The organism is Acinetobacter sp. 24-47-67 (assembly GCF_056779735.1).
The window spans coordinates 1-115343 of the sequence record NZ_JBWYIK010000010.1; the positions used below are offsets into that span (position 1 = coordinate 1).

The following is a 115343-nucleotide window of genomic DNA, read 5'->3' on the forward strand; positions in this document are numbered from 1 at the left end:
CAATGTTAATTTATTTTCCAACTCATTCTCAAAACTTAGATCCAACCTATTCAGCTAAATCCTTGTTTTTCAACAAGTTTTAATCAACATCACCGCCGATGGATGTGCATTATAGGCTATTTATTTTCTTACGCAACTACTTTTTCAATCTTTTCTATTTGTTTGTATAGTTAATAAACCAAATAAACATTAACTATATGTTTTTGATATATAATTTTTATTTGTATGAGCTTTTAACTCTTATCACTGTCTAAATAAGACAAAATCATTGCACTTAGTTCTCTTTTAAGCTGTTGTTCTGAAATAAGAAAATCATTGTTACTTACAAACCTCATCATTGTGAACAAGGTACTATTAATAATCACAAAAGATTTATGCTTGAGTGTTTCAAAGTCCCAATGACGATAGAAACGATTGAATACATATAAACCAACTTCAAAAAAATGCTTTTCTAAAACCTTTGCTGCTTCTGAATTGTTATAGCCATGCCAATGTTTCAGGACTTCAAAGAAGAAACCATTATCTTCTCTCATTACATCAAATCCGAATTGAAGACTAACATCGACTAAGGTTTTTAGATCCATTTCTTCTTGATTCATCGCCAGCGCTTTAAGTGACAAACCTAAGTTTTCACTCTTACGGCGTAACAATTCTAAAATTATCTGATCTTTATTTTCGAAATATTGATAGATAGAGCCTACGCTCACCCCTGATTTTTCAGATATTTTTGGCGTAGTGACTTGATCTAGGCCCATTTCAGAAATGCATATCAGAGTCGCTTTCAAAATACTATCGACTACCAGCTTTGCTCTTTGTTGTTGGGGTCTTTTTCTCATAGCTGCCATTCTAATAATGCGAATTGAATGCGAATAAATATTCATATTAATCTTTGATCAAACAATAACCAGATTAATTACACCATGTCAAATTTTAGCATTCCAAAACGTATGGCTTCATATGAGCGAATGAAGCGCAGCGATCTATTGTCCAAGCTTCTACATAAAATGACTGATCAAAACTTCATTCCAACTTATGCTGAATATTTAGAGTTAAATGAAAGTTTACATACGGGCGATGTGCCGATGGATCGCTTAATGGATTGGGTGATGACCAATCCACGCGAAAATCGAAAGCTTTTTGAAACAGCCTTATATCAAGGCTTAGATGCTCTTCCCAAACCAGTCCCTGAAATCAAAGCATTCTTTGATCTCGTGGAACAACAGCCTGTTTGGTTCGATCAAGAAAAAATTGATCGTGCAATTCAATTCACGCATCGTTTAGGCGCAAATGTCACTTTTATTATGCGTGATCTCGCGCTAATGACTGGATATCAATACCCTGGCTTTAATCAACCTTTGATTTTAACAGGTGCTCTAAGCAAATATGCAGGCAAGCGCTTAGCAGAAACGCATAAATGGTGGCTAGATGTTACTAAGCCGAATGGATTTCAACGCTTTAATGATGGCTTTACTTCAACAATTTTTGTGCGTTTCATCCATTCTTTAGTTCGCTACCATCTAAAAAAATCCAAAGATTGGGACTGGGATATTTGGGGAATGCCGATTAACCAATATGATCAGGCAATGACAAATATTGCTTTCAGCGGTGTAATGCTTTTAGGTATTCGAGCAATCGGTATTTTTCCAACTAAAAGTGAAGTCGATGCGATTATGCATTTTTGGAAATATACAGGCTGGTTGATGGGTGTTGACGAACACTGGCTGATTGATAAAGAGTCTGAAGGCTGGAAATTATTGCAATGGATGAATTATGCTCATCCTCAAGTGGATGAAAGTAGTCGTCAGCTTGCAGTAAGCCTATCCAAAGAACCATTTGAACGCGAATATAAACATTTTAAACGTTTCATGCAGAAGAAAGCCTACCAGAATCACTTAGATGTTACCCAAATCTTTATGGGCCGAAAAAAAATGAAAAATTTAGGGCTTAAGCCTCGAATACTGCCGTGGTATCCACTGTATCTACTGACCAAAAATACTGTGATTTATGCTGGCGCAAAAAAAATACCAAAGCTTGATCTTTATTTACAGCGTAAAGGGCGATCACAACAAGAACAAGCTCTCGATTTATATCAAAATGCAGGAAAACAGCTGGCAAGTATGCATCAATAAATAAAAAACCGAGCTAAGGCTCGGTTTTTTGCATGTATATTTTTAAGCCATTTTTAATGTTGCCTCTTGCTCAGCTCGAAGTGCTGATGGAGAGCGTGCTAGATAATCCAAAGCTTGTTGAGTATTACCTTCTTGCACTGGATGAAACTTTGGACTAAACCAACGGATAGTAGCTAAAGTTAAATGACTGAAGGTAGGAATATGATCGGTCTTACGACTAATTTTTTCCATTTGCATAATGAGTCTTAAAGTACCCATATGTCTAAACTTACCTGCATCTTTATCTTGTTTCAAAATTGTTTTGCCGCCTTCAACCCAAACCGCTGCCATAATAGGGAAGATAAAGGTCATCAAAGCATTTTTTGAAATTTGGAAATTAAACTCTGATTCAAACATATGTTTAAACAAATCATACGCAACCGTACGATGTTCAACTTCTTCAGCAAGATGCCAACGGAATAGATCAGCCATGATTGGATCGGCTTTATCCAATGAAGTATTGTCCAAGCTCCACTGCCCTGCCACACCAGTATAGTGCTCAATGGCTGCAATCACACCCAGTCGGAAGATTAACCAACGTTTTTCACCAACCACTTTTTTCATCATTTTGATACCTACTGGATTTTCTCCCAAAAGGATTTCAAAAAGATAATGCATGCGTTGAATGAACGGCTTTACATCTAATCCATGTTGATCAAAATAAACTTGTGCATGTTGATGAGTACGACCATGAATCGCTTCTTGCTGAATAAAACCTTTCACGTCAGCTTTTAATTGTTCGTCTTTGACGAACGGTAAAGCTTTATTAAATACACGGCAAAACCAAAACTCACCCGCAGGTAAAATCATATGTGCTGTATTCAACATATGGGTGGAAACAGGGTCATTTTCAATCCAATGCTTTGGAATATGATTGAAATCAAATTTTACTTTACGACCATGTAGTTGATGAACTTGACTCATTGTTGTCATTTTATTATCCATTACTTCTTTTTTATTATTTTTAAAATAATGATAACCTCATCACAATATCATTTAAGGACATTCATATTTTATGTCTGACAATTTCAAAGAAAACACCCATTCAGACGGCGATCTAAATGGGTGTTAGGCTTAATACGTCAAATAAACTGAATATGACTAGAACTTCATACTCACACGCGCCCAATAATTACGTCCTATATTATTAAATTGCTCATTCTGTGCAAAACCAAATCCAGCACTACCTGCTTTATTTAAGTGTTCCGTATAAACTTTATCCAGAACATTATCAATTCCAATACTCAAATCAACACCTTGATGAATTTGATAAGTACCATTTAAAGACAGCGTCGAGAAACCTGAACTCGTTTTAAAGTCCTTACCTACAATATTACCTTGATTAATACTGACACGATCCTGCCCATCTACCACACGCCACAATAAACCTAAGTTAAAACGCTCTTGCACATATCTTAAATTTAAACGTGCTTCCAGCGGAGATATTTGAGGTAAAGGTTGATGATCAGTTGTGTTTTTTCCCCAAGCATACATCGCACTAAGATCTGCCTGAACAGCATCGGTAAATTGATAACCTACACCAGCTTCTGCCCCTGCGATTGTCGCATCGACATTTCTAGAATCAGCAGCATTTTTACCATGACCAGTCATTTTTGCTGGGTCATAATTCAATAATATGAAATCATCGATCAAACCAGCATAAGCTGATGCCCATGAACTGAATGCCCCGTGATTATGTTGGTATCCAACATCCAACTGTAAGGTTTTTTCTGTTTCTAAATCCTTGAAGGTAGCAACAGCATTGCCTTGATAATCTGTCTTAAACAACTCCCAATAATCTGGTACGCGCTCTACATAGCCTAGACCAACATAGGTTTTAGCATCATGCTCTGGATGCTGATTTTCAAACCGTATAAAACCACTTGGTAATGTTTCCTGACGTTCTTGAACCATTTTTAAGTTTTTAATCTTAACTTGATCAACCCGAACACCTGTGACCAACTTATTATGATCATTCAATGGATATGATAATTCAGTGAACCCACCATAAGATTGAAACTTCATATCCTCTGTTAGTGGAGTATTCATCATTGGCATGCTTGAATGATACATTCCACCAGCATGTTGATTATTCTGAGTATCAACACCCGTAATGAATATTGCTTTATCCCACTCCATCGTTGTGGCTAAACGTGCATTCAAAGTACGACGTGTCACATTCATAGCGCGATCCGCGCCATCGACATCACGCAAACTAAAATTATCCATCACATGATCATTAAAGTTGTAATTGACTTGCGCCTCAACTTTTTTAACTACCTCTGAGAGATTCTTTTTCTCAAATCTTAATCCCAAGCTCTCGCGGGCAAATTTAGAACCATCCATATCTCGCCCAGCATATACAGCCTCACCATCAGCCTTACCGCCAGTTAACTCGATCCATGTATCTGCATTAGGTGTCCAGCCCAATGCTAAATCTGCATTCCATCGTTTCCAATCTGATGGTACGGTCGCCCCATTACCATCTTGATAACTATTTGAGACTGATCGGTTGCTATTGATTCGAATATATTTTTGTTCATCTCCTACCGCTGCCTCAATATTTTGGTCTAAACGCCCAAAAGAGCCCATTAATACACTTGCCTGACCTCGATAATTTTTTTCATCATTCAATTGTTCTGGGCGTCGCTCGAAAATCACTGTTGCTGCTGAACCTGTGTTGGCGTACTGGACAGTTTGGGGACCTTTAATCACCGAGATTCGATCATAGCTCTCAGGTGAGATATACGAAGTCGGTGAATCCATACGACTCGGGCATGCGCCTAAATTTTCAGTTCCATCTGTTAGAATTTTGATTCGTGATCCAAACATTCCACGAAAGGTCACATCACCGTTCGTACCTGCACCACTATTTACGCTGCTAAACCCTACAATACTTTGTAAGTAATCTGCGCCATCCGACGCAGGAATAGGCTGAATGGGTTGCTTCGGGTTTGCACGTACAATCAAGCCATTAGCATCATTACCTTGTAGAGCTGTAGCAACAATTGGCACTAAGTTCTTCATGTGTGTATCAGGTGTTGGATTTGAAGCTGTAGATTGGACTTCAGCAAATGAAGTTTGCGCAATAAAGGCAATGGAAATCGCAGCCGCTAGTGGCTGTAAATAGAATTTTGGCTGAGCCATGATATATTCACTCAAAATTTAAATATGACAATGCTAGAGTCATTCAAGACCCTAAAAATAAAGACAATATTTAAGAAAAGAGTGGCGGTGCCCGACCTTGAGGTAAAAGGAATAAACGCTGTAAGTCGAAATAAATATGTTTGAACGCTTTTTGGAATGCGATCAAACGTATATTTAAACGTACAAAAACTTCTTTAACATTCAGCTCAGGTGGCAAAATCAAATTACCAAATACAGTACAGTATTGGCATTGATGGTTTGGGTCATGATGATCGTGCCCACTATGCGAGGATTCAACATAGCGCTTAGACTCATGATGTTCATGTAACGCATGTGAAGTGGAACCATGATGAGCATGATGAGCGAGCGTTGTAATACTAGAATGATTAGGCTGTTCGAATAAGGCACGGGTGATCGTTTCGCAGACCGGCGCAATTTGATATTGCGCTGGAAGCAAAGGCTGAAGAAAAACAACGATCTGTAATAATACTGCTGCGAAACTCAGCAGCAACCCATTGCGGAACAAATTGTCATTCCAAATAAAATTTGAGCAATTATAACAAAGCCCAATCGAAATTGGGCTTTATCAATATATTTAAAGTTCTTAGAAAATTAACGCTTTACAGCAACTTTTTCTTTTTGACGCTGACGAACGACTTTTTCTACCTTTTCACGCGCTCTTTGGCGTTTTAAAGGAGATAGATAATCAACAAATAATTTCCCGTTCAGATGATCCATTTCGTGCTGGATACATACTGCCAAAAGACCATCAGCTTCTAATTCAAAAGCTTGCCCTTCTAAATTAATTGCGTCAATTTTGACGCGTGACGGACGCTCAACTTTATCGTATATTTGTGGAACTGATAGACAACCCTCTTCATAAGGTTGGGTATCTTCAGTTAATGGGGTGACTTTAGGATTAATAAAAACCATCGGCTGATTTTTATCTTCAGACAAGTCCATGACGATAAGCTGAATATGATGATCAACTTGGGTTGCAGCTAGACCAATACCTGGTGCTTCATACATGGTTTCAAACATGTCTGCAGCAAGTTGACGAATTTCATCCGTCACTTCCTCTACAGGTTTGGCAATAGTACGCAAACGGGGATCAGGAAAACTTAAAATTGGTAATAAGGCCATGCTGCTCCTCACCGGCTATGCCATTGATCTTAAAAATTAAATGAAGTTAATGCTTCATCAAATAATACGTGTAATATGCGTATTATAGCGCAAATAGATACATAATTTTAGGAATTATGATAATGAAAAAGGTTTTCAATGGCATGGCTTTTTCACATGCTCTGGGGTTAAAGCAACATTGCCTTTCACTTGCAATTTGCATAAGTGCGGGCTTGTTTACCGCGCAAATAACACAAGCCAGTCCAAATGTAAGCCCACCATCAATTAAGGCCGGTGCTCCTCACGTTTATGTGGTCAAAAAAGGCGACACTTTGTGGGACATTTCAGGTAAATTTTTGCGTTCACCTTGGCGTTGGAAAGAAATTTGGGCATCCAATAAACATGTCAAAAATCCACACTGGATCTACCCAGGTGATCGCTTACTACTCTGTACATTAGATGGGCGTCCACTGATTGGTAAAGATGAAGGTGACGGTTGTGAAGGTGTTATTCGTCGTCATCTTGGTGCTATCAATCTAAAACCTCAAGTACGTATTGAAAGCTTAGGGAATACCATTCCAATTATTCCCTTGGATGATATTCAACCTTGGCTAGAAAGAAGTATTATCGTTGCGCCTGATGCTTTGCAAAGCACACCTTATATTCTCGGTTCGGCAGATCGTCGTATCGTTGCTGGGGAAGGCCAAACAGTATATGCACGTGGTCAAGGGATTAATCCTGGACAAAGCTACGGTGTTTATCGTGAAGCTGAACCGTATGTTTTCTTAGATGAAAAAGGGAAAAAGTACACAGGTGCACTTGAACTGATTGAGGTAGCTACTGCAGTCGCTGTTGCCAACGAAAATGAAATTTCAACTTTAGAACTTAAACAAAGTTTTAATGCCGAAGTTCGTCGCGGTGATTACGTTTTACCTAAATTTCAAAATGAATTACCAAGCCTCTTCTATCCAACGGCAACAACGGATATTCAGCCAGGCGGTCAAGTGATTCGTGTTATGGGTTCTATTGGTACAGCAGCTCAACATAGTGTTGTCACCATTAACCGCGGAAGCGTTCACGGTGCAAAAAATGGTCACGTGTTAAGTATTTTCCAACAAGGCGAAGTGGTTAAAGACCCGAAGACCAAAGAAAATATTCAACTGCCTAATCAGCGTGTGGGCAACTTAATGATTTTTAAAACTTTCGATCAACTAAGTTACGCTTACGTGCTAGACAGCGCACTTCCAATTAAAGTAGGTGCTGTATTAGAACCATCACCAATGGTTGAAAATTAAAATTAGGTGCGGATATGTTGAACGAGATTAATGACCATCAGTTGGCTTATATTAAACTCTGGTATCTCGTTCAACATTCACTCAGTGCTTATCAAAAACTTATTCAGCATTTTGGTTCAGCTCAAGATGCTGTACAGAAAAATCATCTAAATCAATGGCATCAGCTCAACCTACATAAAAACCATATCGAGCGTGCATCTCAATTTTTCTCTGATCAACAGCAACAAGAATTTGAGCGAATTCTGCATCAAATTCATCAACATTCTGATTTTATGCTCACTGAGCAAGATCCAGACTATCCTCAGCAATTGATGCCCTATCATGACCGCCCCCCAATTTTATTTGGGAAAGGTAAAGCACAAAATTTATCTGAAGCACAAATTGCCATTGTTGGAAGCCGTAAACCAAGCCCACATGGCAAACAAGTCGCATATGATTTTGCGTATTATCTGAGTGATCAAGGTTTTTATATCACGAGTGGCTTAGCACAAGGCATTGATGAAGCAGCCCATCAGGGTGCTTTGCAACATGGCAGAACAATCGCCGTTATCGGTACAGGATTAGATTTAATTTACCCATCACAAAATCGCCCATTACATGATCAAATCTTGAAGCAGAACGGGACCATCATTTCTGAGTTTTTACCCGGTACAAAACCGCTTCAGCATAATTTTCCACGCAGAAATAGAATCGTAAGTGGCTTAAGTTTAGGGATATTGGTAGCGGAAGCTCAATTGGGCAGTGGTTCATTAATTACGGCCCAAGCTGCTGCAAATCAAGGTAAAACGACCTTTGCAATTCCAGGTCATATTTATAGTGAATTTCATCAAGGTTGCCATCAGTTGATTCGTGAAGGTGCCATCTTAGTTGATCATCCTGAGCAGATCATTGAAGATTTAGCCCTACCGACTCAATGGCAACATCAACAAGCATCACTGTCACGAAAAAACAATCCTAATGAAGTCCAAAATGACGAAATAGCTCATTCAGTAGACCATCTAAAGTTAAGTAAGCATGAGGATGATGAGCATTCGATTCCTATACATCTGTTAGCTGTATTTCAACAATTAGATTGGGTTGGACGCGATCTCGATCAAATTGCTGCAACCCTTGATTTAGACACCGCGACACTCACCAGTCACTTGATGGAGTTAGAACTTTTAGGACGCTGTATTCAACAATCTGGGTTATACCTTCGTTGCCGTAATTAAAATTAAGGTTCACAATAGTCTTTTCAATCAAGAGAATGGTGAACGCTTATGTTAACAACCTCAGTTGCTGAGGCTGCTCAATGTCTAAAACAAGGTCAAGTTTTGGCTTATCCTACAGAAGCAGTATGGGGCTTAGGTTGCGACCCTTTTAATGAAAATGCTTTTAAAGAAATTTTAAGATTAAAACAACGCCCTATCGAAAAAGGGGTGATCTTACTGGCTGGTCAAGTCAGTCAGGTTGAACATTTATTATCAAAGCTGCCTCAAGACCGCCGCGATGCGGTGATTGAAAGTTGGTCACAAACATCTTATCAAGATCGCGCCACAACATGGCTTCTCCCAGCTGATGAGCAAATACCACTTTGGATTCGAGGCAAACATCCTAAGGTTGCTATCCGAGTCACCAACCATCCTCTTTGCATCGCACTGTGTAACGCATTTGATGGGTTCATTGTTTCAACCAGTGCAAATCCTGCTGGTTTAGACCCCGCTCGCTCATTGCAAGAAGTCAATCAGTACTTTGGTGCTGAATTAAATTATTTAAATGGAGATTTAGGCCTGAGCCAAGAACCTAGCCGAATATTAGATGCAGAAACTGGTGATGTCATTCGTGCTTAAAAAGCATGATATGCTGAGACTTAAAACTTATTATTTAAGACAAAAAAAAGCTCAGTCATAAAGGTATTGACTGAGCATATAAAAGGATGTGCTAATCACATCCAGAGGGTTCAGAAATTCATCTGTACAGAAAAAGAGTGTATTATCGCTTTCTCTGCAGTACGCATATTATGCTACAAAAAAAAATATTACACAATTACTAAGACTTAGAGTTTCAAATCATCATTTTTCTTATAAAGATTAATTATTAGTTCAATTGATATAATTAAGTACCTATTTTTAATTATTAATTTTACTTTTTAAAAAGCCTAATGATAGTTAATTTAGATCAATAAGCTTTTATAGATTTTAAGTATAATAAAAAAATAAATCGATTGTCTGTTTTTTAAACACTCTTAGCCTTTATGAATGAAGTTTTTTTCTGTGCTAAAGCAATACCTATCAAAATCACGATTCCGCCTAAACTGTGATAAATCGTCCATGCTTCTTTTAACCAAACATAAGCAATAATGGCGGTAAAGATTGGCATTAAGTTCATAAAGATGCTGGTTCGATTTGGGCCTAAATGTTGAACAGCCAACATCCATACTAACGGCGCAATAATCGAAGGGAAAATTCCCGCATATAACACACTCAAGCCGTTATCCAGATCAATTGCATCGAGACCCAATACGGCAACGAATGGTAAGTGGTACAACACTGCAAAACCAATCTGAATATAAAGACTAATCATTAAAGGGAGCTCGAGTTGCCACTTTTTGAGAAATACACCATAAAAAGCATAGAAGAATACCGCGACGATCATAATCATGTCGCCCCAATGCCCACCCAGATGCATCAGTGTATCTAGACGCCCCTGACCGATGACATAAATCAGCCCGATAAACGATAAAATACTGCCCACCACTGCAAATCGAGTTGGAAATTCTTTTAAAATCATCAATGAAACAAAAATGGTGAAAATTGGGATAAAGGCATTAATTATGCCCATATTGGTTGCAGTTGTGTAATGTGCTGCGGTGTAAGCCAACCCCTGATAAAGCACCATACCAAATGCACTCAGCACTGCTAATTTCACTATGTTTTGTCTTACCAGATTCCGCTGTTTGATGACTTTAGGCAGGATAAAGGGTGTTAAAATCAAAAAGGCAATAATCCAACGATAAAAACTAATACTGACAGGTGAAATATACTCTGCAACATATCGTGTAATGGCTATATTCAACGACCAAATCAATACAGCAATGACTGGCAATGATAAAGCCCAGAGCAAATGCTTTTTTTCAAATGTCATATTTTCATCCTAATTTTTATTTAATCGTTAAGATCAAGTTTTCATCAATTTTTAGACTTTTTCATTCCATGAAACACACTCCCCTTCATTGTTAATGACTGCAGAACAGCCATCTAAGTCTGAGATTTTTACTTAAAAAATTAAGTAGAGTGCTGTTCTATTTTAAAACACTTTTCACTTTTTTACAGGGATTCCTCTACAAAACAACACTAGAAGCTGTGTGTGAGCTATGAGATCGTAAATGCTTGAATTTTCCCATCAACGGGTTAACTGAATTTTTTTTAATGTGCTTCATCGTGAATGTAAGTGCATTGAACCGAGCATATAAAAAGGATAAATTATGAAAAAACTTCTCATTGCATCACTATGCACTACAGCTGTTTTTCTAACCGCTTGTGATAAAAAGTCTAACGATCAATCCTCACCTACTGCCGCTGAAACGGTTCAAAGCAATACATTAAGTACCAATGTAAATGCAGATATTCAACATGACTTAGATTTACTGGATCAAATTTCAAATACAAAAGCTCAAGAGGCTTTGGCATTTCAAAACGAAGTGACACAAGCTGCGCAAAACAATAATAAAGCTGAATTAGACGCAGTGGTTGAGAAGATGGATAACTATGTGGATCAATTTAATGATGATCTGGACAAACTTGCGCTCAAAAGTACTGAAGGTGCATCTCTTCGAGATAAAATGAAAGAATCGAATGAGCTTGGATTGGACCTCGCAGAAGCAGGTGTTAAAGAAAAGCCTGATATGAATGAAATCACTGAACTACAAAAGAAAGCTGTTGAGTTACAACAAAGCTTGTTACAGGACATGCAGAATCTTAAAAACCAAGTCGGGACAAAATCTTAACTCATAGAGCAGGCCGTCAGGCCTGTTTTTTTCAATGTAGACACCTTGGTGAGATCTATATGCCATGGTATTTTCAATCTACATATTTTAAGTACTTTATGATTAGGACATTGAAATGGCTTCAGTTTATAACATTCCAGTAAATACAATTCAGGGTCAGGCTGTTGATTTATCGCAATACGAAGGCAAAGTATTATTGATCGTGAATGTAGCATCTAAATGCGGCCTTACGCCACAGTACGAAGGTCTGCAAAAACTCTATAGTGAAAAAAAACAACAAGGATTCGAAATTCTTGGTTTTCCTTCCAATGACTTTCTTGAACAAGAACCAGGAAGCAATGAAGAGATTGAACAATTTTGTTCAGTGAATTATCAAGTGGACTTCCCTCTTTTTGCGAAAATTCCAGTGGTTGGGGAGAATAAACATCCGCTATATGAAACTTTAACAAATGCCATTCCAGAGCGTCTTGGTGAGGGGCCTTGGTGGAAAGATCTGGTTGATTATGGTTTAACGCCTAATAATCCCCCTGAAGTATTATGGAATTTTGAGAAATTCTTAGTTTCAAAAACAGGGGAAGTCGTTGCTCGTTTTGCACCAGACATCACTGCAGATGATGCGCGTATTGTTGATGCAATTAATGCTGAACTGGCGAAATAATCTCATCAAGATCAAGTGACGATCTTGTCACTTGATTATTTCTTATTCAATTCAATAAATATCTTCATTAACCTGTCAAAATCATAAGTTACTCTTTCACATCAAAATTTTTGTTATTGCTTTGCAAATATTCAGATTTAACTCATATTTGTATCGTATCTTGAAATGAAGTGATTAACGATTTGGTTTTATTAATGAAAGTATTTCAAAGCATTGTTACCCCTTTTGCATTATTTGGCTTCGGTCTCGTGATGTTAGGTTGTCAGCCGCAATCACAACCCGATCAAGAAAAGGAATCAACAGCAGCTAATATTGAAGAATCTTCTCCTGTCCAAGTCACTGATCCAGCTGACTTAAAGTCAGGCAATATGTTTTACATTGTACGTGATGTGGCAGATGTACAGCTGAAAGCAGGTGGATATATTGAGCAAATTCAACAGCTACAATCTGATTTAGAAGAAGCTGTAAATAATAAAGATCCACAAAAGTTAGATCAGTCAGTGCAAAGTTTGAAATCTCAATTACTAGGATTTAATGAGGCATTGACAGGACTTGACCTAAAAAGCCAAGAAATTGCCCAGATTCGTTCTAATATTTTAACGGCAAATCAAAATGTATTAGCTTCACCATTACTAAACGGCCAAGTGAATTTAAACAACATCGATTTTGCAGCCTTAGAAAAGCAAATGGGTAATATCCAAGGTGAAATGGTGAAATTAGCCAGTATGCTTTTGACTCAGTCCGGATCATCTACAGAAAATAATCAAGCCGAGGATTGATATACATTATTCTCACAAAATAGAGATGGTGGAGTGAGGGATTTCTCTTTAATTTGGATCTTAAATAATTCAAATATCATGGAGTCGGCATGTCTACCTCACCCATCTATAATATAACTCCTATTACTTTTCGTTTAGATTTAAAAGATCCTTTCATCTTTACTGCTCATCATATTGATCACTACCCTGCCGGGAATGCTGAAATGGGACCAGTTCATCCTGCAATCAATCAAGAATTCAAGATGTATTATGGTAGTGTTGTTCCCGGCTTTCCCGAACATCCACACACGGGTTTTGAAACCATTACTTTAGTGGAACAAGGTTATGTCGATCATTTTGATTCCTTGGGTAATGGTGGACGATATGCTGCAGGCGATGTGCAATGGCTAAGTACGGGAAATGGTGTTGAACACTGTGAAATGTTCCCGTTAATTCATCAGGATCGAGAGAATCCTTTTGAATTATTTCAAATTTGGTTTAACTCATCTCCAGAACAAAAAAAACAACCTGCTGATTATAAAATGTTTTGGCGTGAACAAATTCCACAAGTGAAAGCGACTGATCACCAGTCTCGCAGCATTGATGTACGAGTTATTTCAGGACAATATCAAAATCAAAATGCATTAAGTCGCCCACCACATTCTTGGGCAGCTGCAGCAGAAAATAAAGTGAATATATACTTAATTACTTTAGAAGCTGGCGCACATCTTGAAATTCCAGCTACCACCGCGACCTCCACTCGATTTGCTTACTTTTATCAGGGTTCAACTTTAAATATTGCTGATTCAACCATTCAATTTAAACATCTGGTAGAGCTTAAAGCTGACACCGAAATTCAACTTAAAGCAGGTGATCAAGAAGCGAGAATCTTATGGTTAGAAGGTGAACCTATTGGAGCACCAGTTGCAATGCGAGGGCCTTTTGTACTGAACAGCAAAGAAGAGCTTGATGTTGCATTCAAACGATATCGTGAGACCCATTTCGGTGACTGGCCTTGGCCAAGTGATGCTCCAACGTTTTCACGTGAAACACCCCGTTTTGCCAGCTATGAAGGTGGTAAACGCAAGGAATATCCTGAACAAATGAGTTCAGATGGGGCTTAACAAGGTTTAAATATTACAGTATTCATCTTTGCCCAATGCTCGTTTAATATCCTGTTCAAAACGCGCATTGGGAAAAGGATAACGTTGAGGCAAATACAAGGTAAATCTTGTCAACGTAGGTGATAGCTTTTCTACAGTTGCCTTATGAACGTATTCACCACGTTCCGTTCGAGCAAATAGGGTTGCCATTTCAATATGCTCTTCAAGCTTGTTTTCAGTAAAGACTAGGTCATCATCACGTGTGAAACCGATACATCGACGATATGCTTGTCTCAGATTTTGAAATACGCTGAGATAATCCAACTCGATTTCAGCACTTAAACCATTTTTATACGAGTTGGCAACCAAGGCCGCTTCAGTGGGTTCATTGGGCTGACTTAAATAATAATTTTGACATGCGGTGAGCTGACTGAAGGTGAATATGCTTAGCGCGATAATTAGACTTTGACGATACATTATTTTATTTGGATTTATTAGACTTATACCTGAATTGTAGCAAAGTCTAAGCCGTGATTTAATTCAGCTTTATACTTTTAATGTAATTGAACCATGCAACTGATCATCTTCACTGGAGTTCAAGCTTCGGGTAAATCAAGCTACTATCTTTTACATTTGGCACATTCACATTTAAGAATTAACTTAGACATGCTAAAAACTCGCCATCGGGAAAACATGATCTTTGAAACCTGTCTAGCCTCTAAAACCAAAACGGTGATCGACAATACCAACCCGACCAAAGCTGACCGAGCGCGTTATATTCAAAGAACCAAAGATGCAGGTTTTGAAGTGATTTCTTATTATTTTGAAACGGATTTAACCAGTACCTTAGAACGCAATAGCCATCGTATGGGCAAAGCAAATATTCCAGAAGTCGGTGTTCGTGCAACCTATAAGAAGCTTGAAGTACCGACACCAGATGAAGGTTTTGATCAGATTTTTAAAATCAAAATTATAGGCAATGGCGAGTTTTCAGTTGTGCCCCTTTAAGCTATGCAGCAGCAATGCTCAGTTGATATTGCACGGTTTCACCTGCATCTAAACTCACTTTCTCCGATGCAATCTGCCCTGTTTCTACACAAATAAAATCTTGCCAAGCATTGTCTGCAACATCGGCAAGTCGTTGTGCTTTTTCAATCCAAGGATTCCAGATCACCGCACTTTTTGCTGTGCTTTGAATCTGAATATGATGTTCACCATTTTGCTGAATGGTAAATTTCCCTGATGTTTTCGGGTAAATACGGTCTGTTTCCGCTGTAAATTCAATGCTTTGAGAAGTTTGAATTTTGACCTTGTTTTGATCTAACTGGTCAATATAGTCTGTCTCTTGTAAACCTAAAACTGATGCGTGTTGTGTTGCTACAGGGAAATAGCTATGCCATGCAAAAGAAAACTCAAAGGCATGTTGATCTAAATTTTGCAGTTTAAATTCGAGTTTGAGTTCTTCACCGCAATGAATCAGCATTTGTAATTTAAACGCATAGTTCCAGAGTTGGCGTGTGGATGCTGAGTCGATTAGTTCAAGTACGATGTGATGCCCTGCTACATCTTCAGTAATGTCTTTGAGTTGCCATAGGCTATTTCGAGCAAAGCCGTGTGCAGGTAAGTTTGCATCGGTTGGATGTCCACCGAACCATGGAAAACACAGTGGAATACCACCACGTATGGCTTTCCTTGTTTCAAATTTGGCAAGATCGGATAACCAAAGTAGGTCTTTGTTGTGTTTTTTGCTATGGAATTTTAGGACTTGTGCACCGTGTAGTGAAATCAGTGCTTCGCAAAATGAGTTTTCTATTGATAAAACCTCAACATCGTTTATAACAATTTTTTTAGCTAAGTCTTCCACAAAATACCCATTTTATATATTTAAAAATATGTATATTTAAGATTACATCATAGATTAAGTATTTGAAATTATTTTAATAAGTTACTGTTTAAAAAGGTAATTTTGTACTGGCCAAATTGTTATAAAAATGGCAAAATAGCTTCTTATGTTTTTATGTGTTTTTTAATATGTCCTATAAAGTTGTTTCTTTCTTCTCTGGTGCTGGCGGGCTTGACTTAGGCTTTGAAAGAGCTGGATTTGATATTATCTTTGCCAATGAGTTTGATAAAGATATTTGGGCAACATATGTATTAAACCATCCAAAAACTTATCTAGATACTCGTAGCATCACTGAAATACAAGATGATGAAGTTCCTGAATGCGATGGAATTATTGGTGGTCCACCTTGCCAAAGCTGGAGTGAAGCAGGAAAAAAACGCGGCATTGATGATAAACGTGGACAACTATTCTTTGATTTTATTCGTATTCTTGAAGCTAAAAAACCTCTGTTTTTCTTAGCAGAGAATGTAAGCGGCATGTTAGCTTCTCGTCATAGCGAGCCCTTAGAAAGAATTAAAAACACATTTTTAGAAGCTGGGTATGACTTGCACTTTAAACTATTAAATGCAACTGATTTTGGAATTGCTCAAGATCGTAAACGCGTCATTTTCATTGGTTTCAGAAGTGATCTAAATGTTGAATATGAATTCCCTGAACCAACTGATGAAAAGAAAACATTAGAAGACATCATTAAAGATTTAGAAAATACAGCTGTTCCTGCAATTAATAAATCTAAACCTAATCCTGATGTCGTAATTCCAAACCATGAATACATGACTGGTGGTTTCTCATCTATGTTTATGTCACGAAATCGTGTCCGTAGTTGGGATGAGCCTTCTTTTACAATTCAAGCTGGTGGTCGACACGCACCTATTCATCCTAGTGCGCCAAAGATGATTAAAATTGGTACGGATGAATTTATGTTTGCACCTGACTCAGAATATCGCCGTTTAAGTGTACGTGAGTGTGCAAGAATTCAAAGCTTCCCTGATGACTTTGTTTTCAAATATACCGATGTAAACCATGGTTATAAAATGATCGGTAATGCCGTAAATGTCGATTTTGCCCATATCCTTGCAAAAAGCATTAAAGACGCATTAAAAAATGTACCTAAAATAGGTCAGCAATTGGATCTAATTTAGTTATTTATTAGTATTCTATGATAAAAAAGACTCTCAAGTTGAGGGTCTTTTTTTATGTCTAAATCCAACAATAATGGACGAGCGTTAGAAGCATGTCTTGTACACACATTAGTGAGTTTAAATCCTAATTTACAACTTTCAAAAATTACACAGCATGCACAAGCAAGAGATTTAAAGCATTTTGATAAGTTACCTCCAAATGAACAACTATTTTTTAAAGATGGTTGTTTAGCCTATACAAAATTATTAAATCCTAATGAGATTTTATTTATTGAAAGACTTGAAGATTCTGCTGCAATAAAAGGAGATGTAACTGATATTAGGATTACCTACAAAGATAAATCCATAAAGAATATTTCGGTTAAAAACAATCATGATGCATCAAAACATCCACGATTAGGTGCATTTATTTCAAAACAACTCGGTTTTGGGAAAGATTCACCTCTTCATTCTGAATACATTTTAAATCTACACAGAATAGAACAAAATTTTTATTCCCAAACATTTCCAAATGAATACTTATTTAATGTCGTAAAATCAAGAAATGAACAGATCATTAATAATTTATATAGTGATGTCTATAATTTAACAATTCAACAAATTAACACTCATGGACACAACTCACAAGCTACTCAAAATTATTTTCTATTCTTATTAGGTAATCGTGATTTTGAAAAGTTCAAATTGAACCCTAATCATACTTTTACATTACAGAATTTTTCTTCTCAAAATCTACCATCTTCAATGGTAGCAAGTTTAGATCAATTAACTGGTTATGCTCGAGTAGATTTTAATAATGGCTTTTCTTTTCTTATGAGAATCCATACTGCAAGCTCAAAATTTAATTCCAATGGAAGAGCAAGATTAAGTTTAAAGTATGATGTGAACATATTTATTAACCCTGACTACAACCCAAGAACTTATAATTTTTAAACATAAAAAAACCACCCTTTCGGGTGGTTTTTCAATCTCGAACCGTCTCTTATTGAGCGCGGTTTTTGATTTTGCGGATGGTTTCCAACTGTGCAGCTGTTTCTGCAAGCGCAGCCAAAGCAGCAGCAGCGTCCAAATCGCTCTTTTGATTTGCTAACAAAGTTTCAGCATTTTTACGTGCTTCAACGATTGCAGCTTCATCTAAGTTTTCTGCACGGACTGCAGTATCTGCAAGAACCGTAACAACATGCGGTTGAACTTCAAGAACACCACCAGATACATAGATTAATTCTTCTGTACCATTCTCCAACTGAACGCGAATCGCGCCCGGTTGAAGTAAAGTTACTAGTGGGGCATGACCAGGCATAATACCTAACTCACCACCAGCACCTTTAGCAATTAGCATAGTTACAGTGCCTGAGTACAAAGACTCTTTAACACTTACAACGTCACATTGCATAGTCGCCATGAGAACCTCCTAAATTAGGTAGCTAATTAAAGTTTCTCGGCTTTAGCAATAACTTCGTCAATACCACCAACCATATAGAACGCTTGTTCTGGGATGTGATCGTATTCACCAGCTAGAAGACCTTTAAAGCCACGAATAGTTTCTTTAAGCGGTACAAGTTTACCAGGAGCACCAGTAAACACTTCTGCTACGTGGAACGGTTGAGAGAAGAAACGCTGGATCTTACGTGCACGGTATACAGTAAGTTTGTCTTCTTCTGACAATTCGTCCATACCAAGAATTGCGATAATGTCTTTCAATTCTTTATAACGTTGAAGAACGTTTTGAACTGAACGAGCGATTTCGTAATGCTCAGTACCAACAACTAATGGATCTAATTGACGTGAAGTAGAGTCAAGTGGATCGATCGCAGGGTAAATACCTTGTGAAGCGATGTCACGGCTCAATACAACTGTCGCATCCAAGTGAGCGAACGTAGTCGCTGGAGATGGATCCGTTAAGTCATCGGCAGGTACGTATACAGCTTGGATAGATGTAATCGAACCAGACTTAGTAGAAGTAATACGTTCTTGAAGAACACCCATCTCTTCTGCAAGTGTCGGTTGGTAACCTACTGCAGATGGCATACGACCTAGAAGTGCTGATACTTCAGTACCTGCTAGTGTATAACGGTAGATGTTGTCTACGAACAATAATACGTCACGGCCTTTACCGTTTTCGTCTTTTTGATCACGGAAGTACTCAGCCATAGTAAGACCAGTTAACGCTACGCGTAAACGGTTACCTGGTGGCTCGTTCATCTGACCGTAAACCATCGCTACTTTGTCAAGAACGTTAGAGTCTTTCATCTCGTGATAGAAGTCGTTACCTTCACGAGTACGCTCACCAACACCAGCGAATACAGATAAACCTGAGTGCGCTTTAGCAATGTTGTTGATCAACTCCATCATGTTTACAGTTTTACCAACACCGGCACCACCGAACAGACCAACTTTACCACCTTTCGCGAACGGGCAAAGTAAGTCGATGACTTTAATACCAGTTTCTAAAAGGTCAGTAGAAGCAGCTTGTTCTGCATAAGAAGGCGCTTGACGGTGAATCGGTAAACGCTCTTCAGTTGCAACAGGACCAGCTTCGTCGATCGGGCGACCAAGAACGTCCATGATACGACCAAGCGTCGCTGGACCAACTGGTACAGAGATCGGAGCGTTAGTGTTAGTTACGTTCAAACCACGCTTAAGACCTTCTGTAGATCCCATCGCAATTGTACGTACAACGCCGTCACCAAGTTGTTGCTGAACTTCTAATGTAGTTTCAGTGCCATCAACCTGAAGAGCGTCATAGATCTTAGGAACACTGTTGCGTTCAAACTCGACGTCGATAACCGCGCCGATGATCTGAATGATACGACCGCTACTCATTGCTGTCTCCTCAATTCAAAATAATGTTAAACGGCAGCGGCACCACCAACGATCTCAGAAATTTCCTGAGTAATCGCGGCTTGACGCAGCTTGTTATAAATAAGTTGTAGGTTCTTGATCAATTCACCCGCGTTATCCGTTGCAGCTTTCATTGCAACCATACGAGCAGATTGCTCACACGCGATGTTTTCGATCACACCTTGGTATACCACAGACTCGATATAACGAACCAATAAACCATTTAAAAGCTCTTCAGCTTCTGGTTCATAGATATAATCCCAACCGTATTGGCGGTTAAGAGTCTTGTCATCTTCAGCAGCTGCTAAAGGAACAAGTTGTTCGATTTTTTGATTTTGAGTCATGGCATTCACAAAGCCGTTAGACACCAAATAAATGCGATCTAATTCGCCTTTATCGTATGCATCCAACATGACTTGTACAGAACCAGACAACTGTTCAAGACTTGGAGTGTCACCCACTTGAGTGGTTGCACCAAGTACTTTACCGCCGTAGTTTTTAAAAAACGAAACCGCTTTTTGACCAATCAAAGCAAATTGAACTTCAATTGACTGCTCTTGTTGCTGTTGAACGTGTTTTACCACTTTCTTGAACAAGTTAATGTTCAAACCACCAGCAAGACCGCGATCTGATGACACGATGATATAGCCAACGCGCTTAACTGGGCGTTCAACCATATAACGATGTTTATATTCAGGGTTCGCTTGTACTAAATGAGCAATTACACGGTGCATATTTTCGGCATACGGACGGCCCTGAGCCATGCGCTCTTGCGCACGACGCATCTTAGAAGCTGCTACCATCTGCATCGCGCGAGTAATTTTCTGCGTGCTTTTGATACTAGCTACTTTGGCGCGAATTTCTTTTAAATTTGCCATACGCTTAACCTAGTATTCGAAGGCCCTTTCGAGCCCTCGAAGGTTGATTCCGTGAACCAAACCGACACTAAATTTCAACAGTTTGAAAATTAGTAAGTTTGAGTCGCTTTAAAGCTTTCAATACCAGCTTTGAATGCTGCTTCGATGTCTTTGTTCCAATCACCAGTTTCATCGATCTGTTGCATTAACGCAGCATGTTCAGAACGGAAGTAAGAAATTAATGCAGCATCAAAGTCTACAATTTTCTTCACTTCTACGTCAGCCATGTAGCCTTCGTTAGATGCATATACAGACACAGCTTGGTCAGCAATTGAATATGGAGCATATTGTTTTTGCTTCATTAATTCAGTTACACGTTGACCATGCTCAAGTTGCTTACGAGTTGCTTCATCAAGGTCAGAAGCGAACTGAGCAAACGCAGCCAATTCACGATATTGTGCTAAAGCAGTACGGATACCACCAGACAATTTTTTGATGATCTTAGTTTGAGCAGAACCACCAACACGAGATACAGAGATACCCGCGTTCACAGCAGGACGAATACCTGCGTTGAATAATGATGTTTCTAAGAAGATCTGACCATCAGTAATCGAAATTACGTTCGTTGGTACGAATGCAGATACGTCACCCGCTTGAGTTTCAATAATCGGTAATGCAGTTAATGAACCAGTTTGGCCTTTAACTTCACCGTTAGTGAATTTCTCAACATAGTCAGCAGATACACGAGAAGCACGTTCAAGTAGACGACTATGAAGATAGAATACGTCACCTGGATACGCTTCACGACCTGGTGGACGGCGTAAAAGCAATGAAATTTGACGATACGCAACTGCTTGTTTAGATAAGTCATCATAAATGATTAACGCATCTTCACCGCGGTCACGGAAGTATTCGCCCATTGTACAGCCAGAGTACGGAGCAAGGAAAAGCATTGCTGCTGGATCCGCTGCCGCTGCTGCTACAACAGTCGTATACGCCATAGCGCCAGTTTCTTCTAACTTACGTACAACGTTTGCGATAGTTGATTGTTTTTGACCAACTGCAACGTAAATACATTTAATGCCAGAATTCTTCTGTGCGATGATCGCATCGATCGCCATTGCTGTTTTACCAGTTTGACGGTCACCGATGATTAATTCACGTTGGCCACGACCAACTGGAATCATTGTATCAACTGATTTATAACCAGTTTGTACAGGCTCATCTACCGATTGACGCCAAATTACGCCTGGTGCAACTTTTTCAACTGCATCAGATAATTTTGCATCAATTGGGCCTTTACCATCAATTGGGTTACCCAAAGCATCTACTACACGGCCTAAAAGTTCTGGACCAACCGGAACTTCTAATACACGACCTGTGCAACGAGCTTTTTGACCTTCTTGAAGGCTTAAGTAGTTACCTAAAACAACGACGCCCACTGAATCCTGTTCTAGGTTCAGTGCCATACCGTATAAGCCGCCGTCGAATTCGATCATTTCACCGTACATTGCATCAGCAAGGCCGTGAATACGCACAATACCGTCGGAAACCATAACAATGGTTCCTTCGTTCTTAGCGGTCGCGCTGGTGTCCAGATCGCCGATACGCTGTTTAATGAGCGCACTGATCTCGGATGGATTCAGTTGTTGCATTGCGCTATACCTCAATCTTTATTAAGTTCAGTCTTCTTTTTACGCAATTATGCAAGAAGACGAGTCCGCATTTTTTCAAGCTTATTAAGCGCAGAATCATCTATCACTTGGTCGCCTGCACGAATAACAACACCCGCGATTAACGCTGGGTTAACTTCTACTGAAACATTTACAGCTGCGTTGAAACGTTTCTCTAACGCAGATGCAAGTAATTGCTCTTGTTCAGCAGAAAGTGGTAATGCAGATTCAATCACGACATCTACCACATTGTTATTTTGTGATTTAAGAAGTTCGTACTCTGCTTCAATCTCAGGTAACAAAGTTAAACGATCATTTTCAGCCAAAAGTGTCAAAAAGTTAGACACTTCAGCAGTTTGATCTGCACCTAAAACCTTAGCAAATAAACTTACTTGCTCCACAGGAGTAAGCTCAGGGCGACTCAAGTAAGCGGAAAATGCTTCATCTTGCACCGCAGCACTAAGCACTTGTAACACATTTGACCAATTGTCAGTTGCACCTTGCTCAGAAGCGAAAGCAAATGCTGCTTTAGCGTACGGGCGTGCTAACGTCAAGAGTTCAGCCATAATCGCCTCGCTTAAAGTTTAGCAGCCAGCTGAGTAAGCATGGCATTGTGAGCTGCTTCATCAACTTGTTGGTTCAGAATTTTCTCTGCACCAGCAACAGCAAGAGCTGCAACTTGTTGACGTAATTCTTCACGAGCAGCATTGATCTCTGTGTCAACAGCTTCTTTCGCTTGTTGACGAATACGCTCACCTTCAGCAGATGCTTGAGTACGAGCTTCTTCAACCAATTGAGCCGCACGACGGTTCGCTTGTTCGATCAATTGAGCCGCTTGTGCTTTCGCTGCATCTAATTCAGCTTTAACTTGAGCTTGCGCATCTGCAAGATCAGCTTTCGCCTTTTCAGCTGCATTTAAGCCATCAGCAATTTTACGCTGACGCTCACTAATCGCATTGATTAGTGGAGGCCAAACGAATTTCATACAGAATGCGACAAAGATCGCAAACGCAATCGCTTGACCAAACAGAGTATAGTTAATATTCATTGCTATTCCTCAAATAGTTGATTTCGGAATTTAGCTAATTAACCTACTAGGCCGATGAACGGATTTGCAAAGATAATGAACAAACCAATACCAACACCGATCATAGGCACAGCATCAAGAAGACCCGCGATTAAGAACATACGAGTTTGAAGTTGTGGAGCCAATTCTGGTTGACGAGCAACAGCTTCAAGGAAGCGACCACCTAAAAGACCAAAACCGATCGCAGTACCTAAAGCACCGAACGCGATTAAAAGAGCAGCTGCAACAGCAGATAAGCCAACTACTAAATCCATGAAAAAATCCTCAGAGGTTGAGTTTAAATCAAACAAAAAAACTTTAGCCCAACTACATAGTGTAGTCGAGCAAATATTAATTAATGCTTCTCGCTAGCCATACTCATATACACGATCGTTAACATCATGAAGATGAATGCTTGTAACGTGATAACAAGAATATGGAAGATTGCCCAAGGCACAGACAACGCCCATTGAATCCAGAACGGTAATAATGCGATCAAAATGAAGATCAATTCACCCGCATACATGTTACCGAACAAACGGAGAGCCAATGAAATTGGACGCGCGATAAAAGTTACTAATTCAAGAAGAATATTTACTGGAATTAATAATGCTTTTAAAAATGGGTTACTTGGATTGAATGGGTTAAGCGCAAATTCTGCACCGAAACCGACAAGACCTTTTTCACGGATACTATAGAAAATAGTTAACGCAAATACTGATAACGCCATACCAAGGGTTACGTTAGGGTCAGTAGATGGAACGATCTTGAAGTAAACATGATGCGGGTCGATACCGAATAGCCCACCAATTATGTGTTGAGCTGTATAAGGAATCCAGTCAACAGGGATAAGGTCCATCAAGTTCATGAGGAAAATCCACACGAAGATGGTAAGAGCTAGAGGCGCGATTAAACGTGATTTACCATGAAAGGTATCACGAACACTTGAGTCAACAAACTCAACGATCATTTCAATTGCAGCCTGGAACTTGGTCGGAACACCAGAGTTTGCAGCTTTCGCTACTAACCAGAACAACAAACAGAAAATGACGCCAAGGCCGATTGACCAACCCATAGAATCCAAGTGAATAGCAGTGAACCCCATCTCTTTCGCTTCTTCAGCAGTCTCAGCTAACTTCCACGTACCATCTGGTGCTTTACCATAGGTCATGTTCGTTAAGTGATGCTGAATATACTCAGACGAGGTAAGGGTATGTTCTTCAGCAGCCATAAATCACACCTGGTTAATGTCAAATACAAATTAGAGTTAACGAATATCGCGTGCTGCTTGATATCTCGTTAAACATCTAAAAAACTTTTCAATTTTTCGTTGCAATTCAACTCATTTTGATAGACGCGACGCCCAAAAAGGTGCGACCCACGACATGGTCTGAACGAGTATGAAACCACAAAACAATGCGACCGCTGACAACGGTTTCACATTGATTAAAATCAAAATGAAGCCAACAATCACAATTCCAAACTTACCGAGCAACCCCCGATACATATTCGATAGAACCTGTTTCGAAGCTCTTGCACCTGCAGCTCTGAACGACTGCCATGAAAAATAACAACTGGCTAGCCAACATACGAATGCACCTAATGCTGCACTCAAAGCCGCAGTCGAGTCTTTCAAGACCCACGCTATCAAGGCTGAAACAGGTATCATACATGCTTGCAAGATGACTAAAGCTTTCGCTAATCGTCGGTCAATCAAGCGACTAGTTCGGCTCATTTATTATCCACTCACAGCAATAATGCTTGACAAGTTTAGCTGATGATTATTTTTAATCGCAGGCATTATAGAGTTACACCCCTGAACATGCAATCTTTTCCCGACCTAAGTCTGGTATTTTTAGATCGTTTATTGCTGAGCACTTATACAATTATCGGCTGTTTTTACATCACTTTTGTGCTTTTTCTACACATGCACGTACTTGTATCGCTAGTGTCTGCCATGCTGTTATAAAATTCTGGTGTTTAGCAAAACTCTCATCAACTGCGAGAAAATTCACATGACCTAGAGACTTATATTGATTCTTATTAGCTACAGTTTCAGCCAAAAGACACATCTTTTGCTGAGGGCGATGGTCTTTTAAATATTTGATTTGAGCAATTGTAGGTGCCATATGTGGGTCTTCTGTCATCGCACCAGCGAATTTTAGCAACAGCGCACGCTCCAAGTATTGGTATGCATCATGTAATGACCAATACGGCTGAACACCATGATTGAGTTTTACACTTTGTGAGGTTTTCAGCATCTCATGTGCAAAAAGTTTAGCATTACTCCAATACTTGTCTTTAAACTCAGGTTGTTGTTGTGAGCGTAATGCCGCTATAAAAAAGCCAATACGAACTGCATTATTTGGTTCTAACCATACATGAGTATCGACAGTTCCTTTTACTACGTCCCCTCGACTATTTCTAAGCGGCAATGTTTGCAATATTCCTGTATTCAATAAGGCAACTGCTTTAGAGTTTTTCGCCAAAATACTCTCTAATGGCGCTTCATGCGCTTTACCAAGCCAAATAACCAATCCTGCATCTTGAATTAATTTGCGGTGCGCAGGGGTCAGATGAACATCATGCCCTGTTTGATTTTCTAGCAACAATTTTGGTTCTTCAATACCTTGAGTGATTTCTTTTGCAATCAAATACACTGGGTGTGTCGAAACCACCAAGGGTGCTTGTGCCCAAGCCAAGGTTGTGAATAATGCTGTAAAGCATAGTGCTAGCAGACGCAACATGAAATTAATTACCACTCGAATTTTGACGTTATAATATAACAAACAGTTAAAAATGCCTATGCTGTTCGTAAGTTGCAAGGTCTCATGATACTATTTATGAGATATCCCCTTCCCTTTTCGAAGTCTTGAGGTCAGTCCATGAGCGCATGTTCACACGAACATCATGATACTTTACACGGTGTGCATGATCACCCGAATGTTGAAGCTCGTTTATTAGAAGCTGAAGCAAGCTGCGCTGCTTCAGGCGCTAAATTGACTCCGCTTCGCAAAGAAGTTTTAGAGTTAATTTTAACGGCCTCAGGGCCTATGGGCGCTTATGACTTGTTGGCGAAATTAAAAGGTAATGCTGAACGTCCAGCAGCACCTCCAACTGTTTACCGCACCCTCGATTTTTTGCTCGAAAAAGGTTTTATTCATCGTTTAACTTCAATTAATGCCTATATTCCATGTTGCCATCCTCGTGCTGGACATCAAGCCGCATTTCTCATTTGCTCTAAATGCAATACAGTAAAAGAGGCTTCAGCTCTTGGTTTGATTCAACAACTTGATCAATTGGCTTCCTCTGATCATTTTCAGGCTCAACATAGCATTATTGAGATTTCAGGATTATGTCAGCAGTGCTCTCAGTAAGTTCTGCATTGCCATTAATTGAACTGCAGCAAATTAATGTGCGAATTGATGAAAGAGACATTTTAAAGAATGTTGACTTTCAGATTCATGACAAAGAAATTATTACCCTCATTGGTCCCAATGGGGCGGGTAAATCTACGCTTATCAAAGTGATTCTCGGAATTGTGAAGGCCAATTCTGGTCAAATTAAACATCATAAAGCCTTAAAGCTTGCTTACGTCCCTCAAAAGTTCAATCCATCCCACAGCTTGCCACTTCGAGTGAAAGATTTACTTGATTTAGAAAAGTGTGATCTTGCGATTAAACAAGAAATTATTCGAGATACTGGGATCATAAAATTACAAGATTCGAAAGTCCAACAGCTGTCTGGTGGGGAACGCCAGCGTGTACTTTTAGCACGCGCTCTGCTGCGCCAACCCAACTTATTGGTACTCGATGAACCGATGCAAGGTTTAGATATTCAATCTGAAGCTGAACTTTATGATTATGTTCGAAGTCTACCTGAGCGCTACGGCTGCTCGATCTTAATCGTCTCTCATGATTTGCAGTGGGTGATGCAAGGTACACAGCGTGTGGTATGCCTCAATAAACATATATGTTGTAGCGGCTTGCCTGAAAATATTCAACAAGACCCTGAGTATCAGGCTATTTTCGGCACTAATCGAGTGTTCTACCAACATCATCACGATCATTGTGCACATGGTGATACAGCAACGCCATGTCAACACGATCCTCGCCCCCATATTCATCCAGAACCGGAAGCTTAGATCATGATGGAATGGTTACAACTTCTATTACCCGCATGGATTATGGGAACATTATTAGTGTTTCTAACTGCACCGCTCGGTTGTCTTATGTTATGGCGCCGTATGTCATTCTTTGCAGACACAATGGCGCATGGAACTCTCTTGGGTGTGGCGATTGCTGGCTTACTCACCCTCCCCTTATGGATGGGGGTTACGTTTACCGCGTTACTCTTAGTCGCAGTCCTTTGGGTATTGCATGATCCTCGCCTGCCCAACGATGCATTACTTGCGTTATGTTCAGCAACGCTGCTTTGCTCAGGACTATTGGTCATCCAACACCTCCCTGCGCTAAGACCTGAGTTGCTGAGTTATTTATTTGGCGATCTTTTAACAATATCTTGGTCCGACTTACCGACATTTGCACTGGTGATTGTCATTGCACTCTCTGTGCTCTATAAAAGTTGGCAATCTCAAATTCAAATTGCGATTGATCCTGATATTGCGGTAAGTGAAGGTGTGAATGCGAAATGGCAGCGCCTTATTTTTATGCTGCTTCTTGCCTTATTTACAGTACTTGCGTTACGTGCAGTAGGTTCATTACTCATGGGTGCTTTATTGGTTATACCTGCATTAACCGCAAGACTTTTAGCACATTCACCTAAACACATGGTGCTATGGTCTTTTATTGTGGCTCAAGTTGGTGTGACTGTGGGTTTATGGTCGAGTGCGGGTTTAAATATTGCGACAGGTTTAAGCATTGTATTAACCATGGCAATCGTATTTGCTGTAATTTTTATCATTCAAAAATTTAAAAAGATAACCTGAATTATTTAGGCTATTCATTAATCTTGCTGCTTTATAAAATATTTATGAAGACAGAGAAAGATATAACAAGAGAATAAAAAAACCACCATAACCAATAAATTAATGAGGCCTTTTATCCATATCACATGCCAAAAGCCAAAAAAGGTCTCGGGCATAAACCAAGATTCAACAATATAGAAAGGTAACCATTCGAATAGTAAACCGATTGCAGCCGTCATAAATAAGACTACATTGATCCATATCAAATAAACCATTTGTTTGAAAAAAATCTTATATTGCGAAGTATCATCCACAATCATTTTTTTTATAAGGGTGGTGATCAAAATTAAAATCACTGTAAGACCAAATGTGGCGCATATGCCAACACCCGCGCCCCACATCACAAACTTGATCCATTCCCACACACTTTCAGGCTGTAAATAAAAATACGCCCAGATATAGGGGGTTGAAATTAAGCCGAGCCCCAACAGAATAGTCAAAATTAATATTATAATTTTCAATAAAATAACCCTCATTCGTTATTTTATTGTGTCTTATTGATGCACTAAACTCAATAAAAAAGCCGCACCTGCAAATAAACCTGCAAAGGTACGATTCATCACTTTTTGTTGACGAGGTGATTTAAGTAAACGCAATACCTTCGCTGCAAGACCTGTATATCCAGCCATAACGATAAGATCGATAGCAATCATTGTACAAGCCATGATGAGGTATTGTGGCCATTGAGGCTTTGAAAGATCCAGAAACTGTGGCAATACTGCCAATAAGAATACAATTGCTTTTGGATTACTCATATTGACAAAGAAACCGCTGATTACTAGCTTCATCGCTGACTTTTGCTTTAAATCAGTCTGAATTTCGATGGACTGTACTGGGGCTTTCCACTGTAAATATGCCAAATATAATAAATACCCAACCCCAAACCATTTGACGATCAAAAATGCCAAAGGAGTCGTAGCAAAAAGTACGCCTGCTCCCGCAGCGACAACTCCAATTTGAACCAAAAGTGCAAGCTGCAGACCAATTGCATTCCAATAACCTCGTTTGAATCCATAATTCAAACCACTAGACATTGATGCAATAGCACCTGCACCAGGCGAAATACTAATAACCCAACATGCAAGCATGTAGGCAAACCACATTTGATAAGACATAACGATTTGGGAGATTTATTTTGATGAGATTATATGACAATTCGACTTTTTTAAGATTTAAAATTTGAATGTTTTTTTAAACGTCTGTCTGTTCAGCACTATGATGATCAGGCACAATGTGATCAGCAAAATTAGGATATTATAATTTCAGGAGCCATGAATGACTTCCCAATCCGTAATCTTACCATTACCTTCAGATCATGCTCGCTTTATCACTTTGCGTTTAAAAGATTTATCAATAGATCAACTAAAAGAAAAACTTGAAGATCTCTTTACGACTCGTGATCGCTTAATTACTCAACATCCTCATGCTCAAATTAAAACTGCGGTGGCTTTTGGACCAGAACTTTGGTCACAACTTTACCCTCACCAACCAAAAGGTTTTAAACAGCTTGAACCAATTCAAGGCTCTTTCACCATGCCTGTGGTCCCTGCTGATGTTTTAATCCATATCGCAGCACAGCGCACTGATATTTGTTTTGCCTTAAGCCAAGCTTTTTTTGAAGGCATTCAGGATTTAGTTGAGGTTTTAGATGAGCGCGTGTGCTTCCGAAATTTTGATGGTCGAGATTTAACTGGTTTTATTGATGGCACCGAAAATCCTCAATTTCCAGATGATCGTGCTGAAACAGCTTTATTAGGTGAAGATGCAGGAATTTTCACTGATGGCTCATTCGTTTTTGCTCAACGTTATCGTCATGATTTAGATAAATGGAAAAAACTTAAAGTTGATGCACAAGAGCAAGTGATTGGGCGCACCAAACTCGAAAGCATTGAGCTTGATGACGATGTTAAACCTGACAATGCACATGTGGCTCGAACCGTTGTTGAAGATGATGAAGGTGAGGAGCTTGAAATTCTTCGTCATTCTTTACCGTATGGCGATGGACGTGGTGATCAAGGTTTGTATTTTATCGCTTATACGAAAGATTTAACACGTATTGATCGCATGCTGACACGTATGTTTGGAACTAGTGGCGATGGTATTCATGATCGCTTATTGCACTTTGTGGCGCCTTTAGATGGAGCTTATTACTTCGCCCCAAGTGAAGAATTGCTAGAAAAGGTATTGGAAGGTTAGACAATAGAAAGCCGACGAGAGTCGGCTTTTATAGGGGAGGTAGTAGTTACATACAAATATATGTTAACAATTCCCCTAACCACATCGCCCTCTATAAGTAGAGAAAAAAACCTTTGAATTAGACATGCAGTTTATTTTTTTAGGCTTTTCATTTTCCTTTCCATTTAATTCATTAACTAAATAATTATCTTGAATTACAACTGGTTCATTTTTAGAGTCGACTCTAAATGTTGTATATCTATGACCTAACATAGAGTTATCTGCACAAGTATTATACTCTAATGTAAAATTATTTTCACTGATTGCTATATTCTTAAACTCACTATATTGACAATTATTAAAACTATCATCAAATAAAATATTATTTTTCCATAATGTTTTATTATTAAGACCATCCCTAATAACAATTGATTTCAACGAATCTTTTCCGCCTAAAACCTCAATATAGTCACTAACCCCATCTTTATTAACATCCATTTTTCTTTTTAAAAAAGCACCGCTATAAGATAAAACCCTATTTTCAACAAAATCATTCATTTGATCTAATTTAGAAACTTGACTATTCTCAACCCAACCTTTCCCAGAGTTTAAAAAAACTTTAAATTTATAGTTTGCTTTAGGTATATAATTGGAATCGGAATTATTTGTCTTAACTAAATTATCTTTTGGAATTAAAAAAATAATTTTTTCCTTAACTGCTTTTATACTCTTGTAATTTAGATCTTTTTTTTGATCAACAGTTGGAATCAAAAAAACAAATGCATTCCCAAGCTTATTAGTCTTACCATTATATATACAGCCATAATCTGGCAAATAATAATAACCATCCAAATTTGTATATTCAGTATTCTCACCATAACAAGTCAATAGACTATCTAACTGAACATTATTTAAGTCTTTTTTATCCGCATTAGCAGTACAAGCTGCTAATACCATGATAGAAATAACTACTGCACTTTTTTTCATATTCTCTTTCCACTTATATTGGGTCTAAAATATCCTACCCATCCAGCATGAGATGCCAAAGCTTTACCCGAAATCGTATAAACAGCTGTTCTACTGCACCCCTTCTTAACACAACCACCATTTTCTGTATTGAACCTTTCTTCAGCACTACCAACAAAGCCTATAGCCTCTAAAATTGTTACAGTTTTATTTTCAGTATCGACTGCATAAACAATTCCACAATGTCCAGCACTACTCCTCCAAACGAAAATATCACCTACTTGAGGAATGAAAGAAATTTCTTTACTACCTGAAACATAATCTATTTTATTAGAGTGTATTGCTCCTCTAAATGCTTTCTCAGTTAACATTATTCCTGTATGAATTGAATAAAATTTATCAGTAACTCCTAGTTTCATTAGATATATTGCGACAGTTTCTGAGCAATCTAAACCTTTTAAATCCTTAGCAGTAATTTCAGAAGTCGCAGTTGCAGGAGATAGCCCCCCTCTGGCACCAGCTTGAGAGTAAGGTATATTTCTATCTACGAGTTCTTTCATTTCATTTAGAACTGAGACCAACTGTCCTCCAACAGGTGCAGTAGGTGCAGTAGGTGCAGATTTATTTAAAGAATTGGTTTCTACAATAGAGTTCTTGCACTCATTTAATTTAAACACTTTTGATGTAATATCTTTAAAATTATTTTTTCTTTGTTGTCTAGATGCTGTTTTACTATTTATTACATCAATAAGTTTATCTACTATAACTAATTGTGATGTTAAAGTTACTTGTTTTTTATTAACTAAAGCAGACAAACCAAAAGATTTCCAATATGCCATGGATGCTAATGTTCCTTCTTTCAAATTATTAATATTATTAGCATCAATAACAATATTTTCTTGTGGAAAGCATTTTTTTATTTCATCATTAATTCTACTATATTTATCTTTTCCAGTAATTTGTATTATACCTCTCCCTCTGTACTTCCAACCATCACCAGAGTTTATATCTCCATTACCATTTCTATTAGCGTAGGCAATATTTGCTATCATCTCTTGGTTAGCTGGATGTTTATCATTTCTACCATATTTATCACATAATTCCTTATTCCCACGAAAGGCCTTAAAAGGCCCTCCATGACTTTTTTTAGCAACTCTTTTTCCATTCTCTGTTATATATATATTTCTTGGACTATTTGTATAATCAGCAACTAAAATATCTGAATGATAATTTAAGCTCTCACCATTTTTTACTGTAATTGAGGTACCAACCTCCTCAAGTACTTGTGCAAAAAAATGTGCTTTGCTTACACAATTTTTCATCAAAAACTTTTCTGCATACTGATTATAAGAATCCACTAAAGCTTTAATCTCAGATACAGTTGCATTTGTAAAAATTTGCTTTAACTCGTTTTCCGTAATTTTAGAGCAATTATCGCATCCATTTACTGATACTTGAGCAATTGGTTGGTTTTCATTATTAACCCTATGTTGAGTTTGAGACTGTGTTGTATTGAGAGTTGTGTTATTACTTGGATGAATATGATTATCTGTTTTAGCTTCAAATTTGATTGTATCTAAGGAAATACCTATTCCTAAATTTCTAGGCTCAGTAATAAATCTATTACTAATTACTTTATAACTACTATTTGTTTTGGACCAACCTTCAATTACTATATCCTTACCAGCCTCCCCTTGATTTAGAATTATCAACCCCTTTTCATTTGTTAATCTTTCAATTTTCACTTTACCACCAATAATAATTTTGATTTTAAAATTACTTATTGGTTCCCCTTTCCTATTAACTACTGCAACAGCCAACTTGGCTGTATTTGTATTTGTATTTGTATTTGTATTTGTATTTGTATTTGTATTTGTATTTGTATTTGTATTTGTATTTGTATTTGTATTTGTATTTGTATTTGTATTAGGAAGCTTTAGCTTCTGACCAATATAAATCAAATTTTTATTTTTTATTCCATTTAGACGCGCTAATTCATCAACACTAAACCCTTTTTTCCTTGCAATTCCACTTAAAGTATCACCTCTCCTTATCGTATACATCTCAATCTCCCAAAATTTCATTTATGTTTTCAATATTAAAATCTGTATATTCTGTTTCATAGACGATCAATTCTAATTCTTCTTCTTTTTCACTGAAAACTCTCTCTGTTTCAAAATTAGAATTAATAACACCCTGAATAAGTATTTCTTGAGTTTTTTTATTGATAATTTTATAACCTGAACCAATTAAGTCACTATGTTCACTTGATAAGGATTTTAAGTTAAATTGTTGACTATAACCCCCATCCAATATCTTAGGTATAAATGGTAACTGAAAATTAACGTTAGCCCCACCCGTAAACAAATGCTGCCCTGCCTTACTCTCAAATTTTCCACCCGTCGTGCTAAATACTCCACTAGCATTAATCTTGAGTTGCGAGCCACCTGCGGTCAATACGATTTCTTTTGGACTGGTAATTTCAATTTTATCTTCGGTTGAAATAAGCTTAATCACCTTACGTGCAATAGCTTCAATCGCATCATCTTGCGCTTGTAATTCAACTTTTCCTTTAGCTGCGAACGCTCGAAATCCTTTCTGTGCAGCAAACAAACTGATCTTGTCTTGAGCATGCCCCACAATATTTTTTTGCGCACTTAAATTAATTGAACCCTGTGCACTCTCCGCAATATCTTGTGATGCTTGAAGAATAATGTCCTCAGGCGTTGTTAATGCAATCCCATTGGGTGAAGCCAAAAGCATGAGTGCCTGTCTAAATAAACGTCCTTGCTCTTGTTTTTTTTGATCAGAACTATTTTCTAATCCTTGAGTATATCCCTCCATAAAACCTGTCAGTGTGCTTAAGGCTTTTACTGGATTAATATCATCTTTTTTGTTTGCACCACCAAAACCAGTGCATAACACCAGTTGATCTTCCACATTCAAGTCAACGCTCGAAATTGCTTTACTCACATCTTGAAGTGCTTGAAATGGGTTATCTTTAATCCCATTTTTAATACTTTCAAATTTCCTCTTTATCGCTTCAGAACCATATTCTTGTACGTTATCAATAAATTCCTTGAGATTATCAACCGCTTCTTGAGCATGCTCAAAGTAACTATTAAACTCATCCACAATTCCAGCAGTATTACCACCTAAAATACCAATATCCTTAATAAAACCACCACAATCTTTCAGTGCAATTAATGGATCCTTCGCTATTCCCTCTTTAAATAAATTCACTGTAGACTGCAAAGCTTGAGTACTACTTTTGATTTCTAATGATTGAATAAATTTAGGTAATCTACTAATTACATTTAATGCATCCGATTGTTGTTTTACTGCAATTTCACTGAGCATTTTCATACTCTGCTCACTCTGACTCAACAATGATTGAGCCTGTGCAGCTTCAAGATGGTCAGCAATTGCTTTTTCTTGTGCATAAGTCGTAATGAGCATTCCTTTCCCTGCACGAACAGCACCATAAGCATCAGTTCTCAGCTCAAATCCTTCTCCACGTCCATCACTTTTCTCCTTATCCTTAGGATGACTCAAATTACCCAGATTCAATTGAGTTGCCGCATGACTACTTTGCAACTGAGTACTAATTTGTCCTGTCGTATCATCAAATCGGAGTTGGTTAAATCCAGAGCCACCAACTTCTGCCGTGCGAATTCCGCTGAGTTTTTTTGTATCAGGTAACTGCCCCTTAACATCAAACTTAGTTTGATGACGTTCAGCCTCATGTAAACGCCCAACAACGAAAGGTCGATCAACATTTCCATCAAAGAAATCAATGACTACAATTTCACCTATACGTGGATGGAATCTTGATCCATAACCCTCCCCAGCCCAAGAAGTTAAAACATCAACCCATGCAGAGTCTGTATCATTATCATTCGACCCTGCACCACCATCATGTTGATGATCATCATTACGTGTAAATACGAAGCGAACCTTAATACGTCCCCACTGATCCACATAGATCGTTTCACCTTCAGGACCAACCACTTTTGCCCGTTGAGGATAAGCAACTGGACGATGTTTCAATGGATCATATTCTGGAACAATAGGTATAGCTCGGCGCACTAAACTCAGTTCTGTAGATAAACGCTCATCTGTTTTTGTCTGTTTCCAACGACTCAAATCAATTAATGTTTCAATTTGATTATTTAAATCTTTAGGTAAATTATTTTGATTAAAAAATTGTTTTCCTAAAATAATAAATTGGCGATCTGCCCCTTGATGTTGATCTATTTCTGGATGACCCATAAATTCAAACCAATACCCAACATTGGCATCTCGAACGCTACTCACCGCAGTAAAGTATTTAGCCTGCAAATCTTGGTATTGATTGAGTTGTGTATTCAGTTTTTGCAGTTGTGAATTGTTTGATAGAGTGGCTTGATCTTCACCTTTTAAATCAGCAATCCAAGCAGGACTCACAGTCCATGCTTGTTCTAGACTTAAGGTTTCATTATCCAACTGGTCACTATGTTGATGAGCACTGAGTTGATAATCATCTTGATCTTGCGCAAGTATATCGCCCTGCCAACGTTGTACCTGAATTGCTGTAGATTGTATTGAGCGTTGAGCAATAAAGCTGGTAATCGCATCAAAACGTTCTGTTGCATGACTGCGATGGAATCTGAGCGTGCGTCGATCTAAAGGCTCGTACTGACTATTTTCATCTATTAGCCTTAATTTTTGTGATTGAATTTCTTTCGCTGAGAATGGCACAGTTTGATCTGTCTCATCAATCAACCAATTAATGCCTTCACTCCGCCATAAGCGTGTTAGAAAATCATAGTCTGATTCGTTGGCTTGCATCACAAATGGACGTATATCATATGATGCTTTTAAACCCGCCGTTGACAGACTCAAAGCGGTACTAAATAACACGCTTTTCGTCTGCCACTCTTTAAAAATAATCTCAGTGATATCAACCACGGATTTGTTCATAAATACGCGACTGTTACGGCGTTTGTGCCAAAGTGAAGTTGCATCTTCAACAGTCAACTTATATAAGGTCAACGCTCCATCACTTTGACCTTGGCTCACCCCTGTCACAATCCCAGTAGTCCGAGCTAATTTTCCAAGATCCGTAACTTGATCGACAGCCACTAAACAACCAATGAATTGCTTAAGTTGTAAATGCGCATTCGTCGATAAGCATAATACTTCAGCTTTTAAGCCTTGATTAATAAAGTGTTGACCCTGAATTCGTTGAATGAAAACTTGGCTATCTAATATTGGATTAGAAAATTTAATATGTAAGGCGCGCTTTTGCGGGCTAAGACCCAAGCCTTCTATAATTGAATTGATATTATTGAGCATAGAATGATTAAAGCTATTATTATGATTTTTGAAAATTGTAGCGTATTCCGCTCAATCTTGCTTTTAAATATTGTAATTATTCTAAACAAAAAATAGGAACCAACGCATTGATTCCTATTTATTTCCAATGAATTTATATTGAAAATTCAAGTTTTTTTAAAATGGAATTCGCTTATAACGGCGATATTCAGGCTTCCAGAAATTATCTTCAATACTTTTTTCGATCAGCTCATCACTCAATGGCAAAGCAACACCATCCTCAATTGCCGCTTTTGCAACCTTAAACGCGATGATTCGGGAGACTTTCTGCAAATCATTAAGATCAGGAAGTAAGTCGTCGTCAGGGTTTTGCAATTTTGGAGAGCAATCTGCTAACGCCATACTTGATGCCATCAGCATATTGTCTGTAACACGCGTTGCCTGCACAGCAATCACCCCTAAGCCAATCCCTGGGAAAATATAAGAGTTATTACACTGAGAAATATTGTGTAGCTTATCTTGATAATTAACAGGCATAAATGGACTACCAGTTGCAATCAAAGCGCGACCGTCCGTCCACTGAATAATATCTGCTGGTACAGCTTCTACACGCGACGTTGGATTCGACAATGGTAATACAATAGGATGCTCGCAATTGGATGCCATAGTTCGAATAATTTCTTCAGTGAATAAACCCGGTTGTCCAGAGACACCAATTAACACAGTCGGGTGTGCATTTTTTACAACATCTAGCAATGAAATGATGCCTTCCGCATCAGCCCACGCGGATACATTTTCTGAACTTTGAACCAGTTTACGCTGAAAATCTAAAAGATTTGGTTGATTATCGGTCAATAACCCAAAACGATCGACCATATAAATTCGTGATCTTGCCTCAGCATCACTCAAACCTTCAGCCACCATTTGTGCAATGATTTGCTCAGCGATACCACAGCCCGCTGAACCAGCACCAAGGAATGCCACTTTCTGGTCACGTAATTGTTTTCCTGCAGCTCGACTTGCTGCGATTAAGCTACCGACTGCAACAGCAGCAGTGCCTTGAATATCATCATTAAAACAACAATATTGATTACGATATTTTTCCAGCAATGGCATTGCATTTTTTTGAGCAAAATCTTCAAATTGAATCAAAGCTTTTGGCCAACGGCGTTTAATCGCACGAAGTACGTCATCCACAAAGTCATAGTATTCATCGCCACTAATACGAGGCTGATTCCAACCTAAATAAATTGGATCATTTAGCAACTGTGCATTATTGGTTCCTACATCCAATGTAATGGGTAATGTATACGCTGGGCTAATACCACCACATGCGGTATAAAGAGATAATTTTCCGATTGGAATTCCCATCCCACCAATCCCTTGGTCACCTAACCCAAGAATGCGTTCACCATCTGTGATTACAATGACTTTGACGTTGTTCTTATTCACATTTTGTAAAATATCGTCGATGTTGGCACGATCAGGATATGAAATAAATACACCACGATGACGGCGGTAAATATCAGAAAATCGTTGGCAAGCCTCACCTACCGTTGGGGTATAAATAATCGGCATCATTTCTGATAAATGATTTTCTATGAGGTGATAAAACAAAGTCTCATTGGTGTCTTGTATATTTCTCAGATAAATATGCTTATTAATGTCGTCATGAAATGACGTAAATTGTTGATATGAACGTTGGTGTTGCTCTTCAATCGTTTCAATCACATGAGGCAGCAAACCGTTTAGATTAAAACTTGCTCGCTCCTCCTCAGTGAACGCAGAGCCTTTATTAAGAAGAGGTAGTTCAAGCAAAGTAAAGCCAGCATAAGGGGTATAAAGAGGGTGTTTTACTTCAGTGTGTTCAGTTGTCATCTCTAATCTCATGGATCAGGCCTAAATTCAGACCCTTTTCATTTCATTTTTACCATTTATTTAAGAAATAGCTTAAGCCGAAATGAAGACAAATGTATATTTATAAAATTGATAATAATATTGGCAGTATTTTTAAATTTTATAACTTCAATCCATCATTCTATTGATTGAAAAATAGATAAAACTGTCACATTTCAAATGTATTATTCATGTTTATTAACTTTTTTTTGCAAACTAATCTGAACGATTCAGCTAATATCGGATTCAATCGTATTTTTACTTCATTATTAGATCCACATGAAAATTACAGCTAAAATTGCCATTTTGCCATTAACTATTATTTCACTGCTAAATGTAACGGGTTGCCAAACCATCACTGACACGACCTCAAAGGTCGGTGATAAAGCACTTTCAATGGTGGGCTTAGCACGCGCTGATAAAACCCCTGAAATTGATAAAAAAGGCATTGTCGATATTAGTAAAACCACACTCGAGCAAATTGAGAAATTTAAACAAAATATGCCGATTGGTCAGTGGGTATATATCGAAAATGACCTTCAAGGAATTTATGACTTACAAAACAAAGCTGTTGATGGTCACATGCTGTTCCTGCGTTTAAATTGTAAGAATAGTGTCCAAAAACCAAGTCTCAGCATACAAAATGTGGAAGGTTCGGAAATTTTAAATAGTCTTCAGCCTGAAGTTGGAACGATCCAAGTACTACTCGACAATAAGAATTACGGAAATCCTTTTAGTTTGGCGAATCAAAAAAAATTAGGGACATTTCAATCTGCTGCTCAAAAAGCCAAAACCATTAAAATCTTCCATGCATCTAAGTTATACACTTTCCAAAATGGTAAAGCAGAATTATTAAATAAGCCTGTCACGTGTATGGCTTAGTTTCGAGTCATAAAATTGCCTGATTTCTATTTAAATTCACATTAAATGAGATAAAGAAATCAGGCTCAATTCAATCATCGATATGCATTAGATGTAAAAGATTAAATTCATCATCGTTAATTCTGCAAATAGCGCATAGTGATTAAAAAAACTGATTTTATTATTTTTATGTCGGATAAGTTTTATTCAACGCAAATCTGCTTCGCTAATGAGCGCTAAATTTGCTATATTTGTCGTTTTTCTGCGACATTAATTTTTCGATAAATTATGAATACGGCAATACAAGCAGCTCTCGATCATGCAGTGCAATCTCTTCAAGCTGAAGGGGTCCTCCCATCTGACTTTAACAACAGCGGAAACTTAACGCGAACCAAAGACCGAAGCCATGGTGACTTCGCTTCGAATATCGCAATGATCGCGTCTAAAGCTGCAGGTATGAAGCCTCGTGATTTAGCAGAAAAAATTCTTGCTGCACTGCCAGAAGTTACGGATATCAGTAAAGCGGAAATCGCTGGTCCTGGTTTTATCAACTTTTTCTTGAATGCAGACCAACGTTTTGCTGTTCTTGATGCTATTCAGGCACAAGCTAATGATTTTGGTCGTACACAAGTAAATGCTACGAAAAAAATCCAAGTTGAGTTTGTCTCTGCGAACCCGACATCAAGCTTACATGTGGGTCACGGTCGTGGCGCAGCATATGGCATGACGGTTGCGAATTTACTTGAAGCAACTGGTGCTACAGTCGATCGTGAATACTATGTGAATGATGCTGGTCGTCAAATGGACATTTTAGCGACGTCTACTTATCTACGTTACCTTGAGTTAACTGGTCAAACATTAGTATTCCCTAAAAATGCCTACCAAGGCGATTACGTTAAAGAAATTGCACAAAGCATTATTGATCAAGACGGCGATGTATATGTTCGCCCTGTAGCTGATGTTTATAAAGATGTGCCAGAAGATGTGCAGTATGCTGAAGAACTTGATGCCGAAGGTAACAAGGTTGTAATTTGTGGCGATAAAGAAAAACACATTGATGGTCTAATTTTTAACTCGCAGACGTTAATAGGTGAAGGTTATCGCGTTTTTCATCAAGCTGCGTTAAAAGCAATTCTTGATGATATTAAAGATGATCTTGGTGAATTTGGTGTGACTTTCAACCAATGGTTCAGTGAAGCATCATTGACTGAAAAAATTGAAGAAGCATTACAAACACTTGATCAACGCGGCTTCCTCTATGAGAAAGATGGCAACATTTGGTTCAAATCAACAGAATTTGGTGATGAAAAAGACCGTGTTGTAAAACGTCGTAATGGTCAAACCACTTACTTCGCTTCTGACATTGCTTACCATCTGAATAAACTTCAGCGTGGTTATACTGACATTATTGATATTTGGGGTTCAGACCACCACGGTTATATAGCACGTGTAAAAGCAGCGATTGATGCGATGGGATATGACTCAAAAAAACTGACTGTGTTATTAGTACAATTCGTCAGCCTATGGCGCGGTGGTGAGATGGTTCAAATGTCATCTCGTTCAGGTCAATTCGTCACATTGCGTGATCTACGTAAAGAAGTCGGCAACGACGCTGCTCGCTTCTACTATGTCATGCGTAAGTCTGAACAGCACATCGACTTTGATCTAGATCTCGCGGTTTCTCAAAGTAAAGACAATGCGGTGTATTACATTCAATATGCTCATGCACGTATTTGTCGTATGCTAGAAAAAGCAAGCAGCTTGAACATCAACTTCGATGCGACCACTGCGCGTGGTTTTGCCGCAAAGCTTGAATTAGAAGCTGAAACTGAAATCTTAGCAAAACTTGCAGCATACCCTGAAATTCTTGCACGTGCTGCAAACAACCATGAACCGCATCAAGTAGGTAACTACTTAAAAGAACTTGCAGCATTGTTCCATGGTTGGTACAACGAAAATAAAGTACTCGGTGATGATGCTGATCTGACCCAAGCACGTTTGTTGTTATCGGTAAATGTTCGTCAAGTCTTGAAAAATGGTTTAGAGCTTTTAGGCGTTTCTGCACCTGAAAGCATGTAAGTCATCGAAGGTGAATCTTTTTAAAAGATTCACCTCTTTAGACTTTTATTATTGAAAAAAATGAGATAAAAACTCCATGTGATGGTAATCCAATTTTCCATTGCATGATCTTAAAATAAGAGAGGTTTCCAAGTGTTTGGAAAAACGCAGCGTGGTGTATCAGAAAGACCTAACAAACCTAAACAACCATTAATACCAAAATGGTTAGGTATGCTTGTTCTGATTTTAATTGTACTGAGTTTTGCCGTAGCCTTAATGCTATGGAAACCGTGGGCGCCAGTCCAACCCAAAAGCAATGATATTCAATCTGAACATTATCAAGAAGATACGAATAAAGATTATCGCTTCTACGATTTATTGCCTCAACAACAAGTGACTCCAATCCCCGATCAAGCTGTACCTGAAAATCAGCAAGTGAACACCGCACCTGTCATCGTGGAAGCACCTGTGGTTGCTGATGCTACAACGACAGAGGGTGAACTGATTGAAAATGCAGAACCTCAACCCGTAGCGAGTAGCTACCTTTTACAAGTCAGAAGTTATCCAGATCCAGACAGTGCTGATGCACGTCGTGCTGAAATTATTCTCAACGGCTTATCTGCAGATGTCATTAAAACCACGGAAGGCGGTCAAACCTGGTATCGGGTTGTCTCTGGACCTTATGACTCTCAAGAAGCTGCTGTCATCGCTCAGCAAACCCTACAACACAGCGGTATTGATTCAATCGTTGTAAAACGATAATCAAAAAAAAGGATGCGATTAGCATCCTTTTTTAGTCTAGAGCAAACCTAAAATTTTGCTAAGTAGCGTTGGATAAAAGAAATACACTCTGACGCATAAACTTTAGCTAAATCATGTTGTCCGTTCGGGATCACATTCAGCTCTGAATACTTAAAAGCGTGATTTAAATACTCACCTACTGCGACAGGACTAATGTCATCATCTCCGCCCCAGATTAATAGTACAGGACATTCAATTTCAGCAAGCCGTTCATCTAATTTGGTTTCATCATCAATAAACCAGTGCGGCACTTCATATTCATTTTGATATTCTGCACGCCAATCTTTAACATGAAATGGTGTTAAATCAACGCCACCTGACGTAGCGACCAACACCAAACCTTGAATCAATTTTGGATACCTCAACGCCGCTTGAACAGCAATGACCCCACCCATAGATTGAGCGATCAGAATACTTGGGCGCTGAAGATGATCAAATACATAATCTTGTAAATCTGACATTGAATTTACATGTGGATGATCAGGATATTCACCAAAACTGGGATAAGCAATGATGTGCGTGTCGTACTCAGATTCAAAATGTGATTGAACAGGTTTCCAAAATGCAGTACTGCCAGATGCTCCGGGCAGGAAGATTAATTTCACTGCCTGATCTGCCATCTTAATCACCACCCTTGATGACCGCTCGCTGATAAGCAGGTCTTTGTTTTATGCGTTTTACATACGCATGAATGTTCGGATATTTTCCATTTAAGCGCTCATCCATCGCGATTAAGGGAAAACTCATTTGGATATCTGCAAATGAAAACTGAGATATAAAAAATTCATGTTGCGCCAAATGCTGTTCTAAAAATTCAATATGTTCAGCGAGACGCGGTTGTATAAATCCATCAGTCACCCCATCAATAATTTTATTGGCAATTGGTCGAATCACAAAAGGTACTTTAGGAGGTACAAACGAGAGAACTAAGGTCATCACTAAAAGTGGCATTAATGAGCCTTCAGCGTAATGCATCCAATACTGATATTGTGTTAAGTCCGGCTGTGACTGGGGTTTAAATTGATGCTGAGTATCATAGCGATCTGCCAGATAGTCTAAAATCACCGCCGATTCTGCGATCACTAAATTATCATCAGTAATCACTGGTGATTTCCCCAAAGGATGAACCTTCTTCAATTCTGGTGGAGCGGCGTAAGTTGGCAATCTTTTATAATGTTGAATTTGGTATTCAGCACCCAACTCTTCTAGCGCCCAAATAATTCTTGAAGAACGTGATTTTTCTAAATGATGTAATGTCAGCATAAGACCACCTAATTTTATTTCTCTCTATATAGCCATTTTGAATAAAAAAAAGACATCCTGCTTTACACAAAATGTCTTCTTTTTAGCTGTAAATTACAAAAATACAGAATGTTGATGCCTATTAAGTTGTCTATATTTAAATAATTGTTGTTTTAATTTCGACACTTCTGAGCATTGTTTTAGTAACTGGTGTTTTTTGGCACACATTTAAAACTTTTTCTTGTAGCGCTTCATCCAAGTTAGTTTTAAAACTTAAACGACGCTCAATCCATTCCTGCCCTTCCTTATTGGCTTTAAAATCTGCCTCGACACTAAATTCGCCTAAATCCAGTCCTTTATGCTCAGCATACATCCGTAATGTAATCATTGTGCAGGAAATTAATCCTGAACAAATAAAATCATACGGTGCAGGCCCACGATCTAAACCTTGGAATGATTCAGGTTTATCGGTGAGAAATGTGTGCTGACCAGATTGAATTTCACCACCCCATTTTTCAGGTAGTGTGGTGACCTTTGCATTTGCGATCGTTGCCATTTTATTTTCCTTCTTTGTCTTATTATTTAGATGGACGCATGCTATCAGGCAATATCGGAGCTTTCAAACGCTCGCCTTGGTATGATGGAATTGACCCAAAACGTGGATCTTCTGCTATCCATTGATCACGTGCAATTTTGATTTCTTCTTGCGTACGTCCAACGAAATTCCACCATAATAAAATTGGTGACTCAAATGGCTCACCGCCCAAAAGCAGTACACGACTATTGTCATGGATTTCTACTTCCACATATTCTAGCCCTGGCTCTAAAATCACCATATTGTCTTCATCTAAATGATGACCATTAATAGTTGCTGTACCTTCAAGCGCCATAAATCCATATTCAAACTTTGGATTTAAAGGTAAACGTGCTTTTGTGGCTGCTTGCGCAAATAAATCAACACCTAAAAGCTCAGTATGTACTTTGACTGGTGATACTGTATTTAGATACTCACCGACCAATACCGTAAATTCGATACCTGACTGATTAACCACGGGTAATTCAGGATAGTGATTAAAAGCTGGATCGATGGTAAGTTTGTCATCAGGCAATGCAATCCAAAGTTGGGCCGCATGCATTTTTGTTTCATTCGCTGGCGCGACTTCAGTATGTGAAATACCTCGACCTGCGGTCATGAGGTTGACTTGCTTGGGCTGAATCAGCTGATCTGTTGTCCCTAAGCTGTCGCTATGCAACATGGTCCCTTCAATCATCCAAGTAAAGGTTTGAAGACCAATATGTGGATGTGGCCCAACATCTAGACCTTGTCCAGCTTCAAATGTCACAGGACCTGCATGATCTAAGAAGCACCATGCGCCAATCATACGCTTATGGCGACTTGGTAAAGCGCGTTTGATCACTGTCCCTTGACCAATTTCTGCACGGCGCAGTGGAAATTCCTGAATCAATTGGTTGGCGTGCTTTTCACAGTCTTCTGAATGAGACAATTCGGTATAAATATTATTGGTCATGTTGTTATCCTAAAAGTTTGGCAAATGGCTATCTTTGTTATAGATATTAACAAGGTCATGCAAATTGAACCACCTTAGACTTAATACGCTGAATACTATAGGTAGGACAATTAGAGTTTTGTATGTATTGAAAATAAAATGCTTGCTCGCCCTTGATTTAATAGTTTTGGAAATAAATGTGATAAAGGACACTCATGCTCTAACGTATAAATAATTTTATCCAATCCAAATTGATCTGCTGTTAGATCAACTATATATCTACTTCTTACATTTAAAAGCCAAGCAGACTTTCTGTTTCCTTTATATTTTTTCCTAAAATATATTGGAATTCACCATATCCTTTAGATTCTAAGTAAGTAGCAATCAAATGGCTTGCATTGGCACAACAAGAGTTTGGGAAATTTCTTAAAACAACGTTATTTGGGCTAATGATTTCCTATGCTTTACGTATTTTGACTAATTCTTCAAACATAGAATTCTTCTGAATTAAATTTTAGATAATAAATAGAAAGGACGCCTAAGCGTCCTTTTTTATTGGATGTACCTTTTCAGGTACTGCCGCGAGCATAGCTCTTGGCGTAATTTAGGCATGAACCGTTGTTTCTTGAAAGCCCTCTCTGCCGCGAGCATAGCTTTTGACGTAATTTAGGCAAGAAACGTTGTTTCTTGAAAGCCCTAAATTACTCCCATTCAATCGTAGCTGGTGGTTTAGAAGATACGTCATAAACAACACGTGAAACTTCTGCAATCTCGTTCATGATACGAGTAGAGATTTTATCAACAAGATCATAAGGGAGATGTGCGAAACGAGCCGTCATAAAGTCAACCGTTTCAACCGCACGAAGTGCAATCACCCATGCATAACGACGGCCATCACCGACTACACCCACAGATTTTACTGGTTGGAATACAGCGAATGCTTGTGCAGTTTTATCATACCAACCACTTGCACGAAGTTCTTGCATGAAGATATCATCGGCTAAACGAAGAATATCAGCATACTCTTTCTTCACTTCACCCAAGATACGAACACCAAGACCTGGTCCTGGGAATGGATGACGATAAAGCATCTCAAATGGCAGACCTAAAGTCGTACCCAAACGGCGTACTTCATCTTTAAATAAATCACGAATTGGCTCAACCAATTCAAAAGCGAGATCTTCGGGTAAACCACCCACGTTATGGTGTGATTTAATCACATGCGCTTTACCTTGTTTGCTTGCAGCAGATTCAATCACATCAGGATAAATCGTACCTTGCGCAAGGAAGTTTACGCCATCAAGCTTACGTGCTTCTTCAGCAAATACTTCGATGAACTCACGACCAATAATTTTACGTTTTGCTTCAGGATCAACTTCACCTGCCAAAGCGTCAAGGAAACGTTGTTCAGCATCAGCACGAATCACACGGATACCCATGTTTTTCGCAAACATTTCCATCACTTGATCCCCTTCATTTAAACGAAGAAGACCATTGTCAACGAATACACATGTCAATTGATCACCAATTGCTTTGTGAAGCAATGCAGCCACAACAGATGAATCTACACCACCTGAAAGACCAAGAAGAACCTTCTGATCACCAATCTGTTCACGTAATTGTTCAACACGCAAATCAATGATGTTTTCAGAATTCCATAGGCTACGGCAACCACAGATCTTTTGTACAAAGTTCTCAAGTAACTCTTTACCTTTAGCAGTATGGGTTACTTCAGGGTGGAACTGGATACCGTAGAAACGACGAGCTTCGTCAGACACCATTGCCACTGGGCAGCTTGGTGTACTTGCAGTAATTTGGAAACCTTCTGGAATTTGAGTCACTTTATCGCCATGACTCATCCATACTTTCAATTTGTCTGCTGAATCTTCAAGATCGCCAATTAGAGCATCACGTACTTTAATATCGACTTCAGCATAGCCAAACTCATGAACTGTACCCGGTTCAACTTTACCGCCCAACTGAGCAGACATCGTTTGTAAACCGTAACAAATACCCAATACTGGTACGCCTAAGTTAAACACAACTTCTGGCGCACGTGGGCTGCCTTCAACGTGAACACTCTCAGGACCACCTGAAAGAATAATCCCTTTTGGATTAAATGCGCGGATGTCCTCTTCCGACATATCAAAAGCATACATTTCAGAATATACGCCTGATTCACGTACACGACGTGCGATCAATTGGCTATATTGAGAGCCGAAATCCAAAATCAGGATACGATCTTCGGTAATTTGAGTATTGGTAGTCATGATAACAACTATGAAAGGCTAACGAAGGATTAGCGCGCTATTCTATCATTTTTATTAAGCTTACGCACACTATTCAAATCTCTCTATATTTCAATACATTATTATTAAATATTGTCTTTTTATTCAACAATTTCAGTTGATTGCTTTGATCATACAAGCTTTGGCGTTACATTCAGATCACGATGCAGCAGGCGAATAATTCTTTCATTTCACCTGCATTACGTATTCGTTATTTATTTTTCAAAACGCTGATCAACACTCCATTGACCTGCACCATGCAATACGAGGAAGACTAGACCACCCGCCATAGCAAAGTTTTTCATGAAATGTATCGAATCTTCAGGTGTACCATGAAAAAGAAATGCGGTAACTAAACTAAAACCAGCTAAAGCTGCTGCGAATAATCGTGCATGCACTCCAAACAACAGTGCTAAGCCTCCACCCAGTTCAACCAAAATGGTTATTGGCAATAATGCACCTGGCACACCCATCGCTTCCATATATCCAACTGTCGCGCTATAACCTGCGAGTTTGCCCCATCCCGCCACAATAAAGATATATGCTAAAAGGGCACGTGCGACGAAGGTTAAAGTTGCATGCACTGTGGGTTGAGCAACAATTTTTTGAATCACTTGATTTGGATTAAACATTGGGTTGACCTATCTATGTTTTGTTTTTGGTAATGACCTTAGATTAGTAGCTTTTATTTTTAGGATAAATAATCAATATAAAGAATCAGCGTTGCATAATCAGAACAATAATTCACCTATAATTTAAATCAATTGACTACTGACATCAGCGCCGATGGCTGTTAGCATTTGAACACATTTTTGCTCAGTTCACCCCTCATGGATTTAATCGATTTTATTCTGCATGTAGATGATCATCTACTTGAATTTATTACCAATTATGGCATTTGGATTTACGGAATTTTATTCCTGATTATTTTCGTAGAAACGGGCTTGGTGGTCATGCCTTTTCTACCCGGGGACAGTTTACTGTTTGCAGCAGGTGCGTTAGCAGCCTCAACAGGTGCAATGGATCCGTGGCTTTTGGGCGTGTTGTTATTCACGGCAGCAGTATTGGGTGATACCTTAAATTATCATATTGGAAAATATATCGGACCACGCGTTTTTGAAATTGAATCTCGATTTATCAATAAAAAACATTTGGTCTATACGCAAAAATTCTTCGAAAAACACGGCGGTAAAACCATTATTTTTGCGCGTTTTGTTCCTTTCGCGCGTACATTTGCACCCTTTGTCGCTGGTGCAGGAAGCATGAATTATAAATACTTCATTACTTATAATGTCGTTGGTGCTTTCTTGTGGATTTCTTCGTTTATCACTTTGGGTTATTTGTTCGGTAATATGCCGATCGTGAAAGATAATTTCACCCATTTAATTTTCGGAATCATTATTCTGAGCGTATTGCCGGGGATCATTGGCTTTATTCGCCACAAGTTTTTCCCAAAGAAAAATCCCGAAATGATGTAATGATCTTAGACTTCAAAAAAAGCATATTCCCCACCAAGAATCTGCTTTTTTTATCACTACAAAATATTGAATGGCTTAGAAAAATCCAATAATGACAGGTAACATACTGAGCATAAGTAACATGGCAGAACCTTTGTATAAGCGATCTGCGCTGACCACCGTCTGATTCCCTGCCAAGACTTTACGACCAAAATACATCCAAAATAAAGCACATGGAATTAAACATAAGGTGAATACACCCAAAACTAAAAAATAGTTTTGAAAAGAATCCCAAGTCCATGCTGGAAAAATACCAACTGCAAACAAAATAGATTTTGGATTTTTCAGAGTCGATTTAAAAAGATGACTGCGACTCATTCGAATGTTTTTTTGGCTCAATTGCTTAAGGTGTGAAGCTTTCCATAAATGAAAAGCCATCCAAATCACATAAACTGCACTCACCAAATGTAAGATATGAATCAGCATTGGCCAAATTGGTAGGGTTAAATGCACCAACAGTGCCCAAATGCTAATGCCGTAGATATAACCCAGTAATTCAAGAGGTACGAAATAGAATGCTTTTAATACGCCATGGTGATGTGCTGCGCTAGCCAATAATGCATTGGTTGGACCGGGAATAAGTAATACCGCGAACACTGCAAAAATATAAAGCCAACTTTCTACCATAGATTAAAATCAGAGATTTAGAGGAGGCACACCTTAAACGAAAAACGAATTTAAAGACAAGTTTTTAAAGTGAAGGAATGATGAATGTCACGTCTATTTTCAGTTAATAATTTTATAAAATATTGATTTTAATAAATTTACATTGAAACATTTTGCTAAAAAAAAGCTGCTCAAACTCAGATTGAACAGCCCTTTTAAATTACTGAGCTTGCTGTTGACGCTTAGGAACATAAGGACAATTTTTAAATGTTGCCGCTTGTGAGATCGCATCTTGCTCACCATATAATCGCGACAATTCAGTATTTTTGGTATTCGATGACTGTCCCATATTGACGGAAACTGAAGGACCAAAGCCCCAACCGCCACGGCCCCAGCCACCACCAACACCTAGACCAACGCCAACACCTGTACGTTTAGGCGGTTGTACACCATTATTGATATACTGCTGAATACGATTGAATTCAGCACCAAGTTGTACACAGTTCAATGCTTGATATTGCGTCGGAGAAACATAACTCGGTTTAACCGTCGTCGCACAAGCAGTCATCAATACAGCAACCGTACCGACTGCACTAAGTTGCATGACCATTTTCATCGCGCGTGAGTTCATACACTTCTCAAATCTTATTTATTCTCGATTTCATTGAACAATGATTGGTAGGCCTGCGTCAATTTATGATCTGTATTTAAATAGATTAACGGCATATTTTTATGATGAGACTCTTTCATCAATACCGACGGTGGCAACATCGCATTGAGCACAGGTAGTTGCTCATCTCTGAGCTGCTGTACCACTTCACGAGGAAGTTTTGCTTGCGCTTGAAACTGGTTAACGACGATACCTTCAATTTCCAAGCGATCATTATGATCATCTTGGGTTTCCATGATGTTTTCGATCAACGTGTTTAAAGCACGCTTAGAAAAGACATCACAATCAAATGGAATCAACACTCGGTCTGCTGCAATTAATGCCGACAAAGTAAAAAAATTAAATGCAGGCGGTGTATCGATATAGATCCGATCATAAGTCCCTGCTAGATGCTGAATCGCATCACGCAGCTTATAAATTTTATGTTTGGATTCGAGGCTATGCTCTAAAGCACCAAGCGAGGGACTTGCAGGCAAAACATCGAGAGATGGGAATGGTGACTGATGTATATAGGCTTCTAAGCCTTTATTTTTATTTTTGAGTAAATTTCCAATGGCTTGACCAATCAAACCTTTGCTCGACTGATTCGCCAATACATCTTCGAAAAAATTTTCAATATTGGGTTCTAGTGCAGGTTTATCGGCATTATAAGTCGCATCATCCCCCAATAGATACTGACTGGAATTGGCCTGAGGATCGAGGTCAATGACAAGTGTCTTAAAACCCTGATGTGCACTCAGTGCAGCCAAGTTTACTGTAATACTGGATTTACCAACGCCACCTTTTTGATTAAACACCACACGTGTACGCATCATTCCCTCTAGGCTCAATTCATTCTATGAATCAAGTTTAACCTAGAGGGGTGAGAGCCTAAGCGATTGTGTCTAACAATTAACCGAAAGTTGGCTTAATCATCACAATGCCAATAATGGCCATAAATGCGACACAACTAATCAGTACCCCCGCACGACGTTGAATTAACAATACAGACGCATCTTGGCGGTATGCTTTAATTAATGAAGATAACATTACGATCACTAAGACCACTTTGGCATAGAACCAAGGCTGAACTTGAAAATTATTCAAAAACAATAAAATCAAGCCTGTCCCAATGACCAAAGTAAATGCCAAATGTTGAAGCGCAACATAAGCCTTACGTCCTTTCGGATTGGGTTGTTGATTTTCGACGCCAAAATATAAGGTTGTCGCACGTGCTAATACAGCAATGATCAACAAGAGCAAACTCGACATATGCACGATTTTAATGACTAAGTGTGTATCCATTTCAGCCACTCTCCTACTTTTAAAATTTAAGCTTTCGGTGCATGTGCACATTCAGGACTATTTGGCGCTTGACCAGTCCATTCAGTTGGCACATAAGCATGAATCGCCAAAGCATGAATCTTTCCTGGACTCAATAGGTCACCCGCCAGTGCATATACTTTTTGATGGCGTTGTACTAAACGTAAGCCTTGAAACACTTCACTTACAACAGTGACTTTAAAATGCGATTCTTTACCAGGGAAATAGCCACCATGACCTGATGACTCATTCACCACGTCCAAGTGCACAGGAGACAATTGTTGTAAACGTTCAATTAATTGTTGCTCTAAAGTCATGCTTACATTCCACACGCATTCATTGGTTGCCAGCAGTATACCGTGAAGTTTTAGAATAAAAAGTAAATAAAACACACCGCCATTGGAGAGTTACGCTTTAATCTTGAGCTTAAGACCTATCAAAAATTAAGCGAAATACATTGAAATGCTTTAATTTTATTCAATCACACGATATTTTTTTATAAAGTTGTTGACCCTGATTTTTCATGCTGTATTATACACGGCATGCGGGAATAGCTCAGTTGGTAGAGCATAACCTTGCCAAGGTTGGGGTCGGGAGTTCGAGTCTCCTTTCCCGCTCAAAATTTTTTCATTCAGTTTTTTCACTTAAAAAATTGATAGACTCCGCGGGAATAGCTCAGTTGGTAGAGCATAACCTTGCCAAGGTTGGGGTCGGGAGTTCGAGTCTCCTTTCCCGCTCCAGATTCAAAAAAAGCCCTGATATTCATCAGGGCTTTTTTATTATTAAAATTTTTATAAATTCATTTTTTAAAACCAATAAACGTTAACTGCACTTTTTCCAAAAAAATTCATCCACTTATGAGCGCTGCTTTACTTACAATCAAAAATAAGCATTATAAAGTAAATTAATTTACTGAATTTAAATGTAATTTTTCATCTCAACCCATGCCTGACTTACATAAAATCGCTATAATTTTCGTATTCAATTTACTCAATAGATTAGAACCTTAACATGGAAAAATTAACCTGTTTCAAAGCCTATGATATCCGCGGAAAATTGGGCACAGAACTCAATGAGGATATCGCATACCGTGTTGGACGCGCTTATGGCGAAATTTATCAACCTCAAAAAGTAGTGGTCGGTTGCGATGTTCGCTTAACCAGTGAAGCACTGAAACAAGCTACCATCAATGGCCTGAATGATGCGGGCGTTGATGTTTTAGATTTAGGCATGACTGGGACTGAGGAAGTTTATTTCGGTGCATCCCATCTTGATGTGCAAGGCGGGATCGAAATAACAGCCAGCCATAACCCAATGGACTATAACGGCATGAAGCTTGTACGCGAAAATGCTCGTCCGATTGGTGCAGACTCGGGTTTAAATGATATCCAACTTCTTGCGGAAAAAAATCAGTTCAAAGCAGTCGAAATTAAAGGCACAACTCAGCATTATAATATCTTGCCTGAATTTATTGATCATTTGATGACCTATATTGACCCTGCTAAAATCAAACCACTAAAACTCGTAGTCAATGCGGGGAATGGTGCAGCAGGTCATGTGATCGATGCGATCGAAGATAAATTTAAAACCTTGAATATTCCAGTCGAATTCATCAAAATTCATCATGAAGCGGATGGCAACTTCCCAAATGGTATTCCCAACCCTATCTTAGTTGAAAACCGTGCAAGCACCTCCGATGCTGTACTTCAACATCATGCTGACATGGGCATCGCTTGGGATGGTGACTTTGACCGTTGTTTCTTGTTTGATGAAAAAGGTCAATTCATTGAAGGGTATTACATCGTCGGTCTCTTGGCACAAGCCTTTTTACTGAAACAAAAAGGTGAAAAAATTGTGCATGATCCGCGCTTGGTGTGGAATACCTTCGATATCGTTGAACAATATCAAGGCGAAGCTGTGCAATCGAAATCAGGCCACTCTTTCATTAAAGATAAAATGCGTGAACACAATGCAGTGTATGGTGGTGAAATGTCAGCGCATCACTACTTCCGTGATTTTGCCTATTGTGACAGTGGTATGATTCCGTGGTTATTGGCAATCTCAGTTGTCTCTGAAACAGCAAAACCACTCTCTGCTCTGGTTGAGGAAATGATTGAAAAGTTCCCTTGTTCTGGCGAGATTAACTTTAAAGTTGCGGATACAAAAGAAACCATTCAAAACATCTTTGATCATTTTGCTGACCAAAAACCCGAAATTGATGAAACGGATGGGGTCAGCTTAGATTTTGGTGCATGGCGCTTCAATGTTCGTGCTTCAAATACAGAGCCTCTTTTGCGATTAAATATTGAAAGCCGTAAAGATCAGAACCCAAAGCCGATGCAAGCTTATATCGATGAGCTCACTCAACTCATTCAGTCTTAAAACCGCATAAAAAATGGAGCGTTGTAATGCTCCATTTTTTTATTCACGATAGCCATTTGGATTTTGTTTTTGCCAATTCCAACTATCTGCCAACATATCCTCCAGATTCAATTTTGGCGTCCAACCCAATTCAGCAACTGCGCGCGCATTATCTGCAAATGATGTTGCGACATCCCCTGCACGACGCGGTGCAAATTCGAAAGGAATCTCAATACCATTGACTTTTTCAAAGGTATTTTTAATTTCTAGCACCGAACAGCCATTACCTGTCCCAATATTCCAAGTACGACAGCCTTGTGCATTTAAACGATTTTCCAGTGCACATAAATGGGCATTCGCCAAATCCACCACATGGATATAGTCACGCACACCCGTGCCATCGACGGTATCGTAATCATGACCAAAAATGGATAGTTTTTCACGACGACCCACAGCCACTTGAGTCACATAAGGCATTAAGTTGTTTGGAATGCCTTGTGGATCTTCACCAATCTGCCCACTTTTATGCGCGCCAACTGGGTTAAAGTAACGCAGTAAAGCAATTGACCAGCGTGCATCGGCTTGTGCGAGTTTCTGCAATAACTGCTCAACTATCAGTTTGGTATAGCCATAGTTGTTACTTGGCATGCCTGTCGGCATCTCTTCATTGAGTGGCGATACATTGGCTTCGTCATAAACGGTTGCAGAAGAACTAAACACCAAATTAAAGACATGGGCACGCTCCATCGCTTTAACTAAGCTAATCGAACCTGCAATGTTATTTTCAAAGTATTTCAGCGGGATTTGCTGACTTTCACCTACTGCTTTTAAGCCTGCGAAATGAATCACAGCATCAATCTGATGATCTTGAAAAATTTGATCCAAAATGGCTTGATCAAGAATATCACCTTCGATAAAATCTAAAGATTTAGACGTTAAAGCTTGAACGCGATTCAAAGATTCTGATGAGCTATTTGATAAATTATCAAGAACAACAACTTCATGCCCTGCATTGAGCAACTCAACACAGGTATGCGAACCAATATATCCTGCACCACCCGTCACTAAAACTTTAGACATTGTCTTTTCCCATTAATATCTGAATTAAACCTTGTGTCGACGCATCAAGCTTAGACAAATCGTTTTGTTCACCATTTAGAATCGGCAAGAGTTGATTGGCAATTTCTTTACCCTTTTCAACCCCCCATTGGTCAAAAGGATTAATATTCCAAATGACAGATTGCACAAATACTTTATGCTCATACAAAGCAATCAACATACCCAAACTATAAGGATTGAGCTCATCCATCAATATCGTCGTGCTGGGCTGATTACCTGCATATTGTTTATAGAGCGGTAAACCCTCAAGCTCTTGAGGATTTAAAGCATCATTCCCAAAGGCTAATAATCGTGACTGCGCCAAACAATTGGATAATGCGAGATAATGCTGTTGCTTAAGCGCCTCGGCATTATCCACATAGGTATATTGGTCACCATTATAACGTTTGATGGGTGCTATAAAATCACTGCTGACCGCTTGTGTACCCTGATGCAGTAACTGATAAAAAGCATGTTGCGCATTGGGGCCGACTTCACCCCATACAATCGGGCAGGTATCTAACGTAGTCTTCTCACCATTGCGTTGTACAGATTTACCATTGGACTCCATTTCCAATTGTTGCAAATACGCAGCAAAATATTTAAGTCGTCCATCGTAGGGTAAAACTGCATGGGTTTTCGTTGCTAGAAAGTTACTATTCCACACTCCTAGCAATCCCATCAACACCGGAATATTATGTGAAAAGGCGGTGCTTTGAAAATGTTGGTCAATCGCATAGGCCCCTGCGAGCAGTTGCTTGAACCCCTCTACGCCAATACTTAATGCGATTGGTAATCCAATACATGACCACAGTGAATAACGACCACCCACCCAATCCCAAAGCAACAGCTGGTTTTCAGGGGAAATTCCCCATTCGGTCATTTTCTCAGGCTTGGTTGACACCCCAATAAAATGGTGTTTTAGAATAGCAAGCTCTTCACCCAATGCTTTTTCGAGCCACAAGCGCGCCGTTTGCGCATTGGATAAAGTATCAATGGTGCCAAATGACTTGGAAGAAATAATAAACAGCGTGGTTTCAGGACGCAGTTTATGCAGCAAGTCAGACAACTGACTTCCATCCATAGTCGACACAAAATGCACATTCAATGGCTTTTGAGTGGTTTGTTTAAAATCCGAGAGCGCATGGCTGACCATCAATGGACCTAGGTCTGATCCACCCACCCCAATATTGACAACATCTTGAATCACTTCACCTGATGCACCACGATACTGCCCCATATGTATCTTCTCAACCAAAGCATACATACGATCAAGTTGCAGATGCACTTGATTGGCGATCTCTGAATGCTCAGCATGATCTTGCGGCAAACGTAATGCCCAATGCATGGCTGCTCGACTTTCTGTGTAGTTGATTCGCTCTTCAGAAAATAAGCGCTTAATCCAACCCGATAAGTCACAGCTTTGAGCTAGATTGACCAAGGCATCCAGCACAGATCGATCAACACGCTGCTTACTATAATCAAAAATGAGTGGCTCGAAATGAATCGCACAATTTTGAAAGCGATTAGAATCTTGCTGAAAAAAATCACGTAAATGTTGACGTGCAATTTGTTTTTTTAAAAGCTCGAGATTAGAAAGCGCTTGTTCAACAGCGACTGAATTACATTCCTGGTTTGGCTGTTCCATTAACGCCCTACTCCTTTATAAGCAAAGCCCTGCGACTTCACATATTCGGGATTTAAAATATTACGACCATCTAAAATTAAAGCATGTTGCATGGTTTTCTTAAGGATTTGATAGTTTGGACACCAATACTGTTTCCACGCGGTGAGGATACAAAGTGCATGCGCATCATCCGCTGCTTCATATTGATCTTGGCAATAAATTAAATCATCGCGCTGACCATATACCTTTTCAATTTCGCTCAAGGCTTGTGGATCATGAAGTTTCACGATCACCCCTTGTGCCCATAAAGCTTTTAACATGGCATGAATCGGGGATTGTTGAATACGAGCCGTATTTTCTTTAAAAGAAGCCCCCCAAACCGCCACGACTCTGTCTTTCAGATCCCCCTGAAAATGATTCCATAATTTTCGAAAGAGGATTTCCTTTTGCTGTTCGTTAATTTCCCAGACTTGTGCTAAAAGTTGACTTTTGGTTCCAGTACCAGAAACAGTACTGGCCAATGTCTGTACATCATGCGAGAAATTTTCCCCACCAAACCCTGCACCTGGATATAAATAAGAAGGACCAATACGACTATCTGCCGCTAAGCCTTGGCGTACATGCTCGATATCAATCCCCAATTTCTCGGCAACAATAGCTAAATCATTGATATAACTGATTCTGGTCGCCAGCATGCCAGATACGCTTAACTTGGTAAATTCCGCATCTAACACTGGCATAAATAGATATTGTTGCTCACGTGGAAAGAGCGGTCGCAATAACTCTTGTAATACACGTTTAGCACGATCACTTTCACAACCAACAACCAGTTGTGATGTTTGCGTCAGGCTACGTAATGCATTTCCTTCTTGAATCACATCTGGTACATAGACCCAATCATCTTCAGGCAACAGTTCAGCAAATTTTTGAGTTCCTTGTAAACCCAATGTGGATGCATTAATCATTAATTTAGGATGACTGATTGTGCGTTGTTTGAGGGCTTTGAGTATTTCAATGCCTTGCAATTGCTCAGTCGGATTAAAACTAAAAAAATAGGCATCCACATCAAGGGGAATCGCTGCAAATGTGCAGTATTTTATTGCACCAGTCTGATGTAATTTCTCAAGCAAGTCTTGTACAGATTGATCCTGAGCATATACCTGTTCCGATGCTGGTTTTTTTAAAAGATCACACCAGAAGACTTGATGACCATATTCAGCTAACAATGCTGCCATAACCCCTGCATACAAGGTCTGACCAAATACTGCAATATTCATAGTGATACTCGTTTTAAAGTTTTAAGTCTTTAATCATGACTTTAAAAGCTTCACCTAAACTTGGGTGATCCATACCGTAATGCAATACCGCTTTTAAATAACCCAACTTGCTTCCACAGTCAAAGGTTTGACCTTTCATACGATAGGCTTCTACCATGTCTGTTTGTTGAAGCATCGCGATCGCATCGGTGAGTTGGATTTCATTGCCCGCACCTTTGGGTGTTTGCTCAAGCAATTGCATGATTTTCGCAGGCAAAATATAACGTCCTACCACAGATAAGTTCGATGGTGCTGTACCCACTGCAGGTTTTTCAACAATCCCTTGCATTTGGATACTTTGTCCCTCAAGCGGTGACTCCGCAACATCCACAATGCCATATTGATCGACCATATGATCAGGCACAGCTTCAACCATAATTTGTGATGCTTTTGATTCGTTATAACGCTGAATCATCAAACTCAAGTCATTGGTTTCAGCTGTATCTTTTACTAACACATCAGGGAGTAGCACTGCAAAATCATCATTACCTACCACATCTTTTGCACAGAGCACAGCATGCCCTAAACCTAAAGGCTGTGGCTGACGCACACTGATCACACTCACATGCGCGGGCAAAATTTCGGTAATTTCTTTCAATAAATCAAATTTCTTTTTTTGTTCTAAGGTCGTTTCCAGCTCAAAACTACGGTCGAAGTAGTTTTCAATGGATGCTTTTGAAGCATGTGTGACTAAAATAATTTGTTCAATACCCGCAGCAATTGCTTCTTTGACTACATATTCAATTGCAGGGCGGTCAACTACAGTGACCATTTCCTTAGGAATCGATTTGCTCGCAGGTAAAAAACGTGTACCAAGACCTGCGACAGGAAGAATCGCTTTTTTGATCGACATATTTAAAGCTCTACAAATTTTAATTTACTTAATTAGTTAACGCGAATTTCAGCACCGCGTTGATATCCATCTACATAGTATTCTAGTTGAGTTAACACCCAATCAACATCTTCATGTGTTGCAGTTAAATCATAGAAACGGTCAAATACAGGTAAAATTTCATCCAAAGGATACGATTTTTCAAACGATCTGAGGATCCTACTATGCTCGGTAATCTGTGTATCCTCTTGATCGATTAGCAATTCCTCATATAACTTTTCACCCGGACGTAAACCTGAATATTGAATCACAATATCACCTGTTTGTGATCCTTCTTCACGGACGGTTAATCCACTGAGTGAAATCATTTGTCGCGCCAAATCTTGAATACGGACTGGCTCTCCCATATCCAACAAGAATACATCTCCCCCCTCACCTAAAGCACCGGCTTGAATCACCAACTGAGAAGCTTCTGGAATGGTCATAAAGTATCGCGTAACATCAGGATGCGTTACTGTAATTGGACCACCCTTCGCAATCTGTTGCTTGAAAAGCGGAACCACTGAACCTGATGAGCCCAGCACATTGCCAAAACGCACAATACTCACCTGAGTATGATCTTGAGCTGCTGCCATCGCTTGACAATAGAGCTCCGCCATACGTTTGGTAGCCCCCATCACATTAGTAGGACGAACCGCTTTATCCGTTGAAATCAGGACAAATGTTTCCACTTGATTGCGTACAGCAGCATTTAAACTAAAGGCTGTACCGACTGCATTATTTTTCACACCCGCAATCGGGTTACATTCCACCAAAGGGACATGTTTATAAGCCGCTGCATGATAAACGGTTTGTACTTGATATTGTGCGATGACACGCTCGAGCTTCTGCTGATCCAATACCGTGCCTAAGATCGGAATAATGGTTAACTCTGTTTTTTGGCGTAATTCTTTATCGATACTATACAGTGCAAACTCTGTCAGTTCATATAACACCAACAGCTTAGGTTGGTTTTTGATAATTTGACGACATAGTTCAGACCCAATCGATCCACCCGCACCAGTGACCATTACAATTTTATTGGTGATATTTTTTGAGAGTAAATGGGCTACAGGAGGCACAGGATCGCGACCGAGCAAGTCGATAATATCGACTTCTTGAATATCCGATAGTCGTATTTCACCATCAACCAGTTTTGTTAAGCCTGGAATCTCGGTAATTTTTAAATGTGCGGGTTCTAAATTTTTTATAATTTCGGTTTTACGTTGACGACCCACCGAAGGCAACGCAATCAAAATTTCATTGACTTGATGCTTGTTCAGCACTTTTTGTGCATCCGCTGCATGATAGACTTTTAATCCACCAATATTCTTCGCAGCAAGTGTAATATCATCATCTAAAAATAGGACAGGTAAATGTTCATCAGAATTGTTCAGCATAGCTGCGACTTGTTGACCTGCAAAACCAGCCCCATAAATGGCAATTCTTTTACGCGGAATATCTGCATGTAATACATATTTGACTAGGGCCCTAATGATCCCTCGACTGAGCCAAATCCATGCAAACATCATAAATCCAAACATCAACGGAATTGAGGTCGGTATAAATGCATGAGTGAAATAAGCTAAAGTGTATAGTGCTAAAACAGTGAATGTTGTCGCTAAACCCAACTGAAAAATGAAGGCTTCGTTAAAAGCTCTTACAATAAAACTATAGATTCGTGCTAAACCTAGTGCGCAGACTGCAATCAACGACACCCAAAGAGATCCAAAAGCCAGATTCGGCACTACTTCAGCACCCAAGTCAAATTGGCGAATGGCATAACATAGCCAAATCAGAATTGGAAATACTAAAAAATCCAAACAGACTAGAAAAAGTTGTTTGGCCCCCCTTGGTGCTGATGCTAAATTTATAATCGTTGATTTCACAGTCTAGATCTTATCACTCTATATGATCGCTATTTAGGAGGGGTATTGAGAATATCCCTCCATGCCTTCAAATTTATATATTACAATATCACTTTTATCACGATATTTTTTTAATCACGACTTTAATAGCATTTACTGTTTTGGCCATACTATCCTCACTCAAGGTTGGATGTACCAAGAACATTAAGCTCATTTCACCTAGCTTTTTCGCATTTTCTAATCGAGTCTCAGGGCGCCACGGTGTATCATCAAATGCATGCTCCAAATACACCTCAGAACATGAACCACTAAAGCACGGCACACCCAGTGCATTGATTTCTGCCATAATACGATCACGCGACCAACCTGATGGCAATTGTTCGCTATTCACTTGAACATAGCACTTATATGCTGCATGTAGATAGTCTTCTGAGGGCTGATGCACAGTAAAATAAGAGCTATTGGCAAAAGCACTATAAATTTTTTGCATATTTGCAGTACGTTTTGCAGTCCATTCTGGCATTTGCTTTAACTGTAAACGACCAATGACCGCTTGCATCTCCATCATTCGCCAGTTGGTGCCAAATGAGTCATGTAACCAACGGAAACCTGGTGGATGTTGTTTGTTGTAAATACTATCGAAGTTTTTACCATGGTCTTTGTATGACCACATTTTTTTCCACAGCGTTTCATCATTGGTGGTGACCATGCCACCTTCACCACCTGTGGTCATGATTTTATCTTGGCAGAAAGACCATGCACCAATGTGCCCAATAGAACCTGCCGATTTACCTTTATACTTTGCGCCATGTGCCTGTGCACAGTCTTCAATCACATAAAGACCTTTTTCCTGAGCCAACTCCATAATTGGATCCATATCACACATCCAACCGGCCAAATGCACACAGATAATAGCTTTAGTCTTTGGCGTCAGTACAGCTTCGATGGTGCGACGTGAGATATTTTGTGAATCTAGCTCTACATCTGCAAATATAGGGTTGGCACCTGCGGTTACAATCGAACTTGCTGAAGCTAAAAAGGTTCGTGAGGTGACAATCACATCATCTCCTGCCCCAATACCTAATGCTTTTAAAGCCACATCGAGCGCTACGGTACCATTAGCCAGTGCAACTGCATATTGAGTTTCGGCAAATTGTGCAAACTCTTTTTCAAACTCACGGCATTCTTGTCCCGTCCAATAATTGACTTTATTCGAGAGTAAGACTTGCGATACAGCATGTGCTTCTTGTTGACTAAAGCTTGGCCATGGTTCGAATGCAGTGTTTAACATTTACGACTTATCCTATTGAATGTTTTTTCTATCGAGCACTAAAAAATTTTGAATGTCCTGCCAAGTGTTAAAGCAGTAATCTGCTTGATACGGCTCAGCAATAGAGAAATCTTGTGCATGAATATTATGGCCTTGGTCTTTCAAGCAAATGGTAGTCCATCCTAAGCGCTTGGCGGTCACAAAGTCTTTTTTTAGGTTATCACCCACATAGATATAATGCTCGCACTGTAAGGCTTGCATTACGGTTTCATAATTGGCAGGCGCAGGTTTTTCTGAACCCATTTCTTCTGAAATGACAATGCTGCTCAAATACGGCATCACCCCTAAGGCATGCAGTTTGTTACGCTGAGTTTGCGCACGTCCATCGGTAATAACTGCATACCGATAGTCACGGCGACCCAGCTTCAAGGTATCCAATACATGCGGATAGAGACAGATGTCAGGCGTATGAAAACGATACCAATCGAGTAAGGTCGTTTTATCTACAGAATAATCTTGTGCTAAGCGTTCAAATACATTTTCGCCTGTATGGTATTGCTGCAACATCTGTGCACTCAAATGCTCAGGCGCATCACTCAGCTGAGCGGCAATAAACCGATAAGCCGAGTGTAAGTAACTGATTTCAGCGTAGAGCGTATCATCAAGATCTAATACGAGGCCCTTAAGCGCTGTAGTCATTGACCAATACCTCAGCATCGTAACGCAGCATCAACAAGTTATCTTTCCACGCTGAGAACGGTGCAATCGATTGATCCAATAAATATTCTTGAATCGCCCATTGGCTATAATTCGCACCTGCCAAATAGCTCAGTGGGTAACCGCCACCAAAGCGAGGATTGATTTCAATGCCTAAAATTTTATCTTCAGTTTTATGTAAAAACACCTGAATGGTTAAGCAACCACGTGCGCCAGCAAGATGCTGCAATTTTTGCTGAAACTCAGTTACGATTACATTGTTTTTAGTGACGCCTTTGTTGACTTCACCCGCGCGTACAAAAATACGTTTACGCGGCACAACACATTTTAAATCAGACTGACGATCGTAGTAACAATCAACAGTAAACTCGTCATAGGCTTCGGGTGCAATGTATTGCATAAACATGAGTTTCGGATCAGCACGGTGTTCAGGCTTAATCTCATCAAGACTATGCGCAGTAAAAATACCTTTACTTAAACTGCCATCATAAGGTTTTACGAACACGGGAAATTCTAAATGATCCAGATCATATTGCTGAGGAATAGCGATTCCATGTTGTTCAAAGAATTGATTAATTTGACGTTTATCACGGCACTGCTGTACCAAGGCAGGATCACTTACCAATAAATGAATCCCGTGCTCAGCAAAGCGTTGAAGCTGTTCACTGAGTACCATCAGTTCTGTATCAATAGTGGGTACGACCAACTTGATGTTCTGTGCCACACACAATGCAAGTAACTGCTCAATATAGTCTGGGCTAGTCACACGCGGTACTGCAAAGCTTTGATCTGATACATGACAAGCCGGTGCAAGTACAGGGTTTAAATCAGCTGTAAAGACTTTCCCTTGAGCAAAGTATTTTTTTAGTTCAGTTTGAAAAGAACGAACTAATGAAACACGTTGACCTGCTGAAGTAATTAATATATTACTCATCTTTTTTGTCATTTCCTGAAAATTTAGGCATTGTCACATCATTGGCAGCATTAATATCATCTTTTGCCATTACTTTATATACGGTTTTAAACATGATTTTAAAATCAAGCCACACGGACTGATTTTCAACATACCATGTATCAAGCTTAAATTTTTCTTCCCAGCTAATGGCATTACGACCATTGACCTGGGCATAACCAGTCATACCAGGACGTACATTATGACGCTTTGCCTGCTCCTGATTATACAGTGGCAAATACTCCATCAATAATGGACGAGGTCCAACAATACTCATATCACCTTTAATCACATTCCACAATTCTGGCATCTCATCCAAACTGGTTGCACGTAACATTTTGCCAAATGAGGTTAAGCGCTCGCTGTCAGGCAAGGGATTCCCTTTGGCATCTACGGCATCTTTCATGGTCCGAAACTTAATCATTTCAAAAGGTTTACCATTTAGCCCAGGACGTACTTGACGGAATAATACAGGAGAGCCAAGATTTTTTTTCACTTTATAAGCCACAAAAGCATATAGTGGAGAAAGTAGAATTAAGGCGATTGAGGCAATAATTATATCGAGAAGACGTTTTAACATTTATAGACCAAGGATACGTATTAAGCGTTGATTAACTTTTTCAGCATCAAATTTATTAACTGCGATTTTATAACTTTCAGCACCCATTAAACAAATTTGTTCTGGATGCTCTATAAAATAAATCATCTTTTCAGCCAATACTTCTGGATTCCATTTCGGCACTAAAAAACCATTTACACCATCAATTACAGTTTCTCGGCAGCCTGGTACATCTGTTGTAATAATAGCACGTCCAATGGCCATTGCTTCTTGTGTGCTTCTTGGTACACCTTCACGATAGTATGAAGGCAACACAAATACACTCGCCTGTTCTATCCATTCAGTGACATTATTAACATGCCCTGGATATTCAATAATATTATCCTGAATCAAAGCTTCTAATTCACTCTCTTTTAATCCACCTAACGCGACTTTATCGATTGCACCCAAAACAGTAAATTTAACATTTGGATATTTTGTTTTTACAAGTTTCGCTGCTTTTATAAAATCATGAATTCCTTTTTCAGCAAGCAATCGAGCAATAAAAATAAAAGATATAGGCGTAGAACTGATATTAGGAACAAATCTATATTTATCTAAATTCAAACCAATACCCCCTAAAACATCAACCTGTTTTACACTAATAAAATATTTATCTAATAAGTCTTTTGGATCATCTGAGTTCAAAAAAATAATTTTATCGAGCTGAGGCAAAGAAATTTTGTATAAAAGAATCTGTATTTTTTTTATGAGTTTAGTTTTTTTGCTCAATCCTTCAGGCTGATCTGTAAACGTATAGCCTAAACCTTCCAGCATACCCACAACCTTTGGTACTTTTGCAAGTCTTGCCGCTAATGTACCAAAAATAACTGGTTTAGAAAAATACGAAAAAACTAAATCTGGATTAATTTCTTTAATTTTTTTTGAGAGTCGGTATGTTGCCATCATATCTGCAAATGGATTCAATCCACCACGATTTAATGTATATGTAATTGGTATAGCACCTAATTTTTCTATTTCTTTTAGATCTTCTGTAGTAAATTCAGACGTTAATGCGTAGACTTGATGACCTTTTTTTAAAAGTGAACAGATTAAATCTGAACGAAAACCATAAAAACTGGAAGCTACAGTACCTATTAGAGCAATAATCATATAATTCCAACCACTATACTAAAGTAAGAAAATGATATAGCAAAAGCAACAAAAAGACCTATTGGAAAAAAAGATTTACTTCTCGAAAATATATAATAAAAAATTAAAGTATTTAATAATATACTAAAAAACCAAGCAAACAAACCATATCTATTTGAAAAACCGGCGAAACCAAATATAAAATATGGCATTAGTAATAAAAAATAGATTTTTACTAAACCACATAAACCCTCGCTTTTAATAAAATATTTTGAGAAAAAGAAATAAATATATGCAAGAGCTAAGCTATATAAAAAAAGATCCCACTGAAAACCATATCTATAGGAATTTGTATCTTCAACATAGTTTTTAATACTATCATATAAAGGAACACCAAGAACACTAGATATTATGTAGACTATTTTTTCACTTACCCCTAAAATATAAAAAATACCAAGTACATTTAGCAAAAAAAACAATTTATTCAGATTTAATTTAATCAAAAAAATAAAAGGAATAATCAAAACAGATGAGTAATGAAATAATATAGAGCCTAGCAAAAACAAAAATGAATAAAACTTATTAATATTAAAAACTAAATAGACAAAAAACAAGTATAGAAGAGCCAATGATAAACCTTGCCTTAATCCATTTGCAGCTGCCACTTGATACCAAGATGACATACAAAGAAAAGAAAAGAAAAGAAAAGAAAAATACACTTTATTTATCTTTTCTAATTCAGATATTTTCTTTGATAGAAAAAGCAATATTAAATTCAACACAATATTTAAAATAAAAAAATAGACTATATAACTATCAGTAAACAATCTAACTACAAAGGTTAAGAGATCAAATAAAAATTCATAATGAAAATCGTTAATAGACAATTTATAAATAAAATTTTGTGCATAAATAAGGTTATCATCTACTAGACTTAAATCTCTAATAGAAATAAAATACGAAGTAAATAAAGTAAATAAAGTAAATAACAAATATAGAAACATATTCTCTTTGTTAATTTTAAATTTCATTTATTAGCTATCCGATTAATAAAATCACCAAAATCCACTTCATTTAAAATATTATCCCACTTAAATGAATCCATTTCAGGAATATTATTTTCTATATAAATGTTAGAATCAATTTGATCCAACCAAACAGGCTTATAATTAATATTATTGAAAAACTGTTCTACCCATAAATATCTATTTGAAATGACCTGCAGTCCTGAAGCCAAATACTCCAATGTCTTTGTACTTGTCTGAATATTGTAAGGATATATATCTGGCGTATAGTTTAAACCAAAACGAGCGTTTCTATAGAATTCAGGTAAATTACTACGTTCTATACGACCCAATAAAGTAATATTCTTATTTTTTAATAATATTTTATCACTTTCAGAAACTTTGCCTATTATAATGATTTTATACTTACTTGCCAAATCTATAAGAGTATCTATCAAGCCAATTCTGCCCGAAATAGAGCCTGAGTACAAAATATCATATTCCGGATTCTGTAAAGGAACTTGAAAGAAACCCTCATCAACTCCCATATCTCTATAAATATAGGGAGTATTATCATTAAAATAAAGTTCTCTACTAACTATGCTATTTAAAAAAATTCTTCCATCCGGTTTACTATTGATGGTTTTTTTAAATAAGTTTTTAAATTTTGCATAAGGAGGAGTAGAAAGACTTTGATATTCATGAATCTCTTTAGCCGTACCATTTTTTTTATTCCAAAATGGACGTGTACCCATAAAGTAAATATTTATATCATTATCTGGATCAAGCTCATAGTCTAACTGGACTATATGCCCTTTTAATTTTAAATATTTTTCATATGCATAAGCTTCTGGGGTGTAAGCATATTGACTTAATGGTATTCCAATAGTATACATAAATTTTATCTGCTCTTAACTTGACAATAAGCTTTATAAATAAAGAGATATAATTTACTAAAATTCAAAAAAATATATAGTTTTTTATTTAGACCTATATATTCCTTTTGAACTGAATAAATACACGTAACCTTCTTATAGAATTCCACATAATGAAATGAATCTTTTAAGGAGAATCGTCTACATGAATTTACACATAGTAAAAAATAAGCTTGAAAGATAACCGCACTTAAGATTACCTTATTATTTTCACTACATCTTTCATACTCTTCAAGATAAATTTTTAATATTTTCTCAAAACTTGCAATTGTTTTTTTATTAGCCTTATAATCCTTTGAAAGTGTTATCCCTAGTGGATTTACTCTATACCAATATAAACATTCATTAATATGTTTAATCTTTTTAGTTTTTATATATAACATTGGAATTAAACATAAATCCTCATAATATATACCAATTGTGAATCTAAGGTGTCCTAATAAACTTTTTCTCACTACTCTAGCACATGCAAACCAAAATCCGTTTCTTATTAGATTTTTTAAACTATATTTTGAGTCATGATAAATTGAGATTTCTTCATTAGATGATTTCATTAAATTGAAATCAATAAGGTCATAATTTCCTTTTTCAATAAGGGTTAATATTGTACTTATGTAGTTAGGCATAAGCTTGTCATCAGAATCTAGAAATCCTATATACTCACCACTTGCAATATCAATTCCTGTATTTCTAGCAGCACTTAATCCCTTATTATTTTGATCTATAAACTTAAATTGAGACTGTACTTTTTCACTTTGCCTTTCTACGATAGACCTAACTATATCCATTGATAAATCTAGTGTACCATCATTTACACATATAATTTCAACACCATCTTCTAATTGAGCTATTACGCTTTCAATACACTCTCTAATATATAGCTCTACATTATAGATAGGTATAATAATCGATAATTTCATAATTTATTTAACCATTTTTTTAATCTAGAAATCATTAAAATTAAATTAAAAACACAAAATCTACTTAAAAATAAATATAAAATTTTATTTAAACCTACCTTATAACCGTAATCTTGAAGTTGTGTAAATAATATTTTTCTTTGATCATTATTTAAATCAAATTTTTCTACAAAAATTTTGTAAGCTTTATATATTTTTTCTTTTTTTTGTAAAGTTAATCTCTCATGTAAATGTGTAGTATCAATAACATAACTATTCGAATTAATTAAACATGCTCCTCCCCCATTATTAAGAAGACTATACCAAGTACTTAAGTCCTGCCAAGCAGGCATATTGATATCAAAACAAGTTTTTCTTAAAATCTCTGTTTTTACAAAAATTTGATTACCAACTGAGTTAAAATATAGCAAATCCTCTTTTTTTGTATTTTTTTTACAAAAACTTTTCAAAATATTAGTTTTTGAATTTCCTAGGTTATTATGGTCTAAATAGCTTGTATATATAAAAACATTTTTTTCAAGTAAATCTATATATGTTATAAATTCAGCAATCCTATTTTTTAAAAAATAATCATCATCATCTAAACCTGTAATAAATTCTCCTTTAGCATTGTAAATCGCAATATTACGACTTACACATGCTCCACTATTCTTTTCTTTGATAAAATATCTAAGACGCGGATCTTCTTGACTAATTGCTTCTAAATATTTATGCGTACCATCTTTAGAGCAGTCATCCACTACAATTATTTCTAAGTTTTTATAAGTTTGATTACGTACAGAATCAACAGCCCGCTTTAACAACTCTACGCGATTAAAAGTTGGAATATAAACGGTTACTAATGGATTAGATTGTTTTAAGCTCATGATTAATTCTCTCTAAACAGATCACGTGTATATAACTTGAATTGATGCTCTTCTAGATCTTTATGCATTCGATTAGCAAGGATCACATCAGAACTTGATAAAAATTTATTCAAATCATTTTTTAGAGAATAATTTTCAAATTTTTCTTGCTGTAAAGTAGGTTCATAAATTTGAATTTGGATATTATATTCTTCTAACTCACGAATAATATCTTGAATAGCTGAATCCCTAAAATTATCTGATCCTTCTTTCATAGTTAGACGATAAATTCCAATTACATTTGGTCTTTTCTTTAAAACCTCTTTAACAATAAATTTTTTACGAGTTTTATTTGATTGGATAATGGCTTGAATTAAATTTTGTGGCACATCTTTATAGTTTGCCAGTAATTGCTTCGTATCCTTAGGCAAACAGTAACCACCATAACCAAACGAAGGGTTATTATAATGTTGACCAATACGAGGATCTAAACCCACCCCCTGTATAATATCTAGACTACTTAAATTATGTTTCGCACAGTAAGTATCAAGCTCATTGAAGTATGCAACACGCATAGCTAAGTACGTATTAGAAAATAATTTAACTGCTTCCGCCTCTGTAGCATCTATACATAAAATTGGAGCAGTGCGTTCTACAGTAGCATTTAAATAAAGTTGGGCAATTTTTTCAGCACGTTCTGATTTTTCACCCACAATAATCCGAGATGGATGTAAGTTATCATAAAGTGCTTTTCCTTCACGCAAAAACTCAGGACTAAAGATGATTTGTTCTGTTTTAAAAATTTTTTTTACGTGTGCTGTATAACCGACAGGAATAGTAGATTTAATAATAATCGGCGCAGTTGTATTTACTGGTAAAATATCAGCAATAACACTTTCAATTGAAGATGTATCAAAAGAATTGGTCTCTGAATCATAATTGGTAGGCGTGGCAATTATAATATAATCTGCATGTTGATATGCGTGCTTTTTATCAGTAGTTGCTATCAAGTTCAATTGACTTTCTTGTAGTGCTTTTTCAATATACTCATCTACTAAAGGTGAAATTTTCTGATTAATTTTTTCTACACGGGATAAATCAATATCTAGACTAACAACTTGATGCTGATGTGCAAATAGCACTGCATTTGACAAACCAACATATCCTGTCCCAACCACACAAATCTTATGTTTCAACATTGGAAATCACTTCACCATTTAGTTGTATATTACTAAAATCATTAAAGAATATTTTAGCATGACCTGTGAATTAACAACTTGTCGAGCCACACCTTTAAAGCAATTTTAGTCTAATGTAGAGTTAAATTCTACTTTTATAAAACAAATTATATACTAGCTCATATATAATAGTAGTTATCCTTTAAATATCATTTTCAAAAATATTTTTTACATTCTCTCTGATTAGAAAAATCAAAAAAAATACGTGTATAATAAAAAGAATAGCTTCAAAAATAGTTAAAATCTGATTAGCTAACCATATTTCCCTTTAAATTTGCTTAAAAACTTATGAATATAACCCAAAAAACCACAATAGGCATTTTGTGGAACTTTAGTGAACAACTAATACGTCGCGGTATAGGCTTAGTTACAACCTTGTTGTTAGCTTATTTTTTAACGCCTAATGCCTATGGTCTTATGGCAATGATAGCTGTTTTCATTGCTATTGCTTCTAGTTTAATGGAGTCAGGTTTTCGCCAAGCCTTGATTCGCCTGCAAGAGGTTACTCAAGATGATCTCAATACGGCCTTTTACTCCAACCTAGTGTTGGGAGCCTTAGCTTATTTACTCCTTTATTTTTCCGCGCCCCATATAGCTATATTTTATAATGAACCACAATTAATTAATTTAATTCAAGTACTTGGATTAGTAATATTAATTAACTCTTTTGAGGTTATACAAGTCGCTATTTTTCATCGACAAATGAACTTTAAAGCTCAACTAATGATCGGCTTGCCTGCTGCCCTAATTTCTGCTTGTATGGCGATTGGCTTAGCATATTGGGGGGTGGGTGTGTGGGCACTAGTGGCTCAGATGTTAATTTCAGCACTTATTACAGTAATTTTATTATGGTGGATAAGTGAATGGCGACCAACTAAAAGTTTTAGCCTATCCTCATTCTGTAGTATGTATAATTTCTCTTATAAACTATTTCTATCAAGTCTTTTAGATACTGTTTTTAGAAACCTATACATTATTGTAATTGCAAAACTTTTTTCAACTTCTATTGCTGGATTATACTTTTTCGCAGAAAAAATAAGAGAGCTTATACTCAATCAATTAGTAAGCGCCATTCAGAATGTCACATATCCTGCATTAGCAAGTATTCAAGATGACAATGTAAGGTTGAAAGCAGGCTATCGTAAAGTTATTTCTATTACCACTTTTCTACTATTTCCCACACTGACCCTCTTAGCCGCTTTAGCTCAACCACTTTTTAGTCTTCTATTCCCTGAAAAGTGGTGGCCTGCGGTTCCCTATTTCCAATTGCTTTGTCTTGCTGGATTACTTTACCCACTTCATAGTATAAATTTAAATATTCTTAAAGTAAAAGGACGTTCAGATCTATTTTTATATTTAGAAATTAATAAAAAAATTATATTGGTTGTAGTCTTATTTATTAGCTATCGCTATGGTGTAATTGGTATTTTAATTGGACAAATAATTAGCTCTATACTCTCATATATACCTAATAGTTATTTTTCAGCCAAACTAATTAATTACTCTACTAGAGAGCAAATAAAAGATTTTCTACCAGCTCTAGTACTATCTATACTAATCAGTGGAATAATTTTTTATACTATTCAAAATATTGAGTATCATCCCGTTATAATACTACTTATTTTTGGATTAAGTGGTGGATTAATTTATTTAATTGGCTCCCATCTCCTCAAAACACCTGCATATGATTTAATTCTTAGTCTTGTTAAATCAAAAATCAAACATTAGCCTCTATTAAGTGTACATAGAACTTCTAGCTCTAAATTGTACTACAAGGATTATTATGACTCTTAAGTTACTCCATATTATTACTGATGAAAAATTTCCAGATGCTGCATATGAACAGTTTGAAGAAATCTTACCAGGAGCCAGCACTTATCTATTGCCAGGCAGAAAGAGTCCTGTAGTCTATCTAAAAAAAATTAAACCCGTTCGTGTTTCTCACTTTTCCTTTCTTAACCCGTTCTTTATTCAATCCTTAAATAATTATGATGCAATTATATTACACTCTATGACTCCTTTTACACTTGAGCTAATCGCCAGAGCAAATAGTAAAGTTATTTTTGTTTGGATTGGTTTAGGCTATGACTATTATGATTTAATCTATCCTAATCCATATGATATGTTAGAAGAAGAAACAGCTAAAATTGTTAAAAAAACTATACCTAGTTTTGAAACTCCTAAGTCACCAAGTTTTTTGAAAAGTATTTTAAAATCTTTAATTTATTCAAATCAAAAAAATAAAATAGAGGTTATTCAGAAAGTTAAAATATTCTGTCCTGTTTTACCTGAAGAAAGCGAACTTCTAAAAGAAAAGGTTGGAAATTTAAAACCTAAAATAGTTCCATGGAATTATGCCTCTCACGTAAGTTTATTCAACTATAATTTAGATAAGTGTACAAGTAATAATATTTTAGTAGGTAATAGTGCAACTCCAACTAATAATCATTACGAAATATTTAAAGAACTTAGCAAATTAAAATTATCAAAAAACACGAAAGTAATTGTTCCTTTAAGCTATGGCGACTCAAAATATAGAGAAGAAATAATTAAAGCTGGATATAATCTACTTGGTCATCACTTTAAACCTGTAACCAACTTTCTAGAAATAAATGAATATATTAAAATAGTAAAAACTTGCTCTATAATAATTATGAATCACATAAGACAACAGGGAGTTGGAAATATAACTATCGGATTATACATGGGAGCTAAAATTTTCCTGAATGAAAAAAACCCATTATATAAAAACTATATTAACAAAGGGTTTACAATATATTCTATTAAAACATTACATACTATTAATAATAGGAATATAAATAGACTACCCCCAGAAGAAACAAAAATAAATCAGTTATTATTACAAAAGCACTCAGGTACAGAAAAAGTTAAAATTAAAACTGAAAATTTAATTAAAGAGATAAAATTAGCAAAAAGCTAATTGAATTTAGGGTGTTAAAAACACCCTAAATTTAAAAAATTAAATACTATTCAGATATTTTATTCTATCTATCTCTAAACAATCCCTGTTATCACTATACTTCTTATTAAAAAACTTCTCTTGTTGATAAGTAACTAACTCATTTAAATTTTGGCTAATTTTATTTAGCGTGGTATTTAAATCAGTTTCAATAAACTTATGCTCATCAATTTCAATACCATCAAATACTCTTCTTATTAACCCAACTGCTTTACTATATGAATACCGCATATCATTATTTGTAGGTAATGTCCGATATATAACTGGTGTTTGTGCAGCTAAAGAAAGAACCAACCCATGATATCTAGAAGAAAGCATAAATTTAGCATTCTTTATTATATGAAATGCGTCCTGAATTGGTAAAAATCCAATACTTTCAATATCTATAAGTTCAGAGTTTGAAATATTTTTATGCAAATATCGTGCTTGATCTAATCCATAAAAAACTAAATCATAAGGAAGTAAAACTATATCTAAATTATACTTTTCTTTAATTTCTTTAGCAAATTCTTTAATTTTATTAATATTCTGCTGTAAAATATCCATAGGATAAAACATTTCCATAACAATATAATTCAAACTTTTGACTTCAAAATTTCTTTTAAAATTAAGAATGCTTTTATTAATTATATATAGGTCATCTGGTAAATACTTTACTTTATTTTCTGAAACCCCTATTTCTTTCAAATAATACGTTGATGTAAATTTATCTCTAACTGCCAGTTCTGCTGAATAAATATAGCTAAAAAAATATTGATAAAATTCTTTAGTATCATCAAATGGACCAATACCATTAGCAGTAAAAACAATTTTTTTATTTAATTGTTGAGCTATTAGTAAAGGTGTCATAATTTTAAAAACTTTATCTTTACGTTTTGCCCAAAAATGGTTCAACCAGCCACCTCCAGAAACTATTAACACATCTAGTTTTTTAATACTATTCTCTAACTCTTCTACATTCTCCAAACAAAACAATATATCCATAGGAGTTAAATTATTATTTTTATTTAAATAATCCCATTCCAAATCATCTTTTAATTTAGGTTCAATATATTCAATATTGTACTTATCACAATATAAATCTAATGATATTTTAGGGAATTTTTGAGAGTATGTAAATACGGTAATATTATGACACTTAAGATCATAAATATTATTTACTAACATTGCATAATCACCAAAATTCGCAGTAGAATAAGGACCTACAAAACCCACTTTCATATGATTATTCACTTATATAATACCTATTAAACCACCCAATCCATTAAAACTTCTATAGCATCTACATCGAAGACTGGAATATTATGCATTTTATTTACTTCTAAACGCTCTTGAAAAGCATTATCAATAAAAATAGCCTTATTTGGATTCATATAATAACTTTTTGGTTTACAATCAATGATATGAATGATTTCATAAAAAAGATCTTTGCTAATTTTATATTTCACTAATGTTTTGTTTAAATCACCTTCATGACGAGTAATTAGAAATACTTTTTTTCCTAAATTATTCATTTGATATATTAACCACATAGCGGGAAGATATACTTTTCCACGAATAATTATAGTATCATCGAAATCAATATATACAGATTCAAACTCATAATCTATTTTGTAACGTGAAATAAGAGTTCTATCCATTTGAACGTTATAATTTTGATGTAGCGGCTTCACATCATATCCCATAGCAGTATAAATACTCATTAAAGGGAGGTTATAACCCAAACCTCTTGTTAAAGACATAGAGCTAGCACATCTAGTTGAAATTTCTAATAACTTCCAATCCCCAAATTTATCTTTCTTAATTTGAAAAAACCATAAACCTAAAAAGGTTATTTTAGTATTTATACATTCTGCTATATATTTTATTTCATCTGATATCTCTATATTACGTCCAGCAACACTAATGCCTGCCATAGTCCTTTCACGTAATCTTGGAGAAACTATCAATAACTCTCCATTTTTATCTGTAAAACAGTCTACAGATAGTTCTTCTCCAGGTAAGTATTCACATAGCACATAATTATCTAAATTTATAGAAACTGGTATTTCACTTTTGTCTTTTATAAGAAATGCATCTTTTCCTCCCTGACCATCATCTGGCTTAATAAATAATGGAAATTCATCAAAATCATTAAAAATTTTAGGAATAAAACTATAATCTTCTAAAGTTTTATAAGTTAGTGACTTATATCGACATACCTCCGCTGTATTTCCTTCAGGCACCAGAATCTTGCTCATAATTTTATCTCTATTCTCTGAGAAAAATAGAACTACAGAGTCATGAGTTGGGATAACAATATCAATCAAATTATCTTTTAATATAGAGTTAAAATTATCTATGAAGTTACTATCATTGATATTAGGTAATCCACAAATATAGTTTTTAAATTTATAAGACCCATGCCGCTCTACAGATGATGCACCATATAAATCTATATTTACACATGCTGACAGCGCATCATGTAGTTCTAGAGAATTTACCTCTCCTGCTGGGAAAACCAGTACTTTTATTAGAGCCATAATCTCACAACTTTAATTTTTTAACGAATAATGATTTAGAATTTTTTTTACACTCTGAATATCGTTATTCATAAGTACATCTATAATTGATAAATATGGCGTAAATTCCGTTACCATATATTGCTTATATTCCAAAAATTCTGATTCAATAAACTTCAATTCAATATTATATTCTTCAAACATCTGCTTCGTATATAAAGAACGCCCGCCAGGGCTATTAATATAAACATTTGCATCAAGAGTTTTACAAATTGAAACTAATTTTTTTGATGCACTTGCTCCTCTGTCATAATTTAAGTCACTTGATAAAATAATTTTTTTTTCAATTTGTAAATATTCAAATAATTTATTTAACGAGTACTCACACAATTTTGGAATACTCCTATTATCATAATTGATAATGTCTTCAATAATAGGAAATACTTTATTAAAGTGTTCTGACTTACCATATGCATACTTTAGTGTTTGTAATAATTTATTAGTATCTTCAGCATAAGATAACTTATTAATTAATATATTTTGTGAAGCTCCCGGTACAGCCAAATTGATTCTTTGAACCTTACCATTAAATAATATATTATTTCTATTTATATAACCCTTTTTTATATAATTGACATCATCATATAAAACAAATATATCAGAAGCCAAGATTAAATGAAAATAACCAATATAAGGAAACAAATATGGTTGCATAATTGCAATTTTATTACTCATTGATAATCTCCACTATTTGTTTAACTTGATTGATTCCTAAACTTGGAAATATTGGCAAACAAAGTATTCTTTTTGAAATTACTCTAGAGTTATTGCAAATTGTATCATTTCTTAAAAATTCCAAAGTATCTAAGCTTGGATAAAAATATCGTCTTACTAAAACCCCTTTCTCTTTAAGCTTAGACTCTATTTTCAATAACTGCTCTTCATTTTTAAATACAATAGGAGCATATGCATAATTATTTAAACTACAATCATTCCATTTTTGTCGTATAAATTTTTTATTCAACTCAAGAGTATAGCTATTCCATATAAATTTACGTTGCTGCTTAATACTTTCTATTTCATCTAATACACACAAGCCCATTGCTGCATTAAACTCTCCCATTTTTGCATTGATACCTAATTCATTAATACAGTCAGGTGAAGAAATTCCAAAATTAATTAATTTTTTGGCTTTTTCTAAGTCTTCCTTTCTTTTAAAAATAATTGCACCACCCTCTATACTATGAAAAAGCTTAGTTGCGTGTAAACTCAAAATAGATGCATCACCATATTTTAAGATACTTTGACCTTTGTAGCTCACATCAAAGGCATGTGCTGCATCATAAATAACTTTAAGATTATGTTTATCAGCAATATTCTGGATGGTTTCGATATCACATGGATTCCCAAACACGTGTACAGGTACAATCGCTTGAGTTTGCTTTGTAACTGCTGCTTCTATATTTTTAGGATCTAAACACCATGTTTCATAATCAATATCAACAAATACAGGGTTTATTCCTTCCCATTTCAGTGAGCTTGCTGTTGCTATAAAACTAAATGGAGTCGTAATTGCTTCAGCAAGCTTACCCTCAACTAGTTTATTAACTCCTAGTGTTCGATAAGCAATTTGTAATGCCAAAGTTCCATTTGAAACTAAAAGCAAATTCTCCACACCTAAATATTTTTCTAATCGTTTAGTCAACTCTTGTACTAAAGGCCCATTATTCGTAAGCCATTGTCTTTCATATATACCATCGATATATTCTTCAAGTTTTTCTCTACTTGGGAGATAAGGTCTACTTACGGGTATCATTTATTAACCTTTTGCTATATCAATTAAGTATTGACCATAATCATTTTTACTCATGCTTTGACCAATTTCTAAAACTTGCTCTTTACTGAGCCAACCATTATTCAAAGCAATTTCTTCCAAACACGCCACTTTATAGCCTTGACGCTTTTCAATAGTCTCTACAAACTGTGCTGCTTCCAATAAGCTTGAGTGTGTCCCAGTATCCAACCAGGCAAAACCACGCCCCAGTAACTCCACACTTAAATCACCCCGTTCTAAATACATTTGGTTTACGGTGGTGATTTCTAATTCCCCTCGTTCAGAAGGCTTAACTTGCTTGGCGATCTGAACCACATCATTGTCATAAAAATACAAACCTGTAACCGCAAAATGTGATTTCGGTTGTTTAGGTTTTTCCTCTAATGAGATTGCCCGTTTTTGTTCATCAAACTCAACAACCCCAAAACGCTCTGGATCTTTAACTTGATAGCCAAATACTGTTGCACCACTTTGACGAGCAACAGCCTGACGTAACATTGGCGTAAAACCTTGACCATAGAAAATATTATCGCCCAGTACCAGACAAACATTACTATCACCAATAAAGCTTTCACCAATAATAAAGGCTTGTGCCAAACCATCTGGACTAGGTTGCACTGCATATTCAAGCTGAATCCCAAATTGAGAGCCATCACCCAACAAACGCTTAAAGCCATCGATATCTTCAGGAGTACTAATAATTAATACTTCACGAATACCTGCAAGCATCAGAACCGAAAGTGGATAATACACCATCGGCTTATCATAAATAGGGAGCAGTTGTTTTGAGACACCTTTAGTGATTGGATATAAACGTGTACCCGAACCACCTGCTAAAATAATACCTTTTGTTGTATTTGACATTATAAACTTACACCTAATCTTTCACGTTGGTAACTGCCATCTTGTACACGACGACACCAGTCTAAATTATTTAAATACCACTCTACCGTTTTACGGATTCCGGTTTCAAATGTCTCTAAAGGCACCCAACCAAGCTCTTTTTTAATTTTACTCGCATCAATTGCATAGCGTAAATCATGTCCTGGTCGATCTTTGACAAAATGAATTAACGTTTCATAAGATCTACCATCATCTCTCGGTCTTAGCTCATCCAAAATTCTACAAATAGTTTTCACAACTTCAATGTTTTGTTTTTCATTATGTCCGCCAATGTTGTAAGTTTCACCATCTAAACCTTCAGTAGCTACTTTATATAATGCGCGCGCATGATCTTCTACGAATAACCAATCACGAATTTGTTGACCATTACCATATATAGGTAAAGGCTTACCATCTAATGCATTCAAAATTACCAAAGGAATCAATTTTTCAGGGAAATGATAAGGCCCATAATTATTTGAGCAGTTGGTGACTATAACAGGTAGACCATAAGTTCTGTGCCAAGCACGTACTAAATGGTCTGAACTGGCTTTAGAGGCAGAATATGGAGAGCTTGGCGCGTATTTAGTTGTTTCTGTAAACAAATCTGTCGTGCCTTCTAAATCGCCATAAACCTCATCAGTTGAAATATGATGAAAACGAAAGTTTTGTTGAGTTTCAATGTCTAGGTCCAACCAATAATTTCGAGCAGCCTCTAATAAAGTATAAGTTCCTACAATATTAGTTTGAATAAATGCTGCAGGACCATCAATTGAGCGATCTACATGAGACTCTGCGGCTAAATGCATAATTACATTAGGTTGAAATGCATCTATAGCAGCTGTAATTTGTTCTTTATCACAAATATCAATTTGTTTGAACTGATAGTTTGAATGCTGTTCAATTTCTTTTAACGATTCTAAATTACCCGCATAAGTTAGTTTATCAATATTAAGAACTTGATTATTCGTATTTTGAATAATATGACGAATGACAGCCGAACCAATAAATCCTGCACCGCCAGTAACTAAAATCTTCATTTTTAATTGCCTACATTTTTACCAAAGCTTTATACTTTCAATTCATTGCAAGAAAACAAAACAGAGTGAGATCGTAATAAGTCTTTTAATCTCTCTACTATATTGGTTTCAAAATGACTTACCTGTGGAATGGAAATCACAATTCAAAGCTTCTTTCATAATCAATTCAAAATTTTCATTTAAGGCAGCTCAAAGAGCATATACCACTTACTAAGCACTACTATAGTGATAAGTATCAAAACTTCTAGATTCACTTTTTCTAAGTTAAACTGCCATAATAAACCAACTTAACCTAATCCAACCTGACCAAATTTTAAATTTCTTACTTTCAGCATCCGTTATACCTTAATAGTATTTAATATCAATTTAACGGCACCTAATATAACAGATCCCAAATTAAATATTGATGTAAAATGATCACAATTGAAAAAAATAATTACATAACTCCATGATCTTAATCACAATCAAGCAACAAAAAAGGGTTTTATATTCACATTGGCGCTAGGCGTCATGGGTTTATTCCTATAATATAGCTCAACAAATATCAGCTTAGATTTTTGAATCTATTTTAAATATTCTACTAATTAAAAATGATAGGAATTCGAGTGAGTTACTACCGCTATAGTTTATTATTAGCACTCAGCTTAAGTTTTACAGGTTGCGCTGTGACTTCAGGTCTGCAAACTTATGATTTACCAGAAGAAGGGGTTTTTCAGACGGATTTGGGTACGCTAGTCAATGTTATCAAACTCACTCAAGAGTCCCTTTTTGCTGTTCAACCTGCACAAGTCAATGTTCACCAAGATTTAGGACATTTGTTTCTACAAAATCAAAAACAATACCTACTCAGTGCTGGTGATGTATTATCTATTTATCTATGGGCCTATCCAGAAATTTCAGGGGCTAATGATGAAAAAAAAGGATATCAAATTGACTCTCGTGGCTATATTCAATTTCCAATTATTGGACGTTACAAGGCGGCTGGCAAAAGTTTAGATCAGGTCAATCAAGAACTTCGTCAGTTACTTGCCCGTTATTTAAAAACGCCAGATGTCATCGCCCGAGTGCTGTCTTACCAAGGTCAACGCTATTCAGTACAAGGCAATGTGATGAAAGGTGGTCAATATACACTGAATGATCAACCTACAAGCATCTATACGGCGCTTGGTTTAGCCGGCGGTGTCAATACACAATTTGGTGCAAATACGTCGATTAGTCTAGTTCGCAATGGCCAAACTTATAATTTAAATTCGATTGAGCTCGAAAAAGCAGGGTTTTCGCTACACAATCTTTTGATCCAAGCCAACGATACGATTTACGTGAACTCGCGCGAAAACCAAAAAATATATGTGATGGGTGAGGCGGGGAAAAACCAATCCTTGCCGATGCGTGATCAAGGCATGACTTTAAGTGATGTGATTGGGGAAAGTTTAGGGCTGAATCCATTATCTGCAAGCAGTAGTAAAATTTATGTCGTCAGAAGTCAAAGTGACTCTCCGATGACTGAAATCTTTCATATGGATCTGTCTAGCATTGCTAATTTTGGTCTTGCCAATCAGTTTAAAATGCAAAGTAATGATATTGTTTATGTCGATGCAACGGGTCTAACGCGCTGGCAACGTGTGGTCAACCAGGTGATTCCTTTCTCCAATGCTTTATATAATTTAGATCGTTTGGGGAATTGATGAATTTTAAAAATATCTTAGTGGTCTGTATTGGAAATATCTGTCGAAGCCCCATGGCAGAGTATTTACTAAAAGATGCTTACCCTGATCGAAAAATTCACTCTGCTGGGATTTCTGGTCTAGTTGGCCATCCTGCAGATGATAAAGCATTACAATGTATGCAAAATTTCGGTATAAATATGCAAGATCATGTGGCGCGTAAACTGAATGCTGAATTGGTCAAAAATGCGGATTTGATTCTTGTCATGAGCCAGAACCAACAGAAGCATATCGAACAAACATGGCCCTACGCAAAAGGAAAAACCTTTCGCTTGGGTCACTGGCGTGAAAGAAATATTGCGGATCCTTACCAACACGATCAAGCATTCTTTAATGACACCTGTCAGTTGATTCAGGATTGTATCGCTGATTGGAAAAAACACCTTTAATATTTTGAATAAAGATTATGAGTCAAACCGCGAATACCGAAGATACAATTGATTTAAAAGAATTATTTTTTTCATTAATCGCACAATGGAAATTGATTGCCTTATGTGTGATTTTGAGTCTGGTCTGTGCCCTACTCTACTTACGCACAACACCCGATACCTACTCTGTTGATGCGTTAGTTCAAGTTGAAGAAAATAAAGGTACATCAGCTGCGCTTTTAGGTGATCTTTCAAGAATGATTGATCAGAAACAACCCGCTCAAGCTGAAATTGAAATCCTGAAATCTCGATTAGTCCTCGGTTCAGTGATTGAGAATTTAAATTTAGATCTTAGAGTATCTGGTACACAAAACTCTTTCTTTGATCGTTTATTTTCACCACATGACTATTCGACCAGTTATTCACGTCAGTCTGTGATTTTTAACGATGACGAAAAATCTTTTGCTATTCCCCATTTCTATGTTCCTCAGAAATTTCGTGACCGTGCATTGGCGCTGAATTTTACTGAGAAACAATTTACCCTGACGGATTTAAGAACTGAAGAAGTGGTCCTGAAAGGTTTACTGAACCAACTCAATCAACGCTCTACACGCGATGGTGTATGGAAAGTTGAGATTCGCACACAAGATCAATTGAATGACAGGTATCTCATCACCAAACAATCTTTACCTGCTGCAATGAAATCACTTTTGGCCAACTATTCAGTGGCTGAAAAAGGCAAAATGACTGGTGTGCTAGGTCTAAACTATCAAGGTCAAGACAAAGAACATATTACAAAAGTCCTGAATACGATTTTAAATGCGTATAGTCAGCAAAATGTAGAACGACGTTCTGCTGAAACTGCGCAAACATTGAAATTCTTGGATGAACAACTCCCAGAACTCAAACAACAACTGGATGTCGCCGAACGTGAATTTAACAAATTCCGTCAAGGCTTTAATACGGTTGATGTCACTAAAGAATCTGAATTATATCTCACGCAAAGTGTTGCTTTAGAAACAAAAAAAGCGGAACTTGAGCAAAAAGTGGCTGAAGCGGGTGCGAAATACACCAATGAACATCCAATCATGCAACAGATGAACGCTCAACTTGGCGCGATCAATAAAAAAATCAATGAATTAGATGGTACTTTAAAACAACTCCCTGACTTGCAACGTCGCTATCTACAGTTATTCCGTGAAGTTGAAGTCAAACAACAGTTATATACAGCTTTGCTGAATTCGTACCAACAACTTCGCATTGCAAAAGCGGGGGAAATTGGTAATGTTCGTATTGTTGATACGGCCGTAGAACCGATTGAACCAATTAAGCCTAAAAAATTACAGATCCTAATTTTGTCCATTTTCCTTGGTGGTTTCCTCGGAACACTTCTGGCCCTGTTACGTAATATGATGCGTTCAGGCATCAAAGATTCTAGTCAAATTGAAAATGAATTAGATCTGCCGGTTTATGCAACAGTACCGCGTTCGCCAGTACAAGAAAGCCGAATTAAGATGCTGAAAAAGCATAAGAAAATCCCAATTCTGGCGATTAAGAATAGCGATGATATTGCGATTGAAAGTTTACGCAGTATGCGCACGGCGATTCATTTTGCGCTGAGTTCAGCTCGAAATAATGTGATTATGATTTCAGGTCCTGCACCTGAAGTGGGTAAATCATTTATTTCAACCAATTTAGCAACAATATTAGCGCAAGCCGACAAACGTGTTTTGATTATTGATGCTGACTTACGTCGTGGTTATCTACACAAATATTTCAATATTGAAACACAGCCAGGTTTGACTGATTACATGACTGATCAGCACTCTCTACAAAATATTATTCGAGACACTGAAGTCGCTGGTTTAAGTGTGATCACCCGTGGTAAGAGTCCGAGCAATCCATCTGAGATGTTGAGTTCTGAAAAATTCAAACAGTTGCTTGAACAGCTTTCAACACAGTTTGATCATGTGATCATTGACACGCCACCTATACTTGCGGTGACTGATGGTATTATCATTTCGCAATATGCAGGTGTGAATATTGTCATTGCTCGCTATGCGAAGACACAAATGAAAGAACTCGAAATCACAGTCAATCGTTTCGAACAAGCCGGTGTTAAAGTGAATGGCTTTATCTTAAATGACATTCAACGTAATGCAGCAGGTTATGGCTATGGTTATAACTATGCATATGCGTATAAAGCCTCAAAGGACAATGATTAATTATTGTTGAAAAAAAGCCTGATCTATTCAGGCTTTTTTTATGCCGATCAAGCACTGTATATTTGTGAAATTTTGTTGATTTCATTGAAATTCTATATCGCTGAAAGTGAATTGACGCTATGCTGTTTTGGTTCCGCGATTTTAGAATGTCGCACATAGAATTGAAAAAAATTGGAAATCTCATGAGTAAAGCTTTACCCATCGCTGTTGCTGTCGTTTTAGGCGGTGCTGCGCTCGTCCCTGTTTATTATGCAAGTCAACATCCAACATCTGCGACAGTTTCTAGCATGACTGCTGATGCAAAACCGATTGATAAAATCAGTTATGCACTGGGTTATGAAGTTGCCAGCCAAACTCCTCCTGAAGTTGCCATTGATCCGTTTATTGTCGGTGTCCGTGAAGCGCATGCTAAAAAAGAACGTGCCTATACCGATGAAGAACTACAAACTGCTTATGTGGCTTTACAAAAAGAATTAGAAGAAAAGAAAGTCGAAGACTCTAAAGCTGCCAATGCACAAAGCAATAGCTTCCTTGCTGAAAATGCAAAAAAACCGAATGTTAAAACAACTGCTTCTGGTTTGCAGTATCTCGTCAGCAAAGAAGGTACAGGAAAACAACCTGCTGCAAATTCTGTGGTTAAAGTGCATTACACCGGTAAATTACTTGATGGCAAAGTCTTTGATAGCTCGGTTGAACGTGGTGAACCGATTGAATTTCCGTTGAATCAGGTCATTCTTGGTTGGACCGAAGGCCTACAATTGATGAAGGAAGGCGGTAAAGCAACCTTATATATTCCATCAAATCTGGCTTATGGTGAACAGGGTGTTCCTGGTACGATTCCACCAAACAGCACACTCATTTTTGATGTTGAATTAATCGAAGTCAAATAAGTTAATCAAAAGGAGAGCCCTCAGCTCTCCTTTTTTGGATTTGAATGATGAAAAAAATCTCTATATTAAGCAGTCTGCTGATCCTCAGCTCTGCCTCATTTGCGGCAAACATTAGCAATAAAAGTACTGAGAAAGATCAGCTCGGATATAGCTATGGCTATGTGATGGGACGCACTAATGCGGATACATTAAAAGATATTAATTTGGATGCCTTTATTGAAGGATTGAAACAAGGCTCAACTGGTCAAAAATCGAGTTTAACCGATCAAGAAATGGCGCAGGCTTTAACCAAATACAAAAAGCAGAGTGAATCCAAACAGCTGATCGAATTTCAAAAATTGGCTGCAGAAAATTTAAAATCTGGGCAGCAATTTTTACAAGAGAATGCCAAGAAAGCAGGTATCGTCACACGACCAACAGGTCTGCAATATCAAGTGATTCAGCAAGGTCAAGGCAAAACACCTAAAGCGACGTCAAAAGTGAAAGTTCATTATGAAGGGCGTTTGATCGATGGCACAGTATTCGATAGTTCGATCGCGCGTAATCAAGCGGTTGAATTCCAAGTGAGTCAAGTCATTCCGGGTTGGACTGAAGGCTTACAACTCATGAAGGAAGGTGCTAAATACCGCTTCTTTATTCCTGCTGATTTGGCCTATGGTGAGATCGGTTCGGGCGATGCGATTGAGCCGAACAGCACCTTAATCTTTGATGTCGAACTTTTAAAAGTTTTGCCTTAATGTTCACATGACTTATAAAAAAACATCGCTTCCGCGATGTTTTTTTGTTTTATTTAGGGTCTGGTTGAAACACTAGCCATGTTTTAATTGTCTTGGTCTAAAGCCAGTCGCAAATAAACCCAATACATAAGCAACCACACCCAATACACAGAGACCAAGCACTTCAAATACACGCATCCACGGTGCTACATCTGGGTTATACCAGCTTAGACCATACCATAAAGCTGTGATCATCACGGCGTTACCGACCATAAATTGGAAAAATAATTTTTTCCAATGCGGACCAAATCGGAATATTTCACGCTTGTGTAAATAGAAATATAGCATCCCTGCATTGACTAAAGCAGAACCTGTAGATGACAACGCCAATGCCATATGGAGTTCTTCCCAGCCCATCCATTTGAAGATACCAATAAAAACCACATTGAGAATGGCATTGGCTGCAACTGCCATTAGGCCAACACGTACTGGGGTTTTGGTATCTTGAATCGCATAAAATCCAGGAGCAAAGACTTTAATCAACATAAATGCCAAAACACCACCACTCATACATTGTAATGCCAAAGCGGTCATTTCTGTCGCTCGTGCATCAAAAGCACCGTGTTGGAACAGCGCTTGAATAATCGGTGTAGACAACATAAATAAAGCGATACTGGCTGGGATACCAGCAAATACGATGACACGTGCAGCCCAATCTAACATGGCCTTAAATTTAGTTTGATCCTGTTCAGCTTTACGCGCAGAGAGTGCAGGCAGAATCACCGTTCCAATGGCTACACCAATTAAGCCCAAAGGCAATTCGGTCATCCGTTCTGCAGTATAAAGCCATGACACAGAACCATTTTGCATAAAAGACGCCCAAATGGTATTGAGTAGTAAATTAATTTGTGTGACTGAAACCCCAAACAGTGCAGGCAACATTAGTTTTAAAATACGCTCGACACCTTCGTGCTTAAAATCAACTTTAGGTGGGATCAGGAGTTTTTTGCGCCACAGTTCCGGAATTTGTAGGGCTAATTGCAAAATGCCAGCAAACACCACTGCCCAACCCAATGCCATAATGGGTGTTTCCATATGTGGAGATAACCACAAAGCCCCTGCAATCATAGCAATATTCAACAATACTGGCGCGAATGCCGGTGTGGTGAACGAGCCATAACTGTTTAAGATACTGCTAGCAAATGCCGTCAGCGACATAAACATCAGGTAGGGAATGGTGAGACGGAATAAGTCGACTGATAAATCAAATTTGGCTGCATCGGCATGAAATCCTGGCGCATAAACATACAATATCGCAGGTGCAACAATCATACACAGCAAAGTTAATGCAGTCATCACGGTAAGCAAACATCCAAATACCCGACTAATTAGGATCTGAACTTCAGCATGGAGTTTGGTGGTTTTATATTCTGTGAGAACAGGAATAAATGCTTGGGAAAATGCACCTTCGGCAAAAAGACGCCTAAAAAAGTTGGGAATACGAAACGCTACGACAAAAGTATCGAAGTCTTTACCTGCCCCGAACACATTTAACAGCACCATGTCTCGAATAAGCCCCATGACACGAGACAACATGGTCATTGCACTCACAATAAAGGTGGATCGCCAAAGCGCCATCATATTCACCACTTAAAAAGATTGACGATATTGTAATAAAACTTCGCTTTTAAATTGTTATTTCATTCGACAAAGCATCACATTTTTCGTTGTTTTAATTGATCTCTAAAATAAGCCCATTGAAAATGCGGTCCTGGATCGGTCTTTCGTCCAGGTGCAATATCTGAATGCCCTGCGATATGACTTTTAATTTTAGGATAAGCGTGTTGAAGTGTTGCCACGACCTCAACTAAAGCTTGATATTGTTGTTCCGTAAAATCTTGATCATCACTACCCTCGAGTTCAATGCCAATCGAATAATCATTGCATTCTGGATTTGCCATGTACGTAGAGCGTCCTGCATGCCAAGCACGGTCTTTAAAATTAACAAACTGTAAAATTTCGCCTGACCTTAAAATCAATAAGTGTGCTGAGACCTGCATCCCTTCAATGGTTTTAAAATAAGGGTGTGCATTCCAATCTAATTTATTTTGGAAAAACTGCTCAATATAGCCTCCTCCAAACTGTGAGGGCGGTAAGCTAATATTGTGGATGACCACCAGTTGAATGTCAGTATGGTCTGGTCTTTGATTAAAATTTGGTGAAGCAATAAATCTTGCACCTTGTAATACACCATCTACCACTTGAAGCTTGGGTACATTCGACATGTGTGATCTCAATCCGTGTTTGCAACTTATGACAATTCATCCACGCTCATCTTTGGAAAAGACTTGGACGAAAAAAACAGCACCATTACTTGAGGTGCAATGGTAATATATTGCTCATTTTTCTGGTGCCTACAATAGGGATTTTATGAGCATACCGCAATCTTTGCTTGAACAATCAATTCAAATCAATATCCAACAAGCATTGCAAGAAGATATTGGTGAGCGTGATATCACCGCATTGCTGACACCTGAAGATGAACAAGCAACAGCAACCATTATCAGTCGCGAAACGATGATTCTTGCAGGGCAACCGTGGGTGAATGCTTTAATTAAAGCCTATGATCCAAGCGTTGATGTGATTTGGTTAAAGCAAGATGGCGATCAAGTTCAAGCCAATGAGGCATTTTTAAAACTTGCCGGCTCAGCACGCAGTCTGTTAACCGTTGAACGCCCAGCACTTAATTTTGTACAAACCCTTTCTGCTGTTGCTACAAAAACGGCTGAATATGTGAAACATTTGGAAGGTTTAAATACCAAACTACTGGATACACGTAAAACATTACCAGGCTTACGTATTGCGCAAAAATATGCGGTGGGTGTAGGTGGTGGTCAAAACCATCGTTTAGGTTTATTCGATGCTTTTTTAATTAAAGAAAACCATATTATGGCTGCAGGTGGCATTCAGCAAGCAATCGACAAAGCGCATGCCATTGCACCAGGTAAACCTGTGGAAGTCGAAGTTGAAACTTGGGATGAGTTAAACCAAGCTTTAGATGCTGGTGCCGATATCGTTATGTTAGATAATTTCAGCCAACAACAAATGATTGATGCAGTCAAGCATGTGGCTGGTCGTTGTAAATTAGAAGCTTCAGGTAATATTACCATCGAGAACTTACGTGAAGTTGCTACTTCAGGCGTCGACTTTATTTCAATGGGTGTACTGACTAAAGATGTCAAAGCCATCGATTTATCTATGCGCTTTAACGCTTAATTGATTCAATCCTATCTCTCAATAAAAAAGGGGCTTTGCTCCTTTTTTTATTTGCTTAAAACTGTGATGCTACATTAACTTTATCGCAAGAATACAAAAAAATTTGAATTTATAAGGTCCTAGTTGATACCTTCCACGCTTTAAGATTATTTTTTAATCAAAATCATAATATGCCTATAGAATGCAAAGTAAATCATTAAATTTCAATTATTTATTTGCCTTAATTTTACAATTATTCAATTTTCTGTCATGGAATACTGCCTAATTTTCATTCATAGTGAAGCCAATAAATACAATTAAACCATGAGTTCGCATTGTCTAAATAATAGGAGGGTGTCAACGCATAGACCATGCTGAATGTCAGTGAATAAATAAAAAGAAATGCAGTCATCGGATCGATTGCATCCACCATGTTGTACATTAGGGAAATCACATGAAAACGCAAATGATCTATACGCTTTTAAGCGTCGCGATTAGTAGCAGCTTACTCCTCGGTTGTAAAAGCTCCAGCGAATCTGGGGGGAATTCAGGCGGTGGTAATGGATCACAGCCAACTCCGACCAATCCAACTGATCCTGACAATCCAACGAATAAAATTGAAAAAGAATTCGTGACTGTTTTATCAACTCGCCCCGATCTTGTGACAGATAATGATGTATTGATCGAATTAGACCCATCGATTAATTTTAATGACGCAAATATAAGCATTCATTTAAATGGACAGGACATCAAATCTCGCTTTTCCAATGCTCAAAATAGAGTGCTATTGGATGGATTACAGTTAGGGGAAAATCTACTTAAAATTGAAACACCAAACGCAATTCAAAATTTATATTTAAAAAATTTCAGTACCACAGGCCCTCTTTTATCTGGACCTCAAATTAATCCATGGACCTGTACCAACGGCTCGACTGATTTATTTTGTCGTAAACCTGTTCAATATAATTACTACTATCGGAATTTGGTCGGAACTTTACAGACCTACAATCCTGAGAAACCACCTTCGGCGGGTCTAATTTCCAAAATTAAGACCGATACAGGCGTAGAAGTACCATTTATCATTCGAGAAGAAGTCGGCTATCAAAATCGTGATGAATATCGGTTTGCTGTATTGTTTAATCCTAATCAGCCTTGGACTGCGCTGAATCCACAACCCCAATTTAATAATAAGCTGTTAGTAACCCATGGGCAAAGTTGCGGAAATGATTATCAGTCTGCAACCGCGCCTACCGTGGTTGCGACATCAACTTCTATTTTGCCAGATATTACCATCAAGGCTTTGGGCAAAGGTTATGGCGTCATGTCTACGGCGCTATCCAACAGTGGACATAACTGTAATTTGGCGGTTCAAGCTGAATCAATCATTATGGCCAAAGAACGTTTTATCGAACAATACGGTACTTTAGACTACACGATTGGACAAGGCTGCTCAGGTGGCGCGCTCGCATCTCAATGGGTAGCTAACGCTTATCCAGGTGTATACCAAGGTTTGTTAGTAACGTGCTCCTTCCCTGACGCATGGAGTACAGCGTCTCAGTTTGCTGATTATCATATTATGATCAATTATTTTAAAACAGTAGAAGGCCGCTCTTTCCTCCCTCATCAAATTAACCATATTCAAGGTCATATTTCTGAGATTAATGGTTATGTCAGTGAACTTGCGCAATTCGATGTTGCTCGACCAAATACAATTTGTAGCGGAATATCAGAAACACAACTGTACAATGCCACCTCAAATCCGAATGGGACACGCTGTTCAATTCAAGAGGCTGCTGTAAATTTGTTGGGTCTCAGAAATCCAACTGAAGTTGATCCAAATACACAACAGCTTAGACAAATTTGGAGTCCTGTCGAAAACCAGCGAAATATTGGGTTTGCTAACCTACCAATTGATAATGTCGGTGTGCAATACGGGCTTCAAACCTTATTTGATGGTGTGATCAATGCTGAAAAATTTGTTTTATTAAATGAACGCCTCGGTGGAGTTGATATTGATATTAATCCAATTCCCGAACGGTTATATGCCACGGAGCAAGGTTTAAAAAATGCTTATCGAACTGGTTTAATCAATGTTGCCAATAATTTAGATCAAGTGGCGATTATTGATTGTCGTGGTCCAGATCCAGCAATATTCCATGATGCTTACCGAGCATTCGCGATTAGAGCACGTTTAGACAAAGCACATGGACATCATAACAATCAGCTTCTGTATGGAGGTGATACCATTATGATTGGCGATCTTAAATGTTTAGAAATCAGTTTCGATGATATGAACCAATGGTTGGATCGCGTAAAAAATGATACAAGCAATTTACCTCTGCCACAGAAACTCACTCGCAATAAAGTAAATCTTAACGACTCATGTATCACATTAGGAACGATTCGAAGATCTGGGTTCTGCAATAACCTTCGTGTACCAGTCTATAAAACACCGCGAATGGTAGCAGGTGATCAAATTAGTACCTACGCCAATAAATGTAAACTACAACCACTCACACGTCGTCTTTACCCCAATATTAACTTTACAGATGAGCAATGGGCTCGATTACAAAAAGTTTTTCCAGATGGTGTTTGTGATTACACCCAAGATCCTGTTGGGTTTGGTAAAACCTATCCTTGGTTAACATATCAAAATCAAAATGGACAGATCAATGATGTCATTTATGGTGGTAAGCAACTGGATGAAGATCCAAATCGCCCTGAGGAGCTTATAATGCCTCAACTTCCGAAAGGTTGGATCTCTAATTCATTTCGACTGTCTTAATGCCTGAATTTTTCAATTGTAAAAAAAGCCGTGAACATTCACGGCTTTTTTACTTCGTGTTTAAGATTTAGGTTGCAATAATCCCATCATAGGATCGGTACATGTATGCTGCCCTGTTTCAATACGTCCAGCAAATCGACGTTCATAAGCCTGCTCTCCCTGCTGTTGGGCGATTACCACATTAAAATCATACCATCCCCAAGACTCCGTTAAATCAAGATGAAGTTCAGCCTCATTCGCTTGAGTTTTGACAGTCCACATTTTTTGATTGTAGTACGCATTGTCCTTGACCATCATCTCCACAGCTTCAGCACCATCATGCCGTATTTTTAAAATTATTTTAGGTTGACAGGCTTCATAGCAAATTCGAATTTCTGGCAAATGATCTCTTTCAATTTGATGGTGAAGATTTCCCTTGAATGCTCGATGATAACCATTTGGTCCAAGTATCCAAAGATCATATTGATCATCTACTAGTTCCCAAACATCCTCAAGCTGTTTGCCTGCCTCCACCATAAAACGTCGAGGAATGGCATTTAAATCTAGTTTGTCATAGACATGGAAAACCGCACCTTGTTCTCCACCATTTGCGAAAATCAATTGTATGTTTCGGGTTGCAACCTGTACGCGCGCGCTGGTATGTAATAAATAAGGTAATGCTCGAGAATGACGTATTCCAGATTCTTGCACAGGAAATTGTTGATTTGCTGGGACTGGAACCTTGCTAAGTTGCTCTTGCGAATGACGCGTATTGTCAGCTTCTTGTTTTGTTCTTTGCCCATTAAGTGTTGGCAGAATATTAAAGTTAGGTGTCTTAAAGTCAAACGCCGACGTAAGGTCACCACAGACTGCTCTACGATAAGGGCTAATATTAGGCTCTTGCACGCCAAAACATTGCTCAAGAAATTGAATAATTGAAGTATGATCAAATACCTGAGAGTTGACCCATCCCCCACGACTCCACGGTGAAATGATATACATTGGAACACGTACTCCTGGGCCATACACACCATGCCAGAAGTTTTCATTCTTACCATTTTTAAATTTTAATTCAGGCTGTGCTATCGAACCTGATACACGTGGGTGATTGAAATATTCATATGATATCTCTTGTTCTGATAACGTGGTTTTACCATGAACTTTAACGATATCACCTGCTTCATTGATTTCTCTTGATGGTGCAGATGGCGATGGTACATGATCAAAGAAACCATCATTTTCATCAAAATTGACCAGTAAAACCGTCTGACTCCATAACTCTGGATCTGCCGTTAAAGTGTTTAACAGTTCTTGAATGTACCACGCGCCTTGAACAGGACTTGATGGTCCCGGATGTTCACTATACGCTGCCGGTGCGACCACCCAGCTCACCTGTGGCAATTTACCCTCTAAGATATCTTGTTTAAATTGTCCTAATAAACCGCCGTCCTTAGGCATCGTATTGGCAATACCCTTATAGAGAGGTTGTCGTTGATCAATACGCTCATCATATTCAGGCGACAAAATATTGGCATGGCTAACCGGCTTACCAGATAATTCATTGGCTTTGCGATATTGCTTAAATCCAGCTAAAGGATTATCCGTAAAATTATCGGGCATATTTTGATAAACCTTCCAACTGATCCCAGCTTGCTGTAAGCGTTCAGGATACGTGGTCCAGCCGTAACCAATCATTGATGAGCCAATACTATCAAACTCGTTGACTACACTCGCGACACCTGCAGCAGTTGGCCCGTTGGTCCCTGTCCAAATAAATTTACGATTGGGATTAGTTCCCGCGTGCATAGCGCAATGGTAGGCATCACATAAAGTAAATGCTTCTGCTAGTGCAAACTGGAACTCGAGCTCTTGTTTCTTAAAATAGCCCATGGATTGGGGTTGTTTATGTTCTACCCAATTGCCCATACGCCCACAATCCCAAGCGGCTTGACCATCCTTCCATGAATGAGGTGTGCCCGAAACACGTTGAGCATTGCCCAATGAACTGTCTAGGTGATAAGGCAAAATTTTATTTTTGTTGCCATCATACTGTTCCCACACCGCTCTTTTACCACTCAATGGAATGGTGAATCGATCACCAAAACCACGTACTCCTTTGAATGTTCCAAAATAGTTATCAAAAGAACGATTTTCTTGAGTCAAAATCACCACATGTTTCACATCTTGAATAGTGCCAGTTTCCACTTTTGCATCAATTGCTAAAGCTTTTTGAATACTCAGCGGAAAACTTGCTAATGCAGATGCGCCCAATAATGTCTTGGTCGAATTTAAAATAAAGTCACGACGGTTCATATATTTATCCTGTTGTTATTCTTATTATGGTTATGGAGCACAGTGGATTTCACAGCTTGGATCTGAAGGTTGCGGTTTGGATGTTTGGTTATCATCATCTCCCCCACAAGCTGTTAACAAAATACTTGGTGTAAGGATGAGTATAAAAAAATAAGCTCGCATGTAGTTATCCTTCTCGTTTTATGCGAACTCAGTGATACGCTTTTTTCGTGACGCTGCAATGAAGCTTCAATTGCAAATCTATGAAATAAAAAAAGCACCTCTATCAAGGTGCTTTTTTACAATCAACGCATGCAATCAAATGCGAATTACCAGCCTAGTGCTTGTTGTTGCTTTTGAATTAACTCTTGAATGCCTTTCTCAGCCATTTCAAGCATTGCGTTACATTGCGTACGCGTGAACGGTTTATCTTCCGCAGTACCTTGAATTTCAATAAACTCACCCGCCTGAGTCATCACCACATTCAAGTCTGTTTGGCAGTTTGAATCTTCTTCATAACATAAGTCGAGTAGTACTTCGTCTTGATAAATACCAACAGAAATTGCAGCCACCAAACCTTTGAGTGGATCTTGTTTGATTTTCTTTTTCTCAAGTAATGAATTCATAGCATCAATCAAGGCTACCGCAGCACCTGTAATAGACGCTGTACGTGTACCACCATCGGCTTGAATAACATCACAGTCGATTGTAATCGTGTTTTCACCCAATTTCTTCAAATCCACCATAGCACGTAAGCTACGACCGATTAAGCGTTGAATTTCTTGAGTACGTCCACTTTGTTTACCACGAGCTGCCTCACGGTCACTGCGTGTATGGGTTGAACGTGGCAACATGCCATATTCAGCAGTCACCCAACCTTGGCCTTTTCCTTTCAAGAAGCGCGGTACTGAATTATCAACACTGGCAGTACAAAGAACTTTGGTATGACCAAATTCAACTAAAACTGAACCTTCTGCATAACGTGTATAGTTTCGAGTAATTTTAACGTCACGTAACTGGTCTAATGCACGCTGGTCAATACGCATAATACGTCCTAATTTTTACTTAAAAAAGATTGGACACATTATAGCAGATTGATGGCATCTGACTTTGTTATAAGTCCGTGTTTTAAAATTGCAGTTTCATTTAAAAACATACATTGGTTTGAACTGAGTTGACATAAAAAATGATCAGACTTCGTTTAACGCCCATATGTATAATGATCACTATTCTTGATAATGTGCGATTACATTTTGAACTTTTTCTTCATTCTGTATTTTGTTATTCTTTATTAAATTAGAATAATTGGATCTAGTATGACTAGCCCTATTTTTTTGCATGAACTGCCAGAAGAGCAGCTAAAAAAGCTTTCCCAAGATGATATTCAAAAGATTCACCAAGCAGAGCAACTCTATTGGAGTAATAAGGCGTATACCAAATTTTATGCTGCATTTAATGGTTCTAAAACGAAAAAAGGTGGTTTAGTAAGAGCATCTACTGATACCTATAAGGTCAAAGGTATTTCTTTAGCTTTAGTAGGCGATGAAGCGATATATACTGATGGTTCAACAGCAAAAATTATCTCTGGTGCTGGTAGTGCCATCACTGTTCATAATCGATCCGCAGCACTTATTGGCTCACCATTAGAAAATGGTGATGAAATTATCGATAGTCCAATAACCGCTCATGTCTTACGTTTGTATCATGATGCCGCTTTACCCAAAGATTTCATGATTTCGATGATTGGAGGATCAAAGAGTGTCTAAAGGTTTTGGCATACATGGTTCTACAACAAGTCATGGTGGAACAGTGTTATCCACTCAATCGCGAAGTTCTCAAATGGGAAACCTATTTCTTCGTGCGGGTGATGGTTTTGCTTGTCCAAAATGTAAAACCTGGTCCACTTTGATTAAAAGCAATGACCATGTGATTTTTGATGGTAAAGCAGTCGCTTATGTCGGTGATAAGTTCACGTGTGGTGCTACTTTAATGCCTAAACAAGTTCATGTTGTTGGGGAGAATGGTGGAGCTATATCTGGATCAAATATAGCTAATAATTTATCAACATTTACTCATAAAACATCTAACTATGCTCATAAGTTTCAAATTATCGATGATCTAGATAATAGTCCTTTGAGCAACGTACTTTATGAAATTATTACACCAACTAAAAAAATTGAAGGTATAACAGATGAACATGGATATACAGAAATTATTGAAGATACAGAACCCTCAAAAATAACTATAAATATCTTATGTGATGAGGATCATAAGCATGAACACTAAAAATGTTATTCATAGCCATAATACACATCTAAGTGCAAAAAAAACTCAAGTTAGGACTAGTCAAGTTGCGATAAAACATAGACGCCTTTTAACTACAGGCGAAATTGAGATGTGTAAAAAAATCTTTAAAGATTCGATAGATTATACGAAAGTTATTATTAAAAGAAGTTCAACATGGAGCGTTCCAGGATTAACAGGCAATACTTTTTCCCCTATGGGCGCTATTAACTTAACTAGCAGTTTATTTGATAAATTTCCTGATTTCAGCAATTGTAAAAATGATTATTCGGCAGAACATCACTTTATTCATGAAATGACTCATATTTGGCAATATCAATTAGGAGGAGGAGTTAGACATATTGGACAAGCTGCAATGCTTTTTAGACAAGGAGGGTATATATGCAGTAACGTCAGCCCTGATTATGGAGATGATTATACCGCATACTTTACTGATTTAGCTGGTAAACATACAGACCGAAAATTTAATGAATTTAACCTAGAGCAACAAGGTCGCATTATTGAATTTTGGCATGATGCTGTTTATATGCAAAATAAAGTACCTAAGAGAAGACATCATATTCAAAGTATTAAATTATTAGGTTACGTAGAAAGAATTTTACGAGAATTCCTATTAAATCCTTATGATAAAAAGCATTTACCACAATCGCAATTGGTAGATAAAGCATGAACAAATTAAGCTTTTTTATTTTACTTTTTTCAACGAATGTTTTAGCTCATCAATTACATGAACCACTGTATTTGACAAAAAAACAAAACTCTTTATGTATTTATACTAACAATCCTAATTCCAAGTTACGCGATGATCACATAGCGCTCATAACTCTAGGTATCCCTGGTTATAATGCAAGATCTGTTTCAGAGGTCGTTATTGAAAAACTTAAAACTCCTCCTATTTACGAAGAGAATTGCCTACTATTTTCATTAAAAGATATTAAAGAATCAGGGCCCTATTCTCTAATTCTTGATATGGATAAAACATACGCTACTGATTTTTGCATCAATCTTCATGATCAAAAAAATATATCAATTCACAAGTTGGGTAGCCAATTACAATGTCAAAAATCTGAATATGCCAACCCTTTTAGCCTTTCCGTAGAATTAAAAAAAATTATTAAAAAAATTAAAAATTTTTTTAATTTTTCAAGTTTCTGATAGGCTTGTTTTTTAAATTATATTTAGCTTAGTTGAAAGTATAGTTTCAATCAATGTGATTGAAACGACTCGTGATATGTTTTTAATAAATAAAAATGCTGGACCGCTAACAATTAACAGAAAAATGTTTATCAACGTCTTTAATCAAGATTTCCATCAAAAGATGGTTAATATTATGAAAGAACAGAGAGTATATCCTGGTGATCCTAAAAATGTTATGTATGAAAAATTTAAAAAATTATAGTCTTATATTTTTTGTAAGTTTAATTTCTGGATGTACAAATTCAGCTAATTAGCAGGATGATATCAAAAATGCAAATATAGGCGCTAGAAGCATGATATATCTAGATTATTTAGTATATAAAAATGCTATAAATTCTGATTTAACGCCTATTACGCAAGCGTTATTACAATCAACTATCCAAAAGGTAGCAGTCATAAAAGGTTTTGAAAAGACATCGGGTGATAAATATGAAATTGAAGAGCAAATGAGTATTGCTGAGGTCAATCAGATGTGTTGGATGCGAAACTTTCTACTAGAATATAAGAAAAATCTTCCTAAAGAAATTGATTACAGTGATATTTACTCGTGGATTGAGACAAAACAGTTAAAGTGGAAAGAAAAACTAAATAAGATATATGGTAATGAAAAAATTCAGGATGACTGTCGTGATATAAAATAAATTTTATTATATCTTTAATCAGAAAGGATCTCTAATCATTCAGCTTACGCCAACTGGCTATGGTATGTTTTCAAAAGCAGAATATGTCGGTAAAGTCGGATAAATTCTAAAAAATGGTGGTCCTTTTATGATTAGTGAAAGATTGTATACGATGATTTTTGGAAAACGATGGAATAAACAAGCTCTTAGTTTTGCTGTTTCAGAAGGCTACAGAACTCCTAGAAAAGAAGAATTTGAAAAATTTGATGGAACGTATTAATGAAAAAGATCTTCTCTCTATTAATTTGCTCTCTGCTTCTTTCTTCTTGCTCTAATGCTAAAAAAAATACAATTGATGAAGACGAGTTAGATAAACAAATAGTACAAACAAAAATTATGGCTATTTCAAGTAGTTTAGAAAGTGCAAGCTTTGTTTATAGAGCTGCATATAAAAATTCAGAAAACCCTTCGGAAGTTAACGATCATTTATATTTATATGCTTTGAGTGAAATTGAATCACTTTTTAATACTTATGATATGGGGGGGTTAGACTATAAGAAAGACATTACAAGTTACAGGTTAATATCGGGGGATGCTATTGATTCAATGTGTATTATTAATAAATTTTTGAAAAAATATCAGAATCATTTGGAAAGAAAAGAATTAGCAAAACGATATGATACAACTTTGAATAAAACTTTTGTGTTGCAAAGTGAATATTTAAATCTTTTAAAAAATGATCCAGATTTAATTAATGGATCTCAATGTTTAAAGTTAAATTAATATATTTTACCTTATGCGTAAATATACTTTTATTTTATATAAATGATATATTTACAGCATAATTAAAAGCCCAATTCTCAACAATTGGGCTTTTTTTGACTCTTCACGCTCCACGCATAAATTTTGATTAATGCTTCACGTATTTCATGAATTTAACTAGATGATAGTACTCAAGCAAATATTCCTCTTAATTTTTTTATAGATTGAGAAATTTTAGCTGTCTTATCATTTGGTAAAGAACATTTAGCTAAACGAACCCAAACGCTCCAGAATTGTTTCATAAAGTTAGCTTCATTATAGTGAATGCCATATTCCTCACATAATGCTTTAATTTTTGGCGCAGCTTCTGCATAGCGATTTGCAGGCATATCAGGGAATAAATGATGCTCGATTTGATGACTCAAATTACCACTCAAAATATGCAGCCATGATGTTCCGGTAAAGTTACTTGAACCTCGAATTTGACGTAAATACCATTCTGCTCGCGTTTCATTTTCGGTATTATCCATCTCAAATGTTTCTGCATCTTCAGTAAAATGACCATTAAAAATCACTGCAGATGACCATAAACTTCTAATCACATTTGCAACTGCATTTCCTGCGAAGACAGGAAGCGCATTTGGACCAGCGATAATCGGGAAAAAGACATAATCCTTCACCACCTGACGTCTTACTTTTTTTCTTAATTTTTCAGCATCTTTCCACACTTGTTTCCAAGATTTGGTTTTATAAACAAGCGCGTCTTCCAAGTGTAGGTTTTGAACACCGACATACCATTCAAAAAACACCATCAATTGAATCGCTAATGGAATATTCAACAAAAATCTTGGTTCCCAAGGTTGAGATGCTGAAACACGAAGTAGACCATAACCTACATCATGATCCATCCCCACAATATTGGTATAGGTGTGATGTACATAGTTATGGGTATATTTCCAGTCATCGCCTGTTGAGATGGTGTCCCAGTCATATGTCGCACCGTTTAAACTAGGATCATTCAACCAGTCAAATTGACCATGCATCACATTATGTCCAAGTTCCATATTTTCAACAATTTTGGACACGCCCAGTAATCCTGTACCTACCAACCAAACAGGTGGAATCCAACCACCAAACATCAGCAATGCACGTGAGCCAATCTCGCTATAGCGAACAAAGTTGCGAATCTTATAAATATATTTGGCATCTTGTTCACCCAAATCATTCATAATACTGAGTCGGATCTGCTCAACGCGTTGTCCAAATGCTTCAATTTGCTCAGCGGTCAGATGTTTAGATTTTGATTGCCATGTTGTATTAAGTGACATATTCATTATTTTTCTCCAGTCTTATACGATACCGTTAAATTACAAATTAATCACAACAGGGCTTACTGCCTGACTAATACATAATTTAATTTGTCGATTTGGCTCATGTTCAATTTCACCTGTGAGCATATTTTTAGTAGCGCCACTCACTTTGTTACAGACACATGCATTACAAATACCCATTCGGCATCCATGAGCGGGTCTTAATCCAGCCTCTTCAGCACTCACCAATAAACTTTTTTGAGCTTCAAACGATTTCTGACTGCGGATAAACGTGACAGATTGTTTTTCAATTTCTTCATCTACACGGATTTGAAAAAACTCTTGTTTGAGCTGATTGCTGATCCCCTCTTCATGACAAATTTGATTTACAGCTTGCATCATCGAAGTTGCACCGCATGCATAAATCTGTGCTTGCCTAAAACTTGGCATTAACTGCTCTAACAACGCCAATGTCAGATATTGTTTATGTTGGCGTGTATTAAAATAGTGATAATTAAAATGATCATGTTTTGAAGCGAGGTGTTGTAGTTTCACGTGGAACGCGTCATCTCGACAGAAATAAATCAAATAGATAGGTACAGATAATGTGTTTAAAGCCTTCGTAAGCAATGCATAAATGGCGGTAATGCCACTCCCCGACGCCAATAACACAATTGGCTGTTGAGTTGGCTCAAGCGTAAATTTACCTTGCGCTTGAGAAATTTCCACAACAGAACCTATCGCCAATTGGCTTAAACAATTCGACACTACTCCTTGAGCTCGGACAGCAATCACCAGATTACCTGTCGCAGAAATTTCCACAATCGAATAACTACGTTGTAGACGCACGCCTGCAATTACGACTGTCACTAAAACACTTTGCCCTGCCTCAATCTGTTGAAAATCGAAATTGTGATTTGGACATAAATGAATCTCATAGAAATCGTGACTAAGTGCCTCACGACTCACGAGCGATGCTTTGACTTTTTTCCAAGCCAAAGTGGGATGTATTTTTTCAGCGATAAAATCGACGAAATCTTCTCGAATCCATTCAGGACGATATGACAGATAACTACTCATCTCAAACGTTCCTCTTTTGTATTTCAATTTAATTGAGTGAACAAGTGTTCTAATAGTGAACATGTGTACACTATATTGATTTTAAAATTGAGTCAACACATGTTCACTGACATTCGTCGTTTAATTTTTATATTTTTTTGATAGACTCATCTCGACTTCACTTCTCAGGTTTTAAGATGTCTATACGCGATGAACGTAAACAACAAAGTCGTCAGGCTTTACTGGATGCCGCTTTGCGCTTAAGCACATCTGGCCGTTCATTTAGCAGTATTAGTCTGCGTGAAGTTGCACGTGAGGTTGGCTTGGTGCCAACAGCCTTTTATCGACATTTTCAAGATATGGATGAATTAGGCCAAGAGTTGGTGGATCAAGTCGCGTTATATTTGAAAACCGTACTTCATCAGCTCGGTCAAGGTTTAGCCCACCCTGATGCTAAAGCCGAAACCAGTATGGAACTTTTTTTTGAAGCCATCGATTTAAATACCCAACCTTGGATTTTTATGATCGCAGAGCGCTGGGGTGGCTCTGAAGTGGTAAGACGTGCGATTGCTCGTGAAATTGAGTTTCTAAATTCTGATTTGGCCAATGACCTACAAAAATTCGAAATCGTACAAAATTTTCATCATGCTGGTGATCTAAAAATGTTGTCGAATATTTTAATTAATTTATGTTTTACATGGGCAATGTCTTGGATTAGCTTGGGCCGTCAATATTCAGGTATGGAGCTTGAATTACAAAAATTAGTACTCAAAAAACAGTCCATTACCCAAATACGATTAATCTTTAAAGGGATTTTGAATTGGAATAATACTGAGGCATAAAAAAAACCCGCTCAATGCGGGTTTTCTATTATTTAGCTTTGCGCTCTTTATCCAATAGATAATCGACCACTTGTAACACACGTCCATTATCACCTTGTACGACATATTTCCCATTTACTACAACAGCTGGCACACCCGTCAATTGATATTGTTGCGCTAATTTATTCGCTTGAGAGACTTTGGCAGTAATTGCGAAAGAATTATATAAACTATTGAATTTCGCTTCTGGGATACCATACTTCGTAAAGAATTGTGCTTGTGATTTTTGGTCAAAAATCTGCTGACCTTTGTCATGGATCGCGTGGAATAGAGGCAAATGGGTACGTTTACGAACACCAAGAGCTTCAGAAACGTAGTAGCCACGTGCATTCTGTTCCCATACTTTGTTCATTGCAGCAGGTGTACGGACAAAATTCACATCTTTTGGAATTTTACGTAACCAAGATTGCATATGAGGTTCTAAAGTAAAGCAATGACCACAGCCATACCAAAAGAACTCACGTACTTCCAATTTACCAGCGACATCAACCTTTCCTGGGTTTTGCACGACCGTATAATCTTTGCCTTCAACAAAGTTCGCCATTGCACCTGTTGAAAGTGCCATCAGCACCGCAGCGGCAACGCCACTAAAAACCACCTTTTTCATTAAGTTTTTATCCTCTAAATCATTCTGATTAGCATATGGTTTCACTATAAAACAAATATGAGAAAATCGTTTTGATTCTGTGAACTTTTTTACAAGATTTATCGCTTTTTTTGGAATTAGCGATACACTAAGATCTGATATAAATTCTACCCATTAAAACGAACTTTGCTAAGGTGGCTGTAATGACTCAACTGAATGTTGACCCACAAGAAATTGCTAAATTTGAAGCACTTGCTGCAGTATGGTGGGATCAACACTCTGAGTTTCGCCCTCTCCATCAAATCAATCCATTACGATTGAATTGGATTGATGAACATGCAGGTGGTCTTAGTGGCAAAAAAGTCCTAGATGTGGGCTGTGGCGGCGGTATTTTGGCCGAAAGTATGGCACGCCGTGGTGCCGATGTCCTCGGTATCGATATGGGCGCAGCACCATTAAATGTCGCACGTCTGCATGCAGAACAAGAAAACGTAACCAATATCGAATATCGTCAAATTCCAGTTGAGCAATTGGCTGAAGAACAAGCTGGTCAATACGAAGTCGTAACTTGTATGGAAATGTTGGAACATGTACCAGATCCAGCGTCAATCATTCAAGCATGCCAAAAACTGGTGAAACCAAACGGTCATGTATTCTTCTCCACAATTAACCGTAATCCAAAATCATATTTATTTGCGATTATCGGTGCAGAGTATGTGTTACGTCTTTTGACAAAAGGAACTCATGACTATCATAAATTTATTAAACCTTCTGAGTTAGCGCATGATATTCGTAACGCAGGTTTAAAACTTAAAGATATGACAGGCTTACATTACAACCCATTAACTAAACATTATTGGTTAGCCCCAAATGTCGATGTGAACTATATGGTTTACACCCATAATGAGGTGAATGAATGAAGGCCGTACTTTTCGACCTAGATGGGACTTTAATTGACACTGCTGCGGATTTTATTCGTATTATTCAAGCAATGTGTCGTGAAGAAGGTCGAGAGATCGTAGATGCAGCCCTGATCCGAACTCAGGTCTCCGAGGGGGCTCGGGCGATGGTGAAATTGGTTTATCCTGAATTACAGGTTGATGATCCTATTTTCCTTGCACATCGTCAGCGCTTTCTAGATATCTATGGTGCTGATATTGCTGTGGATACAGACCTTTTTGCAGGAATGTATCCTTTAATTGAGGACTTGGAACAACGGGATATTCCATGGGGAATTGTGACAAACAAACCTCGTTGGCTGAGTGAGGCACTACTTCAAGCCTTAAACTTAACTGAACGTTGTGCCGTTCTCGTATGCCCAGAAGATGTTAAGCACACTAAACCTGACCCAGAACCAATGTATCTCGCTGCTCAACAAATTAATGTTCCAGCTGAACAATGCATTTATGTTGGTGATCATCCACGTGATATTGATGCAGGTCGAAGCGCAAATATGTACACGATTTTGGCTGCTTACGGATATTTACCATTAGAACACAAAGATGACTTAGATTCTTGGCAGGCAGATTGTATAGTGAATGATGTACAAGAATTACATCAACACTTAATCGAATTGATCGAATCTCACCAAAAAACAGCTTAATTAGAACAATGAAGGAGGTCGCACATGAAATATTCAGAATATCAACCTCGCCCAGATTTATTGAAAGATAAAGTAATTTTAATTACGGGTGCAGGTGATGGCATTGGACGCGCAGCAGCGTTGAGCTATGCTTTACATGGTGCGACCGTCGTTCTTCATGGTAGAACGCTGAACAAGTTAGAAGTGATCTATGACGAAATTGAAAGTTTAGGTGCTCCTCAACCTGCAATTTTGCCACTGCAACTTTCTACTGCAACAGCATATGATTACGAACGTCTTGTGGAAACGCTTGACCAACAATTTGGTCGTTTAGATGGGATTTTGCACAATGCTGGGATTTTAGGTGAGCGCGTTGAATTGGCCCACTACCCTGCTGAAGTGTGGGATGATGTAATGGCTGTAAATTTAAGAGCACCTTTTGTTCTTACTCAACATTTACTTCCATTATTAGAAAAATCTCAAAATGCCTCTGTTGTTTTTGCAAGCTCAGGTGTCGGTCGTGAAGCACGTGCGAAATGGGGCGCATACTCAGTTTCAAAAATTGCCATTGAAGCGGTCAGTCAAATTTTTGCAAAAGAAAATGTCTATCCAAATATCCGTTATAACTGCATTAATCCTGGTGCAACACGAACAGCTATGCGTGCTAAAGCATATCCTGATGAAGATCCGAAAGTATTGGCAACGCCTGAACAAATCATGCCAGCTTATTTATATTTAATGGGCGAAGACAGTATAGGTATGAATGGTCAGAGTATTGATGCTCAGGATTAGTTTTTTCAAAATTACATGATGAGGATCGTCAGATCCTCTTTTTTTAAATTATAGTTCTAACAAAACCTATTAAAAAATTTACCTTTAGATTTTAAAAGCTTAAACAAATAAGTCTCAACAACTTTTGAATACACCCATAAATTAAGAAATTATCTAATGGTAGTATCACTTACTTTGCTTTAAGCGTCTTAAGTATTTATAACTTAATAAAAACCCGACAATAATGTCGGGCTTTTATTTCATTCTGATCAGTCAAATAAACGATCGAAGAATGATTTCTTTTTAGGTGAAGATTTACTGTCCGCACCATCTAAAGATTCTTGTAACTCTTTTAAAAGTTCACGTTGACGTGCAGTTAAGTTGACTGGTGTTTCAATCACGATACGGCAAAGTAAATCACCTTGCATACTTGTGCGTACTGGTTTTACACCCTTGCCACGTAGACGGAACATTTTACCTGTTTGTGTTCCCTCAGGTACTTTCAAGTTCACACGACCATCAAGGGTTGGAATCTCAATTTCTTTACCCAATGCAGCATCAGCGATACTAATCGGCACATCCATATACAAGTCCGCGCCATCACGTTGGAAGATTTCATGTTCACGAACATTAACTTCTACGTATAGATCACCTGATTGACCATCACGAATCGCTTCACCTTTTCCAGTTAAACGAACGCGATCGCCATTATCTACGCCTGCAGGAATGGTAACTTCAAGTGTCTGTTGACGATCTTTAACACCTGAACCATGACAAGTGCCACAAGGATTTTTAATAATCTTACCTTGTCCGCGACAAGTGCTACACGTTTGCTGAACTGAGAAGAAACCTTGTTGCATACGGACCTGGCCAGCCCCGTGACAAGTTTTACAGGTTTCAACATCATTCGGGTTTTTAGAACCTTTACCATCACACACTTCACATGGTGCTGGCGCAGTAAAAGTGATTGTTTTCTTTACGCCACGTACAGCTTCTTCTAAGCTGAGCTCAAGCACATAACGTAAGTCTGAACCACGTCTTTGACGCTGTTGGCGACCGCCGCCACCAAACGCACCACCGAAAATGTCACCAAACTGACTAAAAATGTCTTCAGCGCTAAAACCGCCACCGAAACCACCGCCGCCGCCACCGAAGCCGCCTTCAAACGCATTATGTCCCATGCGGTCATACATGCTGCGTTTTTCACTATCAGATAAAACTTCATACGCTTCAGCAGCTTCTTTGAATTTTTCTTCTGCTTCAGCATTATCAGGGTTACGGTCTGGATGATATTTCATCGCCAACTTACGGTAGGCTTTTTTAATTTCATCATCACTAGCTGTTTTAGAAACCCCTAAAACCTCATAATAATCACGTTTAGCCATGTCTGGCGATGCTCCACAAAAAAATTTGATATGACTTCTCTGCGGAATATGTTGGGGTCATATTCCGAGATTACAAGTAAATTAAATCATTATTTTAAAAAGCGGCTTTTTTCTGGAGATATTTAACTAAGCCTTTAAGCCATGCATTTAGGAGAAATAGCCATGCAATTGTGGTAAAAATGACACCAATCACCGTACACCCTTTCACCCATAACACACTATCCCAATAGATAAAGCAGGCAGGAATAAACCAAAGAGCAGCAAATGCGGCCATCATCATGAATAGCACAACATTTCGTGCAATCCATAATGCTTGAGCATGGATCCAGACTTCAGCGTCTTGCGCTTGAGCCACTTTTTGCGCTAAAAAATAGGCGATTGCAGCACTGATACCAGTGAACAATGCAAGAAACATGAATACATAAGACATCGTAATTAATCGACGATGTCTTGTTAAATTGTCTCGCCCCATGGATGCTTTTTTATACCTCAACCGAGTGCACATTCAGTTTTTTTATGTACTCAGCCCACTGTGTTATTTTGTGTTAAAAACTAGGGACTACTATATTGAATTTTTCAATGCTTCGCACCTAGTATTCACATAAAACTACGCGGTTTTTGACTCTTTTTTTACTTTAAACCATGCCGCATAGAGTGCTGGCAAGAAGAACAGCGTTAATAATGTTGCGATAATGAGTCCACCCATAATTGCTACCGCCATTGGACCAAAGAAGATACTGCGTGAAAGTGGAATCATCGCCAACACAGCAGCCAATGCAGTCAAAATAATTGGACGGGCACGGCGTACTGTCGCTTCTAAAATCGCTTCCCATTGAGAATGACCCGCTTTGATATCTTGCTCGATCTGATCAATCAAGATAAGCGAATTACGCATAATCATTCCAGATAAAGCAATGGTACCTAGCATCGCCACAAACCCGAAAGGCTTATTGAATATTAACAGGAACAATACCACGCCAATTAAACCCAAAGGCGCGGTCAAGAAAACAATAAACGAACGTGAAATACTCTTGAGCTGAATCATGAGCAAGGTAAAGACCACAGCCAAAAATAACGGCATGCCAGCATTTACTGAAGTTTGCCCACGTGCAGATTCCTCCACAGTGCCTCCCACTTCTACCAGATAACCACTTGGAAGTTCGGCACGAATTTTCTCAATAGATTCAGTTAATTCACCAACCACAGTAGCTGGTTGGAGTTTAGTCCGAATATCTGCGCGCACAGTAATGGTCGGCAAACGGTTACGATGCCAAATCAGACCATCTTCAAACTTATATTGGATATTCGCAATCTGTGCCAATGGAACTGTTGTACCTTGACTCGTCGGTACAGCGAGACTTTGTAACGATGCCACATCAACACGTTCCGCTTGATCGCCACGTAAACGAATATCAATCAACTCCCGTTTCTCACGATACTGATTAATTGCAGCACCCGTAATTGAACTATTTAAGAAATTCGCCAAATCTAAGCTAGATACGCCTAACTGACGCGCTCGATCTTGATCAATTTCAAGTGAAATAATTTTACTCGGCTCACCCCAATCTAAATGAACATTGGTGGTATTTGGATTTTCACTGATTGCTTGTGACACTAATTGTGCTCGTTGGCGAACAGTATTTAAATCTTCACCAGAAACACGGTATTGAATTGGATAACCGACTGGTGGTCCATTTTCCAATAGCGATACACGTGACCGTACTTCAGGCAATAACTTGCTAATTTCTTCACTCAGATTCTTGCGAATCTCATCTCGCTCATCTAATGAGGAAGCCAAAACCACAAATTGTGCAAAACTCGCCTGAGGCAATTGTTGATCAAGCGGCAAATAGAAACGTGGAGAACCTGTACCAACATAAGCGACATAATTATCGATCCCTTTTTGAGTCGACAAGAATTTTTCTACTTTTTTAACCGCATTTTCTGTCGCTGTTAGAGAAGCACCTTCCTCTAGTTTTAGATCCACTAAAATTTCAGCACGGTTTGATGGTGGGAAAAATTGTTGTGGAACAAGTTTGAACATCAAAATTGACAAGACAAATATTGCAAACGTCGCAGCAATGACGGTTTTACGATAAGTAATACATAACTCAACCCAAGATCTAAATTTTTGATACGTCTTGGTTTGATATGGATCGTGATGCTCACCATGGTGTTGAACGACGGGTTGTGGCTCTGGTTGTTGACGTAATCTTGCCCATAAGCGTTGATACCACGGGGCTTTCTGATTCATTTGATTAAAATCAGGCAGTAATTTGTCACCTAAATAAGGAACAAACAGTACCGCTGCAAACCATGACACCACTAAAGCAATGGTTACAACTTGGAAGATTGAGCGAGTATATTCACCTGTGCTCGACGCAGCAGTGGCAATCGGCAAGAATCCAGCTGCAGTGATCAGCGTCCCCGTTAACATTGGAAATGCGGTCGACTTCCAAGCAAAACCTGCGGCTTTTAATCTGCTATATCCTTGTTCCATTTTAATGGCCATCATTTCAACTGCAATGATGGCGTCATCAACCAAAAGTCCAAGTGCTAAAATTAACGCGCCTAAAGAAATCTTGTGCAGTCCAACATCAAAGAAATTCATGCCTGCGAACGTCATTGCCAAGACCAAGGGAATAGAGAAAGCGACCACTAATCCTGTACGGAAACCTAAAGAGAAGAAGCTGACCAATAAGACAATAATCACGGCCTCTGCGAGCACTTTGATAAATTCGTGAATACTGCGTTGCACCGCTACAGGCTGATCTGAAACTTTTTTAAGTTCCATCCCTAAAGGTAAAGTTTGTTGTAGATCATTAAAGGTCTTTTCTAGATTTTTCCCTAGCGCAATGATGTCACCACCCTTACGCATAGACACCGCAATACCAATACCATTTTTGCCCATAAAGCGCATACGTGGTTGAGCTGGCTCACTAAAGCCACGGTAAACTTCAGCCACATCGCCCAATTGAATGGTCTTATCACCAACCAGTAATGGCATGTTCTTGAGATCTTCGACTGATTTCAATTGTCCGCTGACACGCACTTGAATACGATCTGAGCTTGTTTCAAAGAAACCTGCGCTCGCCATGGTATTTTGTTTTTGTAGTGCTTCTTGAATTTCAGAAACTGGAATACCCAATTGAGCGGTTTTCGTATTTGAAATTTCTATCCAAATTTTTTGATCTTGCAAGCCGACTAAATCAACTTTCCCGACATCTTGCACACGTTGTAGTTGCAGCTGTAAGCGATCGGCATATTCCTTCATCACGGCATAATCAAAATCATCACCCGTTAAGACATAAATGTTCCCAAAGGTGTCACCAAATTCATCGTTAAAGAATGGACCTTGAACACCGCTAGGAAGTTGGTGTTTGATATCTCCAATTTTTTTTCTAACCTGATACCAAACATTTGGTAATTCATGGGAACGCAGCGAGTCTTTGGCAACAAAGGTCACCATTGATTCACCAGGACGAGAATAGGCTGCAATACGATCATAGAGCCCCGTACTCATTAATTCTTTTTCAATACGATCAGTCACCTGTAAAGAGACTTCTTCCGCTGTCGCACCTGGCCAATAGGTTTGAACGACCATTACTTTGAAACTAAATGGAGGGTCTTCACTTTGTGATAGTTTTGAGTAGGAATAAACACCCACTATTCCCATCAAAATCATGAAATAAAGGATCAGTCCCTTATTATTTAACGCCCATTCTGACAAGTTAAAGTTCATATTTTCGCTCCAACTTGTCCTGCTTTCACATTTACTGCACGGTTTTGACGGTCAATCGGATTAATTTTTTGTTTATCTCGCAGTAAGTGTACACCGCCAACCACGATCCAATCAGAAGCTTTTAAACCTTGGGTCACAGGTACCGTATCACGACCATAAGCACCTATTTGAACATTCACCTTACGGATACTGTGATCTGGATTCACAACCCAAACATAAGGCTGATCTTCTGTTGCAGATACACTGGTCAAAGGAACATTAATCACATTTGAACTGGTATTTGAAAAAAATACTCGCGCACTTTGTCCAAGTTGAATTGCTGAACGCCCTTCAGTCAAAGCAACTTTGACACTAAATGTTCTAGATTGGTCGGCAGCAGGTGAAATTTCACGCACATATGCGGCGAAACGCTCCTCTGGTTTTGACCATAGCGTAACCCAAGCTTTTTGGCCTGTTTTAATTTCTGATACTGCTTGTTCTGGCACACCAATCACCACTTCACGATCACCATCTATCGCCAGTTGATATGCTGCCTGCCCTGCTGCGATCACTTGACCAACTTCAATACTACGCTCAGTGATGACGCCATTTTTATTGGCAATGAGTTGGTTATATCCCGTCTGATTACTACTCACTGCATAATTTGATTGTGCTTGTTTTAAATTTGACATGGCCGATTTATATTGATTTTCTACGGCATCATATTGCGAACGACTCACCGCATTAATAGGTAATAACTGCTTAAAGCGTTTGTATTCTTCTTCGGCAATTTTGGCTGCAGATTGCGCGCTTTCTAACTGAGCTTTTGAAGCATTTAACTGCAGTTGAGCATCTTTCACATCTAATTTTGCTAAGACTTGCCCGACTTTGACTCGATCCCCTACATCAACATAGCGTTCAGTAATTTGTCCTCCAACACGGAAAGCCAATGCCGTTTGCTGTCTCGCCTGAACTTCTCCTGCATAACTTTTCAGTTCATCTTGGGAAGTATTCGGCTGGGCAACCATCACAAATGGAATTTGTTCCTCTGTGGGTTTATCCTTACTACACGCGGTGAGTATCACGCTACAAATGAGCATTAGACTGTATGTGGCAAATTTTTGAGGACTCATGTGCACTGCTCTTATGTCAATTTTTAGGCAAATCAAATTAGGGATATTAATTTGATTATTTTTTAATTAATATACCGCATGGTACAGTAATTAAAAATCATTTTTCAAGGTATGACCTAAACTGTTTTTTTTGGATTTTTTTGTGCAAATGAATATTGGACGTCCTAAGGATTTAGTTAAAAAGAAACAAATATTAGAGGCAGCTAAACGTTTGTTTCTAAAACAGGGCTTTCATGGTTCAAGCATGAATCAAATTGCCAAAGAAGCTGGCGTGACTAAACTGACGGTGTATAACCATTTTCAAGATAAAGAATCGTTATTTACCTATGCAATTGCAGAAACGTGCGAAGAATCAATCAATGCTCGGCGAATCCAATTACACCCTGAATCCAATTTTTTAGAAGACTTCTATCAGGTATGTAGTTTAGCGCTGCAAATTGTCAATCTTCCTGAAGCCATTAAGCTTGAGCATTTATTATTAGAATTGGCAGCAGAGCAAAATCCTTTGGCTGAACCTTTTTATAATGCATCTCATAAGCGGTTATTTGTGGTTTGGACTGATTTTTTTGCTCAAGCGATTGAGCACGGATTTATCCAGAAAGATGATGCTGAAAAGCAAACACATTTGCTCCTTTCTTTAATCTTAGGGCATCGACATCATGAAGTATTGTTAGGTGTTCGTCAGGTTCCCAATGAAGCAGAATGTGATGAAATTATTCATCAAGCCATCGAATTATTTATGCTGAAATACAAAAAATAGCTCTCTCCATTCTTAAATGGCGTATTTTTCACCTAATTTTCTTTAAATTATTTTGCAATCGCTTGGCATGTCATGAATAAGCGGTATAGTCAAAAGAACAAGAAAAGGAGAAAAAAATGATTCAACAAATTGATGCTCCATTACGTGAAGACGTACGCTTACTCGGTAATCTTTTAGGAGAGACTTTAAAAGAACAAGCTGGACAAGATTTGTTTAATCAAGTTGAACAAATTCGTGCACTCGCGAAAGGTGCACGTGATGGTGATAGCGAAGCTGAAAAACAATTAGAAAGTTTATTTTTAAGTTTAAAAGATGATGAGATTCTTCCACTGACACGCGCTTTTTCACATTTTCTGAACTTTGCCAATATTGCAGAACAATATCATGTGGTACGTAGCCGTCGCCAAAATGAGTTTGATAAAAACGGCGCTGCAGCGAATGTCCTTATTCCCCTTTTTGAAAAATTTCAACAACAGCTGATTTCAGCGGAAACCCTTTATCAACAAATTTGTGAGCTAAATATTGAGCTTGTACTCACCGCACATCCTACGGAAGTTAGTCGTCGCACCTTGATCCAAAAATATGATGGGATCAACGAGTGTTTATCTAAGTTTGATCAGCAAAAGCTGACCCCCAAACAGCGCGCTCAAGTTCTTTCTGAATTAAAACAATTGGTTTGTTCAGCATGGCAAACCGATGAAATTCGCCAACATCGTCCAACCCCAATTGATGAAGCAAAATGGGGTTTTACTACCATTGAGCAAACTTTATGGAACGCTATTCCTAAGTTTGTCCGTGAATTGAATCAATTGGTTCAAGAGCATTGTTCTCAAGCTTTACCTTTAGATATTGCACCTGTGCGGTTTGCATCTTGGATGGGTGGTGACCGAGATGGAAACCCAAATGTCACACACAAAGTGACTCAAGAAGTTTTATGGTTATCTCGATGGAAAGCCGCGGATCTCTACCTCCGAGATATTGAAGATTTACGTTGGGAGCTTTCTGTTCAGGCGTGCAGTGATGAACTAAAGACTGCCTTAGGTCAGCCTCATCCAGAGCCTTATCGTGAATATTTAAGAACAACACGTGAACGCTTAAAAATTACAAGAGAATGGCTCACTGCAAAATTACAAGGTCAACATTCTGATGTGGATCGTAGCCAGATTATTCATCACAAAGATGAGTTGTTGCAGCCATTATTGTTATGTTATCGCTCATTAGTCGATTCAAACCTTTCCGGTATTGCTCAAGGAAAGTTACTCGATTTTATTTATCGCGTGAATTGTTTCGGTATTGAGTTATTAAAACTAGATATTCGCCAAGAGTCAGGTCGTCATCGTCAGGCAATTTCAGCGATTACTGAGTATCTTGGACTTGGCAATTTTGAGACATGGACTGAACAAGCCCGTCAAAACTTCTTATTACAAGAACTGCAAAGCAAACGCCCTTTACTTCCTAAACATCTTAATGAATCTGCTCAAAGTCTTATTGAGCATCCTGATGTTCAAGAAGTATTCGCTACCATGCGAACTTTGGCAGAACAACCTGCTGAAAGTCTAGGTGCTTATATTATTTCAATGGCGGAATATCCAAGTGACGTTTTGGCGGTTCTATTACTCCAAAAAGAAGCAGGTATTAAGCAACCTCTGCGTGTAGTTCCATTATTTGAAACGTTAAAAGATTTAGATGGCGCAGCTTCGACCATGAATACTTTATTCAGTATGCATTGGTACAAACAACATATTCAAAACAAGCACGAGGTCATGATTGGTTACTCTGACTCAGCAAAAGATGCAGGTTTCATGTCTGCGAATTGGGCTCAGTACCGTGCACAAGAAGAGTTAACAGCTATTGCCAAACAACATGGTATACAACTCACTTTGTTCCATGGTCGTGGTGGCTCAATTAGTCGTGGTGGTGCTCCAACCCAACAAGCACTATTTTCACAACCACCTGGCTCAATCTCAGGTGCAATCCGTGTGACTGAACAAGGCGAAATGATCCGATTCAAATTTGGATTAGAAGAAATCGCACTTCAAAATTTAGAGATTTATACCGCAGCTACCCTTGAAGCGACTTTACTCCCACCACCAGAACCCAAGGCAGCATGGCGCGAGTTGATGCATAAGATGACGGAACTCTCTGTGAATGTTTACCGTCAAACAGTCCGCGAAAACCCTCATTTTGTCCAATACTTAAGAACCGTGACGCCAGAGCTTGAATTACAGATGCTACCTTTGGGTTCAAGACCAGCTAAACGAAAAATCAGCGGTGGTATTGAATCCTTACGTGCAATTCCATGGGTATTTGCATGGACTCAAATTCGATTAATGCTTCCAGCATGGTTAGGTACTGGTGCAGCCATCAATCAAGTCATTTCAGAAGGTCACAAAGCTGAGCTAGATGAAATGTTAGAACAATGGCCTTATTTCCAAACTTTAATTGATATGTTGGAGATGGTGCTATCTAAATCAGATAGCAATGTCGCATTGTATTATGAATCTCATCTCACCCAAGATGAAAATCTTAAAGTATTGGGTGCGGAACTACGCCAACGCTTACATGACGCAGTACAAACTTTATTGGCAATGAAAGGTGAATCTAAATTACTCAGTTCTAATGAAGTTCTTGATCAAGCCATGAAGATTCGTAAACCCTATCTTCTTCCATTACACCTGTTACAAGCAGAACTCATGAAAAGACGACGCGAATATTTAGCTGAACGAACTGTCGAACAAACTGAGGTTGACCATGCATTAATGGTAAGTATTGCAGGTATTGCTGCTGGATTACGTAATACGGGTTGATTTCACGACTGCCTATGCTCAAGTACCTTTATGGGCTTGAGCAAATTAGAGGCTTTATTCTAATTTTCAGTAATGACAACAAAGAACTATAAATTTTTTACTCAATATGGATATAGATTTTTTTGATATAGCTGAATTGCAATAGGCTGATTTTACTTTATTTTTAAAACATATTTTTTTTACCGATGGGTAAAAATTCAATAAAAGTCAGACCATTAGTTTTAATAATTTTTCAAGAAACAGATGATTTCTCATAAAACAGGCGTATGATGTGCACAATTTAACTATTGAGTGCTCACTTTATGACCAGTTGGTTTCCTAAATGGCGTCCCTTCACGGATGATATTGATACGCGTCCTGTTGGCACGACC

Annotated in this window: 108 protein-coding genes and 2 tRNA genes (1 of these 110 running past the window's edge); 44 read left to right on the top strand and 66 right to left on the bottom strand. The window is 37.7% G+C overall.

Annotated features, from left to right (window positions below):
- Positions 1-233 precede the first annotated feature (233 nt).
- The gene (locus AC1M9K_RS11520; protein ID WP_481589411.1) at positions 234-836 is read right to left on the bottom strand and encodes a TetR/AcrR family transcriptional regulator; all 603 of its coding nucleotides are present in this window, start codon (positions 834-836) and stop codon (positions 234-236) included.
- Positions 837-920: 84 nt separating this feature from the next.
- Here AC1M9K_RS11520 and AC1M9K_RS11525 point away from each other — a divergent pair, with 84 nt between their 5' ends.
- Complete coding sequence (locus AC1M9K_RS11525) at positions 921-2129, top strand: oxygenase MpaB family protein (protein WP_481587696.1); 1209 nt, start codon at positions 921-923, stop codon at positions 2127-2129.
- A 42-nt stretch (positions 2130-2171) separates the two neighbouring features.
- Here the strand turns inward: AC1M9K_RS11525 and AC1M9K_RS11530 are convergent, their stop codons facing one another.
- From AC1M9K_RS11530 to def, 4 genes are all read right to left on the bottom strand, one after another.
- Positions 2172-3101 carry a metal-dependent hydrolase gene (locus AC1M9K_RS11530; RefSeq protein ID WP_092768017.1) on the bottom strand — a complete coding sequence of 310 codons (930 nt, stop codon included), beginning with the start codon at positions 3099-3101 and terminating at the stop codon, positions 2172-2174.
- A 168-nt stretch (positions 3102-3269) separates the two neighbouring features.
- Entirely contained in the window at positions 3270-5315 is a 2046-nt protein-coding gene (locus tag AC1M9K_RS11535) for a TonB-dependent copper receptor (protein ID WP_481589345.1), read from the bottom strand.
- Between the two features lie 70 nt (positions 5316-5385).
- On the bottom strand, positions 5386-5856 hold the full coding sequence (locus tag AC1M9K_RS11540) for a DUF2946 domain-containing protein (RefSeq protein WP_481589412.1): 471 nt from the start codon (positions 5854-5856) through the stop codon (positions 5386-5388).
- 71 nt (positions 5857-5927) lie between these two features.
- Positions 5928-6458 (bottom strand): peptide deformylase, encoded by a 531-nt coding sequence (gene def / locus AC1M9K_RS11545; RefSeq protein WP_035268228.1) that lies wholly within the window; start codon positions 6456-6458, stop codon positions 5928-5930.
- 122 nt (positions 6459-6580) lie between these two features.
- Here def and AC1M9K_RS11550 point away from each other — a divergent pair, with 122 nt between their 5' ends.
- Genes AC1M9K_RS11550 through tsaC form a run of 3 tightly spaced genes read left to right on the top strand, consistent with a single transcriptional unit; the run spans position 6581 to position 9561 of the window.
- The gene (locus AC1M9K_RS11550; RefSeq protein WP_481589346.1) at positions 6581-7732 is read left to right on the top strand and encodes a LysM peptidoglycan-binding domain-containing protein; all 1152 of its coding nucleotides are present in this window, start codon (positions 6581-6583) and stop codon (positions 7730-7732) included.
- Positions 7733-7746: 14 nt separating this feature from the next.
- Positions 7747-8943 (top strand): DNA-processing protein DprA, encoded by a 1197-nt coding sequence (dprA, locus tag AC1M9K_RS11555; protein ID WP_481589347.1) that lies wholly within the window; start codon positions 7747-7749, stop codon positions 8941-8943.
- Between the two features lie 48 nt (positions 8944-8991).
- Positions 8992-9561, top strand: a complete 570-nt coding sequence (gene tsaC, locus AC1M9K_RS11560; protein ID WP_035268223.1) for an L-threonylcarbamoyladenylate synthase type 1 TsaC — start codon at positions 8992-8994, stop codon at positions 9559-9561.
- A gap of 385 nt (positions 9562-9946) precedes the next feature.
- Here tsaC and AC1M9K_RS11565 read toward each other — a convergent pair whose 3' ends face one another.
- Complete coding sequence (locus tag AC1M9K_RS11565) at positions 9947-10855, bottom strand: DMT family transporter (RefSeq protein ID WP_481589348.1); 909 nt, start codon at positions 10853-10855, stop codon at positions 9947-9949.
- 340 nt (positions 10856-11195) lie between these two features.
- Between AC1M9K_RS11565 and AC1M9K_RS11570 the strand changes: the two genes are divergently transcribed.
- From AC1M9K_RS11570 to AC1M9K_RS11585, 4 genes are all read left to right on the top strand, one after another.
- The gene (locus AC1M9K_RS11570; RefSeq protein WP_092767874.1) at positions 11196-11717 is read left to right on the top strand and encodes a hypothetical protein; all 522 of its coding nucleotides are present in this window, start codon (positions 11196-11198) and stop codon (positions 11715-11717) included.
- 115 nt (positions 11718-11832) lie between these two features.
- Positions 11833-12375, top strand: coding sequence for a glutathione peroxidase (locus AC1M9K_RS11575; protein ID WP_481589349.1), 543 nt, complete (start codon positions 11833-11835; stop codon positions 12373-12375).
- A 194-nt stretch (positions 12376-12569) separates the two neighbouring features.
- Positions 12570-13154, top strand: a complete 585-nt coding sequence (locus AC1M9K_RS11580) for a hypothetical protein (RefSeq protein ID WP_092768019.1) — start codon at positions 12570-12572, stop codon at positions 13152-13154.
- 89 nt (positions 13155-13243) lie between these two features.
- Positions 13244-14257 carry a pirin family protein gene (locus AC1M9K_RS11585; RefSeq protein WP_481589350.1) on the top strand — a complete coding sequence of 338 codons (1014 nt, stop codon included), beginning with the start codon at positions 13244-13246 and terminating at the stop codon, positions 14255-14257.
- 6 nt (positions 14258-14263) lie between these two features.
- Here AC1M9K_RS11585 and AC1M9K_RS11590 read toward each other — a convergent pair whose 3' ends face one another.
- A complete protein-coding gene (locus tag AC1M9K_RS11590) occupies positions 14264-14713 on the bottom strand; it encodes a hypothetical protein (protein WP_481587704.1) in 450 nt (149 codons plus the stop codon).
- Positions 14714-14806: 93 nt separating this feature from the next.
- On the opposite strand from AC1M9K_RS11590, the gene AC1M9K_RS11595 reads away from it, so the two are divergent.
- A complete protein-coding gene (locus tag AC1M9K_RS11595; protein WP_481589351.1) occupies positions 14807-15244 on the top strand; it encodes an AAA family ATPase in 438 nt (145 codons plus the stop codon).
- A 1-nt stretch (position 15245) separates the two neighbouring features.
- On the opposite strand, the gene AC1M9K_RS11600 is transcribed toward AC1M9K_RS11595, so the two are convergent.
- Complete coding sequence (locus AC1M9K_RS11600; protein ID WP_481589352.1) at positions 15246-16100, bottom strand: D-hexose-6-phosphate mutarotase; 855 nt, start codon at positions 16098-16100, stop codon at positions 15246-15248.
- A gap of 167 nt (positions 16101-16267) precedes the next feature.
- Here AC1M9K_RS11600 and AC1M9K_RS11605 point away from each other — a divergent pair, with 167 nt between their 5' ends.
- Both AC1M9K_RS11605 and AC1M9K_RS11610 read left to right on the top strand, forming a co-directional pair.
- On the top strand, positions 16268-17281 hold the full coding sequence (locus AC1M9K_RS11605) for a DNA cytosine methyltransferase (protein WP_481589353.1): 1014 nt from the start codon (positions 16268-16270) through the stop codon (positions 17279-17281).
- A gap of 54 nt (positions 17282-17335) precedes the next feature.
- On the top strand, positions 17336-18214 hold the full coding sequence (locus AC1M9K_RS11610) for a HaeIII family restriction endonuclease (RefSeq protein WP_481589354.1): 879 nt from the start codon (positions 17336-17338) through the stop codon (positions 18212-18214).
- Positions 18215-18263: 49 nt separating this feature from the next.
- On the opposite strand, the gene AC1M9K_RS11615 is transcribed toward AC1M9K_RS11610, so the two are convergent.
- The 10 genes from AC1M9K_RS11615 to AC1M9K_RS11660 all read right to left on the bottom strand — a co-directional run bounded on the left by AC1M9K_RS11615 (position 18264) and on the right by AC1M9K_RS11660 (position 26465).
- Entirely contained in the window at positions 18264-18683 is a 420-nt protein-coding gene (locus AC1M9K_RS11615; RefSeq protein ID WP_035268205.1) for a F0F1 ATP synthase subunit epsilon, read from the bottom strand.
- A gap of 26 nt (positions 18684-18709) precedes the next feature.
- A complete protein-coding gene (gene atpD, locus AC1M9K_RS11620) occupies positions 18710-20104 on the bottom strand; it encodes a F0F1 ATP synthase subunit beta (protein WP_035268203.1) in 1395 nt (464 codons plus the stop codon).
- A gap of 26 nt (positions 20105-20130) precedes the next feature.
- The gene (gene atpG, locus AC1M9K_RS11625) at positions 20131-21000 is read right to left on the bottom strand and encodes a F0F1 ATP synthase subunit gamma (protein ID WP_035268202.1); all 870 of its coding nucleotides are present in this window, start codon (positions 20998-21000) and stop codon (positions 20131-20133) included.
- Between the two features lie 89 nt (positions 21001-21089).
- Complete coding sequence (gene atpA, locus AC1M9K_RS11630; protein WP_035268197.1) at positions 21090-22634, bottom strand: F0F1 ATP synthase subunit alpha; 1545 nt, start codon at positions 22632-22634, stop codon at positions 21090-21092.
- A gap of 47 nt (positions 22635-22681) precedes the next feature.
- On the bottom strand, positions 22682-23218 hold the full coding sequence (locus AC1M9K_RS11635) for a F0F1 ATP synthase subunit delta (protein WP_035268194.1): 537 nt from the start codon (positions 23216-23218) through the stop codon (positions 22682-22684).
- Between the two features lie 11 nt (positions 23219-23229).
- Positions 23230-23700: a F0F1 ATP synthase subunit B gene (locus AC1M9K_RS11640; RefSeq protein ID WP_035268191.1), complete on the bottom strand. Its 471-nt coding sequence runs from the start codon at positions 23698-23700 to the stop codon at positions 23230-23232.
- A 38-nt stretch (positions 23701-23738) separates the two neighbouring features.
- Positions 23739-23993: a F0F1 ATP synthase subunit C gene (gene atpE / locus AC1M9K_RS11645; RefSeq protein WP_035268188.1), complete on the bottom strand. Its 255-nt coding sequence runs from the start codon at positions 23991-23993 to the stop codon at positions 23739-23741.
- Between the two features lie 80 nt (positions 23994-24073).
- A complete protein-coding gene (gene atpB / locus AC1M9K_RS11650) occupies positions 24074-24949 on the bottom strand; it encodes a F0F1 ATP synthase subunit A (RefSeq protein ID WP_035268181.1) in 876 nt (291 codons plus the stop codon).
- Between the two features lie 111 nt (positions 24950-25060).
- Positions 25061-25453 (bottom strand): ATP synthase subunit I, encoded by a 393-nt coding sequence (locus tag AC1M9K_RS11655; RefSeq protein WP_035268179.1) that lies wholly within the window; start codon positions 25451-25453, stop codon positions 25061-25063.
- Between the two features lie 169 nt (positions 25454-25622).
- The gene (locus AC1M9K_RS11660) at positions 25623-26465 is read right to left on the bottom strand and encodes a metal ABC transporter solute-binding protein, Zn/Mn family (protein ID WP_035268175.1); all 843 of its coding nucleotides are present in this window, start codon (positions 26463-26465) and stop codon (positions 25623-25625) included.
- A gap of 138 nt (positions 26466-26603) precedes the next feature.
- Here AC1M9K_RS11660 and AC1M9K_RS11665 point away from each other — a divergent pair, with 138 nt between their 5' ends.
- Genes AC1M9K_RS11665 through znuB form a run of 3 tightly spaced genes read left to right on the top strand, consistent with a single transcriptional unit; the run spans position 26604 to position 28666 of the window.
- Positions 26604-27095: a transcriptional repressor gene (locus tag AC1M9K_RS11665; protein WP_035268172.1), complete on the top strand. Its 492-nt coding sequence runs from the start codon at positions 26604-26606 to the stop codon at positions 27093-27095.
- Entirely contained in the window at positions 27074-27862 is a 789-nt protein-coding gene (gene znuC / locus AC1M9K_RS11670; protein WP_035268168.1) for a zinc ABC transporter ATP-binding protein ZnuC, read from the top strand. Before AC1M9K_RS11665 ends, znuC begins: the two co-directional genes overlap by 22 nt.
- Before the next feature lie 3 nt (positions 27863-27865).
- Positions 27866-28666 carry a zinc ABC transporter permease subunit ZnuB gene (gene znuB / locus AC1M9K_RS11675; protein WP_481589355.1) on the top strand — a complete coding sequence of 267 codons (801 nt, stop codon included), beginning with the start codon at positions 27866-27868 and terminating at the stop codon, positions 28664-28666.
- A 533-nt stretch (positions 28667-29199) separates the two neighbouring features.
- On the opposite strand, the gene AC1M9K_RS11680 is transcribed toward znuB, so the two are convergent.
- Positions 29200-29820: a LysE family transporter gene (locus AC1M9K_RS11680; RefSeq protein WP_481589356.1), complete on the bottom strand. Its 621-nt coding sequence runs from the start codon at positions 29818-29820 to the stop codon at positions 29200-29202.
- Between the two features lie 160 nt (positions 29821-29980).
- Here AC1M9K_RS11680 and AC1M9K_RS11685 point away from each other — a divergent pair, with 160 nt between their 5' ends.
- Positions 29981-30901 carry a Dyp-type peroxidase gene (locus AC1M9K_RS11685; protein WP_481589357.1) on the top strand — a complete coding sequence of 307 codons (921 nt, stop codon included), beginning with the start codon at positions 29981-29983 and terminating at the stop codon, positions 30899-30901.
- Positions 30902-30976: 75 nt separating this feature from the next.
- Here the strand turns inward: AC1M9K_RS11685 and AC1M9K_RS11690 are convergent, their stop codons facing one another.
- The 4 genes from AC1M9K_RS11690 to AC1M9K_RS11705 form a co-directional block, all read right to left on the bottom strand.
- The gene (locus AC1M9K_RS11690) at positions 30977-31867 is read right to left on the bottom strand and encodes a hypothetical protein (protein WP_481589358.1); all 891 of its coding nucleotides are present in this window, start codon (positions 31865-31867) and stop codon (positions 30977-30979) included.
- Positions 31864-33909: a LysM peptidoglycan-binding domain-containing protein gene (locus AC1M9K_RS11695; RefSeq protein ID WP_481589359.1), complete on the bottom strand. Its 2046-nt coding sequence runs from the start codon at positions 33907-33909 to the stop codon at positions 31864-31866. Before AC1M9K_RS11695 ends, AC1M9K_RS11690 begins: the two co-directional genes overlap by 4 nt.
- Position 33910: 1 nt before the next feature.
- Positions 33911-37183 carry a type VI secretion system Vgr family protein gene (locus AC1M9K_RS11700; protein WP_481589360.1) on the bottom strand — a complete coding sequence of 1091 codons (3273 nt, stop codon included), beginning with the start codon at positions 37181-37183 and terminating at the stop codon, positions 33911-33913.
- 156 nt (positions 37184-37339) lie between these two features.
- A complete protein-coding gene (locus AC1M9K_RS11705; RefSeq protein WP_035268988.1) occupies positions 37340-39040 on the bottom strand; it encodes an NAD-dependent malic enzyme in 1701 nt (566 codons plus the stop codon).
- A gap of 297 nt (positions 39041-39337) precedes the next feature.
- Between AC1M9K_RS11705 and AC1M9K_RS11710 the strand changes: the two genes are divergently transcribed.
- From AC1M9K_RS11710 to AC1M9K_RS11720, 3 genes are all read left to right on the top strand, one after another.
- Positions 39338-39940 (top strand): hypothetical protein, encoded by a 603-nt coding sequence (locus tag AC1M9K_RS11710; protein WP_092767906.1) that lies wholly within the window; start codon positions 39338-39340, stop codon positions 39938-39940.
- A 267-nt stretch (positions 39941-40207) separates the two neighbouring features.
- A complete protein-coding gene (gene argS / locus AC1M9K_RS11715) occupies positions 40208-41998 on the top strand; it encodes an arginine--tRNA ligase (protein WP_481589361.1) in 1791 nt (596 codons plus the stop codon).
- Positions 41999-42130: 132 nt separating this feature from the next.
- Positions 42131-42739 (top strand): SPOR domain-containing protein, encoded by a 609-nt coding sequence (locus AC1M9K_RS11720; RefSeq protein ID WP_035268975.1) that lies wholly within the window; start codon positions 42131-42133, stop codon positions 42737-42739.
- A gap of 47 nt (positions 42740-42786) precedes the next feature.
- On the opposite strand, the gene AC1M9K_RS11725 is transcribed toward AC1M9K_RS11720, so the two are convergent.
- The 6 genes from AC1M9K_RS11725 to AC1M9K_RS11750 all read right to left on the bottom strand — a co-directional run bounded on the left by AC1M9K_RS11725 (position 42787) and on the right by AC1M9K_RS11750 (position 48448).
- Positions 42787-43398: an alpha/beta fold hydrolase gene (locus tag AC1M9K_RS11725; protein ID WP_218947423.1), complete on the bottom strand. Its 612-nt coding sequence runs from the start codon at positions 43396-43398 to the stop codon at positions 42787-42789.
- A 1-nt stretch (position 43399) separates the two neighbouring features.
- Entirely contained in the window at positions 43400-44041 is a 642-nt protein-coding gene (locus AC1M9K_RS11730) for a glutathione S-transferase family protein (RefSeq protein WP_092767910.1), read from the bottom strand.
- 136 nt (positions 44042-44177) lie between these two features.
- Complete coding sequence (locus tag AC1M9K_RS11735) at positions 44178-44576, bottom strand: OsmC family protein (RefSeq protein WP_035268969.1); 399 nt, start codon at positions 44574-44576, stop codon at positions 44178-44180.
- A 22-nt stretch (positions 44577-44598) separates the two neighbouring features.
- Positions 44599-45549 (bottom strand): pirin family protein, encoded by a 951-nt coding sequence (locus tag AC1M9K_RS11740; RefSeq protein WP_481589362.1) that lies wholly within the window; start codon positions 45547-45549, stop codon positions 44599-44601.
- 680 nt (positions 45550-46229) lie between these two features.
- Positions 46230-47798, bottom strand: a complete 1569-nt coding sequence (guaA, locus tag AC1M9K_RS11745; RefSeq protein WP_481589363.1) for a glutamine-hydrolyzing GMP synthase — start codon at positions 47796-47798, stop codon at positions 46230-46232.
- A gap of 233 nt (positions 47799-48031) precedes the next feature.
- On the bottom strand, positions 48032-48448 hold the full coding sequence (locus AC1M9K_RS11750; protein ID WP_481589364.1) for a DoxX family protein: 417 nt from the start codon (positions 48446-48448) through the stop codon (positions 48032-48034).
- Positions 48449-48646: 198 nt separating this feature from the next.
- Between AC1M9K_RS11750 and AC1M9K_RS11755 the strand changes: the two genes are divergently transcribed.
- The gene (locus AC1M9K_RS11755) at positions 48647-49294 is read left to right on the top strand and encodes a DedA family protein (RefSeq protein WP_035268957.1); all 648 of its coding nucleotides are present in this window, start codon (positions 48647-48649) and stop codon (positions 49292-49294) included.
- 75 nt (positions 49295-49369) lie between these two features.
- Here the strand turns inward: AC1M9K_RS11755 and AC1M9K_RS11760 are convergent, their stop codons facing one another.
- The 5 genes from AC1M9K_RS11760 to AC1M9K_RS11780 form a co-directional block, all read right to left on the bottom strand.
- Positions 49370-49960 carry a LysE family translocator gene (locus AC1M9K_RS11760; RefSeq protein WP_092767920.1) on the bottom strand — a complete coding sequence of 197 codons (591 nt, stop codon included), beginning with the start codon at positions 49958-49960 and terminating at the stop codon, positions 49370-49372.
- Positions 49961-50159: 199 nt separating this feature from the next.
- Positions 50160-50549: a hypothetical protein gene (locus AC1M9K_RS11765; RefSeq protein ID WP_416224328.1), complete on the bottom strand. Its 390-nt coding sequence runs from the start codon at positions 50547-50549 to the stop codon at positions 50160-50162.
- Positions 50550-50584: 35 nt separating this feature from the next.
- Entirely contained in the window at positions 50585-51421 is an 837-nt protein-coding gene (locus AC1M9K_RS11770) for a ParA family protein (protein WP_180028975.1), read from the bottom strand.
- A gap of 79 nt (positions 51422-51500) precedes the next feature.
- Positions 51501-51893, bottom strand: coding sequence for a SirB2 family protein (locus AC1M9K_RS11775; protein ID WP_180028969.1), 393 nt, complete (start codon positions 51891-51893; stop codon positions 51501-51503).
- 26 nt (positions 51894-51919) lie between these two features.
- A complete protein-coding gene (locus AC1M9K_RS11780; protein ID WP_035268950.1) occupies positions 51920-52228 on the bottom strand; it encodes a BolA family protein in 309 nt (102 codons plus the stop codon).
- Between the two features lie 227 nt (positions 52229-52455).
- On the opposite strand from AC1M9K_RS11780, the gene AC1M9K_RS11785 reads away from it, so the two are divergent.
- The 3 genes from AC1M9K_RS11785 to AC1M9K_RS11795 all read left to right on the top strand — a co-directional run bounded on the left by AC1M9K_RS11785 (position 52456) and on the right by AC1M9K_RS11795 (position 54293).
- A tRNA-Gly gene (locus AC1M9K_RS11785) sits at positions 52456-52528 on the top strand.
- 47 nt (positions 52529-52575) lie between these two features.
- Positions 52576-52651, top strand: a tRNA-Gly gene (locus AC1M9K_RS11790).
- Between the two features lie 271 nt (positions 52652-52922).
- The gene (locus tag AC1M9K_RS11795; RefSeq protein ID WP_481589365.1) at positions 52923-54293 is read left to right on the top strand and encodes a phosphohexomutase domain-containing protein; all 1371 of its coding nucleotides are present in this window, start codon (positions 52923-52925) and stop codon (positions 54291-54293) included.
- A gap of 39 nt (positions 54294-54332) precedes the next feature.
- Here AC1M9K_RS11795 and galE read toward each other — a convergent pair whose 3' ends face one another.
- The 15 genes from galE to AC1M9K_RS11870 form a co-directional block, all read right to left on the bottom strand.
- Positions 54333-55352 carry a UDP-glucose 4-epimerase GalE gene (gene galE, locus AC1M9K_RS11800; RefSeq protein WP_481589366.1) on the bottom strand — a complete coding sequence of 340 codons (1020 nt, stop codon included), beginning with the start codon at positions 55350-55352 and terminating at the stop codon, positions 54333-54335.
- The gene (pgi, locus tag AC1M9K_RS11805) at positions 55345-57018 is read right to left on the bottom strand and encodes a glucose-6-phosphate isomerase (RefSeq protein WP_481589367.1); all 1674 of its coding nucleotides are present in this window, start codon (positions 57016-57018) and stop codon (positions 55345-55347) included. The genes galE and pgi overlap by 8 nt, the downstream gene beginning before the upstream one ends.
- The gene (locus AC1M9K_RS11810; protein WP_481589368.1) at positions 57018-58274 is read right to left on the bottom strand and encodes a nucleotide sugar dehydrogenase; all 1257 of its coding nucleotides are present in this window, start codon (positions 58272-58274) and stop codon (positions 57018-57020) included. Before AC1M9K_RS11810 ends, pgi begins: the two co-directional genes overlap by 1 nt.
- Before the next feature lie 13 nt (positions 58275-58287).
- Positions 58288-59166, bottom strand: a complete 879-nt coding sequence (gene galU, locus AC1M9K_RS11815; protein WP_481589369.1) for a UTP--glucose-1-phosphate uridylyltransferase GalU — start codon at positions 59164-59166, stop codon at positions 58288-58290.
- A 32-nt stretch (positions 59167-59198) separates the two neighbouring features.
- Positions 59199-61073, bottom strand: a complete 1875-nt coding sequence (locus AC1M9K_RS11820; protein ID WP_481589370.1) for a polysaccharide biosynthesis protein — start codon at positions 61071-61073, stop codon at positions 59199-59201.
- A 97-nt stretch (positions 61074-61170) separates the two neighbouring features.
- On the bottom strand, positions 61171-62343 hold the full coding sequence (locus AC1M9K_RS11825; RefSeq protein WP_481589371.1) for a DegT/DnrJ/EryC1/StrS family aminotransferase: 1173 nt from the start codon (positions 62341-62343) through the stop codon (positions 61171-61173).
- 12 nt (positions 62344-62355) lie between these two features.
- Positions 62356-63021 (bottom strand): HAD family hydrolase, encoded by a 666-nt coding sequence (locus AC1M9K_RS11830; protein WP_481589372.1) that lies wholly within the window; start codon positions 63019-63021, stop codon positions 62356-62358.
- Positions 63005-63973, bottom strand: a complete 969-nt coding sequence (locus tag AC1M9K_RS11835) for an ATP-grasp domain-containing protein (protein WP_481589373.1) — start codon at positions 63971-63973, stop codon at positions 63005-63007. The genes AC1M9K_RS11830 and AC1M9K_RS11835 overlap by 17 nt, the downstream gene beginning before the upstream one ends.
- Entirely contained in the window at positions 63966-64571 is a 606-nt protein-coding gene (locus AC1M9K_RS11840; protein ID WP_481589374.1) for a sugar transferase, read from the bottom strand. Before AC1M9K_RS11840 ends, AC1M9K_RS11835 begins: the two co-directional genes overlap by 8 nt.
- Complete coding sequence (locus AC1M9K_RS11845; protein ID WP_481589375.1) at positions 64572-65702, bottom strand: glycosyltransferase family 4 protein; 1131 nt, start codon at positions 65700-65702, stop codon at positions 64572-64574. It lies immediately after the preceding gene.
- On the bottom strand, positions 65699-66712 hold the full coding sequence (locus AC1M9K_RS11850) for an EpsG family protein (protein ID WP_481589376.1): 1014 nt from the start codon (positions 66710-66712) through the stop codon (positions 65699-65701). Before AC1M9K_RS11850 ends, AC1M9K_RS11845 begins: the two co-directional genes overlap by 4 nt.
- Positions 66709-67581: a glycosyltransferase family protein gene (locus AC1M9K_RS11855; RefSeq protein WP_481589377.1), complete on the bottom strand. Its 873-nt coding sequence runs from the start codon at positions 67579-67581 to the stop codon at positions 66709-66711. The genes AC1M9K_RS11850 and AC1M9K_RS11855 overlap by 4 nt, the downstream gene beginning before the upstream one ends.
- Before the next feature lie 5 nt (positions 67582-67586).
- Positions 67587-68540: a glycosyltransferase family 2 protein gene (locus AC1M9K_RS11860; RefSeq protein ID WP_481589378.1), complete on the bottom strand. Its 954-nt coding sequence runs from the start codon at positions 68538-68540 to the stop codon at positions 67587-67589.
- Positions 68537-69406, bottom strand: coding sequence for a glycosyltransferase (locus AC1M9K_RS11865; protein ID WP_481589379.1), 870 nt, complete (start codon positions 69404-69406; stop codon positions 68537-68539). The genes AC1M9K_RS11860 and AC1M9K_RS11865 overlap by 4 nt, the downstream gene beginning before the upstream one ends.
- Positions 69407-69408: 2 nt before the next feature.
- Entirely contained in the window at positions 69409-70584 is a 1176-nt protein-coding gene (locus AC1M9K_RS11870; RefSeq protein ID WP_481589380.1) for a nucleotide sugar dehydrogenase, read from the bottom strand.
- Between the two features lie 327 nt (positions 70585-70911).
- Here AC1M9K_RS11870 and AC1M9K_RS11875 point away from each other — a divergent pair, with 327 nt between their 5' ends.
- Both AC1M9K_RS11875 and AC1M9K_RS11880 read left to right on the top strand, forming a co-directional pair.
- The gene (locus AC1M9K_RS11875) at positions 70912-72351 is read left to right on the top strand and encodes a lipopolysaccharide biosynthesis protein (protein WP_481589381.1); all 1440 of its coding nucleotides are present in this window, start codon (positions 70912-70914) and stop codon (positions 72349-72351) included.
- Between the two features lie 55 nt (positions 72352-72406).
- Positions 72407-73564: a TDP-N-acetylfucosamine:lipid II N-acetylfucosaminyltransferase family protein gene (locus AC1M9K_RS11880; protein ID WP_481589382.1), complete on the top strand. Its 1158-nt coding sequence runs from the start codon at positions 72407-72409 to the stop codon at positions 73562-73564.
- 39 nt (positions 73565-73603) lie between these two features.
- On the opposite strand, the gene AC1M9K_RS11885 is transcribed toward AC1M9K_RS11880, so the two are convergent.
- The 6 genes from AC1M9K_RS11885 to rfbB are packed head-to-tail and all read right to left on the bottom strand — an operon-like array spanning position 73604 to position 79860.
- Positions 73604-74836: a polysaccharide pyruvyl transferase family protein gene (locus AC1M9K_RS11885; RefSeq protein WP_481589383.1), complete on the bottom strand. Its 1233-nt coding sequence runs from the start codon at positions 74834-74836 to the stop codon at positions 73604-73606.
- A 14-nt stretch (positions 74837-74850) separates the two neighbouring features.
- On the bottom strand, positions 74851-76125 hold the full coding sequence (locus AC1M9K_RS11890) for an ATP-grasp domain-containing protein (protein ID WP_481589384.1): 1275 nt from the start codon (positions 76123-76125) through the stop codon (positions 74851-74853).
- A gap of 12 nt (positions 76126-76137) precedes the next feature.
- Entirely contained in the window at positions 76138-76839 is a 702-nt protein-coding gene (locus AC1M9K_RS11895) for a WbqC family protein (RefSeq protein ID WP_481589385.1), read from the bottom strand.
- Positions 76832-77920, bottom strand: coding sequence for a DegT/DnrJ/EryC1/StrS family aminotransferase (locus AC1M9K_RS11900; RefSeq protein WP_481589386.1), 1089 nt, complete (start codon positions 77918-77920; stop codon positions 76832-76834). Before AC1M9K_RS11900 ends, AC1M9K_RS11895 begins: the two co-directional genes overlap by 8 nt.
- A 3-nt stretch (positions 77921-77923) precedes the next feature.
- A complete protein-coding gene (rfbA, locus tag AC1M9K_RS11905) occupies positions 77924-78802 on the bottom strand; it encodes a glucose-1-phosphate thymidylyltransferase RfbA (protein ID WP_481589387.1) in 879 nt (292 codons plus the stop codon).
- Positions 78802-79860 carry a dTDP-glucose 4,6-dehydratase gene (rfbB, locus tag AC1M9K_RS11910; protein WP_481589388.1) on the bottom strand — a complete coding sequence of 353 codons (1059 nt, stop codon included), beginning with the start codon at positions 79858-79860 and terminating at the stop codon, positions 78802-78804. The genes rfbA and rfbB overlap by 1 nt, the downstream gene beginning before the upstream one ends.
- 605 nt (positions 79861-80465) lie before the next feature.
- On the opposite strand from rfbB, the gene AC1M9K_RS11915 reads away from it, so the two are divergent.
- From AC1M9K_RS11915 to bamJ (AC1M9K_RS11935), 5 genes are all read left to right on the top strand, one after another.
- Positions 80466-81545, top strand: coding sequence for a polysaccharide biosynthesis/export family protein (locus AC1M9K_RS11915; protein WP_481589389.1), 1080 nt, complete (start codon positions 80466-80468; stop codon positions 81543-81545).
- Positions 81545-81973, top strand: a complete 429-nt coding sequence (locus AC1M9K_RS11920; protein WP_481589390.1) for a low molecular weight protein-tyrosine-phosphatase — start codon at positions 81545-81547, stop codon at positions 81971-81973. The genes AC1M9K_RS11915 and AC1M9K_RS11920 overlap by 1 nt, the downstream gene beginning before the upstream one ends.
- A 17-nt stretch (positions 81974-81990) precedes the next feature.
- The gene (locus AC1M9K_RS11925) at positions 81991-84177 is read left to right on the top strand and encodes a polysaccharide biosynthesis tyrosine autokinase (RefSeq protein ID WP_481589391.1); all 2187 of its coding nucleotides are present in this window, start codon (positions 81991-81993) and stop codon (positions 84175-84177) included.
- 182 nt (positions 84178-84359) lie between these two features.
- Positions 84360-85067, top strand: a complete 708-nt coding sequence (bamJ, locus tag AC1M9K_RS11930; RefSeq protein WP_481589392.1) for a BamJ family beta-barrel-assembly machinery protein — start codon at positions 84360-84362, stop codon at positions 85065-85067.
- 47 nt (positions 85068-85114) lie between these two features.
- Positions 85115-85804: a BamJ family beta-barrel-assembly machinery protein gene (gene bamJ, locus AC1M9K_RS11935; RefSeq protein ID WP_035267761.1), complete on the top strand. Its 690-nt coding sequence runs from the start codon at positions 85115-85117 to the stop codon at positions 85802-85804.
- Between the two features lie 72 nt (positions 85805-85876).
- On the opposite strand, the gene murJ is transcribed toward bamJ (AC1M9K_RS11935), so the two are convergent.
- On the bottom strand, positions 85877-87430 hold the full coding sequence (gene murJ, locus AC1M9K_RS11940; RefSeq protein ID WP_481589413.1) for a murein biosynthesis integral membrane protein MurJ: 1554 nt from the start codon (positions 87428-87430) through the stop codon (positions 85877-85879).
- A 68-nt stretch (positions 87431-87498) separates the two neighbouring features.
- Complete coding sequence (gene ampD, locus AC1M9K_RS11945; RefSeq protein ID WP_035267755.1) at positions 87499-88068, bottom strand: 1,6-anhydro-N-acetylmuramyl-L-alanine amidase AmpD; 570 nt, start codon at positions 88066-88068, stop codon at positions 87499-87501.
- A 145-nt stretch (positions 88069-88213) separates the two neighbouring features.
- Here ampD and nadC point away from each other — a divergent pair, with 145 nt between their 5' ends.
- Entirely contained in the window at positions 88214-89059 is an 846-nt protein-coding gene (gene nadC, locus AC1M9K_RS11950; RefSeq protein WP_179999994.1) for a carboxylating nicotinate-nucleotide diphosphorylase, read from the top strand.
- A gap of 433 nt (positions 89060-89492) precedes the next feature.
- Positions 89493-91823 carry a DUF6351 family protein gene (locus AC1M9K_RS11955; RefSeq protein ID WP_481589393.1) on the top strand — a complete coding sequence of 777 codons (2331 nt, stop codon included), beginning with the start codon at positions 89493-89495 and terminating at the stop codon, positions 91821-91823.
- A gap of 60 nt (positions 91824-91883) precedes the next feature.
- Here the strand turns inward: AC1M9K_RS11955 and AC1M9K_RS11960 are convergent, their stop codons facing one another.
- Together AC1M9K_RS11960 and rph are read right to left on the bottom strand one after the other, a co-directional pair.
- Entirely contained in the window at positions 91884-94115 is a 2232-nt protein-coding gene (locus tag AC1M9K_RS11960) for a phosphocholine-specific phospholipase C (RefSeq protein WP_481589394.1), read from the bottom strand.
- Positions 94116-94423: 308 nt separating this feature from the next.
- Entirely contained in the window at positions 94424-95140 is a 717-nt protein-coding gene (gene rph / locus AC1M9K_RS11965; RefSeq protein ID WP_035270511.1) for a ribonuclease PH, read from the bottom strand.
- A gap of 270 nt (positions 95141-95410) precedes the next feature.
- Here rph and AC1M9K_RS11970 point away from each other — a divergent pair, with 270 nt between their 5' ends.
- The 6 genes from AC1M9K_RS11970 (at position 95411) to AC1M9K_RS11995 (ending at position 98998) form a co-directional block, all read left to right on the top strand.
- Positions 95411-95860 carry a PAAR domain-containing protein gene (locus tag AC1M9K_RS11970; RefSeq protein ID WP_481589395.1) on the top strand — a complete coding sequence of 150 codons (450 nt, stop codon included), beginning with the start codon at positions 95411-95413 and terminating at the stop codon, positions 95858-95860.
- Positions 95853-96380 carry a PAAR domain-containing protein gene (locus AC1M9K_RS11975; protein ID WP_481589396.1) on the top strand — a complete coding sequence of 176 codons (528 nt, stop codon included), beginning with the start codon at positions 95853-95855 and terminating at the stop codon, positions 96378-96380. The genes AC1M9K_RS11970 and AC1M9K_RS11975 overlap by 8 nt, the downstream gene beginning before the upstream one ends.
- Positions 96370-97068 (top strand): zinc protease, encoded by a 699-nt coding sequence (locus tag AC1M9K_RS11980; RefSeq protein WP_481589397.1) that lies wholly within the window; start codon positions 96370-96372, stop codon positions 97066-97068. Before AC1M9K_RS11975 ends, AC1M9K_RS11980 begins: the two co-directional genes overlap by 11 nt.
- Positions 97065-97553, top strand: a complete 489-nt coding sequence (locus AC1M9K_RS11985) for an NF045616 family extracytoplasmic (lipo)protein (protein WP_179999982.1) — start codon at positions 97065-97067, stop codon at positions 97551-97553. Before AC1M9K_RS11980 ends, AC1M9K_RS11985 begins: the two co-directional genes overlap by 4 nt.
- Positions 97554-97888: 335 nt before the next feature.
- Positions 97889-98236, top strand: coding sequence for a hypothetical protein (locus tag AC1M9K_RS11990; protein ID WP_481589398.1), 348 nt, complete (start codon positions 97889-97891; stop codon positions 98234-98236).
- Positions 98237-98494: 258 nt separating this feature from the next.
- A complete protein-coding gene (locus tag AC1M9K_RS11995; RefSeq protein ID WP_180000349.1) occupies positions 98495-98998 on the top strand; it encodes a hypothetical protein in 504 nt (167 codons plus the stop codon).
- Positions 98999-99168: 170 nt separating this feature from the next.
- On the opposite strand, the gene AC1M9K_RS12000 is transcribed toward AC1M9K_RS11995, so the two are convergent.
- On the bottom strand, positions 99169-100311 hold the full coding sequence (locus tag AC1M9K_RS12000) for a fatty acid desaturase family protein (protein ID WP_481589399.1): 1143 nt from the start codon (positions 100309-100311) through the stop codon (positions 99169-99171).
- Positions 100312-100344: 33 nt separating this feature from the next.
- Positions 100345-101367, bottom strand: a complete 1023-nt coding sequence (locus AC1M9K_RS12005; RefSeq protein WP_481589400.1) for a flavin reductase family protein — start codon at positions 101365-101367, stop codon at positions 100345-100347.
- Positions 101368-101543: 176 nt separating this feature from the next.
- Between AC1M9K_RS12005 and AC1M9K_RS12010 the strand changes: the two genes are divergently transcribed.
- Positions 101544-102188, top strand: a complete 645-nt coding sequence (locus AC1M9K_RS12010) for a TetR family transcriptional regulator (protein ID WP_481589401.1) — start codon at positions 101544-101546, stop codon at positions 102186-102188.
- A 28-nt stretch (positions 102189-102216) separates the two neighbouring features.
- Here the strand turns inward: AC1M9K_RS12010 and AC1M9K_RS12015 are convergent, their stop codons facing one another.
- Positions 102217-102834 carry a thiol:disulfide interchange protein DsbA/DsbL gene (locus AC1M9K_RS12015; protein WP_180000355.1) on the bottom strand — a complete coding sequence of 206 codons (618 nt, stop codon included), beginning with the start codon at positions 102832-102834 and terminating at the stop codon, positions 102217-102219.
- 182 nt (positions 102835-103016) lie between these two features.
- On the opposite strand from AC1M9K_RS12015, the gene ubiG reads away from it, so the two are divergent.
- From ubiG to AC1M9K_RS12030, 3 genes are read left to right on the top strand one after another with little or no spacing between them, the layout of a single operon-like run.
- Positions 103017-103733: a bifunctional 2-polyprenyl-6-hydroxyphenol methylase/3-demethylubiquinol 3-O-methyltransferase UbiG gene (ubiG, locus tag AC1M9K_RS12020; protein ID WP_481589402.1), complete on the top strand. Its 717-nt coding sequence runs from the start codon at positions 103017-103019 to the stop codon at positions 103731-103733.
- Positions 103730-104416 carry an HAD family hydrolase gene (locus AC1M9K_RS12025; RefSeq protein WP_035268813.1) on the top strand — a complete coding sequence of 229 codons (687 nt, stop codon included), beginning with the start codon at positions 103730-103732 and terminating at the stop codon, positions 104414-104416. The genes ubiG and AC1M9K_RS12025 overlap by 4 nt, the downstream gene beginning before the upstream one ends.
- Before the next feature lie 24 nt (positions 104417-104440).
- Positions 104441-105187, top strand: coding sequence for a YciK family oxidoreductase (locus AC1M9K_RS12030; RefSeq protein ID WP_035268812.1), 747 nt, complete (start codon positions 104441-104443; stop codon positions 105185-105187).
- Between the two features lie 248 nt (positions 105188-105435).
- Here AC1M9K_RS12030 and dnaJ read toward each other — a convergent pair whose 3' ends face one another.
- The 4 genes from dnaJ to AC1M9K_RS12050 form a co-directional block, all read right to left on the bottom strand.
- A complete protein-coding gene (dnaJ, locus tag AC1M9K_RS12035) occupies positions 105436-106551 on the bottom strand; it encodes a molecular chaperone DnaJ (RefSeq protein ID WP_035268804.1) in 1116 nt (371 codons plus the stop codon).
- Positions 106552-106645: 94 nt separating this feature from the next.
- The gene (locus AC1M9K_RS12040) at positions 106646-107023 is read right to left on the bottom strand and encodes a hypothetical protein (protein ID WP_035268802.1); all 378 of its coding nucleotides are present in this window, start codon (positions 107021-107023) and stop codon (positions 106646-106648) included.
- Positions 107024-107158: 135 nt separating this feature from the next.
- Positions 107159-110293 carry an efflux RND transporter permease subunit gene (locus AC1M9K_RS12045; RefSeq protein WP_481589403.1) on the bottom strand — a complete coding sequence of 1045 codons (3135 nt, stop codon included), beginning with the start codon at positions 110291-110293 and terminating at the stop codon, positions 107159-107161.
- Positions 110290-111405 (bottom strand): efflux RND transporter periplasmic adaptor subunit, encoded by a 1116-nt coding sequence (locus tag AC1M9K_RS12050; RefSeq protein WP_035268798.1) that lies wholly within the window; start codon positions 111403-111405, stop codon positions 110290-110292. The genes AC1M9K_RS12045 and AC1M9K_RS12050 overlap by 4 nt, the downstream gene beginning before the upstream one ends.
- A gap of 142 nt (positions 111406-111547) precedes the next feature.
- On the opposite strand from AC1M9K_RS12050, the gene AC1M9K_RS12055 reads away from it, so the two are divergent.
- The 3 genes from AC1M9K_RS12055 to AC1M9K_RS12065 form a co-directional block, all read left to right on the top strand.
- On the top strand, positions 111548-112165 hold the full coding sequence (locus AC1M9K_RS12055) for a TetR/AcrR family transcriptional regulator (protein ID WP_481589404.1): 618 nt from the start codon (positions 111548-111550) through the stop codon (positions 112163-112165).
- 116 nt (positions 112166-112281) lie between these two features.
- A complete protein-coding gene (gene ppc, locus AC1M9K_RS12060; RefSeq protein ID WP_481589405.1) occupies positions 112282-114972 on the top strand; it encodes a phosphoenolpyruvate carboxylase in 2691 nt (896 codons plus the stop codon).
- A gap of 302 nt (positions 114973-115274) precedes the next feature.
- Positions 115275-115343, top strand: partial view of a solute carrier family 23 protein gene (locus AC1M9K_RS12065; RefSeq protein WP_035268794.1) — the 5' portion only. 1227 nt of this gene lie beyond the right edge of the window; only the first 69 of its 1296 coding nucleotides appear in the window; its start codon is at positions 115275-115277; the stop codon falls past the right edge of the window.

Excerpts from the sequence above, each read along its gene's own strand:
- AC1M9K_RS11520 (WP_481589411.1), bottom strand. The coding sequence starts at position 836 with ATGAGAAAAAGACCCCAACAACAAAGAGCAAAGCTGGTAGTCGATAGT.
- AC1M9K_RS11525 (WP_481587696.1), top strand. The coding sequence starts at position 921 with ATGTCAAATTTTAGCATTCCAAAACGTATGGCTTCATATGAGCGAATG.
- AC1M9K_RS11530 (WP_092768017.1), bottom strand. The coding sequence starts at position 3,101 with ATGACAACAATGAGTCAAGTTCATCAACTACATGGTCGTAAAGTAAAA.
- AC1M9K_RS11535 (WP_481589345.1), bottom strand. The coding sequence starts at position 5,315 with ATGGCTCAGCCAAAATTCTATTTACAGCCACTAGCGGCTGCGATTTCC.
- def (WP_035268228.1), bottom strand. The coding sequence starts at position 6,458 with ATGGCCTTATTACCAATTTTAAGTTTTCCTGATCCCCGTTTGCGTACT.
- AC1M9K_RS11550 (WP_481589346.1), top strand. The coding sequence starts at position 6,581 with ATGAAAAAGGTTTTCAATGGCATGGCTTTTTCACATGCTCTGGGGTTA.
- dprA (WP_481589347.1), top strand. The coding sequence starts at position 7,747 with ATGTTGAACGAGATTAATGACCATCAGTTGGCTTATATTAAACTCTGG.
- tsaC (WP_035268223.1), top strand. The coding sequence starts at position 8,992 with ATGTTAACAACCTCAGTTGCTGAGGCTGCTCAATGTCTAAAACAAGGT.
- AC1M9K_RS11565 (WP_481589348.1), bottom strand. The coding sequence starts at position 10,855 with ATGACATTTGAAAAAAAGCATTTGCTCTGGGCTTTATCATTGCCAGTC.
- AC1M9K_RS11570 (WP_092767874.1), top strand. The coding sequence starts at position 11,196 with ATGAAAAAACTTCTCATTGCATCACTATGCACTACAGCTGTTTTTCTA.
- AC1M9K_RS11575 (WP_481589349.1), top strand. The coding sequence starts at position 11,833 with ATGGCTTCAGTTTATAACATTCCAGTAAATACAATTCAGGGTCAGGCT.
- AC1M9K_RS11580 (WP_092768019.1), top strand. The coding sequence starts at position 12,570 with ATGAAAGTATTTCAAAGCATTGTTACCCCTTTTGCATTATTTGGCTTC.
- AC1M9K_RS11585 (WP_481589350.1), top strand. The coding sequence starts at position 13,244 with ATGTCTACCTCACCCATCTATAATATAACTCCTATTACTTTTCGTTTA.
- AC1M9K_RS11590 (WP_481587704.1), bottom strand. The coding sequence starts at position 14,713 with ATGTATCGTCAAAGTCTAATTATCGCGCTAAGCATATTCACCTTCAGT.
- AC1M9K_RS11595 (WP_481589351.1), top strand. The coding sequence starts at position 14,807 with ATGCAACTGATCATCTTCACTGGAGTTCAAGCTTCGGGTAAATCAAGC.
- AC1M9K_RS11605 (WP_481589353.1), top strand. The coding sequence starts at position 16,268 with ATGTCCTATAAAGTTGTTTCTTTCTTCTCTGGTGCTGGCGGGCTTGAC.
- AC1M9K_RS11610 (WP_481589354.1), top strand. The coding sequence starts at position 17,336 with ATGTCTAAATCCAACAATAATGGACGAGCGTTAGAAGCATGTCTTGTA.
- AC1M9K_RS11615 (WP_035268205.1), bottom strand. The coding sequence starts at position 18,683 with ATGGCGACTATGCAATGTGACGTTGTAAGTGTTAAAGAGTCTTTGTAC.
- atpD (WP_035268203.1), bottom strand. The coding sequence starts at position 20,104 with ATGAGTAGCGGTCGTATCATTCAGATCATCGGCGCGGTTATCGACGTC.
- atpG (WP_035268202.1), bottom strand. The coding sequence starts at position 21,000 with ATGGCAAATTTAAAAGAAATTCGCGCCAAAGTAGCTAGTATCAAAAGC.
- atpA (WP_035268197.1), bottom strand. The coding sequence starts at position 22,634 with ATGCAACAACTGAATCCATCCGAGATCAGTGCGCTCATTAAACAGCGT.
- AC1M9K_RS11635 (WP_035268194.1), bottom strand. The coding sequence starts at position 23,218 with ATGGCTGAACTCTTGACGTTAGCACGCCCGTACGCTAAAGCAGCATTT.
- AC1M9K_RS11640 (WP_035268191.1), bottom strand. The coding sequence starts at position 23,700 with ATGAATATTAACTATACTCTGTTTGGTCAAGCGATTGCGTTTGCGATC.
- atpE (WP_035268188.1), bottom strand. The coding sequence starts at position 23,993 with ATGGATTTAGTAGTTGGCTTATCTGCTGTTGCAGCTGCTCTTTTAATC.
- atpB (WP_035268181.1), bottom strand. The coding sequence starts at position 24,949 with ATGGCTGCTGAAGAACATACCCTTACCTCGTCTGAGTATATTCAGCAT.
- AC1M9K_RS11655 (WP_035268179.1), bottom strand. The coding sequence starts at position 25,453 with ATGAGCCGAACTAGTCGCTTGATTGACCGACGATTAGCGAAAGCTTTA.
- AC1M9K_RS11660 (WP_035268175.1), bottom strand. The coding sequence starts at position 26,465 with ATGTTGCGTCTGCTAGCACTATGCTTTACAGCATTATTCACAACCTTG.
- AC1M9K_RS11665 (WP_035268172.1), top strand. The coding sequence starts at position 26,604 with ATGAGCGCATGTTCACACGAACATCATGATACTTTACACGGTGTGCAT.
- znuC (WP_035268168.1), top strand. The coding sequence starts at position 27,074 with ATGTCAGCAGTGCTCTCAGTAAGTTCTGCATTGCCATTAATTGAACTG.
- znuB (WP_481589355.1), top strand. The coding sequence starts at position 27,866 with ATGATGGAATGGTTACAACTTCTATTACCCGCATGGATTATGGGAACA.
- AC1M9K_RS11680 (WP_481589356.1), bottom strand. The coding sequence starts at position 29,820 with ATGTCTTATCAAATGTGGTTTGCCTACATGCTTGCATGTTGGGTTATT.
- AC1M9K_RS11685 (WP_481589357.1), top strand. The coding sequence starts at position 29,981 with ATGACTTCCCAATCCGTAATCTTACCATTACCTTCAGATCATGCTCGC.
- AC1M9K_RS11690 (WP_481589358.1), bottom strand. The coding sequence starts at position 31,867 with ATGAAAAAAAGTGCAGTAGTTATTTCTATCATGGTATTAGCAGCTTGT.
- AC1M9K_RS11695 (WP_481589359.1), bottom strand. The coding sequence starts at position 33,909 with ATGTATACGATAAGGAGAGGTGATACTTTAAGTGGAATTGCAAGGAAA.
- AC1M9K_RS11700 (WP_481589360.1), bottom strand. The coding sequence starts at position 37,183 with ATGCTCAATAATATCAATTCAATTATAGAAGGCTTGGGTCTTAGCCCG.
- AC1M9K_RS11705 (WP_035268988.1), bottom strand. The coding sequence starts at position 39,040 with ATGACAACTGAACACACTGAAGTAAAACACCCTCTTTATACCCCTTAT.
- AC1M9K_RS11710 (WP_092767906.1), top strand. The coding sequence starts at position 39,338 with ATGAAAATTACAGCTAAAATTGCCATTTTGCCATTAACTATTATTTCA.
- argS (WP_481589361.1), top strand. The coding sequence starts at position 40,208 with ATGAATACGGCAATACAAGCAGCTCTCGATCATGCAGTGCAATCTCTT.
- AC1M9K_RS11725 (WP_218947423.1), bottom strand. The coding sequence starts at position 43,398 with ATGGCAGATCAGGCAGTGAAATTAATCTTCCTGCCCGGAGCATCTGGC.
- AC1M9K_RS11730 (WP_092767910.1), bottom strand. The coding sequence starts at position 44,041 with ATGCTGACATTACATCATTTAGAAAAATCACGTTCTTCAAGAATTATT.
- AC1M9K_RS11735 (WP_035268969.1), bottom strand. The coding sequence starts at position 44,576 with ATGGCAACGATCGCAAATGCAAAGGTCACCACACTACCTGAAAAATGG.
- AC1M9K_RS11740 (WP_481589362.1), bottom strand. The coding sequence starts at position 45,549 with ATGACCAATAATATTTATACCGAATTGTCTCATTCAGAAGACTGTGAA.
- guaA (WP_481589363.1), bottom strand. The coding sequence starts at position 47,798 with ATGACTACCAATACTCAAATTACCGAAGATCGTATCCTGATTTTGGAT.
- AC1M9K_RS11750 (WP_481589364.1), bottom strand. The coding sequence starts at position 48,448 with ATGTTTAATCCAAATCAAGTGATTCAAAAAATTGTTGCTCAACCCACA.
- AC1M9K_RS11755 (WP_035268957.1), top strand. The coding sequence starts at position 48,647 with ATGGATTTAATCGATTTTATTCTGCATGTAGATGATCATCTACTTGAA.
- AC1M9K_RS11760 (WP_092767920.1), bottom strand. The coding sequence starts at position 49,960 with ATGGTAGAAAGTTGGCTTTATATTTTTGCAGTGTTCGCGGTATTACTT.
- AC1M9K_RS11765 (WP_416224328.1), bottom strand. The coding sequence starts at position 50,549 with ATGGTCATGCAACTTAGTGCAGTCGGTACGGTTGCTGTATTGATGACT.
- AC1M9K_RS11770 (WP_180028975.1), bottom strand. The coding sequence starts at position 51,421 with ATGCGTACACGTGTGGTGTTTAATCAAAAAGGTGGCGTTGGTAAATCC.
- AC1M9K_RS11775 (WP_180028969.1), bottom strand. The coding sequence starts at position 51,893 with ATGGATACACACTTAGTCATTAAAATCGTGCATATGTCGAGTTTGCTC.
- AC1M9K_RS11780 (WP_035268950.1), bottom strand. The coding sequence starts at position 52,228 with ATGACTTTAGAGCAACAATTAATTGAACGTTTACAACAATTGTCTCCT.
- AC1M9K_RS11795 (WP_481589365.1), top strand. The coding sequence starts at position 52,923 with ATGGAAAAATTAACCTGTTTCAAAGCCTATGATATCCGCGGAAAATTG.
- galE (WP_481589366.1), bottom strand. The coding sequence starts at position 55,352 with ATGTCTAAAGTTTTAGTGACGGGTGGTGCAGGATATATTGGTTCGCAT.
- pgi (WP_481589367.1), bottom strand. The coding sequence starts at position 57,018 with ATGGAACAGCCAAACCAGGAATGTAATTCAGTCGCTGTTGAACAAGCG.
- AC1M9K_RS11810 (WP_481589368.1), bottom strand. The coding sequence starts at position 58,274 with ATGAATATTGCAGTATTTGGTCAGACCTTGTATGCAGGGGTTATGGCA.
- galU (WP_481589369.1), bottom strand. The coding sequence starts at position 59,166 with ATGTCGATCAAAAAAGCGATTCTTCCTGTCGCAGGTCTTGGTACACGT.
- AC1M9K_RS11825 (WP_481589371.1), bottom strand. The coding sequence starts at position 62,343 with ATGTTAAACACTGCATTCGAACCATGGCCAAGCTTTAGTCAACAAGAA.
- AC1M9K_RS11830 (WP_481589372.1), bottom strand. The coding sequence starts at position 63,021 with ATGACTACAGCGCTTAAGGGCCTCGTATTAGATCTTGATGATACGCTC.
- AC1M9K_RS11835 (WP_481589373.1), bottom strand. The coding sequence starts at position 63,973 with ATGAGTAATATATTAATTACTTCAGCAGGTCAACGTGTTTCATTAGTT.
- AC1M9K_RS11840 (WP_481589374.1), bottom strand. The coding sequence starts at position 64,571 with ATGTTAAAACGTCTTCTCGATATAATTATTGCCTCAATCGCCTTAATT.
- AC1M9K_RS11845 (WP_481589375.1), bottom strand. The coding sequence starts at position 65,702 with ATGATTATTGCTCTAATAGGTACTGTAGCTTCCAGTTTTTATGGTTTT.
- AC1M9K_RS11850 (WP_481589376.1), bottom strand. The coding sequence starts at position 66,712 with ATGAAATTTAAAATTAACAAAGAGAATATGTTTCTATATTTGTTATTT.
- AC1M9K_RS11855 (WP_481589377.1), bottom strand. The coding sequence starts at position 67,581 with ATGTATACTATTGGAATACCATTAAGTCAATATGCTTACACCCCAGAA.
- AC1M9K_RS11860 (WP_481589378.1), bottom strand. The coding sequence starts at position 68,540 with ATGAAATTATCGATTATTATACCTATCTATAATGTAGAGCTATATATT.
- AC1M9K_RS11865 (WP_481589379.1), bottom strand. The coding sequence starts at position 69,406 with ATGAGCTTAAAACAATCTAATCCATTAGTAACCGTTTATATTCCAACT.
- AC1M9K_RS11870 (WP_481589380.1), bottom strand. The coding sequence starts at position 70,584 with ATGTTGAAACATAAGATTTGTGTGGTTGGGACAGGATATGTTGGTTTG.
- AC1M9K_RS11875 (WP_481589381.1), top strand. The coding sequence starts at position 70,912 with ATGAATATAACCCAAAAAACCACAATAGGCATTTTGTGGAACTTTAGT.
- AC1M9K_RS11880 (WP_481589382.1), top strand. The coding sequence starts at position 72,407 with ATGACTCTTAAGTTACTCCATATTATTACTGATGAAAAATTTCCAGAT.
- AC1M9K_RS11890 (WP_481589384.1), bottom strand. The coding sequence starts at position 76,125 with ATGGCTCTAATAAAAGTACTGGTTTTCCCAGCAGGAGAGGTAAATTCT.
- AC1M9K_RS11895 (WP_481589385.1), bottom strand. The coding sequence starts at position 76,839 with ATGAGTAATAAAATTGCAATTATGCAACCATATTTGTTTCCTTATATT.
- AC1M9K_RS11900 (WP_481589386.1), bottom strand. The coding sequence starts at position 77,920 with ATGATACCCGTAAGTAGACCTTATCTCCCAAGTAGAGAAAAACTTGAA.
- rfbA (WP_481589387.1), bottom strand. The coding sequence starts at position 78,802 with ATGTCAAATACAACAAAAGGTATTATTTTAGCAGGTGGTTCGGGTACA.
- rfbB (WP_481589388.1), bottom strand. The coding sequence starts at position 79,860 with ATGAAGATTTTAGTTACTGGCGGTGCAGGATTTATTGGTTCGGCTGTC.
- AC1M9K_RS11920 (WP_481589390.1), top strand. The coding sequence starts at position 81,545 with ATGAATTTTAAAAATATCTTAGTGGTCTGTATTGGAAATATCTGTCGA.
- AC1M9K_RS11925 (WP_481589391.1), top strand. The coding sequence starts at position 81,991 with ATGAGTCAAACCGCGAATACCGAAGATACAATTGATTTAAAAGAATTA.
- bamJ (WP_481589392.1), top strand. The coding sequence starts at position 84,360 with ATGAGTAAAGCTTTACCCATCGCTGTTGCTGTCGTTTTAGGCGGTGCT.
- bamJ (WP_035267761.1), top strand. The coding sequence starts at position 85,115 with ATGAAAAAAATCTCTATATTAAGCAGTCTGCTGATCCTCAGCTCTGCC.
- ampD (WP_035267755.1), bottom strand. The coding sequence starts at position 88,068 with ATGTCGAATGTACCCAAGCTTCAAGTGGTAGATGGTGTATTACAAGGT.
- nadC (WP_179999994.1), top strand. The coding sequence starts at position 88,214 with ATGAGCATACCGCAATCTTTGCTTGAACAATCAATTCAAATCAATATC.
- AC1M9K_RS11955 (WP_481589393.1), top strand. The coding sequence starts at position 89,493 with ATGAAAACGCAAATGATCTATACGCTTTTAAGCGTCGCGATTAGTAGC.
- AC1M9K_RS11960 (WP_481589394.1), bottom strand. The coding sequence starts at position 94,115 with ATGAACCGTCGTGACTTTATTTTAAATTCGACCAAGACATTATTGGGC.
- rph (WP_035270511.1), bottom strand. The coding sequence starts at position 95,140 with ATGCGTATTGACCAGCGTGCATTAGACCAGTTACGTGACGTTAAAATT.
- AC1M9K_RS11970 (WP_481589395.1), top strand. The coding sequence starts at position 95,411 with ATGACTAGCCCTATTTTTTTGCATGAACTGCCAGAAGAGCAGCTAAAA.
- AC1M9K_RS11980 (WP_481589397.1), top strand. The coding sequence starts at position 96,370 with ATGAACACTAAAAATGTTATTCATAGCCATAATACACATCTAAGTGCA.
- AC1M9K_RS11985 (WP_179999982.1), top strand. The coding sequence starts at position 97,065 with ATGAACAAATTAAGCTTTTTTATTTTACTTTTTTCAACGAATGTTTTA.
- AC1M9K_RS11990 (WP_481589398.1), top strand. The coding sequence starts at position 97,889 with ATGATATATCTAGATTATTTAGTATATAAAAATGCTATAAATTCTGAT.
- AC1M9K_RS11995 (WP_180000349.1), top strand. The coding sequence starts at position 98,495 with ATGAAAAAGATCTTCTCTCTATTAATTTGCTCTCTGCTTCTTTCTTCT.
- AC1M9K_RS12000 (WP_481589399.1), bottom strand. The coding sequence starts at position 100,311 with ATGAATATGTCACTTAATACAACATGGCAATCAAAATCTAAACATCTG.
- AC1M9K_RS12005 (WP_481589400.1), bottom strand. The coding sequence starts at position 101,367 with ATGAGTAGTTATCTGTCATATCGTCCTGAATGGATTCGAGAAGATTTC.
- AC1M9K_RS12010 (WP_481589401.1), top strand. The coding sequence starts at position 101,544 with ATGTCTATACGCGATGAACGTAAACAACAAAGTCGTCAGGCTTTACTG.
- AC1M9K_RS12015 (WP_180000355.1), bottom strand. The coding sequence starts at position 102,834 with ATGAAAAAGGTGGTTTTTAGTGGCGTTGCCGCTGCGGTGCTGATGGCA.
- ubiG (WP_481589402.1), top strand. The coding sequence starts at position 103,017 with ATGACTCAACTGAATGTTGACCCACAAGAAATTGCTAAATTTGAAGCA.
- AC1M9K_RS12025 (WP_035268813.1), top strand. The coding sequence starts at position 103,730 with ATGAAGGCCGTACTTTTCGACCTAGATGGGACTTTAATTGACACTGCT.
- AC1M9K_RS12030 (WP_035268812.1), top strand. The coding sequence starts at position 104,441 with ATGAAATATTCAGAATATCAACCTCGCCCAGATTTATTGAAAGATAAA.
- dnaJ (WP_035268804.1), bottom strand. The coding sequence starts at position 106,551 with ATGGCTAAACGTGATTATTATGAGGTTTTAGGGGTTTCTAAAACAGCT.
- AC1M9K_RS12040 (WP_035268802.1), bottom strand. The coding sequence starts at position 107,023 with ATGGGGCGAGACAATTTAACAAGACATCGTCGATTAATTACGATGTCT.
- AC1M9K_RS12045 (WP_481589403.1), bottom strand. The coding sequence starts at position 110,293 with ATGAACTTTAACTTGTCAGAATGGGCGTTAAATAATAAGGGACTGATC.
- AC1M9K_RS12050 (WP_035268798.1), bottom strand. The coding sequence starts at position 111,405 with ATGAGTCCTCAAAAATTTGCCACATACAGTCTAATGCTCATTTGTAGC.
- ppc (WP_481589405.1), top strand. The coding sequence starts at position 112,282 with ATGATTCAACAAATTGATGCTCCATTACGTGAAGACGTACGCTTACTC.